The sequence below is a fragment of the Bradyrhizobium sp. 27S5 genome (assembly GCF_037217225.1).
GTDB classification, from domain to species: domain Bacteria; phylum Pseudomonadota; class Alphaproteobacteria; order Rhizobiales; family Xanthobacteraceae; genus Bradyrhizobium; species Bradyrhizobium septentrionale.
Window position 1 is genome coordinate 3,885,150 of record NZ_CP147714.1, and the last position, 109,484, is coordinate 3,994,633.

At 64.6% G+C, this 109,484-nt stretch carries 115 protein-coding genes (2 of these 115 cut by a window edge); 51 read left to right on the forward strand and 64 right to left on the reverse strand.

Going from position 1 to position 109,484, the window contains the following annotated elements:
- From WDM24_RS17900 to lptF, 8 genes are all read right to left on the reverse strand, one after another.
- A protein-coding gene (locus WDM24_RS17900) for a caspase family protein (protein ID WP_338831955.1) crosses the window boundary here: on the reverse strand, nucleotides 1-1,212 show its 5' portion. It extends 153 nt beyond the left edge of the window; only the first 1,212 of its 1,365 coding nucleotides appear in the window; the start codon lies at nucleotides 1,210-1,212; the stop codon falls past the left edge of the window.
- 207 nt (nucleotides 1,213-1,419) lie between these two features.
- Nucleotides 1,420-2,478: an alcohol dehydrogenase gene (locus WDM24_RS17905; RefSeq protein WP_338700242.1), complete on the reverse strand. Its 1,059-nt coding sequence runs from the start codon at nucleotides 2,476-2,478 to the stop codon at nucleotides 1,420-1,422.
- 19 nt (nucleotides 2,479-2,497) lie between these two features.
- Nucleotides 2,498-3,352 (reverse strand): 16S rRNA (adenine(1518)-N(6)/adenine(1519)-N(6))-dimethyltransferase RsmA, encoded by an 855-nt coding sequence (gene rsmA, locus WDM24_RS17910; RefSeq protein WP_338700244.1) that lies wholly within the window; start codon nucleotides 3,350-3,352, stop codon nucleotides 2,498-2,500.
- Nucleotides 3,349-4,353 carry a 4-hydroxythreonine-4-phosphate dehydrogenase PdxA gene (gene pdxA / locus WDM24_RS17915; protein ID WP_338831956.1) on the reverse strand — a complete coding sequence of 335 codons (1,005 nt, stop codon included), beginning with the start codon at nucleotides 4,351-4,353 and terminating at the stop codon, nucleotides 3,349-3,351. The genes rsmA and pdxA overlap by 4 nt, the downstream gene beginning before the upstream one ends.
- 17 nt (nucleotides 4,354-4,370) lie before the next feature.
- The gene (locus WDM24_RS17920) at nucleotides 4,371-5,318 is read right to left on the reverse strand and encodes a SurA N-terminal domain-containing protein (protein ID WP_166296194.1); all 948 of its coding nucleotides are present in this window, start codon (nucleotides 5,316-5,318) and stop codon (nucleotides 4,371-4,373) included.
- A 98-nt stretch (nucleotides 5,319-5,416) separates the two neighbouring features.
- The gene (locus WDM24_RS17925; protein WP_338832399.1) at nucleotides 5,417-7,885 is read right to left on the reverse strand and encodes an LPS-assembly protein LptD; all 2,469 of its coding nucleotides are present in this window, start codon (nucleotides 7,883-7,885) and stop codon (nucleotides 5,417-5,419) included.
- A gap of 26 nt (nucleotides 7,886-7,911) precedes the next feature.
- Complete coding sequence (gene lptG, locus WDM24_RS17930) at nucleotides 7,912-9,009, reverse strand: LPS export ABC transporter permease LptG (RefSeq protein WP_029082294.1); 1,098 nt, start codon at nucleotides 9,007-9,009, stop codon at nucleotides 7,912-7,914.
- Nucleotides 9,006-10,172 (reverse strand): LPS export ABC transporter permease LptF, encoded by a 1,167-nt coding sequence (gene lptF / locus WDM24_RS17935; RefSeq protein WP_166296191.1) that lies wholly within the window; start codon nucleotides 10,170-10,172, stop codon nucleotides 9,006-9,008. Before lptF ends, lptG begins: the two co-directional genes overlap by 4 nt.
- A gap of 358 nt (nucleotides 10,173-10,530) precedes the next feature.
- On the opposite strand from lptF, the gene WDM24_RS17940 reads away from it, so the two are divergent.
- The 3 genes from WDM24_RS17940 (at nucleotide 10,531) to WDM24_RS17950 (ending at nucleotide 13,173) form a co-directional block, all read left to right on the forward strand.
- A complete protein-coding gene (locus WDM24_RS17940) occupies nucleotides 10,531-12,030 on the forward strand; it encodes a leucyl aminopeptidase (RefSeq protein WP_338831957.1) in 1,500 nt (499 codons plus the stop codon).
- A gap of 15 nt (nucleotides 12,031-12,045) precedes the next feature.
- Entirely contained in the window at nucleotides 12,046-12,498 is a 453-nt protein-coding gene (locus tag WDM24_RS17945) for a DNA polymerase III subunit chi (protein ID WP_338831958.1), read from the forward strand.
- A 114-nt stretch (nucleotides 12,499-12,612) separates the two neighbouring features.
- Nucleotides 12,613-13,173 (forward strand): hypothetical protein, encoded by a 561-nt coding sequence (locus WDM24_RS17950; RefSeq protein ID WP_175619289.1) that lies wholly within the window; start codon nucleotides 12,613-12,615, stop codon nucleotides 13,171-13,173.
- A gap of 64 nt (nucleotides 13,174-13,237) precedes the next feature.
- Here the strand turns inward: WDM24_RS17950 and WDM24_RS17955 are convergent, their stop codons facing one another.
- The 3 genes from WDM24_RS17955 to WDM24_RS17965 form a co-directional block, all read right to left on the reverse strand.
- A complete protein-coding gene (locus WDM24_RS17955) occupies nucleotides 13,238-15,100 on the reverse strand; it encodes an ABC-F family ATP-binding cassette domain-containing protein (protein ID WP_338831959.1) in 1,863 nt (620 codons plus the stop codon).
- Nucleotides 15,101-15,220: 120 nt separating this feature from the next.
- Nucleotides 15,221-15,391 (reverse strand): hypothetical protein, encoded by a 171-nt coding sequence (locus tag WDM24_RS17960; RefSeq protein ID WP_338700260.1) that lies wholly within the window; start codon nucleotides 15,389-15,391, stop codon nucleotides 15,221-15,223.
- A gap of 215 nt (nucleotides 15,392-15,606) precedes the next feature.
- Nucleotides 15,607-15,870 (reverse strand): sulfur globule protein precursor, encoded by a 264-nt coding sequence (locus tag WDM24_RS17965; protein ID WP_166296182.1) that lies wholly within the window; start codon nucleotides 15,868-15,870, stop codon nucleotides 15,607-15,609.
- A gap of 345 nt (nucleotides 15,871-16,215) precedes the next feature.
- Here WDM24_RS17965 and ndk point away from each other — a divergent pair, with 345 nt between their 5' ends.
- From ndk to WDM24_RS17980, 3 genes are all read left to right on the forward strand, one after another.
- Nucleotides 16,216-16,638: a nucleoside-diphosphate kinase gene (gene ndk, locus WDM24_RS17970; RefSeq protein ID WP_166296180.1), complete on the forward strand. Its 423-nt coding sequence runs from the start codon at nucleotides 16,216-16,218 to the stop codon at nucleotides 16,636-16,638.
- Between the two features lie 110 nt (nucleotides 16,639-16,748).
- Complete coding sequence (locus tag WDM24_RS17975; protein ID WP_166296177.1) at nucleotides 16,749-17,588, forward strand: TerC family protein; 840 nt, start codon at nucleotides 16,749-16,751, stop codon at nucleotides 17,586-17,588.
- 443 nt (nucleotides 17,589-18,031) lie between these two features.
- Nucleotides 18,032-19,897, forward strand: coding sequence for a radical SAM protein (locus WDM24_RS17980; RefSeq protein ID WP_338831960.1), 1,866 nt, complete (start codon nucleotides 18,032-18,034; stop codon nucleotides 19,895-19,897).
- Between the two features lie 141 nt (nucleotides 19,898-20,038).
- Here WDM24_RS17980 and ppx read toward each other — a convergent pair whose 3' ends face one another.
- The 4 genes from ppx to WDM24_RS18000 all read right to left on the reverse strand — a co-directional run bounded on the left by ppx (nucleotide 20,039) and on the right by WDM24_RS18000 (nucleotide 25,172).
- Complete coding sequence (gene ppx / locus WDM24_RS17985; RefSeq protein WP_166296174.1) at nucleotides 20,039-21,541, reverse strand: exopolyphosphatase; 1,503 nt, start codon at nucleotides 21,539-21,541, stop codon at nucleotides 20,039-20,041.
- A gap of 12 nt (nucleotides 21,542-21,553) precedes the next feature.
- Complete coding sequence (locus tag WDM24_RS17990; protein ID WP_338831961.1) at nucleotides 21,554-23,758, reverse strand: RNA degradosome polyphosphate kinase; 2,205 nt, start codon at nucleotides 23,756-23,758, stop codon at nucleotides 21,554-21,556.
- Nucleotides 23,759-23,890: 132 nt separating this feature from the next.
- A complete protein-coding gene (locus tag WDM24_RS17995) occupies nucleotides 23,891-24,568 on the reverse strand; it encodes a DnaA ATPase domain-containing protein (protein WP_338700272.1) in 678 nt (225 codons plus the stop codon).
- A gap of 61 nt (nucleotides 24,569-24,629) precedes the next feature.
- On the reverse strand, nucleotides 24,630-25,172 hold the full coding sequence (locus tag WDM24_RS18000) for a CDP-alcohol phosphatidyltransferase family protein (RefSeq protein ID WP_028332358.1): 543 nt from the start codon (nucleotides 25,170-25,172) through the stop codon (nucleotides 24,630-24,632).
- 160 nt (nucleotides 25,173-25,332) lie between these two features.
- Here WDM24_RS18000 and purM point away from each other — a divergent pair, with 160 nt between their 5' ends.
- The gene (purM, locus tag WDM24_RS18005; RefSeq protein WP_338831962.1) at nucleotides 25,333-26,406 is read left to right on the forward strand and encodes a phosphoribosylformylglycinamidine cyclo-ligase; all 1,074 of its coding nucleotides are present in this window, start codon (nucleotides 25,333-25,335) and stop codon (nucleotides 26,404-26,406) included.
- The gene (purN, locus tag WDM24_RS18010; RefSeq protein WP_338831963.1) at nucleotides 26,403-27,053 is read left to right on the forward strand and encodes a phosphoribosylglycinamide formyltransferase; all 651 of its coding nucleotides are present in this window, start codon (nucleotides 26,403-26,405) and stop codon (nucleotides 27,051-27,053) included. The genes purM and purN overlap by 4 nt, the downstream gene beginning before the upstream one ends.
- An 80-nt stretch (nucleotides 27,054-27,133) precedes the next feature.
- Here purN and WDM24_RS18015 read toward each other — a convergent pair whose 3' ends face one another.
- The 7 genes from WDM24_RS18015 to WDM24_RS18045 form a co-directional block, all read right to left on the reverse strand.
- Complete coding sequence (locus WDM24_RS18015) at nucleotides 27,134-27,337, reverse strand: cold-shock protein (protein ID WP_021079877.1); 204 nt, start codon at nucleotides 27,335-27,337, stop codon at nucleotides 27,134-27,136.
- 367 nt (nucleotides 27,338-27,704) lie between these two features.
- Entirely contained in the window at nucleotides 27,705-28,853 is a 1,149-nt protein-coding gene (rnd, locus tag WDM24_RS18020) for a ribonuclease D (protein WP_166296159.1), read from the reverse strand.
- 941 nt (nucleotides 28,854-29,794) lie between these two features.
- A complete protein-coding gene (locus WDM24_RS18025; protein WP_338831965.1) occupies nucleotides 29,795-30,949 on the reverse strand; it encodes an acyltransferase in 1,155 nt (384 codons plus the stop codon).
- Between the two features lie 88 nt (nucleotides 30,950-31,037).
- Complete coding sequence (gene chrA, locus WDM24_RS18030) at nucleotides 31,038-32,246, reverse strand: chromate efflux transporter (RefSeq protein ID WP_338832400.1); 1,209 nt, start codon at nucleotides 32,244-32,246, stop codon at nucleotides 31,038-31,040.
- Nucleotides 32,247-32,362: 116 nt separating this feature from the next.
- Nucleotides 32,363-33,667: an SLC13 family permease gene (locus WDM24_RS18035; protein ID WP_338831966.1), complete on the reverse strand. Its 1,305-nt coding sequence runs from the start codon at nucleotides 33,665-33,667 to the stop codon at nucleotides 32,363-32,365.
- A 149-nt stretch (nucleotides 33,668-33,816) separates the two neighbouring features.
- Nucleotides 33,817-34,209, reverse strand: coding sequence for a VOC family protein (locus WDM24_RS18040; RefSeq protein ID WP_338831967.1), 393 nt, complete (start codon nucleotides 34,207-34,209; stop codon nucleotides 33,817-33,819).
- Nucleotides 34,210-34,539: 330 nt separating this feature from the next.
- Nucleotides 34,540-35,439 (reverse strand): LysR family transcriptional regulator, encoded by a 900-nt coding sequence (locus tag WDM24_RS18045; protein WP_338832401.1) that lies wholly within the window; start codon nucleotides 35,437-35,439, stop codon nucleotides 34,540-34,542.
- A gap of 120 nt (nucleotides 35,440-35,559) precedes the next feature.
- Between WDM24_RS18045 and WDM24_RS18050 the strand changes: the two genes are divergently transcribed.
- Nucleotides 35,560-36,549 (forward strand): zinc-dependent alcohol dehydrogenase family protein, encoded by a 990-nt coding sequence (locus WDM24_RS18050; protein WP_338831968.1) that lies wholly within the window; start codon nucleotides 35,560-35,562, stop codon nucleotides 36,547-36,549.
- 7 nt (nucleotides 36,550-36,556) lie between these two features.
- Here the strand turns inward: WDM24_RS18050 and WDM24_RS18055 are convergent, their stop codons facing one another.
- A complete protein-coding gene (locus tag WDM24_RS18055; protein WP_338831969.1) occupies nucleotides 36,557-38,029 on the reverse strand; it encodes a protein adenylyltransferase SelO in 1,473 nt (490 codons plus the stop codon).
- A 196-nt stretch (nucleotides 38,030-38,225) separates the two neighbouring features.
- Here WDM24_RS18055 and aspS point away from each other — a divergent pair, with 196 nt between their 5' ends.
- The gene (gene aspS / locus WDM24_RS18060) at nucleotides 38,226-40,001 is read left to right on the forward strand and encodes an aspartate--tRNA ligase (protein ID WP_338831970.1); all 1,776 of its coding nucleotides are present in this window, start codon (nucleotides 38,226-38,228) and stop codon (nucleotides 39,999-40,001) included.
- 177 nt (nucleotides 40,002-40,178) lie between these two features.
- Here the strand turns inward: aspS and WDM24_RS18065 are convergent, their stop codons facing one another.
- Entirely contained in the window at nucleotides 40,179-42,191 is a 2,013-nt protein-coding gene (locus WDM24_RS18065; protein WP_338831971.1) for a hypothetical protein, read from the reverse strand.
- A 223-nt stretch (nucleotides 42,192-42,414) separates the two neighbouring features.
- Between WDM24_RS18065 and WDM24_RS18070 the strand changes: the two genes are divergently transcribed.
- Together WDM24_RS18070 and WDM24_RS18075 are read left to right on the forward strand one after the other, a co-directional pair.
- A complete protein-coding gene (locus WDM24_RS18070) occupies nucleotides 42,415-44,724 on the forward strand; it encodes an NADP-dependent malic enzyme (RefSeq protein WP_166204562.1) in 2,310 nt (769 codons plus the stop codon).
- An 87-nt stretch (nucleotides 44,725-44,811) separates the two neighbouring features.
- Nucleotides 44,812-45,264: a DoxX family protein gene (locus WDM24_RS18075; RefSeq protein ID WP_166294732.1), complete on the forward strand. Its 453-nt coding sequence runs from the start codon at nucleotides 44,812-44,814 to the stop codon at nucleotides 45,262-45,264.
- A 152-nt stretch (nucleotides 45,265-45,416) separates the two neighbouring features.
- Here WDM24_RS18075 and WDM24_RS18080 read toward each other — a convergent pair whose 3' ends face one another.
- The 4 genes from WDM24_RS18080 to WDM24_RS18095 form a co-directional block, all read right to left on the reverse strand.
- Entirely contained in the window at nucleotides 45,417-45,983 is a 567-nt protein-coding gene (locus WDM24_RS18080; RefSeq protein ID WP_166294734.1) for a dihydrofolate reductase, read from the reverse strand.
- Nucleotides 45,984-46,093: 110 nt separating this feature from the next.
- Nucleotides 46,094-47,098, reverse strand: a complete 1,005-nt coding sequence (locus WDM24_RS18085) for a polysaccharide deacetylase family protein (RefSeq protein WP_338831972.1) — start codon at nucleotides 47,096-47,098, stop codon at nucleotides 46,094-46,096.
- A gap of 182 nt (nucleotides 47,099-47,280) precedes the next feature.
- On the reverse strand, nucleotides 47,281-47,850 hold the full coding sequence (locus tag WDM24_RS18090) for a glutathione peroxidase (protein ID WP_338831973.1): 570 nt from the start codon (nucleotides 47,848-47,850) through the stop codon (nucleotides 47,281-47,283).
- A 270-nt stretch (nucleotides 47,851-48,120) separates the two neighbouring features.
- A complete protein-coding gene (locus WDM24_RS18095) occupies nucleotides 48,121-49,899 on the reverse strand; it encodes a L,D-transpeptidase family protein (protein ID WP_338831974.1) in 1,779 nt (592 codons plus the stop codon).
- Between the two features lie 282 nt (nucleotides 49,900-50,181).
- Between WDM24_RS18095 and WDM24_RS18100 the strand changes: the two genes are divergently transcribed.
- Nucleotides 50,182-50,679, forward strand: a complete 498-nt coding sequence (locus tag WDM24_RS18100; protein ID WP_166294742.1) for a CreA family protein — start codon at nucleotides 50,182-50,184, stop codon at nucleotides 50,677-50,679.
- Nucleotides 50,680-50,750: 71 nt separating this feature from the next.
- Here WDM24_RS18100 and WDM24_RS18105 read toward each other — a convergent pair whose 3' ends face one another.
- Nucleotides 50,751-50,978: a hypothetical protein gene (locus WDM24_RS18105; RefSeq protein WP_029082263.1), complete on the reverse strand. Its 228-nt coding sequence runs from the start codon at nucleotides 50,976-50,978 to the stop codon at nucleotides 50,751-50,753.
- 461 nt (nucleotides 50,979-51,439) lie between these two features.
- Here WDM24_RS18105 and WDM24_RS18110 point away from each other — a divergent pair, with 461 nt between their 5' ends.
- Both WDM24_RS18110 and WDM24_RS18115 read left to right on the forward strand, forming a co-directional pair.
- Nucleotides 51,440-51,598 (forward strand): hypothetical protein, encoded by a 159-nt coding sequence (locus WDM24_RS18110; RefSeq protein WP_166294743.1) that lies wholly within the window; start codon nucleotides 51,440-51,442, stop codon nucleotides 51,596-51,598.
- Between the two features lie 39 nt (nucleotides 51,599-51,637).
- On the forward strand, nucleotides 51,638-52,033 hold the full coding sequence (locus WDM24_RS18115) for a hypothetical protein (RefSeq protein WP_338832402.1): 396 nt from the start codon (nucleotides 51,638-51,640) through the stop codon (nucleotides 52,031-52,033).
- Between the two features lie 52 nt (nucleotides 52,034-52,085).
- On the opposite strand, the gene WDM24_RS18120 is transcribed toward WDM24_RS18115, so the two are convergent.
- From WDM24_RS18120 to WDM24_RS18130, 3 genes are read right to left on the reverse strand one after another with little or no spacing between them, the layout of a single operon-like run.
- On the reverse strand, nucleotides 52,086-52,331 hold the full coding sequence (locus WDM24_RS18120) for a DUF6719 family protein (protein ID WP_166294745.1): 246 nt from the start codon (nucleotides 52,329-52,331) through the stop codon (nucleotides 52,086-52,088).
- Nucleotides 52,332-52,342: 11 nt separating this feature from the next.
- Nucleotides 52,343-52,495, reverse strand: a complete 153-nt coding sequence (locus WDM24_RS18125) for a hypothetical protein (RefSeq protein WP_166294747.1) — start codon at nucleotides 52,493-52,495, stop codon at nucleotides 52,343-52,345.
- 46 nt (nucleotides 52,496-52,541) lie between these two features.
- Nucleotides 52,542-54,068, reverse strand: coding sequence for a PLP-dependent aminotransferase family protein (locus tag WDM24_RS18130; RefSeq protein WP_338831975.1), 1,527 nt, complete (start codon nucleotides 54,066-54,068; stop codon nucleotides 52,542-52,544).
- A gap of 105 nt (nucleotides 54,069-54,173) precedes the next feature.
- Here WDM24_RS18130 and WDM24_RS18135 point away from each other — a divergent pair, with 105 nt between their 5' ends.
- Together WDM24_RS18135 and WDM24_RS18140 are read left to right on the forward strand one after the other, a co-directional pair.
- The gene (locus WDM24_RS18135) at nucleotides 54,174-54,866 is read left to right on the forward strand and encodes a pyridoxamine 5'-phosphate oxidase family protein (RefSeq protein ID WP_414645759.1); all 693 of its coding nucleotides are present in this window, start codon (nucleotides 54,174-54,176) and stop codon (nucleotides 54,864-54,866) included.
- A gap of 54 nt (nucleotides 54,867-54,920) precedes the next feature.
- A complete protein-coding gene (locus tag WDM24_RS18140) occupies nucleotides 54,921-56,198 on the forward strand; it encodes an ArgE/DapE family deacylase (RefSeq protein WP_338831977.1) in 1,278 nt (425 codons plus the stop codon).
- Between the two features lie 180 nt (nucleotides 56,199-56,378).
- On the opposite strand, the gene WDM24_RS18145 is transcribed toward WDM24_RS18140, so the two are convergent.
- Nucleotides 56,379-57,164 carry a cobalamin-binding protein gene (locus tag WDM24_RS18145; RefSeq protein ID WP_338831978.1) on the reverse strand — a complete coding sequence of 262 codons (786 nt, stop codon included), beginning with the start codon at nucleotides 57,162-57,164 and terminating at the stop codon, nucleotides 56,379-56,381.
- A 184-nt stretch (nucleotides 57,165-57,348) separates the two neighbouring features.
- Here WDM24_RS18145 and WDM24_RS18150 point away from each other — a divergent pair, with 184 nt between their 5' ends.
- Together WDM24_RS18150 and WDM24_RS18155 are read left to right on the forward strand one after the other, a co-directional pair.
- A complete protein-coding gene (locus tag WDM24_RS18150) occupies nucleotides 57,349-57,747 on the forward strand; it encodes a PaaI family thioesterase (protein WP_338831979.1) in 399 nt (132 codons plus the stop codon).
- Between the two features lie 139 nt (nucleotides 57,748-57,886).
- A complete protein-coding gene (locus WDM24_RS18155) occupies nucleotides 57,887-58,510 on the forward strand; it encodes a GNAT family N-acetyltransferase (RefSeq protein ID WP_338831980.1) in 624 nt (207 codons plus the stop codon).
- Nucleotides 58,511-58,591: 81 nt separating this feature from the next.
- Here WDM24_RS18155 and WDM24_RS18160 read toward each other — a convergent pair whose 3' ends face one another.
- The 3 genes from WDM24_RS18160 to WDM24_RS18170 all read right to left on the reverse strand — a co-directional run bounded on the left by WDM24_RS18160 (nucleotide 58,592) and on the right by WDM24_RS18170 (nucleotide 59,990).
- Nucleotides 58,592-58,900, reverse strand: a complete 309-nt coding sequence (locus WDM24_RS18160) for a hypothetical protein (protein ID WP_029082254.1) — start codon at nucleotides 58,898-58,900, stop codon at nucleotides 58,592-58,594.
- 90 nt (nucleotides 58,901-58,990) lie between these two features.
- Complete coding sequence (locus tag WDM24_RS18165; RefSeq protein WP_338831981.1) at nucleotides 58,991-59,290, reverse strand: putative quinol monooxygenase; 300 nt, start codon at nucleotides 59,288-59,290, stop codon at nucleotides 58,991-58,993.
- Between the two features lie 16 nt (nucleotides 59,291-59,306).
- Nucleotides 59,307-59,990: a DUF2161 domain-containing phosphodiesterase gene (locus WDM24_RS18170; protein ID WP_338831982.1), complete on the reverse strand. Its 684-nt coding sequence runs from the start codon at nucleotides 59,988-59,990 to the stop codon at nucleotides 59,307-59,309.
- Nucleotides 59,991-60,132: 142 nt separating this feature from the next.
- On the opposite strand from WDM24_RS18170, the gene WDM24_RS18175 reads away from it, so the two are divergent.
- Together WDM24_RS18175 and WDM24_RS18180 are read left to right on the forward strand one after the other, a co-directional pair.
- Nucleotides 60,133-60,477 carry a GrlR family regulatory protein gene (locus WDM24_RS18175; protein WP_338831983.1) on the forward strand — a complete coding sequence of 115 codons (345 nt, stop codon included), beginning with the start codon at nucleotides 60,133-60,135 and terminating at the stop codon, nucleotides 60,475-60,477.
- A gap of 205 nt (nucleotides 60,478-60,682) precedes the next feature.
- Nucleotides 60,683-61,882 (forward strand): GNAT family N-acetyltransferase, encoded by a 1,200-nt coding sequence (locus tag WDM24_RS18180; protein ID WP_338831984.1) that lies wholly within the window; start codon nucleotides 60,683-60,685, stop codon nucleotides 61,880-61,882.
- Nucleotides 61,883-62,009: 127 nt separating this feature from the next.
- On the opposite strand, the gene fabG is transcribed toward WDM24_RS18180, so the two are convergent.
- Nucleotides 62,010-62,690 carry a 3-oxoacyl-ACP reductase FabG gene (fabG, locus tag WDM24_RS18185; RefSeq protein ID WP_338700336.1) on the reverse strand — a complete coding sequence of 227 codons (681 nt, stop codon included), beginning with the start codon at nucleotides 62,688-62,690 and terminating at the stop codon, nucleotides 62,010-62,012.
- 125 nt (nucleotides 62,691-62,815) lie between these two features.
- Between fabG and WDM24_RS18190 the strand changes: the two genes are divergently transcribed.
- Together WDM24_RS18190 and WDM24_RS18195 are read left to right on the forward strand one after the other, a co-directional pair.
- Nucleotides 62,816-63,511, forward strand: coding sequence for an SGNH/GDSL hydrolase family protein (locus WDM24_RS18190; protein ID WP_166294767.1), 696 nt, complete (start codon nucleotides 62,816-62,818; stop codon nucleotides 63,509-63,511).
- Between the two features lie 119 nt (nucleotides 63,512-63,630).
- Nucleotides 63,631-63,837, forward strand: a complete 207-nt coding sequence (locus tag WDM24_RS18195; RefSeq protein ID WP_029082249.1) for a hypothetical protein — start codon at nucleotides 63,631-63,633, stop codon at nucleotides 63,835-63,837.
- Nucleotides 63,838-63,972: 135 nt separating this feature from the next.
- Here the strand turns inward: WDM24_RS18195 and WDM24_RS18200 are convergent, their stop codons facing one another.
- On the reverse strand, nucleotides 63,973-64,716 hold the full coding sequence (locus WDM24_RS18200; RefSeq protein WP_338831985.1) for a tyrosine-protein phosphatase: 744 nt from the start codon (nucleotides 64,714-64,716) through the stop codon (nucleotides 63,973-63,975).
- A gap of 84 nt (nucleotides 64,717-64,800) precedes the next feature.
- Here WDM24_RS18200 and WDM24_RS18205 point away from each other — a divergent pair, with 84 nt between their 5' ends.
- Nucleotides 64,801-65,112 (forward strand): MliC family protein, encoded by a 312-nt coding sequence (locus WDM24_RS18205; RefSeq protein WP_166294768.1) that lies wholly within the window; start codon nucleotides 64,801-64,803, stop codon nucleotides 65,110-65,112.
- A gap of 90 nt (nucleotides 65,113-65,202) precedes the next feature.
- Here WDM24_RS18205 and WDM24_RS18210 read toward each other — a convergent pair whose 3' ends face one another.
- Nucleotides 65,203-65,403: a DUF2735 domain-containing protein gene (locus tag WDM24_RS18210; protein WP_338831986.1), complete on the reverse strand. Its 201-nt coding sequence runs from the start codon at nucleotides 65,401-65,403 to the stop codon at nucleotides 65,203-65,205.
- 542 nt (nucleotides 65,404-65,945) lie between these two features.
- Here WDM24_RS18210 and WDM24_RS18215 point away from each other — a divergent pair.
- The 5 genes from WDM24_RS18215 to WDM24_RS18235 all read left to right on the forward strand — a co-directional run bounded on the left by WDM24_RS18215 (nucleotide 65,946) and on the right by WDM24_RS18235 (nucleotide 70,222).
- Nucleotides 65,946-66,980: a glutamine synthetase beta-grasp domain-containing protein gene (locus WDM24_RS18215; protein ID WP_029082245.1), complete on the forward strand. Its 1,035-nt coding sequence runs from the start codon at nucleotides 65,946-65,948 to the stop codon at nucleotides 66,978-66,980.
- Between the two features lie 197 nt (nucleotides 66,981-67,177).
- On the forward strand, nucleotides 67,178-67,882 hold the full coding sequence (locus WDM24_RS18220; RefSeq protein WP_338831987.1) for a GrlR family regulatory protein: 705 nt from the start codon (nucleotides 67,178-67,180) through the stop codon (nucleotides 67,880-67,882).
- 17 nt (nucleotides 67,883-67,899) lie between these two features.
- The gene (locus tag WDM24_RS18225; RefSeq protein ID WP_338831988.1) at nucleotides 67,900-68,586 is read left to right on the forward strand and encodes a substrate-binding domain-containing protein; all 687 of its coding nucleotides are present in this window, start codon (nucleotides 67,900-67,902) and stop codon (nucleotides 68,584-68,586) included.
- A 32-nt stretch (nucleotides 68,587-68,618) separates the two neighbouring features.
- Nucleotides 68,619-69,437, forward strand: coding sequence for a tetratricopeptide repeat protein (locus WDM24_RS18230; RefSeq protein WP_338831989.1), 819 nt, complete (start codon nucleotides 68,619-68,621; stop codon nucleotides 69,435-69,437).
- Between the two features lie 158 nt (nucleotides 69,438-69,595).
- Nucleotides 69,596-70,222, forward strand: a complete 627-nt coding sequence (locus WDM24_RS18235; RefSeq protein ID WP_338831990.1) for an antibiotic biosynthesis monooxygenase — start codon at nucleotides 69,596-69,598, stop codon at nucleotides 70,220-70,222.
- 1 nt (nucleotide 70,223) lies between these two features.
- Here WDM24_RS18235 and WDM24_RS18240 read toward each other — a convergent pair whose 3' ends face one another.
- The 4 genes from WDM24_RS18240 to WDM24_RS18255 all read right to left on the reverse strand — a co-directional run bounded on the left by WDM24_RS18240 (nucleotide 70,224) and on the right by WDM24_RS18255 (nucleotide 75,367).
- Complete coding sequence (locus tag WDM24_RS18240; RefSeq protein ID WP_338831991.1) at nucleotides 70,224-70,841, reverse strand: Isoquinoline 1-oxidoreductase subunit; 618 nt, start codon at nucleotides 70,839-70,841, stop codon at nucleotides 70,224-70,226.
- Between the two features lie 11 nt (nucleotides 70,842-70,852).
- Nucleotides 70,853-71,377, reverse strand: a complete 525-nt coding sequence (locus WDM24_RS18245) for a (2Fe-2S)-binding protein (RefSeq protein ID WP_338831992.1) — start codon at nucleotides 71,375-71,377, stop codon at nucleotides 70,853-70,855.
- Nucleotides 71,374-74,148, reverse strand: coding sequence for a xanthine dehydrogenase family protein molybdopterin-binding subunit (locus tag WDM24_RS18250; protein ID WP_338832403.1), 2,775 nt, complete (start codon nucleotides 74,146-74,148; stop codon nucleotides 71,374-71,376). The genes WDM24_RS18245 and WDM24_RS18250 overlap by 4 nt, the downstream gene beginning before the upstream one ends.
- 127 nt (nucleotides 74,149-74,275) lie before the next feature.
- The gene (locus tag WDM24_RS18255; protein ID WP_338831993.1) at nucleotides 74,276-75,367 is read right to left on the reverse strand and encodes a hypothetical protein; all 1,092 of its coding nucleotides are present in this window, start codon (nucleotides 75,365-75,367) and stop codon (nucleotides 74,276-74,278) included.
- 264 nt (nucleotides 75,368-75,631) lie between these two features.
- On the opposite strand from WDM24_RS18255, the gene WDM24_RS18260 reads away from it, so the two are divergent.
- Nucleotides 75,632-76,336, forward strand: coding sequence for a GrlR family regulatory protein (locus WDM24_RS18260; RefSeq protein ID WP_338831994.1), 705 nt, complete (start codon nucleotides 75,632-75,634; stop codon nucleotides 76,334-76,336).
- A gap of 71 nt (nucleotides 76,337-76,407) precedes the next feature.
- Here WDM24_RS18260 and WDM24_RS18265 read toward each other — a convergent pair whose 3' ends face one another.
- Nucleotides 76,408-76,851, reverse strand: a complete 444-nt coding sequence (locus WDM24_RS18265; RefSeq protein ID WP_338831995.1) for a DMT family transporter — start codon at nucleotides 76,849-76,851, stop codon at nucleotides 76,408-76,410.
- A gap of 158 nt (nucleotides 76,852-77,009) precedes the next feature.
- Here WDM24_RS18265 and WDM24_RS18270 point away from each other — a divergent pair, with 158 nt between their 5' ends.
- Nucleotides 77,010-78,632 (forward strand): ABC-F family ATP-binding cassette domain-containing protein, encoded by a 1,623-nt coding sequence (locus tag WDM24_RS18270; RefSeq protein ID WP_166294790.1) that lies wholly within the window; start codon nucleotides 77,010-77,012, stop codon nucleotides 78,630-78,632.
- Nucleotide 78,633: 1 nt separating this feature from the next.
- Here WDM24_RS18270 and WDM24_RS18275 read toward each other — a convergent pair whose 3' ends face one another.
- Nucleotides 78,634-79,266, reverse strand: a complete 633-nt coding sequence (locus WDM24_RS18275; RefSeq protein ID WP_338831996.1) for a DapH/DapD/GlmU-related protein — start codon at nucleotides 79,264-79,266, stop codon at nucleotides 78,634-78,636.
- Nucleotides 79,267-79,634: 368 nt separating this feature from the next.
- On the opposite strand from WDM24_RS18275, the gene WDM24_RS18280 reads away from it, so the two are divergent.
- Nucleotides 79,635-79,931 carry an HU family DNA-binding protein gene (locus tag WDM24_RS18280; protein WP_338831997.1) on the forward strand — a complete coding sequence of 99 codons (297 nt, stop codon included), beginning with the start codon at nucleotides 79,635-79,637 and terminating at the stop codon, nucleotides 79,929-79,931.
- 60 nt (nucleotides 79,932-79,991) lie between these two features.
- On the opposite strand, the gene WDM24_RS18285 is transcribed toward WDM24_RS18280, so the two are convergent.
- The gene (locus WDM24_RS18285) at nucleotides 79,992-80,864 is read right to left on the reverse strand and encodes a dienelactone hydrolase family protein (RefSeq protein WP_338831998.1); all 873 of its coding nucleotides are present in this window, start codon (nucleotides 80,862-80,864) and stop codon (nucleotides 79,992-79,994) included.
- A gap of 147 nt (nucleotides 80,865-81,011) precedes the next feature.
- On the opposite strand from WDM24_RS18285, the gene WDM24_RS18290 reads away from it, so the two are divergent.
- Nucleotides 81,012-81,887: an MBL fold metallo-hydrolase gene (locus tag WDM24_RS18290; protein ID WP_338831999.1), complete on the forward strand. Its 876-nt coding sequence runs from the start codon at nucleotides 81,012-81,014 to the stop codon at nucleotides 81,885-81,887.
- 108 nt (nucleotides 81,888-81,995) lie between these two features.
- Here WDM24_RS18290 and WDM24_RS18295 read toward each other — a convergent pair whose 3' ends face one another.
- From WDM24_RS18295 to WDM24_RS18310, 4 genes are read right to left on the reverse strand one after another with little or no spacing between them, the layout of a single operon-like run.
- Nucleotides 81,996-83,045 (reverse strand): HD domain-containing phosphohydrolase, encoded by a 1,050-nt coding sequence (locus WDM24_RS18295; protein ID WP_338832000.1) that lies wholly within the window; start codon nucleotides 83,043-83,045, stop codon nucleotides 81,996-81,998.
- 33 nt (nucleotides 83,046-83,078) lie between these two features.
- Nucleotides 83,079-83,270 (reverse strand): hypothetical protein, encoded by a 192-nt coding sequence (locus tag WDM24_RS18300; RefSeq protein WP_338832001.1) that lies wholly within the window; start codon nucleotides 83,268-83,270, stop codon nucleotides 83,079-83,081.
- A 36-nt stretch (nucleotides 83,271-83,306) separates the two neighbouring features.
- Nucleotides 83,307-83,609: a PilZ domain-containing protein gene (locus WDM24_RS18305; protein ID WP_166204601.1), complete on the reverse strand. Its 303-nt coding sequence runs from the start codon at nucleotides 83,607-83,609 to the stop codon at nucleotides 83,307-83,309.
- Nucleotides 83,610-83,617: 8 nt separating this feature from the next.
- A complete protein-coding gene (locus WDM24_RS18310) occupies nucleotides 83,618-84,727 on the reverse strand; it encodes a DUF2336 domain-containing protein (protein WP_338832002.1) in 1,110 nt (369 codons plus the stop codon).
- On the opposite strand from WDM24_RS18310, the gene WDM24_RS18315 reads away from it, so the two are divergent.
- The 3 genes from WDM24_RS18315 (at nucleotide 84,717) to WDM24_RS18325 (ending at nucleotide 86,327) form a co-directional block, all read left to right on the forward strand.
- Complete coding sequence (locus WDM24_RS18315) at nucleotides 84,717-85,079, forward strand: hypothetical protein (protein ID WP_338832003.1); 363 nt, start codon at nucleotides 84,717-84,719, stop codon at nucleotides 85,077-85,079. The genes WDM24_RS18310 and WDM24_RS18315 overlap by 11 nt on opposite strands.
- Nucleotides 85,039-86,010, forward strand: coding sequence for a helix-turn-helix domain-containing protein (locus WDM24_RS18320; RefSeq protein WP_338832004.1), 972 nt, complete (start codon nucleotides 85,039-85,041; stop codon nucleotides 86,008-86,010). The genes WDM24_RS18315 and WDM24_RS18320 overlap by 41 nt, the downstream gene beginning before the upstream one ends.
- A 71-nt stretch (nucleotides 86,011-86,081) precedes the next feature.
- Nucleotides 86,082-86,327, forward strand: a complete 246-nt coding sequence (locus WDM24_RS18325) for a PilZ domain-containing protein (RefSeq protein WP_165123412.1) — start codon at nucleotides 86,082-86,084, stop codon at nucleotides 86,325-86,327.
- 103 nt (nucleotides 86,328-86,430) lie between these two features.
- Here the strand turns inward: WDM24_RS18325 and WDM24_RS18330 are convergent, their stop codons facing one another.
- Nucleotides 86,431-86,679 (reverse strand): hypothetical protein, encoded by a 249-nt coding sequence (locus WDM24_RS18330; protein ID WP_029082223.1) that lies wholly within the window; start codon nucleotides 86,677-86,679, stop codon nucleotides 86,431-86,433.
- Nucleotides 86,680-86,829: 150 nt separating this feature from the next.
- Between WDM24_RS18330 and WDM24_RS18335 the strand changes: the two genes are divergently transcribed.
- The 3 genes from WDM24_RS18335 to WDM24_RS18345 all read left to right on the forward strand — a co-directional run bounded on the left by WDM24_RS18335 (nucleotide 86,830) and on the right by WDM24_RS18345 (nucleotide 89,743).
- Nucleotides 86,830-87,507, forward strand: coding sequence for a nitroreductase (locus WDM24_RS18335; protein ID WP_166294805.1), 678 nt, complete (start codon nucleotides 86,830-86,832; stop codon nucleotides 87,505-87,507).
- Between the two features lie 12 nt (nucleotides 87,508-87,519).
- Entirely contained in the window at nucleotides 87,520-88,440 is a 921-nt protein-coding gene (locus tag WDM24_RS18340) for an alpha/beta hydrolase family protein (RefSeq protein ID WP_338832005.1), read from the forward strand.
- 139 nt (nucleotides 88,441-88,579) lie between these two features.
- On the forward strand, nucleotides 88,580-89,743 hold the full coding sequence (locus WDM24_RS18345) for an acyl-CoA dehydrogenase family protein (RefSeq protein WP_338832006.1): 1,164 nt from the start codon (nucleotides 88,580-88,582) through the stop codon (nucleotides 89,741-89,743).
- 44 nt (nucleotides 89,744-89,787) lie between these two features.
- Here WDM24_RS18345 and WDM24_RS18350 read toward each other — a convergent pair whose 3' ends face one another.
- Both WDM24_RS18350 and WDM24_RS18355 read right to left on the reverse strand, forming a co-directional pair.
- Nucleotides 89,788-91,869, reverse strand: coding sequence for a HAMP domain-containing methyl-accepting chemotaxis protein (locus tag WDM24_RS18350; protein ID WP_338700382.1), 2,082 nt, complete (start codon nucleotides 91,867-91,869; stop codon nucleotides 89,788-89,790).
- Nucleotides 91,870-92,018: 149 nt separating this feature from the next.
- Nucleotides 92,019-92,273 (reverse strand): hypothetical protein, encoded by a 255-nt coding sequence (locus tag WDM24_RS18355; RefSeq protein ID WP_338832007.1) that lies wholly within the window; start codon nucleotides 92,271-92,273, stop codon nucleotides 92,019-92,021.
- A gap of 178 nt (nucleotides 92,274-92,451) precedes the next feature.
- Here WDM24_RS18355 and WDM24_RS18360 point away from each other — a divergent pair, with 178 nt between their 5' ends.
- Together WDM24_RS18360 and WDM24_RS18365 are read left to right on the forward strand one after the other, a co-directional pair.
- The gene (locus WDM24_RS18360) at nucleotides 92,452-93,042 is read left to right on the forward strand and encodes an NAD(P)H-dependent oxidoreductase (RefSeq protein WP_338832008.1); all 591 of its coding nucleotides are present in this window, start codon (nucleotides 92,452-92,454) and stop codon (nucleotides 93,040-93,042) included.
- A 33-nt stretch (nucleotides 93,043-93,075) separates the two neighbouring features.
- A complete protein-coding gene (locus tag WDM24_RS18365; protein WP_338832009.1) occupies nucleotides 93,076-93,858 on the forward strand; it encodes an SDR family oxidoreductase in 783 nt (260 codons plus the stop codon).
- 9 nt (nucleotides 93,859-93,867) lie between these two features.
- On the opposite strand, the gene WDM24_RS18370 is transcribed toward WDM24_RS18365, so the two are convergent.
- A complete protein-coding gene (locus WDM24_RS18370) occupies nucleotides 93,868-94,251 on the reverse strand; it encodes a hypothetical protein (RefSeq protein WP_029082214.1) in 384 nt (127 codons plus the stop codon).
- 175 nt (nucleotides 94,252-94,426) lie between these two features.
- Here WDM24_RS18370 and WDM24_RS18375 point away from each other — a divergent pair, with 175 nt between their 5' ends.
- The gene (locus tag WDM24_RS18375; RefSeq protein WP_224741651.1) at nucleotides 94,427-95,056 is read left to right on the forward strand and encodes a L,D-transpeptidase; all 630 of its coding nucleotides are present in this window, start codon (nucleotides 94,427-94,429) and stop codon (nucleotides 95,054-95,056) included.
- Between the two features lie 75 nt (nucleotides 95,057-95,131).
- Here WDM24_RS18375 and WDM24_RS18380 read toward each other — a convergent pair whose 3' ends face one another.
- Nucleotides 95,132-96,196, reverse strand: a complete 1,065-nt coding sequence (locus WDM24_RS18380; RefSeq protein WP_338832010.1) for a hypothetical protein — start codon at nucleotides 96,194-96,196, stop codon at nucleotides 95,132-95,134.
- A 384-nt stretch (nucleotides 96,197-96,580) separates the two neighbouring features.
- On the opposite strand from WDM24_RS18380, the gene WDM24_RS18385 reads away from it, so the two are divergent.
- Entirely contained in the window at nucleotides 96,581-97,162 is a 582-nt protein-coding gene (locus WDM24_RS18385) for a septal ring lytic transglycosylase RlpA family protein (protein WP_338832011.1), read from the forward strand.
- 446 nt (nucleotides 97,163-97,608) lie between these two features.
- On the forward strand, nucleotides 97,609-97,788 hold the full coding sequence (locus WDM24_RS18390; RefSeq protein ID WP_029082211.1) for a hypothetical protein: 180 nt from the start codon (nucleotides 97,609-97,611) through the stop codon (nucleotides 97,786-97,788).
- 2 nt (nucleotides 97,789-97,790) lie between these two features.
- Here WDM24_RS18390 and WDM24_RS18395 read toward each other — a convergent pair whose 3' ends face one another.
- A complete protein-coding gene (locus WDM24_RS18395; RefSeq protein WP_338832012.1) occupies nucleotides 97,791-98,519 on the reverse strand; it encodes a class I SAM-dependent methyltransferase in 729 nt (242 codons plus the stop codon).
- 189 nt (nucleotides 98,520-98,708) lie between these two features.
- On the opposite strand from WDM24_RS18395, the gene WDM24_RS18400 reads away from it, so the two are divergent.
- The 3 genes from WDM24_RS18400 to WDM24_RS18410 all read left to right on the forward strand — a co-directional run bounded on the left by WDM24_RS18400 (nucleotide 98,709) and on the right by WDM24_RS18410 (nucleotide 101,408).
- Nucleotides 98,709-98,894, forward strand: coding sequence for a hypothetical protein (locus WDM24_RS18400; protein ID WP_156928692.1), 186 nt, complete (start codon nucleotides 98,709-98,711; stop codon nucleotides 98,892-98,894).
- Nucleotides 98,895-99,045: 151 nt separating this feature from the next.
- Entirely contained in the window at nucleotides 99,046-99,567 is a 522-nt protein-coding gene (locus WDM24_RS18405; RefSeq protein WP_338832013.1) for a DUF1993 domain-containing protein, read from the forward strand.
- Between the two features lie 245 nt (nucleotides 99,568-99,812).
- On the forward strand, nucleotides 99,813-101,408 hold the full coding sequence (locus WDM24_RS18410; RefSeq protein WP_338832014.1) for a hypothetical protein: 1,596 nt from the start codon (nucleotides 99,813-99,815) through the stop codon (nucleotides 101,406-101,408).
- Between the two features lie 35 nt (nucleotides 101,409-101,443).
- On the opposite strand, the gene WDM24_RS18415 is transcribed toward WDM24_RS18410, so the two are convergent.
- From WDM24_RS18415 to WDM24_RS18445, 7 genes are all read right to left on the reverse strand, one after another.
- The gene (locus WDM24_RS18415) at nucleotides 101,444-101,680 is read right to left on the reverse strand and encodes a hypothetical protein (RefSeq protein ID WP_029082208.1); all 237 of its coding nucleotides are present in this window, start codon (nucleotides 101,678-101,680) and stop codon (nucleotides 101,444-101,446) included.
- 353 nt (nucleotides 101,681-102,033) lie between these two features.
- The gene (locus tag WDM24_RS18420; RefSeq protein ID WP_166293426.1) at nucleotides 102,034-102,204 is read right to left on the reverse strand and encodes a hypothetical protein; all 171 of its coding nucleotides are present in this window, start codon (nucleotides 102,202-102,204) and stop codon (nucleotides 102,034-102,036) included.
- Nucleotides 102,205-102,213: 9 nt separating this feature from the next.
- Nucleotides 102,214-102,444 carry a DUF6894 family protein gene (locus WDM24_RS18425; RefSeq protein ID WP_166204618.1) on the reverse strand — a complete coding sequence of 77 codons (231 nt, stop codon included), beginning with the start codon at nucleotides 102,442-102,444 and terminating at the stop codon, nucleotides 102,214-102,216.
- A gap of 141 nt (nucleotides 102,445-102,585) precedes the next feature.
- Nucleotides 102,586-102,930, reverse strand: coding sequence for a tRNA-binding protein (locus WDM24_RS18430; RefSeq protein WP_338832015.1), 345 nt, complete (start codon nucleotides 102,928-102,930; stop codon nucleotides 102,586-102,588).
- Nucleotides 102,930-103,556: a LysE family translocator gene (locus tag WDM24_RS18435; RefSeq protein ID WP_338832016.1), complete on the reverse strand. Its 627-nt coding sequence runs from the start codon at nucleotides 103,554-103,556 to the stop codon at nucleotides 102,930-102,932. Before WDM24_RS18435 ends, WDM24_RS18430 begins: the two co-directional genes overlap by 1 nt.
- A 17-nt stretch (nucleotides 103,557-103,573) precedes the next feature.
- A complete protein-coding gene (gene pdxY, locus WDM24_RS18440; RefSeq protein ID WP_338832017.1) occupies nucleotides 103,574-104,431 on the reverse strand; it encodes a pyridoxal kinase PdxY in 858 nt (285 codons plus the stop codon).
- A gap of 10 nt (nucleotides 104,432-104,441) precedes the next feature.
- Entirely contained in the window at nucleotides 104,442-104,615 is a 174-nt protein-coding gene (locus WDM24_RS18445) for a hypothetical protein (protein ID WP_166204622.1), read from the reverse strand.
- Nucleotides 104,616-105,806: 1,191 nt separating this feature from the next.
- Here WDM24_RS18445 and WDM24_RS18450 point away from each other — a divergent pair.
- Both WDM24_RS18450 and WDM24_RS18455 read left to right on the forward strand, forming a co-directional pair.
- Entirely contained in the window at nucleotides 105,807-106,058 is a 252-nt protein-coding gene (locus tag WDM24_RS18450; RefSeq protein ID WP_166294831.1) for a hypothetical protein, read from the forward strand.
- Between the two features lie 85 nt (nucleotides 106,059-106,143).
- On the forward strand, nucleotides 106,144-106,815 hold the full coding sequence (locus tag WDM24_RS18455; protein ID WP_166294833.1) for an FMN-binding negative transcriptional regulator: 672 nt from the start codon (nucleotides 106,144-106,146) through the stop codon (nucleotides 106,813-106,815).
- A gap of 207 nt (nucleotides 106,816-107,022) precedes the next feature.
- Here the strand turns inward: WDM24_RS18455 and WDM24_RS18460 are convergent, their stop codons facing one another.
- The gene (locus WDM24_RS18460) at nucleotides 107,023-107,823 is read right to left on the reverse strand and encodes an alpha/beta fold hydrolase (protein ID WP_338832018.1); all 801 of its coding nucleotides are present in this window, start codon (nucleotides 107,821-107,823) and stop codon (nucleotides 107,023-107,025) included.
- Nucleotides 107,824-107,938: 115 nt separating this feature from the next.
- Here WDM24_RS18460 and WDM24_RS18465 point away from each other — a divergent pair, with 115 nt between their 5' ends.
- Together WDM24_RS18465 and WDM24_RS18470 are read left to right on the forward strand one after the other, a co-directional pair.
- Complete coding sequence (locus WDM24_RS18465; protein WP_338832019.1) at nucleotides 107,939-108,877, forward strand: LysR family transcriptional regulator; 939 nt, start codon at nucleotides 107,939-107,941, stop codon at nucleotides 108,875-108,877.
- Between the two features lie 557 nt (nucleotides 108,878-109,434).
- Nucleotides 109,435-109,484, forward strand: the start of a protein-coding gene (locus WDM24_RS18470; protein WP_338832020.1) for an ROK family protein. 688 nt of this gene lie beyond the right edge of the window; the window shows 50 of its 738 coding nt (coding positions 1-50); it begins with the start codon at nucleotides 109,435-109,437; its stop codon lies beyond the right edge, outside the window.

Sequence of the window (109,484 nt, forward strand, 5' to 3'; positions counted from 1 at the left end):
GCGCGAGCCGTAGAACGAAAGCTCGAGGGTGCATTTGGCGCCGCCGCATTTGGCGCGCGCGTCGTCGACCGCGGCGCGCCGTGACGCATGCTTCCAGGAGATGCCCCATTTGTCGATGTCGGGGCCGTAGACGATCGATCCCCAGGGCTGCAGGTCCTCCATCTTGCGCAGCCGTGTCAGCACGCCCTCGGTCGCTTCGCCGGTCGGCGTCATCGCGACCTTCTCCTGGAATTTGCTGATCGCCGCGCGCATGCCGTTCTTGCTGTCGATCGGCTCGGGATCGAAATTGTGCTCATAGAGCCGGTCGCTCAATTCGCGCAGCAGTGCCGGATCCCTGATCTGAATGCGGTCGGGATCGGGCCGCAGCGTGCCCGGCGATTGCGGCTCGGGCTGCGGCGCGACCGCAACCTTCTGCTCGGCCGCGGCCGCCGGCGGCACGAAATAGAAGGTCCCGTCGATCGGCGACGACGAGACCCAGGGCTGCTGCGATCCGCCGGTCGCGCGCTTCACGGCAAGGCCGACCTGGTTGAAGGTCTGGAAGATGTCGAGCCCGGCGAGCTTGATCGTGGAGGCCAGTGCCCTGGTGTAGGGGCTGTGGCCGTCGGTGCCGTCCTGCGCAACGTTGCCGGGCTGCGTGGCGTAGGAAATCAGCGTGCCCTCGGGCGCGCGCATTTGCGCCAGGCCGCCGTCGGCGGCGCCCAGGCCGCGTCCGCCGAACGGATTGTTCCGGCAGGCATCGAGGATCACCATGTTGAGCCGCGTGCCGGAGCCCTGCATCTGCCTCAGCACCAGGTTGACGTCGAGCATCTGGAAATCGACGTCAGCCTCGCGCGTGGCGTTGGCGTTGACCGGCACCAGGTAGTTCGCGCCGGACACCTGAACGCCATGACCGGCGTAATAGAACAGCGCGACGTCGGCGCCCCGCACCTGCCGGCCGAAGCTCTGGACGGCGATGTCCATGCCTGGCTTGTCGAGATCGAGCTGGGCGCGGCCGCCGATCAGGGTGAAGCCGAGGCTTGCCAGCGTCTCGGACATCAGCGTGGCATCGCTGCGGGGATTATCGAGCCGGGTGACGTTTTGGTAGGCGGAATTGCCGATCACCAGCGCGACGCGCTTCTCGGTGGCCGCCTGCGCCACGCCGATCAATGCCTGCCACAGCAGCGCCAGCAGCGCTGCTGCTGCCAGGATCCTGCCTTGCACAGCCCCGTGCATCCCCGTGATCCTCTCAGCCTCGCTGGCAGACTACCAGCGGGCGTGGGAGGACAAAAGCAGCAGTCCGGCCGGCCGGGCGCGACCAATTGCGCTCAGTGACATCGCACAGGGAGTACCCCGCCGGGGGGCTTGCGCGGCGGCGGGGCGTCTTCGTTAAGCGCGCATGGTCTTTTCGGAAAACCGCTTCACACTTTTCCGGATCATGCGTTAATTCTTCAGGACGATGCGTCCCACGACCTTGCCGGCGCGCAGTTCGTCGATCCATTTCTGGACGTCGGCCATCGGCTCTTCCTTCATCGGCGTCGGCTTGATCTTGCCGGCACGCGCAAGCGCCATCAGCTCCTGGCCTTCGGCCAGCGTGCCCACCATGAAGCCTTCGATGGTCATGCGCTTGTAGACCCACTGCACCATCGGCAGCGTGAACTGGCCGCCCATCAGGCCCGAGACCACGATCTTGCCGCCGCGCGCCACCGTGGAGACCGCAAACGCCATCGACTTCTCGTTGCCGGCAAAGTCGACGACACCGTCGAAGCCGCCGTCGCTTTCCTTCAGCATGCGCTTGACGACATCGGGCTCCGCCGGGTCGTACGCCGCTGCGGCACCATTCTTCAGCGCGGTCTCGCGCGCCGCGGGACTGAGATCGGCGACCGTGATCTTTTGCTTGAACATCGCCTGCGCGAACGACAGGCCCATCATGCCGACGCCGCCAAGCCCGATCAGCAGCAAATTGCGCTGGCGCGGGCGATCGACCAGGCGCTTCAGCGCGCCGTAGGCGGTGACGCCTGAGCACATCAGCGTGGCGGCCTGGTTGACCGGCAGCGGATCGTAATCGAGCAGGTATTTTGCGTCGGGCACCAGCACGTGGGTGGCGAAGCCGCCGTCGATCGAGACGCCGAGGAAGCGCTGCTTGACGCAGAGGTTCTCGTCGCCGGCGAGGCAGTCGCGGCACTGGCCGCAGCCGATCCAGGGGAAGACCGCCTTCTTCGATCCGACCAGATCCTTCGGCGCATCGGGGCCGACCTCGTCGACGACGCCGGCGATCTCATGACCGAGCGTGAAAGGCAGGGTCATGCCGCGGGTGGTGTCGAGCTTCTTGCCGCCGCCGAGATCGGCGTAACCGTCCTGGATGTGGAGATCGGAATGGCACAGGCCGCAGCGCTCGATGCGCACCAGCACCTCGCGCCCTTGCGGCTTCGGTGTGTCGACGATGGTTTCGCACAGCGGTGCATCGAATTTGACAAGGGATTGGCGAACCATACGCGCCATTACGTTTTCTCCTGATGTTCTATTTTGTGGACCGTATATCGGCCAATTCCCGAGCCATGGCAACAAAGCCCGCGACCGGAATGGTTTCGGCGCGCCGCGTCGCATCGACCTGGGCTGCGGCGGCAAGCCGCGCCGGATCGGCCGACAGCGATTTCAGACTCTGTCGTAGCATCTTGCGGCGCTGGCCGAAGGCGGCGGCCGCCACCTGCTCGAGCATGCGGCGGTCGCACGGTTCGGGCGCGGCGCGCGGTATCAATCGTACCACCGAGGAGGTGACCTTCGGTTGCGGCACGAACGCTGCGGGCGAAATGTCGAACAGGATCTTGGTTTCGGCGCGCCAATTTGCGAGCACCGCGAGCCGGCCATACGCCTCCTCATCCTCATGGGCGACGATGCGCTCGGCGACCTCGCGCTGGAACATCAGCACCATGGTGTCGTACCAGGGCGGCCAAGGCTCGATCGACAGCCAGTCGACCAGGAGCTGGGTTGCGATGTTGTAGGGCAGGTTGGCTATGATCTTGGCCTTGCCGCCATCAAGCAGGGGACGTGGATCGAAATCTTGCGCATCGCCATGCACGATCTCGATGCGGCCGGGATAGCGCTTGACGATGTAGTCGAGCGCAACAAGCGCGCGCTCGTCGCGCTCGATCGCGATCACGCGCTTGGCGCCGAGTGCAAGCAGTGCGCGTGTCAATCCGCCGGGACCGGGCCCGACCTCGATCACGGTGCAGTCTTCCAGCGGACCCGCGGCGCGGGCAATCCGCGCGGTGAGATTGAGATCGAGCAGGAAATTCTGGCCGAGAGATTTGCGCGCCGACAGCGAATGCTCGCGAATGACGTCGCGCAGCGGTGGCAGATCGTCGATCGCGCTCACGTCGTGCGCGCGGCCGCCATGCGCGCGGCGAGCCGGAGCGCAGCGATCAGGCTCGAGGGATTGGCCTTGCCGGTGCCGGCGATATCGAACGCGGTGCCGTGGTCGGGCGACGTCCGGATGAAGGGCAGTCCCAGCGTGACGTTGACGGCGTCCTCGAACGCGACGGTCTTGATCGGGATCAGCGCCTGGTCGTGATACATGCAGATCGCGCAGTCATAGGTTTTTCGCGCGGCGGCGTGGAACATGGTGTCGGCCGGCAGCGGGCCGCGGACGGCGATGCCGTCGCGGCGCAGGATCTCGACGGCGGGCGCGACGATCTCGACGTCCTCCATGCCGAGCGTGCCGTCTTCGCCGGCATGCGGATTGAGGCCGGCGATGGCAAGCCGCGGTGCCGCGAGGCCGAACCGCGCCTTCATGTCCGCGACCACGATCCGCGCCGTCGACACGATCAGATCGGTCGACAATTGCGCCAGCGCCTCGCGGACCGAAACGTGGATCGTCACCGGGACGACGGCGAGTGCCGTCGACCACAGCATCATCACCGGCTGCGGTGCGCGCCCGCTGCGGGCGGCAAGCTCGGCGAGGAGTTCGGTATGGCCGGGATGCCGGAAGCCGGCGCGGTACAGCACGTTCTTGGCGATCGGATTGGTGACGACGGCGCCGGCCTTGCCGGACGCGACATCGGCGACGGCCTGACGGATCGAGGCAAGCGCGGCGGCGGCACTGCTGTCGTCCGGCTTGCCCGGTCGCGCCGTCGCCGCCTTGCCGGTCGCAACGACGGGCAGGGCGCGGGCAAACGCCGCGGACGCCTCCTCGGCGCTGACCTCGGCAAACTCGACGGCAAGCCCGAGCGTCCTGGCGCGTTCGGCAAGGGAGGCGCGGTCCCCGAGCAGGTAGAACGGCGGCAGATCGAGTTCGCGGCGGCGCAGCCACGCTGCGAGCGTGATGTCGGGGCCGATGCCTGCGGGCTCGCCGGATGTCAGTGCGAGAGGTTGAGCCATGCGTCAACGATAGTCGATCATCGTCCGCCTGGGTATTCGATCATCGCGGCTTTTCGGACTTCCTGCAGATAGGCCTTCGACTTCGCCTCGTACTTCTGCACGTACATCTTGTCCCGCACCTCACGCTTCTTCGGCGTGTCCACGGTGGTTGCCTTCCTGCCGCAGAGCGCGACCATTTCGATGCCCTGCTTGGTGACCTCAGGAGGGGTGAGGTGGCCGACCGGGGTCTTGTCCAGAATGTCGCGCAGCGCCTGCGGCAGGTCGGCCGAGGTCTTCACGACGATTTCGCGGATCGCGGCGTTGCGCATCGACTTGAAGGAGGTGTTGGCCTCCTCGCAAGAGGTCACGCGCTCGCGCAGGCTCTCCGCTTCCTTGCGGCGGCCCTCGAACTCCGACTGCGGCGCGCCGCGGGGGATGATCAGGACGACCGGCTGCATCCTGTATTCGAACGCTTCGGCGTCGGTGGCTTCTCCGGTCTCCTTGACCGCGTTGGCCACGTCCTTTTCGCCGACCTGCAGGCTTTCCTTGAAGCGGCCGCGGACCAGGCTGGTCCAGACCATGTCGGCCCTGATGCGCTGTTTCAGCGTATCCGGGCGGATGCCCTTGCTCTCCAGCACCTTGGTGAGCTGATCGTTCGAAAGCCGCATCCGCTGCGCCATTCCGCCGTACGACTGTTCGATATCGTTGGCGGAGGGATCGACGCCAAATTTCTTGGCTTCCTTGATCTTCAGCTTCTCATCGATCAGATCGTCGAGGACGGCCTTTCGATCGGGGGCCTTGCCGCCGGTGAGGGCGTTCAGCTTGGCGCGCATCTCGATGTCGTAATTGGTGATGGGTTCGCCATTGACCATCACGGCGATGGTCTGGGCGTGCAATCGCGCAGCGCCTCCCAGCAGGAGGGCAAGCGCCAGCACGGAACTCAACAACAGGGAATGGCGGCGCGTCGGCGGGCTAGCAGTCGTCATTATTGTCATGTCAGCCGTTTAAACCAATTCAAGCTGGAGCCACAGGCCCCCGGGCAATTCAAGCCCCTTGCCAAGCCCTTCGCCAGTACCCTCGCTCGCTACTGCACGCCAGCCGAACTGCTGGTCGTGGAGGTTTGCGCGATCGTCCGCAGGCCGATCTGGAACATGAACGCGTGGCTGAGGACGGGCGGCGTCGAGCCCGCCTGATAGGTATAGGAAGTGACATAGTTGGCCGCCAGCACGAAGCAGTCGTCCACATAGCCCGCGCCGAACGCATACTGGTTGATTTTGTTCGCTTCAAGGTCCCAGCGGGCCGCGCCCTGAACCACCCAGTTCGACGCCACCTTGACTGATCCACTGGTGAGAATGCCTTCGCGGCGCGTCAGGTAGCCGAGTTCCGGCTGCGCTGCATAATCGCCGTACGTGACGGCGACTGACCAGCGGTCGAAATTCGCGCTTGCCGTGGCCTCGAACCGGTTGATGTTCCAGGTTGCCTCGTCCATCCGCGAGCGCACGCTGAACGTATAGGTGCGGTTCGGCGAATAGGCGACGCTTGCGACATAATCCGAGCGCGGGTTCTGCAAGCCGGAGTCGACGCCGGTGTTGGTCATATCGGTGACCGCGAACGAATTCAGCCCGAACATCTGGTAGGACTGCCCGAACATCGTCTTGACGCTGCCGCCGCGATCGAACTGCGTGGTGGCCTGCACGCCGACATTGGCGCGGCTGCCGCCTTCGACGCGGTCGTAGCCGGAGAACTTGTCGACCGCGAACAGGTTGCTGGTGTCGAACACCAGGCTCTGTGCATCCTCGTTCGGCAGCTTGCCGGCATCAGGCTCGTTGGGCCGGATGATGACCTGCGCAATCGGCTCGACGGTGGTCGTGCCCCACGGCTGCACATTGATGAACGGGTAGCGGTATTCGAAGCCGACGGTCGGCATCACGCGGACCGTCTGGGTGTCGCCGACCGGCAGGAAGTTGGAAACGCCCGGCTGGTTCGAGACGTCGGCGTTGATGGCGTCGGCGCGGATGCTGGCGAACGGCGTCCAGATCTGGCCGAGCGGGTCGGTGTAGGACTTGCGCCACTGCGCCTCGGCCGTCAGCCTGGTGTAGGTGCCCGGCATGCCGCGCAGCAGGCACTGCGACGGCGTCCGGGCCAGCGGATCGGCGGACGTCAAACTGCACAGGCCAGCGGTGTTGGCGATCGTCGTGATCGGATCGAACACCGCGGTTTCGCGGGTCAGGTTGACGAAGTTCATCTTGTAGCTGACTTCGCCACCCAGGATCGGGCTGTTGATCACGTTGTTGTAGTCGATGACAGGGGCGACCACGGGCACCTGGTTCTGGTTGCCCGAGTAGCTGAGGTAGTAGATCGCGCGCGCGTCAAAGTAGCTGCGGTTGCCGACACCGGTCAGATAGAGCTGCGAGATCGCCTCGGTGGGCAGCGACAGGAACGATCCGAACGGGTCCTTGTACTGGGCGAGCCGGTAGTCGGACATGAAGAAGTAGTCGGACAGCACCACGCCGTCCCAGCCCCAGACCCATTTGTCGTTCAGCGCGAACTGGCCCTTGGTGTCGACGCCCCAGCGGAATTGGCGATCGCCGGGCTGGCCGGTAAAGGCGCCTTGATCGAGCTGGTCGATGCCATATAGCCGGACCTGATAGGAGCCGCTCGACAGACGCTGGCGGAATTCGCTCTGGAACAGCACGCCCTGCCGCGACGTGATGCGCGGATTGAAGGTGGCGTCCATGTCAGGCGCGATCGCCCAATAATAGGGGATTTCGACGCCGTAGCCGAAGGCCGTGTACGAGGTGAAGCCCGGCATCAGGAAGCCGCTCTTGCGCTTCACGGTCGGATCGGGCGTCGAGAAAAAGGGCAGATACGCCATCGGAACGCCGAAGAACTCGATCTGGGCGTTCTCGAAATAGAGCATCTTCTCGGTCTGGTCATGGATGATGCGCGCGCCCTTGACCTGCCAGAGCGGCGGCTTCTTCGGATCATCCTTACAGGGCGCGCAGGCGGTATAAACGCCGTTGTCGAACACCGTGTAATTGCCGCTGGACCGATCGGCGCGGGTCGCTGCCATCCGGGTCTGGTCTTCAGTATCGACGCGCAGCGAATCGACGAAACCGTCGCGGTAGTCGTCGCTGAGATCCATGATGTTGGCGTAGGTGATCTTGCCTTCCGCATCGGTCATGCGGATGTTGCCTTCGGCATGAAGACGCTTGGTCTTCTGGTCGTAGATGACCTTGTCGGCCTCCACGCTGGTGCCGTTGTAGAACATCTGCACGTTGCCGACGGCCGAGATGCGGCTGTTGTTGTAGTCGTAATCGACCTCGGTCGCCTGAACGAGCATCTGCCCGTCGTTCTTGGCCGGCGGGCGGGTCGGCTTCGGCGGACGCGGATTGTAGGTGAAGGCCTGCGCGTGCGCCGGCGTCGCCACGACTATGTCGAGCGCGCCGACCACGACGAACGCGGTGAGGAGGGCGGAGATGGCGGCGCCAAACGCGGCCACGCGGCTCCGTTGACGGCGCAGGGCACTGCGCCGCCCGAATGCAGGCGACATCAACTGGCGGGCGGCGACGGTAGCCACTACCCGTCCTCCTGGTACAGCAAGGCTAAGAAGCCGGTGAGGCTACCCACAACGACAGGCAACCACGCCGCAGCGATGGGATGCATCAACTCAGCCTTGCTCAAATCTTCAGTTACTTTCGACAGAACGTAGAGCAGAAAGCCTGCGCCCACGCCACTCAAAACCATCTTCTGCACGCCGCCCATCCGGAAGAAACGAAGGCTCACAGAAGCCGCCAACATCACCATCGCAGCCAGCAAAAATGGCTGCGCGATGAGCTTTTGATACTGCAAGCGATAGCCCGCCGTCGCGAACCCTGAACTCTCCGACGAACGGATGTAGGTCGGCAGTTGCCAAAAGGACACAGTTTCGGGGGTCGAGAAACTGTTGCGCACCTGTGCCGGAGTAAGAGTGGTGGTCAGGTAGAAGGTGTCCTGGTCCTGCGGAGGCTTGTCGAGGGTGTATCTGCGTACGCCCTTGAACACCCAGCGCCCCTCTTCGAGCGCCGCTTCGCGAGCTTCGATTCGCTCCTTGAACTGCAGCGCAGTGTCGAATCGAAACACGGTGAGGCCGGTCAGCCGGACGCCCTGCTGCTCGCTGCGGGCGGCATTGATGATCGCCTGACCCTCGTCGTTGATCTGGTTCAGCCAGAAGCCGGCCGCATCCTGGATGCCGCCGCCCGGCGCCGAGCCGAACAGCTCGGCTTCCATCCGCTTGGAGAGCTCGCGCAGATTGGCCGATACCGGATTGTAGGCCGTGGTCGCGAAGACGCCGAGCACGATCGCACTGACCAGCGCCGGCGAGATGAACTGCCAGGCCGAGACGCCGGCGGCGCGCGCCACCACGAGCTCGAGCCGCCGCGACAAAGCGAGATAGCAGGTCATCGCGCCGATCAGCACGCAGAACGGCATCAGCTTCTCGAGCAGTTGCGGCACGCGAAACAGCGAGGTCTCCGCGACCGTGATCGCGGAGGCCCCGACGAGGCCCGACGTCTTGCGGACCATCTCGATATAATCGACCAGCACGAGCAGCACGAAGATGCCCGCGAACACGCCCACCGCCGCGACGACGAAGCGGCCGGCGAAGTAACGCCCGAGCGTGTTTGTCACTATGCTCATGCGGTTGCCGGCCTCCGGAAGAGGCGCGCAATGCGCTCGTTGTTCCTGTTGATCGCTTCCATCAGCGCGGCCGGCGGCTCGACGACCACACCGCCGACGATCATCCAGATGCCGATGCCGATGCCGCCGAACAGCATCAGATACTGCACGAGTGCCGCCAGCGGCGTCTTCACCGCCACGACCGAGCAGGCGAATCCGACCATGCGCAGCCCGAACACCGCGAACACCGAGCCGCCGATCGAGAAATTGCGGCTTTGGCGCGTGGTGCGCGGCGCGCCGAGGAAGGCAAAGGTGAGGGCAGCGAATGCGAACGGATAGATCGGCGCCATGAAGCGATCATGCAGCTCGGCGAAGAACTGGCCCGACAGCTGTTGATAGGTCTGATCGTTCTCGTCGGGCCACATCAGTTCCCAGAGGTACCGTTCGCGAATCCCGAGCGTGACGTCGCGGCCCTGCGAGAATTTCGACATGTCGAAGGCGTAGCGCTGAAACACCACCAGCGTCGGATCGCGCTTGCCGACTTCGAATCGCTCGAGATTGCCGTCCTCCAGCACGAGATACGAGCCGCTCTCGTTCTTCAGCACGGTGCCGTGGTCGGCAACGATGGTGACGCGCTGCTGCGGATCGCGGCGGTCGTCGACGAAGACGCCGCCGAGCACGCCGCCGGGCAGGCGCTCGCGGATCCGAATCGTCAGATTCTGGTCGAGTTGGGCGAAGCGGCCGGGCTGCAGGATGTTGGTCAGCACGTCGGCGGTGATCTCGGCATCCCACTGCTTGATTCGGCGCATGCCGTCGGGGGCGAGATAGGCGCCGATGAAGGCGACCAGCGCCGCGACAACGCAGGTGGCAAAGAAGAACGGCCGGAACAGCCGGAATGGCGAGAAGCCCGCCGCGTTCATCACGATGATTTCGGAATCGGTCGCGAGCTTGTTCAGCGTGTGGGAGATCGCGATCATCAGCGCGATCGGGGCGATGATCAGGACCAGGGCCGGGATCACGAGACCGGTGATGCCGAGGAAGGTCAGGATGGTCTGACCCTGGCTCGTCATCAGGTCGATGCCGCGCAACGCCTGCGTAATCCAGATCACGCCGGTGAGGCTGACCAGGACAAGCGCAAACGACGCCAGCGTCGTTTTGAAAATGTACTTGTCGATCGACCCCATCGCTACCGCACGACCCCCACGACCCCCTTCGCACGCCAAAACGCACGGCTTTCGACCAATCCCGTCAACCCGGGTTCCCCTTTGGTCGAGCCGCGGATCCGTCCGGCTCACACTCTGACTACCATCCCTTTGATCCATCAACAAAATGGCCGAGCCAAGGCACGCTTAATTTATGGTTAATTATTCGCTTTTGTGACCTTCCGGCCACGCCGGCGCTTGGCAGCAGCGCGGCCGACAGGCCATAGTGTGTCACAAGCCCGGTCCGGGGCAGTCCGGACCGCTATCGCAATGCTCACCCCGCGTGCCGGAAGGACCGTCTCAGGTCCGAGCAACACCCTGAGTTCTGGAGGATTTTCCTATGTCCGACGCCGTCAAGGTCGGCTTTGTCCCATTCTCCGCGTCTGCTCGCGGCATTCTGGTGGTCTTTTGCGACGAGCAGTTGAAGCTGGGAGCCGCCACCCGGAAGGCGCTGGGAGCTGCCGCCGAGACGGTGAAGCGGGCCGCGGCCGCCAACCAGTTCAAGGGCAAGAGCGGGGCAACGCTCGACATCCTGGCGCCAGAGGGAATCAAGATCGAGCGGCTGATCGTGATCGGCACCGGCAAGCCGGCCGACCTCAAGGAGAAGGATTTTCTCAAATTCGGCGGTGTGGCGACCGGCAAGCTCAACGCCGGCAGCGCTGCGATGACCGTCTTCGCCGAACTGCCCGATGCCGCGATGGCGGCTGGCCAGGCGGCGGCGATCGCCACCGGCATCCGCCTGCGCGCCTACAAGTTCGACCGCTACAAGACCAGGAGGAAGGACGAGGACGGCGCCGTGCGGGCCGATGTCTCGATCGCGGTCGACGATGTTGCTGCCGCCAGGAAGGCCTTCGCGCCTGAAGCCTCCATTGTCGACGGCGTGAACCTGGCGCGTGAGCTCGTCAACGAGCCGCCGAATGTGCTGTACCCCGAAGAGTTCGCGCGCCGCGCGAGCCAGCTTCGCAAGCTCGGCGTCAGTGTCGAGGTGCTCGACGTCAAGGCGATGACCAAGCTCGGCATGGGCGCGCTGCTCGGCGTCGCGCAGGGATCGGCGCGGCCCGGCCGCACCGTGATCATGCGCTGGAACGGCGGCAAGAAGAGCGAGGCGCCGGTCGCGTTCGTCGGCAAGGGCGTCTGCTTCGACACCGGCGGCATCTCCATTAAGTCGGCCGGCGGCATGGAGGATATGAAGGGTGATATGGGCGGCGCAGCCTGCGTGGTCGGGCTGATGCACGCGCTCGCGGCGCGCAAGGCCCGCGTCAACGCGGTCGGCGCCATCGGCCTCGTCGAGAACATGCCCGACGGCAATGCGCAGCGTCCCGGCGACATCGTCACCTCGATGTCGGGCCAGACCATCGAGATCATCAACACCGACGCCGAGGGGCGCCTCGTGCTCGCCGACGTGCTCTGGTACGTCGCCAGGAAGTTCAAGCCGAAATTCATGGTCGATCTCGCAACGCTGACCGGCGCCATCATGGTCGCGCTCGGCACCGACCACGCCGGAATGTTCTCCAACAATGACGAACTCGCCGAGCGCCTGGCCAAGGTCGGTATCGAGACCGGCGAGAAAGTGTGGCGCATGCCGCTCGGTCCCGAATACGACAAGCAGATCGACTCGCAATTCGCCGACATGAAGAACACCGGCGGGCGCAATGGCGGCTCGATCACGGCCGCGCAATTCCTGCAGCGTTTCGTCGACGGCACGCCCTGGGCCCATCTCGACATCGCCGGCACCGCGATGGGCGCGCCGAAGACCGAGATCAATCAGAGTTGGGGGTCGGGTTATGGCGTCCGGCTGCTCGAGCGGCTGGTCTCCGAGTATTATGAGGCCAGGAAATAAAGTGTCGGCCGCCGCATGACCGAGGTTCTGTTCTACCATCTGCAGAACATGACGCTGGAAAGCGTGCTGCCGCCGCTGCTCGAGAAGTCACTCGAGCGCGGCTGGCGCGTGGTGGTGCAATCGACGTCGCAGGAGCGCGCCGAGACGCTCGACGCGCATTTGTGGACCTACAGCGACGATTCATTCCTGCCGCACGCGACCTTGCGCGTCGCCGACGCGCAGGACCAGCCGATCATCCTGTCGATCGAGGAGGGCAACCCGAACCGGGCCAATGTCCGTTTCCTGGTCGACAATGCGGCGCTCCCGGCCGACTGCGACAGCTATGAGCGGGTGGTGCTCGTGTTCAACGGTGACGACCCCGACGCGCTGGCTTCAGCCAGGGAAAGCTGGACCGCTTGCAAAGCCCGCGGCTTCGAGGTCACCTATTGGCAGACCGATGAGCGGGGGCGCTGGCAGCGCCGCCAATAGCGATATCGACGAATTAATGATAATTCGAGGTTTCCTTCGGGGTTTCCTGGGCGGGTCACGGTCATGCCGCAAAGTGATGTTCGGACAAGCCCTTAGGTAAAGGGGTCAGGAGCCTTGTCGATCGTGCGAGACGGAACATTCAGTCGGAAGTCGCTGCTGGCCTTGCTGGTACTTGCGCCGGGTCTTGCCGGCTGCTCAAGCGCATCCGACATTTTTTCGCGCGACGCGGACTGGTTTTCGCGTCCCGGACGGGTGTTCATCCGCAACATCTCGATCGAATCGCCGCCGCTGACGCCCGACAAGCCGGTGACCAACGACGATCTCGTCACTGCTGACGGAGGCTGTCCGGGCATGGCGCCGCCTGCCGGAGCCGCCGGTGCGAACGCGCTGGCCGACGGTGCTGCAGCGGCACCGCCGCCGCAGCCGTCGGGCGGCAGCGTCGCGCTGGGTCACACCGAATGCGACGTCGTGCGTGGCATCGGTGCCCCCGACAGTGTGAACTTGTCGAGCGGGCCGGGCGGCGAGCGCGTCGCCGTCGTGACCTGGTCGCGCGGCGCGCGCGCCGGTATCTATACGTTCAACTCAGGGCGTCTGACGTCGGTCGAGCGTGGCCCGGATCCCGCGCCGGAGCCGAAGGCAGTCAAGCCGAAGAAGAAAAAGACCGCGCACGGCTAGCGCGGTTCGCCGGATCGGCAGGCGCTGTGGTCCGGCCGAAACGGCCCTGATGTTTCATCGCAATCTAGCTCGCGGCCTCGTCAAGTGCGGCGCTGGCTTCCAGCCACTCTTCCTCGGCGCGCTGCAAAGCGCTTTCGGCGCCGGCGCGCGCCTTGGTCAGCTGTGCGGCCTGCTTGGGATCGCGCGTAAAAATATCGGGCAGCGCCAGCGCGGTATCGATCTTGGCAATGATGCCGTTGATGCGCTCGATCTCGGCCTCGGCCTGCGCGATCCGTTGCCTCGGCGAAGAGCGCTTGTCATTGCGGTTGCGTTCGGGCCTCGCCGGCTCCTTGACGCGCTCACGTGATGCCGGCCGGCCATCATTGGCCGACAGGATCATGCGGCGGTATTCGTCGAGATCGCCGTCATAGGTGGTCACGGTCTGGTTGGCCACGACCCACAATCGGTCGGCGCAGGCCTCGATCAGATAGCGATCGTGAGAGACCATCATCACGGCGCCGGGGAAGTCGTTGATCGCCTCCGCCAGCGCGGCGCGGCTATCGATATCGAGATGGTTGGTCGGCTCGTCCAGGATGATCATGTTCGGGCCGTAGAACGTCGCAAGCCCAAGCAGCAGCCGCGCCTTCTCGCCGCCCGACAGGCTCCTCACCAGCGTGTCGCCGGCCTTGCCTGAGAAACCGATCGCGCCGACGCGACCGCGCACCTTACTCTCCGGCGCTTCGGGCATCAGCTTGCGGATGTGATCATAGGGCGAGCCGTCGAGATTGAGCTCGTCGACCTGATGCTGGGCGAAATAGCCGACCGACAGCTTGTCTGCCTTGGTGATTCTCCCCGAGAACGGCGCGAGCTTGCCCGCCAGCAGTTTGACCAGCGTCGACTTGCCGTTGCCGTTGGAGCCGAGCAGCGCGATGCGGTCATCGGTGTCGACGCGCAGCGTCACGCGGTTGAGCACCGGCTTGCCGGGCTCGTAGCCGACCGAGACGTCATCGACCGCAATGATCGGCGGCGACAGCAGCTTCTCCGGCGCCGGAAACGAGATCTCGCGAACATCCTGGGTCACCAGCGCGGTGATCGGCTTCATCCGCTCCAGCATCTTGACGCGCGACTGCGCCTGCCGCGCCTTGGAGGCCTTGGCCTTGAAGCGGTCGACGAAATCCTGCAGGCGCTTGCGCTCGTCGGCCTGCCGCTTGGCGTGCTTGGCGTCGAGCAATTCGCGCGAGGCGCGCTGCTCCTCGAACGAGGAATAGGTGCCCTTGTAGAGCGTCAGCTTGCCGCGATCGAGGTGCAGGATCTGATCGACCGAGGTGTCCAGCAGATCGCGGTCGTGGCTGATCACGATCACGGTGCGCGGATAGGTGGCGAGGTGGTTCTCCAGCCACAACGTGCCTTCGAGATCGAGATAGTTGGTCGGTTCGTCCAGCAGCAGCAGATCGGGCGCGGAGAACAGCGTCGCCGCCAGCGCCACGCGCATGCGCCAGCCACCGGAAAATTCCGCGCATGGCCGTGCCTGGTCGGCGGTCGAGAAGCCGAGGCCGGAGAGGATCGCCGCGGCGCGGGCGGGAGCCGAATGGGCGTCGATGTCGACCAGCCGGGTCTGGATATCGGCAATCCGATGCGGATCGTGCGCAGTCTCCGCCTCGCGCAGCAGCGCGTCGCGTTCGAGATCGGCCTTCAGCACGACATTGATCAGGCTTTCGGGGCCGTCGGGCGCCTCTTGCGCGAGGCTGCCGATCCGCCAGCGCGGCGGCAGCGCGATGCTGCCGCTCTCGACCGGAAGGTCACCGCGGATGGCATGAAACAGCGTCGACTTGCCGACGCCGTTGCGGCCGACAAATCCGACCCGCGCGCCGGGCACAATTTGCACAGAACTGTGATCAATCAACAGCCGTCCGGCGATCCGGACCGAGATGTCAGTGATGGAGAGCATGCAGCGTTGTCACCGGACGCGCTGCCAAACGCAACCCATCTGTTCGTAAAATCTCTTCGTAAAGTCTCTTGGGGGAGCTGTTGGAAAAGCGCAACTGGGCTGCTGGACAGCCCCCAACATCTAATGCTGATCGTTTTCCCGTCGACGCATCTCGTCGAGCAATCGCTGCAGGCGGGACGAAAGCGCCGGCTCCGGCCGGATATTCTGCTGAAGCCGTTCGCCCACGGCATCGCAGATGTAACGGCAGGTCTTGTGATCGATCTGATCGGGATCGTTGTCGATCTGGGTCATTGTCATGGCACGTCTTTCGGCGAGTTCCACCTCGCGTGTTCGAGTAAATCCTTGTCATGACAAGTCGCGACCCCGAATTTGGTTTCCCGCCCCCTTGCTCTCGCCTGGAAGTAGTGCGGCCCGTCACAGGGCGGCGGGTTCCCCTAGACGTGAAAAAAGCCCCGGCGCAGGGCCGGGGCGAGGCAAGTCAGGGAGCATAGGGGAAGTCGGTCAGATCAGTAGCAGCGGTTGACCAGGCGCCAGCGCGGTCCCCAAGGCGTCGGCACCACGCGGCGGACATAGCAGCCGCCACCGTAGCCATAACCACCGTAGTAGGCGGGACCTCCGACGATGACGCGCGGTCCGCCCCACCAGCCGTGGTGCCATCCACCGTGCCCGCCGCCATGCCAACCACCCCAGGCGGAAGCGGAGGTCGGGGCGAGCGCCGCGGCACCGAGCGAAACCGCGGCGACTGCGGCAAGCGAAATTTTGCGTAACATGATCGTCTCCTCGAGGTATGGGCGCGTGATGCGCCCGCGGTGACATCGTTTCCCGAGACGTCCTGTGAGGCTTGCGGGTGGGCCGGCAAGGCGTCCGATCGATGGAGAGCCTAGGCGGGGTGAGCTGAACGACAGCGGCACGACGCTGACAGAATGGGTTCACCTAGGTGAAATCGCGGTAAGTCGGCCGAACCTGCGTCCGTCCGGGGACCGCCCAGATGACGGTTTTCGTTGCGAAAATGCGTCAAAACTAAAGGCTAACGCGTCACAGGGTCGCTTGCCGTCACCCCATCGCGCCGATATAAGCCCCGGCAACTCCCAGCCACCGTTTACAAGGACGAAATCATGGCGATTGAACGCACCTTTTCGATCATCAAGCCCGACGCCACCGAGCGCAACCTGACCGGCGCGGTCAATGCAGTGATCGAAAAGGCGGGCTTGCGGGTCGTGGCGCAGAAGCGCATCCGCATGACCCGAGGCCAGGCCGAGACCTTCTACGCCGTTCACAAGGCGCGCCCGTTCTTCGGCGAGCTGGTCGACTTCATGACCTCGGGCCCGGTGGTGGTTCAGGTGCTGGAAGGCGAGGGCGCGATCCCCAGATATCGCGACGTGATGGGCGCGACCGATCCGTCGAAGGCCGCCGAGGGCACCATCCGCAAGCTCTATGCGAAGTCGATCGGCGAGAATTCGGTGCACGGTTCGGATGCGCCGGAGACCGCGGTGATCGAGATCGCGCAATTCTTTGCCGGCAACGAGATCGTCGGCTAACGCCGTCCAACTGAAGGGGCACGGTCCTCTGACGGGACCGTGTCGAACTAAACCGGGGAGCGGCGGACGACCGCCGCCAGGGGCGGCCGCAAGGCCGAATAGGACTCGCTGTGGACTGGCTGTGGCAGATCTTTGATCCCGCGTACATCGGCGCGTTCTTCACCCAGTTCAAGAACGAGATGGCGACGCCGACCTTCTGGGTCGCCGTCGGCAAGATCATCTGGATCAACGTTCTGCTGTCGGGCGACAACGCGCTCGTGATCGCGCTCGCCTGCCGCGGGCTCGCGCCGCGCCAGCGGCTGTGGGGCATGATTCTCGGCGCCGCCGCGGCGGTGCTGCTGCGCGTCATCTTCACCGGCATCGTCGCCAGCCTGATGGAGCTTCCATATCTGAAGCTGGTCGGCGGACTGGCGCTGATCGTGATCGCCGCCAAGCTCTTGGTGCCGGAGCAGGAGGACGAGGACAGCGTGCATGCGGCCTCGCATCTGTGGGCCGCGGTTCAGATCGTTGTCGTCGCCGACATCGTGATGAGCCTCGACAATGTGATCGCGGTGGCCGCCGCCGCCAACGGCAGCGTTCCGCTGCTGGTGCTCGGACTTGCGATCAGCGTTCCCCTGATCGTGGCCGGCGCGGCGCTGATCATGGCGCTGCTCAACAAGCTGCCGGTCCTGGTCTGGGCCGGTGCCGCGCTGCTCGGCTGGATCGCGGGCGACGTCATCGCGACCGATCCGGCGGTGCATCCGAAGCTGGATGCGCTGTTCGCCGGATCGCTCGGCGCCAAGCTCGATTCCTGGCTGGCCGCAGTCGGGATGTCGCCGCAATTCGGCCATGGCGGCAACGGCGGCGAGATCACGCTCGCGGTGCTCGGCATCGTCGTTGTGCTGGTTGCGGGATCGCTCTGGCGCCGCCACGCGGTCCGGAAGGCCAAGCACGCCGCCAAGGCGGCGTGACGGGGCAGAGGCCCAAGAGCGATCGCTTGGTCCGGTCCTCGACGTCGCCCGGTACAAGGCCGCTGGGTGTTAGACTCCCCGCGGAAGAACTCAAGCGGTGGATGGGTCAGACCCTTGGCGTTGCCATGGGTGATCCCTGATTTGTAACGGCACATCGCTGATATCGGATCTGCCCTTAATTCCGCCCGAACTGCATGCGATGCTTCTGGACAGTCCGTTCCTGCGGCTCGCGGCGACGCCCGCGGCATCAAAAGATGACCCGACATCTGGGCCGCCAATCATAACGTCATCCACACCTGCGATGAATGGATGAGTTACCTTGCACGGCTGCTTACCCTGACCGATCGCAACTGCGACGGGCATCTCGATCCATCCGAATTCACACTCATCGGTCGGGCTGCAGGGCGAAATGAAAGCTGAAAGCACAGATCAGAAGGCACCGAATGCCGGGCGCCGCTGCTGATGTGGATTTCAGCAGATGGGCCGCCGCGGTGTTTATTTTCAGCACTGTGCCAACCAGGAGACAGTTAGTGCTGCAATCCGATATAGCGGCGAGGCGACGCTTTCAGCTCATCCTGGTCAAGCCGTCTCACTACGATGATGACGGATACGTGATCCGATGGTGGCGCGCCATGACGCCGTCGAATTCGCTGGCGGCCGTGTATGGCATTGCGGCGGATTGCGCCGAACGCCGGGTGCTCGGGCCCGATGTCGATTTTGATATTGAAGCCATCGACGAGACCAATACGCGCATCGACATCCCGGCGCTCCTGAGCCGCTTCAGGAGTCACGGCGGTTTCGGATGTGTGGCCCTGATCGGCGTTCAATCGAACCAATATCCGCGCGCCCTCGACATCGCCCGTTCGTTCCGGGCAGCCGGGATTGCCGTCGCCATCGGTGGTTTTCATGTCTCGGGTTGCCTGTCGATGCTGGATGGCCGCGCCGTGGAACTCGACGCTTGCCGGGAGATGGGCGTCGCCATATTCGCGGGTGAAGCCGAAGGGCGTCTTGAATCCGTCATTGCCGACGTAGCCGCGGGGCGCCTCGCGCCGCTCTACAACCACATGAAAGAGTTGCCGGGCATGGACGGCGTGCCGGTGCCGTTCCTCCCGAAGCGATATATCGAACGGACGCTTGGCTCCAGCGCCAGTTTCGATGCCGGCCGCGGCTGCCCCTACCAGTGCTCGTTTTGTACCATTATCAACGTGCAAGGCCGCAAATCGCGCTACCGATCTGCCGACGATGTGGAGCACATCGTGCGCCTCAACTGGGCCCAAGGCATTCGAAAATTCTTCATCACCGACGACAACTTTGCGCGCAACAAAGAGTGGGAATCGACCTTCGATCGCCTCATCCAGCTCCGCGAAAAGGACGGCATCCCGCTCGGCCTGATGATCCAGGTCGACACGTTATGCCACAAGATCCCCAACTTCATGGAAAAGGCAAAACGCGCCGGAGTAACAAAGGTCTTCATCGGACTTGAAAACATCAACCCCGACAATCTTGCGCTAGCGAAGAAGCGGCAGAACAAGATCACCGAGTATCGGAAGATGCTGCTGGCCTGGAAGGAGCAGGGCATCTTGACCATCGCGGGCTATATCCTGGGCTTTCCAGCCGACACGCCGGAGACAATCAAGCGCGACATCGCCATCATCCAGGAAGAACTGCCGATCGACCTTCTCGAGTTCTTTTGTCTGACGCCGCTGCCCGGCTCTGAAGATCACCAGACGCTCTGGAAGAACGGCACAGCCATGGAAGCGGACCTCAACAGCTACGATGTCGAACACGTCTGTACTGCCCATCCCAAGATGAGCAAGAAGGAGTGGCAGGACATCTATCACGAGGCCTGGCAGCTCTATTATACGCCAAAGCACATGAAGGTTCTGCTGCGACGCGCCGCGGCAACCGGCGTTCCGATCGGCAATCTCGCAAAGTACCTACTCACTTTTTCGACGACGGATCGCCTCGAAAAGGTACATCCCCTTCAGGGTGGGATTTTCCGCCTCAAGCATCCGTCCGAGCGGCGACCAGGCTTGCCGCGCGAGAACCCCTGGCTGTTCTGGCTGCGCTTTGGCTGGGAGACGCTCGTGAAGCACAGCCTCCTCACCGTGGCGATCGGACGGCTGTTGATCTGGAAAACGATCATCGCCTGCACCCCGGGGGCCGGCAACTATCTTGACCGCGCGCTCACGCCGGTCAGCGACGACGGTGATGAGACGCTCGACCTTCTCACCAAGACGGCGGGCGCCCGCGCTGCGGTCGCTCATTTCAAGAAAATCGCCGGACTGACGGGCACCCAAGTCGCTTGATGCAAGGCCCATTTTAGGTCGAGCTGTTGCGGATGAGCTTCGACACACGTCCGGCGAAGCTCGTCTCGGGCGTGTGACGGAAGGCGAAGTCCTCGTTTCGGTTCACCGGTTCACCGAACGCTGCCTGTCATAGAACCAGGGTTAGCGCCGCACGATCGAGCCGGTGCGCCCGACTAGCCGTGCCAGCTGCTTGAAACGGCTGCCGACGCGGTCGGCAACCAGATCCACCATCCGGTGCTCGAACACCAGCATCAGCTTGCGGCCCTGGGTGCGGAAATGGGTTGCCGGCAGCACGCCGGTGCGCGCCGCCGTGATCAGATGCGCGACGCGGAACGCGGCGCCGAGCACGCGCGCGCGCTCGTCCATCGCCGGCGTCACCAGCGCGCGGATCTGCGACGGCGGTTCGTTTTCCTCGCTGAGGCCGGCGTAGCGATAGAACACCGAGAGCGCGACGAAGGCGCGCCCCTGATGGGTGATCGAGCCGAAATTGCCGTTCATGATCAGGCTGAGGGTTTCCTCGCCGCGATGATCGGGATGCACCCGCCAGCCGATGTCGGAGAGCAGGCAGGCGACGTGACGCAGCCTGCGGTCTTCCTCGGTCTCGCGCAGCCTGACGACGCGCACCAGCCGGTCGGTCCACGCCGTCAACTCCTGAGCGTGGCGGGCCGAGCGCGACAGCAATTCGTTGAGGTTCTGCGCGGCGCAGACCAGCCCGTCCTTGGCGCGCTCGGCCTGCGGCAGCATCTCGTAGAGTAGGCCCTCGCGCACGCCGAAGGTCGAGAACACGATGGTCTTCGGCTGGGCGACGCGGATGATGTATTCCAGCACGAGCGCGGCATAGCTCAGCAGCGGCCGCCGCGCATCGGCGACCGACTCGATGTTGGCCAGCATGTTGGTGGCCGCCAGCCGCCGCAGCCGCTGCGCGAAGTCGAGCGCGTCGGCCGCCGGGATCGAGTAGCCGTGCATCACCTTGAGCGGATAGCCGCTCTGGATGATGTGAATGCGCGCCAGCGCGCGCCAGGTGCCGCCGACCGCGTAGAAGGTGCGGCCGCGCCCGGTCTTGAGCTGGGCGACGCCGAGCAGCTCGTTCTTGACGATGCGTTCGGCGCGCTTGATCGATTTGTCCGAGAGGTCCTGCAGCGCGAGGCTGCCGAGCGGCAGCGTCACGCCGCTGCGCACGCGGTTGCCCTTGACGTCGATCAGTTCGAGCGAGCCGCCGCCGAGATCGCCGACGATGCCGTTCGGATTGTGCACGCCCGACACGACGCCGAGCGCGGACAGTTTCGCTTCACGCGGTCCGGACAGAATCTCGATCTTGGCGCCGCAGATGCGCTCGGCCTTGGCGATGAAGTCGGGACCGTTCTTGGCGTCGCGGCAGGCCGCGGTCGCGATCGCGTAGACGCGGCCGACCTGCTGGATCCTGCACAGCGCGCGAAAGCGACGCAGCGCGGTGAGCGCCTTGTTGACCGCATCGGTCGCGAGCAGGCCGGTGCTCTGCACCTCGCGTCCGAGCCCGCACAGCGCCTTCTCGTTGAAGATCGTGACGAGGCTGCGCGCCATCGCCTCGTAGACCACGAGACGAACCGAGTTCGAGCCGATATCGATCACAGCGACGCTGGAAGCGCGCTTCCGCGGCCGCTTCACAGGAAAGCCCCCTTAAGACGATGGCTGCTGACGCTCGTTACGACGCGTGAGCCGGCGCGGTGAAGATTCCTTGAGAGACTTACCACGGCCGGACAGACTCGGATTTGTCATGAAGTAGTCATGCAGGTTGAACGGCTCTTCGCCTTTCGCGGCCTTCATACGCGTTGACGACCCGTCCGGCAACAATTGCCAGCTCTGCTCGGTGTCCTTCAGGTTCGCGACCATGATCTGTTCGAGAACCTGCTGATGCACCGTGGGATTTTGCAGCGGACAGAGAACCTCGACGCGGCGGTCGAGGTTCCGCGGCATCATGTCGGCGGACGAGATATACACAGCAGCTTTTGTGCTCGGCAGGCCCTGACCCATGCCGAAGCAATAGATCCGACCGTGTTCCAGGAACCGGCCGATCACCGATTTGACGCGAATATTCTCCGACAATCCTGGCAGCCCCGGCCGCAGGCAGCAGATGCCGCGCACCACGAGCTCGATCGCGACGCCGGCCTGCGAGGCCTCGTACAGGGCGTCGATGATGTCGGGATCGACCAGCGCGTTCATCTTCATCCAGATCGCGCCGGGCCGGCCATGTTTGACGTGGGCGATCTCGCCGTGGATGTGCTCGATGATCCGCTTGCGCAATGTGAGCGGCGACACCGCCATCTTCTCGATGTCGCTCGGCTCGGCATAACCGGTGATGTAGTTGAACACCCGCGCGACGTCGCGGCCGATGATCGGGTCCGAGGTAAAGTAGGAGACGTCGGTGTAGATGCGGGCGGTGACCGGATGATAGTTGCCGGTGCCGGTGTGCACATAGGTGGTGAGATTTCCGCCCTCGCGGCGCACCACCATCGACAGCTTGGCGTGCGTCTTCAGTTCGATGAACCCGTAGACGACCTGCACGCCGGCGCGTTCGAGGTCGCGCGCCCAGCGGATATTGGCCTCCTCGTCGAAGCGCGCCTTCAACTCGATCAGCGCGGTCACCGACTTGCCGGCCTCGGCGGCATCCGCCAGCGCGCGCACGACCGGCGAGTTGTTCGAGGTGCGGTAGAGTGTCTGCTTGATCGCGACGACGTCGGGGTCACGCGCAGCCTGCTGCAGGAACTGCACGACGACGTCGAAGGACTCGTAGGGATGATGGACCACGAGGTCCTTCTGCCGGATAGCGGCGAAGATATCGCCGCCATGGTCGCGCACCCGCTCGGGATGGCGCGGCACATAGGGCGGGAATTCGAGGTCCGGGCGATCGAGGCGGGTCAGCTGCGACAGCTCGTTCATCGCCAGCACGCCGTCGACCAGGATCACTTCATCATCCGCCGCCGACAGAGCGTGCTGCACGAAGCTGCGGAGCTCTTCCGGCATCTTGGCTTCGATCTCGAGCCGGATCACCGATCCGCGCCGGCGGCGCTTCAGCGCCGTCTCGAACAGGCGAACGAGGTCCTCGGCTTCTTCCTCGATTTCGAGTTCGGAGTCCCTGATGATGCGAAACGCGCCCTGGCCCTTGACGGTGTAGCCGGGGAACAGGCGGCCGATGAACAGACCAGTGGCCTGCTCGAGTGTGATCAGCCGCGCCGGACCGCCGTCCTTCGTGGAGGGAAGGCGGATGAAGCGGTCGATCTTGCCGGGCATGCGGATCAGCGCGTTCATCGCCTTGCCGTCGGATATCCGCGACAATTGCAGCGCCACCGTGAAGCCGAGGTTCGGGATGAACGGGAAGGGATGCGCCGGGTCGATCGCCAGCGGCGTCAGCAGCGGGAAGATGTTGTGGAGGAAGTGATCTTCGATCCAGGTGCGTTCGGATTTGGTGACGTCGCGCCCGTCGACCAGCTGGATGCCGACCTTGGACAGGATCGTCCGCAGATCGCTCCAGATCGCCTGCTGGTCGGAGGCGAGCTGTGAGACGGTCTTGTTGATCATCACGAGCTGCTCGGCCGGCAGCAGGCCGTCCGGGCTGCGCTCGGCAATGCCTTCGCGGACCTGCGCCTTGATGCCGGCGACGCGGACCATGAAGAACTCGTCAAGGTTATTCGCCGAAATCGACAGGAAGCGGACCCGCTCCAGCACAGGATGGCCGGTATTGACCGATTCCTCGAGCACCCGGCGGTTGAAGTGCAGCCAGGAGAGCTCCCGGTTGATGAATCGCTCGGGGCTGGATGCAATCGCCGGGACGGCGGGTAGCTCCGCCTCTTTTTCTTTGATTTCAGTAGCTTGTGCCGAGTCCATCAAGTGCTGGTCCAATTCGGGGCAGGGAGCCGGAGCGGTGTAGCCGAGGGCCGCACAGACCATGTGATATTGCGATGACGTTTCGATGACATTGATGTTCCGCCGGCCTGCGCCGTCAAGCCGCGGGACCCGTCAGGCATCGCGCAACAGTTCCGCCGCCAGCGCCCGCGTCACCGGACGGCCGAGCCGCAGTGCCTCGGTGTCCAGGAGCTCGACCGCCTGCCGGACGGCGGTATAGGAGCGCTCGATCCGGTTGCAGAGGTAGCTAACCAGCGGCTCGTCCACGTTCATCTGGCGGTCGGCGCAGAATTTTACGATCAGGCCGCGGAACAGCTGGTCGTCGGGCGGCAGCAGCGTCACCGTCGGCACCGCGCGGAGCCGGGAGCGCAGGTCGCGCAATTCGATCTCGAACGCTGACGGCGGAATGCGCGCCGTGATCAGCACGAAGGCATCGTCCTGGCGCGCGAGATTCATCAGATGGAACATCGCGCGCTCGTCGAAATCCGACGGCCTCAGGTCCTCGACCACCAGCGCTCCGGTCGCAAGCGCGGTCGGCACCGCCTCGGCGGTCAGCGCATGCGCGGCGGTCGAGCGCGCGCCGGCGCTCTCGGTCCAGATCGCGGCGAGGTGGCTTTTACCGGAGCCGTCCGGTCCCACCAGCAGCATGATTCGGTTCGGCCAGTCGGGCCAGCCATCGATCAGCGCCAGCGCAGCCTCATTGGCGGGCCCCTCGAGGAAATCGTCGCGGGTCAGTTTCTCCTCGTGCGGCAGGGCCAAGGCCAATTGACGAGGTTGAACGCTACCGGCCACGCAAGTCTCCAAACCGCTTCATTTTAGCATGAAAACCGGCTTCCACTTTTCCGGATCATGCCTACCGAGCTTCGATCGTGCTCATGTGCCGCACCCACTCCACGAGATAGAGGGACACCGAACCCAAAGTAAAGATCGTGACCAAACCCATCAGGATCAGGTCGTAGGGGTGCGGCTGGAAGCCGAAGCCGAGCGAGGCCAGCACCAGCGCTGCGAATGCGACCTGCGCCACCGTGTTGAGCTTCGACACCATCAGCGGCTTCATCTCGACCGGCTTGTCGAACAACCATGACACAATCACGGCGGAGACGATCATGATGTCGCGCGACACCACCAGAATCACGATCCAGCGCGGTACCGCGCCCCAGATTCCGAGCGCGACATAGATCGACACCAGCAGCGCCTTGTCGGCGAGCGGGTCGAGCAGGGCGCCGAGCTCGCTCGTCATGTTGAAGCGCTTGGCGAGGAAACCGTCGACTGCGTCCGAGACGCCGGCGATCACGAAGATCGCGAACGCGATCTCCATCTGGCTGGACACGATGGCCCAGACGATCACCGGCACCAGGATGATGCGGCCGAGGGTGATGATATTCGGAATGCTCAACTTGAGTCGCTTCCCGGCTAGAAGCCTGATTTTACTCGATATCCGGCTCTTTTGCGCAGTGGCCGGATGTTATCTACATAGTATCGCAGCAGCATTGCCGCGAGCCATTGCGCGGGGGCGGAATTCCTCGTAACCAGCCCCTTATCATCTGGAATTGGGCATGACCGAGCGCAAAAACGGGCTCACTTACGCGGATTCGGGTGTCGATATCGACGCCGGCAATCGTCTGGTCGATCTGATCAAGCCGATGGTGCGGGCCACCGCGCGGCCGGGTGCGGACGCCGAGATCGGCGGATTCGGCGGGTTGTTCGACCTCAAGGCCGCCGGCTTCAAGGATCCGGTCCTGGTGGCCGCCACCGACGGCGTCGGCACCAAGCTGAAGATCGCGATCGAGACCAGCATCCATGGCGGCATCGGCATCGATTTGGTCGCGATGTCGGTCAACGACCTCGTCGTGCAGGGCGCGGAACCGCTGTTCTTCCTCGATTATTTCGCCTGCGGCAAGCTCCATCCGGAGGCCACCGCACAGATCGTCGCTGGCATTGCCGAGGGCTGCCGCGAATCCGGCTGCGCGCTGATCGGCGGCGAGACCGCCGAGATGCCCGGCCTCTACAAGGACGGCGATTACGACCTCGGCGGCTTTGCGGTCGGCGCGGCCGAGCGCGGCACCCTGTTGCCGACGGCCGATATCGCGGCGGGCGACGCCGTGATCGGCCTTGCCTCCTCGGGCGTGCACTCCAACGGCTACTCGCTGGTGCGCAAGATCGTCGAGCAATCCGGCGTTGCCTATGACGCGCCGGCGCCGTTCGCGCCGGTCATGACGCTCGGCGCGGCGCTGCTGACGCCGACCAAGCTCTATGTGAAGTCCTGCCTGCGCGCGATCCGCGAGACCGGCGCGGTGAAGGGGCTCGCCCACATCACCGGCGGCGGCTTCACCGACAACATTCCGCGCGTATTGCCGAAGCACCTCGGCGTCGGCATCGATCTCGCGCGGCTGCCGGTGCTGCCGGTGTTCAAATGGCTGGCCGAGCAGGGCGGCATCGCCGAGCTCGAGCTGCTGCGCACCTTCAACTGCGGCATCGGCATGATCGCGATCGTCAGGCCGGACGCGGTCGATGCGGTGACCGAGGCCTTCACCGCCGGCGGCGAGACCGTGACGCTGCTCGGTGAGGTGATCGAAGCCAAAGGCGAGCATCGTGTGGTCTATAACGGTCATCTCGATCTCTCGCGATGAAGCGCCGCGTTGCCATTCTCATTTCCGGCCGCGGCTCCAACATGGCCGCGCTGATCGAGGCTGCCAAAGCTGCGGATTTTCCGGCCGAGATCGTTGCCGTGATCTCCAACCGCGCCAACGCAGGCGGGCTCGAGAAGGCGGCCGCGAGCGGCATTCCGACCATCGTCATCGAGAGCAAGCCGTTCGGCAAGGACCGCGCCGGCTTCGAGGCGGTGCTGCAAAAAGCGCTCGACGACAGGCAGGTCGAGCTGATCTGTCTCGGCGGCTTCATGCGGCTGTTCACCGCCGATTTCGCCCGGCACTGGTACGGCCGGATGCTCAACATCCATCCTTCGCTGCTGCCGTGTTTCCCCGGCCTCGATCCGCACGGCCAGGCCTTGCGCGCAGGCGTCAAGCTGTCGGGAGCGACGGTGCATTTCGTGATCCCGGAGACCGATGCCGGTCCGATCGTGATGCAGGGCGCGGTCACGGTGGCTGACGACGACACGTCCGAGACGCTGGCCGCACGCGTGATCGGAATCGAGCATCGCATCTATCCGGAGGCGCTGCGGCTCCTGGCGTCCGGCCGGCTCAAGCTCGAAGGCGAGCGCTGCACGACGCAGGGCAGCGCGGCGACCGACAGCACGCTGATCGCGCCGCAGAGCTAGGGCACGCTCGCGCCGAGAGTAATCCCCCGGAGTGATGCGACCGGGGGAGGCATCAGGATGAAATCCGCCGACAGCGACGTTCAGTGAACCTTGAGGTTCTCTGCCGACGCCTTGCCGCGGTTCTCCACCAGCTCGTACTCGACGGTCTGGTTCTCGTTGAGTGTGCTCAGTCCGGCGCGCTCGACCGCCGAGATGTGGACGAACACATCCTTGTCGCCGACGGCTGGCTTGATGAACCCGTATCCTTTGGTCGGGTTGAACCATTTGACGGTACCCTTCGGCATCGTCTCTCTCCCAGTTTAGACATAAAAAAGACGCGGCCACGTTTTCCACGTGCCACGCCACAAGCGGGCTTTCCGCTGTCTGTTCAATTCGGGGGTCTTCAGATCCAAAGTCTTCAAGTCCGAAGTTTCGCCTCTCGAAGCCTTGGATATCAACGTCGCGAAACGCACAGTCGAACGGCCGCAATCCGATTGTGAAGCGATTGCAACACGAAAATTGCGCCTTAGCAAGCCAGCTCGCCGCGGTAGTTTCGCGTGACGCAACCGGAGCCTGTGGCCGGCGGAGGCCGCCATGGCGCATTCGGCCACTGGCCGACAGTGCGGGGCGCTGCCGCTTCGCGCGCAGCAGAGGGCTCCGACCCGACGTGAGCTAGCTCCGATCCACCCGCACCACGCGGCCCTTGTCGATCGCGAGCGCGAGCTGGCCGTGCTTGAGCTTGAGCGCGGCCTCGCCGAACAATTCGCGCCGCCAGCCGTGCAGGGCGCCGACCTCGGCCTGATCATCGGCCGCGATCTGCTCGAGATCGTCGACGGTGGCGATCACCTTGCTGGCGACGCCGTGGCGCTCCGAGGTCATGCGCAGCAGCACCTTCAGCAGCTCGACGGTCGCGGCACCATTGGAATTGTTGCGCGGCTTTTCCAGCTTGGGGAGCGAGGCCTGGTCGCGCGCCAGCCCGCGCTGCACGGCAGCAATGATGTCGGCGCCCCATTTCGAGCGCTCAAAACCCTTCGGCAGCGAACGCAGATTGCCGAGCTTGTCGAGCGAGGTCGGCGCATGGGTGGCGATATCGCCGACCGCATCGTCCTTGAGCACGCGCGAGCGCGGCACGTCGCGGCTCTGCGCCTCCTGCTCGCGCCAGGCCGCGACCTCGATCAGCACCGCGAGTTCGCGCGGCTTGCGGACGCGGGTCTTGAGCCGCTCCCAGGCGCGCTCGGGATGGAAATCGTAGGTCTTCGGCGAGGTCAGGACCTCCATCTCCTCGCTGACCCACTCGCTGCGGTCGCGCTTCCTGAGATCGGCGTCGAGCGCCGCGAACACTTCGCGCAGATGGGTGACGTCGGACACCGCGTAGTGCAGCTGCTCCTCGCTCAGCGGGCGGCGCGACCAGTCGGTGAAGCGATGGGTCTTGTCGGGACGGTGGCCGGTGACGCGATCGACCAGCTGGTCATAGGCGATGCTGTCGCCATAGCCGAGCACCATGGCGGCGACCTGGGTGTCGAAGATCGGATGCGGGATGGTGCCGGAAAGGTGCCAGACGATTTCGATGTCCTGCCGCGCGGCATGAAACACCTTCAGCACGGCCTCGTTCGACATCAGATCGAAGAACGGCTTGAGGTCGATGCCGGGCGCCAGCGCGTCGACCACGACGGCTTCATCCGCGCTCGCCATCTGCACGACGCAGAGCAGCGGATAGTAGGTCGTCTCCCGCAGGAACTCGGTGTCGACGGTGATGACCTTGTGTTGAGCGAGCCGGTCGCAGGCGGCGGCGAGGTCGGGGGTCGTGCTAATCAGATCCATGAACAGTCCATAACGGCTTGACCCCACGCGTTCTGCCGAAAGGGCAGCTATGTCAAGGGTCTTGCTGGGATTTTGGCCCTGCACGAGGTGAGGGACAGGGCATTTTTGAATTGATTGGGCGTGATTCGAGGGGGTTTTCGGCCTGGTCGTGCCGCGAATTCGTCCGTCGTCCTGGCGAAAGCCAGGACCGATAACCACCGAAATTCGTTGACCGGGGGATCGCGGCCCCCGACTTCGTGCGGCAATTGGCACTTGGGGTAATGGGTCTTGGCTCCCGTGCGCAATTGCGCACTAGGCCAGGACGACGATGAGGATGGTTCTCGATTCAAGGCGTCACACCACGCGCTGTCATCACCCGCGCATGCGGGTGATCCAGTATTCCAGAGACGCCGGTGCCTGAGCCGGAAGGCCGCGGCGTACTGGATCGCCCGGTCAAGCCGGGCGATGACGGTTGTGGTGGGGACGCAGCGCTCTCGCGACATGATTTGTCCGAGCTTTGCTTCTCGTTCCGCCCTCTCTCTCGCAGAGGGCGCAGGGAAAGCCGGGTGCCGATCGCACCCATGGGCCCCGTGCAAAAGGTAGAAAGCACGGGGGTAGGACCACAGGTGTAACCGGAAACAACCCGGCTTTCCCTGCGCGATGGGCTACGGCTTACTTCGTGCTCTCCCCGGCGAGACTGGGCTTGCTTGTCACCGTCTTCGCAACGCGCATCGCGCAATTCGAAAAGACACCTGCCGCTAGGGCGTCAGGACCACACGACTTCACCGTCCGCCTCATGCGCATTCGTCGACTGCGCACTCCGCGTCCACCGCATCTCGACCCACGTTCGTGACGACCGCGAAGCGCCCCTCGATCGGGTGAGACGGGCGAACCATACACCGAGTTGGATATTCCGATAAACGGAAATATTTTTGCATAAGGGGCTTGCGCCGTCGGGCAACTCAGTGATTGGCGATCCCGCCGGCCTCGACCGGCGCGGTGATGCGGTCCCGATCGATCCGGGCCTCCCGCGCGCGAATGCGCGAGGGCCATCCGTGCCGCGAGGCCAGCTGCGTGAGCTTGTCCCTGACGAGACCATGCGCGGGAGCTTCGAGGAAGCGCCAGACAAACCACGCCAGCACGACGACGGCTGTGAGAACGAGCGCGGTCGAAAGCGCATCCGGCGTTGGCGTCATCGCAAGCAGGATCACGTAACCGAGCTGCAGATGCAGCAGATAGAGCGGATAGGTGATGCCGCCCACGGCGCTGACGAGGCCAGCCGGCAGCGGCACCGACTTGATGCGGGTGGCGGCGAACACGATGCCGAGCGAGACGATGCAGACGGCCGTGACGACGATGGGATCGAAGCTACCATGGGTGTGGACGCCGAGCCGTTCCAGCTTGTGCACGGCCTGGAACGTCGCCGTTCCCATCGCCAGCGTCAGCAGGCTGTAGAGCCTGGTGTCGCGCCGTCCCCGGTAATGTTCATAGATCAGGAGCCCGACGGCGAAGAAGCCGCTGTCGTCGGCCATGAAGAGTTTCTCGAACAGGGGAATGTCGAGGGTCAGTTCGTTGACGAAGGTGATGGCGATCCATGCCACGATGATCGTGTCGATCCGCCGCGGGAAGATGCCCCAGGCCAGGAACAGCGCGACCCAGACGTAGAACACGACCTCGATCACCAGCGACCAGTAGGCGTCGTCCATATAGGGCTGACCGAACATCGGTGCCGCAATGAACAGGTTTGCCAGCCATTGCCCCCACGTTACGTGGAACCATGCATGGCCCACGAGCAGCGTCGCGAGGAAGGTCAGCGTCATGCAGATGACGAAGGTTGGATAGATGCGGCTGAAGCGGGCGATCGCGAAGCCGACCGGCGTGCGGCCTTCGGCAGAGTAGGCAATGACGAAGCCGCTGATCGCGAAGAACACGGGGACGCCGAGGAAACCATATTGCGCGACCGGCGCGAGATACGGCATCGCGACCTGCTGAACGCCGTGCGATGCTGGACCCCAGAAGCCGTAATGATACAGGATCACGGCCCCGACCGCGGCGAGCCGCAGCAGGTCCAGTATCGGAACCCTGGTCGGGCCCGGTTGCTCATTAACTTCCGGCATCAGCCGCTCCGGGGAACAGGCCCGGCATTCTGGCGGCGAGGCATGAAGGCGTCCTTAATCCGGCCGGGGCTGAGGCCAGCCCGGCTGTTCACGATTGCAGGAGCCCGATCGCGATGCCGGCTGCCGCACAGAGGACGACCACGAGCAGCGGCGGGGCGCGCCATGCCGTGAGCAGCACGAAGCCCGCCAGTGCGATGCCGAAATCGAGCGGACGGTGCACGCTGCTGGTCCAGACCGGATCGTAGAGTGCCGCACCGAGGATGCCGACCACGGCGGCGTTGACGCCGCGCATCATCGCCTGCACAGCCGGGCGCTTGCGGAAGCCGTCCCAGAACGGCAGCGCCGCGAGCAGGACGAGAATTCCCGGCAGGAAGATGCCGACGAGGCCGACGATGGCGCCCGGCACGCCGCCGATCACGGTGCCGAGATAGGCCGCGAAGGTGAACAGCGGGCCCGGCACGGCCTGCGCGGCGCCGTAACCGGTCAGGAACGCATCGTCGCCGATCCAGCCTGGCGTCACCACGGCTTCGCGCAGAAGCGGCAGCACGACGTGGCCGCCGCCGAACACCAGTGCGCCGGAGCGGTAGAAGGCCTCGAACAGGCCGAGGCCGGGCCATGCCCGGGCCAGCAGTGGTAGTCCGGCGAGCAGCGCGAGGAACAGGATCAGCGCGCCTATGCCAACGCGGCGCGACACCGGCATTGCGATGTGGGTGACGCCGTCGGCCGGTTGTGCCCGGCAGAGCCAGAACCCGGCGACGGCGCCGAGAATGATGGCGCCGATCTGCGCGATCGACGAAGCGCTCGCGAGGATCATCAGTGCCGCCACTGTCGCAATCGAGGCGCGCTCGCGGTCGGGACAGAGCGACCGCGCCATGCCCCAGACGGCTTGCGCCACGATCGCGACCGCGACGAGCTTGAGGCCATGCACCAGGCCTGCGCCGGCCGGGCCGCTCAATCCGCCGGCGCCGAAGGCAAACAGCACCAGCGCAATCGCTGACGGCAGCGTGAAGCCGGTCCAGGCCGCCAGCGCGCCGAGGTAGCCGGCGCGCATCAGGCCGAGCGAAAAGCCGACCTGGCTGCTCGCAGGGCCCGGCAGGAACTGGCAGAGCGCGACCAGATCCGCATAGGCCTGCTCGTCAAGCCAGCGCCTGCGGGTGACGAACTCGTCGCGGAAATAGCCGATATGGGCGATCGGGCCGCCGAAGCAGGTGACGCCGAGCTTGAGGAAAATGAGCAGCACCTCGAGCGGCGAATGGCCGGCGCGCGCAGTTGAGGGCGGTGTGCTGGATTGCTGCATATCGGTGTCGTTCAAGCGTCGTCAATTCCCGGACTTGCATCACATGTCAGTGGACTCATCAGCGAAGGATATCGCCCTTTGGTGACGCCTGAGCGCGATATTTCTTGCGACGCCGCTCAGCCGATCCAGCCGAGCAACCTGAACCAGACGAGATAGAGCGGCGCGAGCACGACGAACGAGATCAGGCCGACGACGAGACACATCTTCACCGTCGCGCCGGCCGGCACCCGCGCCATGCCGGCGGCGACGACGATCGGGGCAGCCTGATACGGTAATAGCGGCGTCGCATAAGCGAACACTTGCGACATCAGGACGGTCGGCAGCGTGAGGCCGGTGTGCGCGGCAAGCGAGGAGGCCAGCGGCGTGAACACCGCGGGGACGCCGTTTGCGGTGACGACGAAGTTCAGCAGGCTGGCAAGCCCGATCATCGATGCAAAATCCGCTGCCGGCCGCGCGGGATCGAGCGGCAGATGCGGAATGATGAGATCGCCGATCGCAGTGCCGAGCCCGGACCAGGCGACGACGGCGGCAAGCCCGAGGATGCCGCCGAGATAAATGCAGGTGCGGACGTTGACGCCGGCAGCGAATTCCTCGCCGTTAAGGAAGCCGACGCGAGGCAGCAGGCAGAGACATGCGGAGACCAGCCCGACCCATGCCGGGCGGATGCCGTGCAGGCTATCCGTCATCCAGAATGCGAGCGTGGCAAGCAGGATGATCGAGAGCCGCCATTCCGCCGCGCTCATGGGTGTCGTCTCGGTGCCGCCCTCGATCGGCTTGGGCGATGCCGGAAACAGCCACACCAGACAGCCGATCAGCACGATGCCCTTGAGGATGCCGATCACGGGCGCGTGCAGCAGAAGATACGACATGTAGTCGAAACGCACGCCATAGGCCCGCTCGGCGGCGCCGGTCATGATCAGGTTCGGCACATTCGCCGGCAGGATCGAGGCCGAGAGCTGATAGGTGCCAAAACCCACCGCGAGCGCGAGCGCATGACGGCCCGGCGATCCCTCCGCGAGGCCGGCGCGATCGGCCAGCGCCAGGATGATCGGCATCAACAGCGCGATGCGGCCCATGTTCGAGGGCATCACGAAGGCCAGCGCATAGGTCAGCACAATGACGCCGGCGACCATCCGGAGCCAGGAGCCGGTGAGATGTCCGGCAAGGGCGCGCGCGATCCGGTCGGCGAGCCCGACCTTGCGGATCGCGCTGCCGATCACGAAGCCGCCGAGCACCAGCCAGAATGCTTCCGACTGGAAGCCGGAGAACAGCACGTCCGGCGGCGCCGCGTGAAACACCGCGACCGCGGCGAAGAACAACAGCGCGGTAAGAAATTCCGGCAGCAGGCTGGTGGCCCACAGCAGGATGGCGATCGCGGCAAACCAGCCGGGATGGATCAGCGAGGAGGCGGTCTCGGTCATGGCAGGGAATCAATGGCGCGAAGGCGGGACGACGGCGACCATAGCACCGCGGAAGCCGGCTGTGCGGCCGCGGTCAGGCAGGGCTGAGGTGTCGGGATGGTGGGACGACCGGCGCGCGGCGTGGAGTCAATGTGGAGGCCGATGCGGCTTTACGCGAAACGCCGATGGCAGACGGCTTCGATACGGTTGCCGTCCGGGTCGCGTAGAAACGCTCCGTAGTAGTGTGGATGATATTCGGGACGAAGACCCGGCGCGCCATCGTCCGATCCTCCTGCCGAAAGCCCGGCACGCCAAAAAGCGTCAACCTGCTCCCTGAGTTGCGCCTTGAAGCACCAATGCCGCCCGTATGCTGCTTCGGGGACAGGTCCGGGGCGTATCAGCAAATAGGTCAGGTCCGGATGATCTGCGTCACAGCGCTCGCCGTAGCTGATCCACGTCTCACCGCTGCTCATCTTGGTGACGGCGAGCGCCGCCATCACGGCGTCGTAAAAGGGCTCGGCAACGCGGATGTTGGATACGGTGATGGAGACGTGGTCCAACATGAACGATCTCCTCCATTGACGGGACGGCCCGAGCGGGACGCCGGTCTATCACACACCGATCCGCGCCAGCTGCTCACTCGTAGCGCATGTTCTTCGACGGCCGGCGCGACGCCGGCATCGCCAGCACGACGAGGCACAGCGCAATCATCGCCAATCCCATAAATTCAAATGCAAATGCGTCCACGGGCCGTCCTCCCCCATTAGAAACAGTTAGACTTGTTGGGGGAGCGTTGACGCGCTGTTAAGCCTTATGGTTACCACGGCCGGCCTCCTTGCATGGTGGAGGGTGAGTTAACGCTCACGTGGTGCCGCGGGAACAAGGCGATCGCGCTACGCCACGAGTTTCGGCAGCGCGGCTGCGAGTGCGTCCACGGCAAGCCGGACTTTGCGCGGCAGTCGCGGCGTCGGCAGCCAGAGCGCGTGGCAGTCGTAGGGAAGTTCTCCTTCGGTGCCGAGAACGCGGACCAGCGCGCCGCTGTCGAGGCGTTCGCGCACCAGCCAGGAGGGCAGCCACGCCAGCCCCATGCCGCGCGCCGCAGCGTCGGCGATCGCTTCGAGATCGTCGAGCCTGAGCCGGCCGGCCGGCCAGACTTCTCGCGGCGGCTGACCGTCGCGCGGGAACAGCCACGGGCGAACGCCCCCGGAGCGGCGATAGACGATCGCCTGGTGCTGGTCGAGTTCGTCGAGCGCGCGGGGTTTGCCGTGGGCCTTCAAATACGCGCGCGAGCCGCACACCACCATGCGCTGGCGCGCGATGCGCCGCGCGATTACGCCGGATTGCTCGTTGAGCTCGCCGGTCCTGATCGCAAGGTCGTAGCCGCCCTCCATCAGATCGGCGACCGGATCGCCGAACGCGAGATCGAGCTCCAGCGCAGGATATTTCTGCGCCAGCTTGAGCAACGTGGGGACGACGCAAATGCGGCCGAGCAGGGCCGGCATCGTCACCCGCAGCCGTCCGCGTGGTTCGGACAGTTGATCGGAAGCGAGCGCATCGGCCGCGTCCGCTTCGGCAAGCACCGTGCGGCAGCGCTCGTAATAGACGTGTCCGAACTCGGTCAGGCTCTGGCGTCGCGTGGTGCGGTGGATCAGGCGGACGCCGAGCCGCGCTTCGAGGAAGCGGACATGCTTGCCGACCATCGGACCGGACATCTCAAGCGCCTCGGCGGCGGCGGCGAAGGAGCCGAGATCGACCGCCTTGAGAAAGACGGCCATGCTGGTCAAGCGGTCCATCATTCGAAACCCCCAGTTTTGACTGCTTAGTCTGCGGGATGATTTATCTACTGAATTTGCCTTGGCATAGCTTCATTCAAGCAAACTGTTTTGCAATTCAACTGTTTTGGAGTGTTGCCAATGGCTCGCGTCGTTCGTTTCCATCAACATGGTGGTCCCGAGGTGCTGCGGATCGAGGATGTGGCGATCGCGCCACCTGCGCGCGGCGAGATCCAGATCCGGATCAAGGCGCTCGGACTGAACCGCGCCGAGGCCTTGATGCGTACGGGGACCTATATCGAGACGCCGACGCTGCCATCCGGCCTCGGCCTCGAAGCTGCCGGCATCGTCGAGGCGATCGGCGAGGGCGCCGGCGGTTTCGCGCCCGGGGATGCCGTCAGCATCGTGCCGCCGATCTCGATGGCGCGCTGGCCGGCTTATGGCGAACTCGCGACGTTCCCGGCCGAACTGGTCGTCAAGCATCCGCCGGCGCTGGGGTTCGAGACGGCGGCCGCAGTGTGGATGCAGTACCTCACGGCATATGGCGCCTTGATCGATGTTGCGCGGCTCGCCCGTGCGGAGTTCGTCGTGATCACGGCGGCCTCGAGCAGCGTCGGGCTAGCGGCGATCCAGATCGCCAATCGTATTGGTGCGATACCGATCGCGGTGACGCAGACCTCCATCAAGAAGCAGGCGCTGCTTGAGGCGGGCGCTGCCCACGTCATTGCGTCGGCGGAGGAGGATTTGCAGTTGCGGCTCGAGGGCATCGCGGGGCCGAACGGTGTTCGTGTGGTGCTCGACGCAGTCGGTGGCCCCGCCTTCATGCCGCTGACATCAGCGATGGCGCACGGCGGCATCCTCATCGAGTATGGCGGGCTCAGTCCGGAGCCGACGCCGTTTCCGCTGTTCACCGTGCTGAGCAAGAGCCTAATCCTGCGCGGCTACCGCGTGCACGAGATCGTCCGCGATCCGGCGCGGCTGGCCGCGGCAAAGGCGTTCACCCTCGATGGGCTTGCCGACGGCGCGCTGAAACCGATCATCGCCAGGACGTTTCCGTTCGAGGAGATCGTCGAGGCGCATCGGTACCTGGAGTCGAACGTGCAGTTCGGCAAGATCGTCGTGACGGTGTGAGGGCGCCTCACGTCCCGCAGAACGTCTGCGTCACGCGCTGTTCGGGGAGCGGCGGATCGGCGTAGGCGGCGAACTGCGGCTGGTCCTGATACGGCTTCGCCAGCACCGTCAGCAGTTCTTCGAACGGCGCGTAGTCGTCGCTGTTGACGGCGGCCGCGATCACCGCCTCGATGCGATGGTTGCGCGGGATGAAGGCCGGGTTGACGGCGCGCATCGCGGCCTTGCGTTCGGCCGGCGTCTGCTGTTCCAGCGCGAGGCGAGCGCGCCAGCGGGGGGCCCATTCGTCGAACGCTGCGGGATCGGTGAACTGCGCGCGGACGTCGGCGGCGTCGTCGCTTGCCGCCTCGCCGAGATGGCGGAAGGTCGGCGTGAAGTCGGCACCGTTCTTTGCCATCGCGTCGAGCAGGTCCTGGATCAGCGCCTCGTCGCCGTCGCGCGCGGTGAACAGGCCGACCTTGGCACGCAGCCCGGCCTGATAGGCCGCGGTGAATTTTTCCGGGAAGTCGCCGAGGATCACTTGCGCCTGTTCAATTGCCTTCTCCTGGTCGTCGGCGAACAGCGGCAGCAGGCATTCGGCGAGCCGGGTCAGATTCCACAAAGCGATGCGCGGCTGGTTGGCGTAGGCGTAGCGGCCCATCTCGTCGATCGAGGAGAACACCTGTGCCGGGTTGTAGGCGTCGAGGAAGGCGCAGGGGCCGTAGTCGATGGTCTCGCCCGAGATCGACGTGTTGTCGGTGTTCATCACGCCGTGGATGAAGCCGACCAGCAGCCAGCGCGCGACCAGCGCGGCCTGTCGCGCGACGACGCCCGCGAGCAGCGCGTGATAGGGCTGGGCGGCGTCCTTCAGCTCGGGATAGTGTCTGATGATGACGTGGTCGGCCAGCGCACGGACGCCGTCGGTGTCGCCGCGGGCGGCGAAGAACTGGAAGGTGCCGACGCGGATGTGGCTCGAGGCGATGCGGGTCAGGACGGCGCCCGGCAGCGCGGTCTCGCGCATCACGGGCTCACCGGTCACGACGGCGGCGAGCGAACGGGTGGTCGGAATGCCCAATGCAAACATCGCCTCGCTGACGATGTATTCGCGCAGCACCGGGCCGAGCGCGGCGCGGCCGTCGCCGCGGCGGGAGAACGGGGTCGGGCCACTTCCCTTGAGCTGGATGTCGCGGCGGACGCCGTCCGTGTCGATGACCTCGCCGAGCAGGATGGCGCGGCCGTCGCCGAGTTGGGGAACAAAGTGGCCGAACTGGTGGCCGGCATAGGCCATCGCGATCGGGTCGGCGCCGTCAGGCAGGCGCTTGCCGGCGAGGATTTCGGCGCCCTCCGGGGTCGACAGCAGCTCCGGATCCAGCCCGAGCTGGAGCGCGAGCGGCCGGTTCAGTCTGATCAGCCGGGGGGCGGCCACCGGGGTCGGCGCGACACGGGCGAAAAAGTTCGCCGGCAGCGCCGAATAGGTGTTCTGGAACGGGAAATGGATGGTCATGTCGGGAAGATAGGCCTGCGGGCCGAATAGGCAAACGATTGGCGGCTCCGACGCGGAAAATCTGCCGTTTGCCCCGAAAACCGGCCGTTCCATTGGTTGCCGCACCCGGCCCCGTCGGGTAAACCCTCCGCAACTTCGGATAGGGCATTTTGGCCCTGTCGCGATTCGACCCTCCGACATCAGTTTTGGAACGAATATGCATCGCTACCGGTCACACACATGCGGCGCGCTCCGAGAGAGCGATATCGACCAGACGGCCAGGCTGTCAGGCTGGGTCCATCGTGTCCGGGACCATGGCGGCGTGCTGTTCGTCGATTTGCGCGACCATTACGGCATCACCCAATGCGTGGCCGATCCGGACTCGCCGGCGTTCGCCGAGGTCGAGAAGTTCCGCTCGGAGTGGGTGGTGCGGATCGACGGCAAGGTGCGCCACCGTCCCGCCGGCACCGACAATCCCGAACTGCCGACCGGCATGATCGAGGTCTACATCAAGGAGATCGAGGTGCTTGGCCCGGCGGCCGAGCTGCCGCTGCCGGTGTTCGGCGAGCAGGAATATCCTGAGGACATCAGGCTGAAGTACCGCTTCCTCGACCTGCGTCGCGAGAAGCTGCACCAGAACATCATGACCCGCGGCGCGGTGGTCGATTCCATGCGCAAGCGGATGAAGGAGCAGGGCTTCTTCGAATTCCAGACCCCGATCCTGACGGCGTCCTCGCCGGAGGGCGCGCGCGACTTCCTGGTGCCGTCGCGGATCCATCCCGGCAAGTTCTACGCGCTGCCGCAGGCGCCGCAGCAGTACAAGCAGCTGTTGATGATGTCGGGCTTCGACCGCTACTTCCAGATCGCGCCGTGTTTCCGGGACGAGGACCCGCGCGCCGACCGTCTGCCGGGCGAGTTCTATCAGCTCGACGTCGAGATGAGCTTCGTCGAGCAGGACGACGTGTTCGCGGCGATGGAGCCTGTCATCACCGGCGTGTTCGAGGACTTTGCCAAGGGCAAGCCGGTGACGAAGAACTGGCCGCGGATTCCGTTTGCCGAGGCCGTGCGCAAATACGGTTCCGACAAGCCCGACCTGCGCAACAAGATCGTGATGCAGGAAGTCTCCGAGCACTTCCGCGGCTCCGGCTTCAAGGTGTTCGCGCGGATGCTCGAGGACCCGAAGAACCAGGTCTGGGCGATCCCGGGCACCGGCGGGGGCTCGCGCGCGTTCTGCGACCGCATGAACTCGTGGGCGCAGGGCGAGGGCCAGCCCGGCCTCGGCTACATCATGTGGCGCGAGGGCGGCGAGGGCGCGGGTCCGCTTGCCAACAACATCGGCCCGGAACGCACCGCTGCGATCCGCGACCAGCTCGGCCTCAAGGAGGGCGACGCGGCGTTCTTCGTCGCCGGCGATCCGGAGAAGTTCTGGAAATTCGCCGGCCTTGCCCGAACGAAACTCGGCGAGGAGCTGAACCAGATCGACAAGGACCGGTTCGAACTCGCCTGGATCGTCGACTTCCCGATGTACGAGTATGACGAGGAGAACAAGAAGGTCGACTTCTCGCATAACCCGTTCTCGATGCCGCAGGGCGGCCTCGACGCGCTGAAGTCGCAGGACCCGCTGACCATCAAGGCTTTCCAGTACGACATCGCCTGCAACGGCTACGAGATCGCCTCCGGCGGCATCCGCAACCACAAGCCGGAAGCGATGGTGAAGGCGTTCGAGATCGCCGGCTATGGCGAGCAGGAGGTCATCGACCGCTTCGGCGGCATGTACCGTGCGTTCCAGTACGGCGCGCCGCCGCATGGCGGCATGGCGGCCGGTCTCGACCGCATCGTGATGCTGCTCTGCGGCACCAACAATCTGCGCGAGATCTCGCTGTTCCCGATGAACCAGCAGGCCATGGATCTGCTGATGGGCGCGCCGTCGGAAGCGACGCCAAAGCAGCTCAAGGAGCTGCACATCCGCACCAACCTGCCGGCGAAGGGCTGACGGCGGGTCTTCACCTCGCCCCGCCTGCGGGGAGAGGTCGGATCGCATCGCAGATGCGATCCGGGTGAGGGGGAGTCGCCGCGAGTCCGTTCGCTAGCATTTTTGCGGAAGCAGCCCCTCACCCCAACCCTCTCCACGTAAGAACGGGGAGAGGGAAAAGAACGGGGAGTGGGGCGATCACAACCCCGTCGAGGCCTCGATCCGGAATTGCGCCAGCGCCGATTGCGGATCGATCTTGAGCAGTTGCATCAGCTGAAGCGCCGGCGCTTTGGCGCGCGGCGTCAGCTTGACGACCAGCGTCTGCCCCGGCGTCTCGATGAACCGGCTGATGGCGGTGATGAGGGCAGTGGCGTCGGGATTGCTGCCGCCGATCGCATCGCCCTGCGCCTTGATGGTTTCGAGGATGGCGCTGCGTGCAGCCTCGCGGCCCACATTCTGGCTGCGCGCGTACTGCGCGACCGCGAGATCGATGACGCCGAGGTCATGGACGGTGAGCTCGATCGCGCTGGCCTCGATCTGCGCTGCCCCGCCCATGGCCTCGGCAGCGTTGGCCGAAAATGCCTCGCGCGGCACGTTGCCGAGCGAGACCTTCGCTGACGCCTTCACAAGCCCCGCCATGTCGAACTTGACCGGCTCGAGCGCGAACGAGCGCGACGCCTCGGTCCAGGCAGCGCCGAGATCGGCGTCGACGACCATCCGGTCGATCCCGGCCGCGATCAGCGGCTGCTGCCGCGGGTCGGAGGCATCCACCGGTGCGGCCAACTTCGCCACCAGGCGCAGTCTGCTCGGGATCGATCCGACGAACTGACCCCAGTCGAGGCTGAACACATCGATGTTGACCGGCTTGCCGGTGGATTTGTACGGCGTCGCGACGCCCTTGAGCTCGATGCCCTCGAGCAGCGGAAACAGCGCCAGCGCCTGTTCCGCCGACGGCTTCTCGGCGGAGAACTGCGCCGACAGCCGCATGAAGTTGGCGACGTCGAGCGACTTCAGCGCGAAGCGTCCGACCTTGATGGGACCCTGTGGTCCACGTCCATCGAGCCCCTCGACGGCAAGCTCGCCGATCTTGCCGTGTTCGAAATTGAAGCGCACCGAGGACAGCTTGAGCGGGCCCTGCGGCGTCTCAACCGAGAGCCCACGTATCTCGGCATTTCCGATGCCGGCACCCGAATAAAGGCCGGCGACCTTCTCAAGCAATTCGCGCGCCTGGGCCGGAGACGGCGGCGCGCTGCCCGGCGGCGGGATCATCGCCAGCAGCGCCGGCAGTTGCATCCGCGACGGGTTGATCCTGACGTCGTCGACCGTGACGCCCTCGATCCGCATGTTCAGGCCAGGCGTGGCGGCGACGGCATCAGGCGTCACGGTGATCACATAGGGACCGACCGAAACGTGGCCCTGAACCCGATAGTCCCGGTCGTCATTGGCCTTGGCCGGATCGAACATCGCTGCCATCGCACCGACGTCGATATCGGTCGCGGCGATATTGGCGAGGTCGCCGGTCATCTTGACCGGCTTGCCTGCCGCCTGCGAATTGATCCTGAACGCAACCTTGTCGGTCTTGCTCGACGCGATCTTTCCGTCCTTCATGTTTTCGATGGCAAGGCCCGAATAGTCGAATGTGCCGCCGGCGCCGTCGCCGGCATGTGCGGCGGCGCTGAAGGTCAGCGCTCCGGTCAAGCTGGGCGCGGTCACCGACGACGCATTGATGTTCGCGAGCTGGGCGAACGCGAACCGGTACAACTCGACGATGGACGACGAGGCCGGAAGCTGGGGTAGGCCGGCGGGAGCGGAATAGTCCTTCACCGTGATCCGCGGCGCCTTGTAGGTCAGGGAGGCGATCGTCGGGCTCGGCCCCGCCACGCCAATCTCGACATCGCTGAACTCGAGCTTGTCGGCGGAGACCCGTGCCGCCTCCGTTTGACCGAGGCCTGTCATCGTGAGGCTGGCAATCTTGACGCTGACCGGGGACTGCGCTCCCGTCTCGGTGGCGATGTCTGCAATCGTCAAGGTGCGGCTCTTGACGTCGAAGGCGATCTTGCCGTGGCTCGCCTTGGCGCCGGTGGCGCGGACCTGCTCGAAGGCGGCCTCGACCTCGCGCGTGACCCGGCGCTGGGCATAGAGGTCGAAGCCGAAGAAGCCGCCGACCGCAATGACAATGACAGCGATCAGGCCGAGCAGAATTTTCTTCATTCGGTCAACTCCGGATCATCAAGGGAAAAAAATTGCCAATCCGCGGCCAGAAGGTGCAGCATCACTGAACGGGCCCGCCCGGGCCTGTTGACGGGGATATTATCGGATGTTGCATCCAAGCGGCTGGACATGCTTCACATCCGGCTCGGTTTGCCGGACAACTGACTTTCGCCTGGATTAGCACAGAAACAAGAAATTTGGGCCGGAAACGCGGGGAGCACGCATGTCGTCATCGTCTGAAGAACTCCATAACGCGGCGCTCGCCTATCACCGGCTGCCGCGGCCGGGCAAGCTCGAGATCCAGGCGATCAAGCCGCTTGCCAACCAGCGCGACCTGGCGCTGGCCTATTCGCCGGGCGTCGCCGCCGCCTGCACCGAGATCGCCAAGAACCCCGCCGAGGCGGCGACCCTGACCGCCCGCGCCAATCTGGTGGCCGTGGTCTCGAACGGCACGGCCGTGCTCGGTCTCGGCAATATCGGTCCGCTTGCCTCCAAGCCCGTCATGGAAGGCAAGGCGGTGCTGTTCAAGAAATTCGCCGGCATCGACGTGTTCGATATCGAGATCAAGGCCGACACGATCGAGCGCGTGGTCGAGACCGTCGCCGCGCTGGAGCCGACTTTCGGCGGCATCAATCTCGAAGACATCCGCGGACCGGAGTGCTTCGAGATCGAGGCGCAGCTCAAGGAGCGCATGAATATCCCGGTGTTCCACGACGACCAGCATGGCACCGCCATCATCGTCGCAGCCGCGATCGTCAACGCACTGCTGCTGAACGGCAAGAAGCTGCCCGACGTCAAGATCGTCTGCTCGGGTGCCGGCGCGGCGGCGATCGCGACGCTCAACCTGCTGGTCTCGATGGGCGCGCAGCGCAAGAACATCTGGGTCTGCGACATCGACGGCGTGGTCTATGAAGGCCGCAACACCACGATGGATCGCTGGAAGGCGGTCTATGTCCAGAAGACCGACGCGCGCGTGCTGGCGGACGTGATTCCGGGCGCGGACATCTTCATCGGGCTGTCGGCGCCGGGCGTGCTGAAGCCGGAGATGGTCAAACAGATGGGGGATGGGCCGCTGGTGATGGCGCTCGCCAATCCGGTGCCCGAGATCATGCCGGAAGAGGCGCGGGCGGCGCGACCCGATGCGATGATCTGCACGGGACGGTCGGACTATCCGAACCAGGTCAACAACGTGCTCTGCTTCCCCTTCATCTTCCGCGGCGCGCTCGACGTCGGCGCCACCGCGATCAACGAGGCGATGAAGCACGCCGCGGTCGACGCGATCGCGCAGCTCGCGCGCGATCCGCCGTCGGATGCGGTGGCCCATGGCTTCGAGACCGGCGAGACGCAGGGGTTCGGCCCGGGCTCGCTGATCCCGAGCCCGTTCGACCCGCGCCTGATCCTGCGCATTGCGCCGGCCGTGGCCAAGGCCGCGATCGAGTCCGGCGTCGCGACACGGCCGATCACCAATTTCGACGAATACGCGGCCAATCTCGAGCGCTTCTCGTTCCGCTCCGGCCTCACCATGAAGCCCGTGTTTGCCAAGGCGAAGACCCAGCCGGTGCGCGTGATCTACGCCGAAGGCGAGGATGAGCGCGTGCTGCGCGCGACCCAGGTGGTGCTCGAGGAGAAGCTGGCGCGGCCGATCCTGGTCGGCCGTCCATCGGTGGTCGAGACGAGGATCAAGCGCTTCGGCCTGTCGATCAAGGCCGGCCGCGATTTCGACCTGGTCAATCCCGAGGACGATCCGCGCTACCGTTCCTACGTGCAGTCCTATATCGACGTCGCCGGCCGGCGCGGGGTGACGCCCGAGGGCGCGCGGACCGTGGTTCGCACCAACAACACGGTCATCGCCGCGCTCGCGGTGTCGCGCGGCGAGGCCGATGCGATGCTGTGCGGTGTCGAGGGCCGCTACATGAGCCATCTGCGCCATGTCCGCGAGATCATCGGCTTCCTGCCGGGGGTCAGCGACTATGCCGCGCTGGCGCTGATGATCACCTCCACCGGCGCGCATTTCCTCGCCGACACCCAGGTGCGGCCGAACCCGAGTGCGGAGGAGCTCGCCGAAGTGGCGTCGCTCGCGGCGATCCATGTCCAGCGCTTCGCCTTCAAGCCGAGGGTCGCCTTCGTGTCACATTCCGACTTCGGCAGCTATGATACGGACTCCTCGCGCAAGATGCGGCGGGCCACCCAGCTCCTGAAGGACAAGCATCCGGAGATCGAGGCCGACGGCGAAATGCAGGGCGACACCGCGCTGTCGGCGGTGGCGCGCAAGCTCGTGCTGCCGCAATCGCGGCTGGAAGGCGAGGCCAACATCCTGATCATGCCGAACCTCGACGCCGCCAACATCGCCTACCAGATGATCAAATCGCTCGCCAACGCGCTGCCGGTGGGGCCGATCCTGATCGGTCCGGCGCGCCCGGCGCACATCCTCACCCCCGGTGTGACGGCGCGCGGCATTCTCAACATGACGGCGGTTGCCGCCGTCGAAGCCCAGGAGCGCGCCGGCCGCGCGCAGCCGACGCTCTTTGGCTGAGACCGATTCGATTTGATCGAAGCAGGTGGAGCGACCATAATCGCTCCGCCTGCTTCGTCCGATTCTGCCATCCAGTGAGGCCGACCCATGCCAGCGTTGATCACCTTCGGGCGCGTTCTGTTCGCCGTGCTGTTCCTGTATTCGGGGGCGACCAAGCTGTTCGGCATCCAGGCGACGGCGGATTTGTTCATGGCCAAGGTGACCATTCCCGCCGTGATCGCGCCCTATACGCAGCAGATCGAAACCTTCGCCGGCATGCCGTTCATGCAGCTCCTGGCGATCACGATCGGCGCCTTCGAGATCATCGCCGGCCTGATGATCGCTGTGAACGTGCTGGCGCGGTTCTTCGCGATCCTTTTGATCATCTTCGTCTGCTTTACGACCTTCTACTTCCACGATTTCTGGAATCAGGCGGCGCCTGACAACGGCAAGACCCTGATGGAGGCGCTGAAGAACCTGTCGCTGATCGGCGCATTGTTCATCATCGCCGGCTACGGCCGCGGCCCGCGCCGCGATGAGCCGGCGTATGGGGACGTGTAAACAGGACGGTAGCGTAGGGCGGGTTAGCCGACCACGTCCGCCGTAGCTCAACGAGCAAAGGCGGAAGGCGTAACCCGCCGATCTGAGCATCGGGTACGAAAGACGGCGGGTTACGCTGACGCTAACCCGCCCTACGATCTAACCAGCAACAATCAACCCACCCGCCGCCACGGCGTCACGCTGACATCCTGCGCGGCATCGATCAGTTGCGGCGCGCCGGCGTGAAGGCCGTGCACAGCAAGCACCTGCTGCGGGGTGCGGGCAGGGACGCCCGGAAAGCACGGCTCGCCGTCGGGGATGCGCACCCTTGGCGCGACCGACAGCCAGAACGTGTCGTAGCGGTCCATGAACATGCCGAACACGCCGGGGCCGCCGATGATGGCAACCATGCCCGATGTCACGCCGGCCTCGCGGCTCGCGGTCTCGAACGGACAGCCGGCCGGATTCCACAACAGCGCCTTCGGATTGTCCGGATCGGGCGCGGTGGCCGCGACCTTGCCGGTCAGGATCAGGCGGCGCCGCTTCGGCGCGTTCGGCTGCTCTTCCTGGGAGTGACGGCCATGCACGACGAGGTCGGCGCGGTCGAGGGCAGCGGTGAAGAACCGCTTGTCGCCCTCGATCTTGAGATCGTCGGGCATCACATTGTGAGCATTCGCCAGCCGGCCATCGGCGGAGACGATGACGAACCCTTCGATACGCAACCCGGACACCAGAGCCATTTCCGTTCCGATCGAATCGGAACGGGGCTCTGGATTGTTGTTGTGACGCGTTTTCTTCACGCGAACCGGTACCCACTTCGCTCGAAAACGCTCTAGAACTGTCGCGCGCGCTATTGCTGATCGACCGTGGTGACGACGCTGTTCACCGGCCGCGAGCTCACGGTCGGCAGCTTGACGTCCTTGGCGAGCTCCTGCTCGTATTGCGGCAGCACCGTCACGGGGAATTTGGCGCGCATCGCGACCACCTTGTAACCGCCGGCCTTGAGCTGCTGCAGCAGCGCGGGCAGCGCCTCCGCGGTGTGCTTCTGGAAGTCGTGCATCAGGATGATGCCCTTGCCGAGCTTGTTCAGCTTCTTCATCACCGTGTCGATCACCTGCTGCGGCTTGCTCGATTTGAAGTCGAAGGAGTCGAGGTCGCAGGAGAAGATCGCGATGTTGCGGTTGCCGAGATAGGTCACCATCTCCGGCGGGTGCTGCAGCGCCGGGAAGCGGAAGAACGGCGAGGGTGAAACCTCGAGCGCCCATTTGACCGCGGCATAGCCGCGCTCGATCTCGTCCTTCTTCTGATCCTCGGTCAGCTTCTTGTTGTTCAGATTGGCGTGCGACCAGGTGTGCGCGCCGACCGTGTGGCCGGCGGCATACACCTGACGCAGGATTTCAGGGTGATAGGTGGCGTGCTTGCCGATCGGGAAGAAGATGCCCGTGGTGCATTCATCCGCGAGCGCCTTCAACACCGCGGGCGTGTTGGCCGGCCACGGACCGTCGTCGAAGGTCAGCACCACTTCATGGTCGCGCAGGAAGTCGAGCTGCTTGAAATGCTCGAAGCCGAAGCCGGGCCCGCCGGTGGTGTCGATCTCGACGGTGCGGCCGACGCCGAGCGCGTTCGGATTGTTGCAGGCAGCGCGCGCCGGCTGCGGCGGTTGCTTCGGCGGCACTGGTGCGGCGTTTGCGGTGGCGGGCGCAGGTGTCGCGGCGGCGGGCGCTGGCGCTGCGGCCGCTGGTGCTGCCGCCGGCGCTGCCGCAGCGCCCTTGGCGGGCGGCGTCTGCGACCAAGCTGCGCTCGACGCGAGCAACGATACGGTCCCTGCGAAAATCAGACCTGCCGCAATGCGCATGGCGTGTTCCCTGCTGATCGCGCTTCCGTGCCGGCGTTGCCGCACCCGGACCGCTTCACCCCCAACCGATCGTACCCTAGTCGCAGTCGCGACGCCAAGGCAATGAAGGTGGGCGGGCGCGTGCCCAAAATCCTCGTCGGATCAGTTAATTCCGGGGATTATCTTGAGATTATCTTGGCTTCTCAGGCGGCCGCCAATGTCCGTGCGATTGCGGTCTTGATGCGGGTGTCGTCGGGCGTGACCGACTCAGGGAAGACGTCGGCGATGTAGCCGTCGCGGCCGATCAGGTATTTGTGGAAATTCCAGCGCGGCACGTCCTTCGGCCGCGCCTCGGCCGCCCAGCGGTAGAACGGATGCGCGCTCGCGCCCCGGACCACCGCCTTCGCTGCGATCGGGAAGGTGACGCCGTATTGATGCTGCGCGGTCTCGGCGATCTCGGTTGGGCCGCCGGGCTCCTGGCCGCCGAAATCATTCGAGGGCACGCCGATGATGACGAAGCCGCGCTCGCGGAATTCGGTCCACAATTGCTGCAGGCCTGCATATTGCGGCGTGAAGCCACAGAGCGAGGCCGTGTTCACGATCATCAGGGGATGGCCGGCATAGTCGGCAAGGCTGATATCGCCGCCCGAGAGTGCGGGGAAGGAGAAGGCGTAGGCCGTGATCTGGCTCATTGCGGGCTGCTCCGCGTGCAGCGCACGGGATCCTGCGGCCGCGGCCAAGGCCGTCACGATCAGTGTTCGGCGGTTGATCATGATGATGTCCCCGGATCGGATGTGCCTGACATGATAATCCAGAGCGCAGGCCCAAGCCTTCAACAAGGCGTTACGGAAGGGAACATCTTAGCCGTCATGCCCGGCCTTGTGCCGGGCATCCACGTCTTCGCTCCAACGGGCGAGAAAGACGTGGATGGCCGGGACATAGGCGAGCGGAAGCGACGCCGTCCTTCGGACGGCTACGCCCGGCCACGACGGAAAGTGATTTTCGCTCTCGGGAAGAGGGTTGGAGAGGTACAGCCCGAAAGCTTAGCGCAGCGGCAGGATGAAGTCGGTGCCTTCGCCGGTCTCGCCCTGGTTGACGCCGAGGTCGGAGACGATGATCGAGCCGCCGGTGCCGAGCGCTTCGCTGATCCGCGCCATCACGTCCGATGGAATCGAGATGCGGTCGAGTGCCTCGGCGGGGGTATTCGTCGCTGGCTGCGGCTTGGCCTCGACCGGCGGTGCGGCCGCCACCTTGCGGCGATGCGAGACATGCTCCTCGGCGTCGACACGGGCGGCATTGCGGGTCGGCAGCGTGACCACCGACCAGCGCAGCAGGTTGGTATCGGTCTTGTCGGCTTCCGCGGTGAAGACATGCGTGCCGAGCGGCCGGTCGCTCGCGGCGATCGTCACGGGCACGTCGAACAGCGGCGCAAAGTTCTGCCGCACATAGAGCTTGGAATCCTTGCGGCTGATGAACACCGCGATCTGGCCGGCGCGCTTCGACACGTCGATCCTGGCGACGCCCGGCAGCCGTGCCGTATCCTTGGCAGCGTCCTTCTTGGCATCGGGCGCGTCGGCCGCGGTTGCCGGCTCGGCGGGCTTGTCAGCGGTCTTGGCCGCATCCGCCGCCTTGGCAGCGTCCTTGCTCGCCGCGTCCTTGCTCGCGTCCCTGCCGGCATCAGCCTTAGGCGCCTCGGCCTTCGCATCGGTCTTGGATGCCTCGGCAATGCCGGGCTTGGCGGCGTCCGTTTTCGGCTCGTCAGCTTTGCCTTCGGCCTTCACCGGGGCTTTCGCGGAGACCTCGGTCTTCGGCGTGTCGGTGCTGCCGGTGGTTTCGCCGACCGTCTTGTCGTCGGTAGCGGAATTGGTCTCGGGCGGCTGGTCGGTCGCGGTCTCAGCTTGGACCGTCTCGGGCTTGTCGGCTGCAAGCTTGTCGGCGATCGCGTCCCGTGTCGCCGAGGAGGAGGCGTCGGACATCGTCACCGACGCGCTCGCCGCCGGCATCGCACCGCTGGCGTCGGCTGTGTGGGTGTTGTCGCGCAGCGAAGCTGGCGGGGCGGCGTGGCCGACGCTGGTGCGCAAATCGAGACCGGACTGCTTGTCGGCGCCCTTGTCGGTCTTGACGCCGAGCGGCGCATCCATCTTCAGGATCTCGTCGGCAACCGGCTGCTGCGGTGCAACCTTCTGCGTCACCAGCAATGGATGCGAGAAGTTCTCCGGCGTGATCGTGCCCGGCGTGACGAACACGCGGGCGCCCATTCGCGTCCAGCCGTACATCTTGACCGCAAACGACATCGGCATGCGGATGCAGCCATGCGAGGCCGGATAGCCGGGCAGCACACCGGCGTGCATGGCGATGCCCGACCAGGTGATGCGCTGCATGTACGGCATCGGTGCGCCGCTATAGATGTTGGACTGGTGATACTTCTGCTTCTGGATGACGCTGAAGACACCCATCGGGGTCGAGTGCCCCTTCATGCCCGTCGACACCGGGCTCTCGGCATAGAGGCCGTTGGCGTCGTAGACGCTGACGCGCTGCTGGTCGATCGAGACCGAGATGATCAGGGGACCCTGCGGCTTGGCGCCGGCCTCCTTCTCGAGCGCCGGATTTTTCTTGGTCAGATTGCGCTTCGGCTTCGGCCGGGCCGGCCGCGGCATCGGCTGGTAATCACCGTAATAGCCGGAATCACTGTTCCAGTAGAACAGCGCAGCATCGGCCTGTGAGGAGGCGGCGACGGTGCCGGCTGCAGTCAAAACTGCAAACTGCCAGAACCGCCTATTGGCAGAATCAAAAATCGAAATCCGCCGTCCCGTTCCGTGCATATTCCGAATCCCAGTCCAAACTATTCCTTGGTTGTCGCAGACGTGGAACGCGTTCACCAGCGTATGCGATTAACCCTTCCGTGAGGCGCGTATTTTTCGCCAAAAGCGTAGCAAAAAAGCCTCACAAGAGGTTAAACGCCCAGCCTGATCACCGAGCCGTCAGCGCCTTCCTGTGCGGCGTTTGCGCACTACATAGGCGGGACCCGCCCCGCGGAGACCTCAATGACATCGAGAAGTGTGAGCTTGTGTGACGTGCGACTGTTGTCTCGATCGGGGTGCGCAATGCTGCTGATGGTGCTGGGTTTGGGGCTGGCCCGTCCGGCGGTCGCGGCGGATGAGCCGGACCTGATCTTTCGCCGCTCCACGGTGTTCAAATTGATGAGCCCCAACGACAAGCTCGCGACCTATGGCGTCGACGACCCCGAGGTCGAAGGTGTTGCCTGTCACTTCACGGTGCCGGAGAAGGGCGGCTTCAAGGGCTGGCTTGGACTTGCCGAGGAAGTCTCCGATATCTCGCTGGCCTGCCGGCAGATCGGGCCGATCCGCTTCAAGAACAAACTCGGCCAGGGCGACGACATGTTCAGCAAGCGCCGGTCGCTGTTCTTCAAGAAGATGCAGATCGTGCGCGGCTGCGACGCCAAGCGCAACGTGCTGGTCTACATGGTCTATTCGGACAGGTTGATCGAGGGCTCGCCGAAGAACTCGACCTCGTCGGTGCCGATCATGCCGTGGGGCCCGACCGACGCCGCCATCCAGAAGTGCGGCGAGTTTATTCAATAGGCTTTGTTCGGCAGCCTTCATTCAATAGCCCCGGCATGGGCTTGGCCTGTTCGGCTGAAGCGGTGGGTAAACTAGCGGTTGGTTTGCCCGAACTGCTTCGCGCCGAGGCTGAGGCCCGGCTTGACCTTCGAGTCGCGGCAGCCGACGAGGCGGACCAGCTTTTGCTGCGCGCACTCATTGTCGCCCATCACATGGGTGCCCTGTTGCGACATTGCGGCCGTCATCTGCTTCTGCGGGCCGGATTTGGTGGCCGCGGATTCATTGCCAACGCCCATGTTGCCATTGCCCACGACTGACATCCTTCGTTGGATAGGGAATCACCACAACGTGCCACCGCGGAGATGGTTGCACGGTGCCGATATGAGTCGGCTGGACCGTCGCCCGGTTCACCGCCGACCTGCTGTGCTGCTTCCTGTCTCAGCAGAGGAAAGTTAAGAAAGCGCGGTAGCCCGCTCAATTTGCACGCAGAATCGGCCATCGCCCCGGCTGCGGCCAAAACAGGTGCTAAGGACGGGCGCCAAGGCGGGCACCACGGCAGGCCTCGACGCGCGAAATCTTGAACACGCGCTCCGCCGCCGCTCCATCACTGAAAATATTGATGTTTTCCGGCCAATGTTTCGTCGATCGCCAGCCGACGAAACAATTCTCCGGTTGATGAAACCATTTTCGACTTGTTCCGCAGAACTCCGGAAACGGCAGTTCGTTATCAAACCGTCAACACAACGGCGCGGACGCCGGCCGGAATAACGGAGACTGTCACATGCGGACCATCAGCCTGATCCTCGCCTTCGTCTTCGTGATGGCCGGTTCGTCGATGGCTGGTTCCCCGGACAGCGGTTTGCCCGGCATCGGCACCTTCTCCTATAACGGCTCGTCGGTGGTCACTGTGGCCCCGATGGTGATGGCGCAGGCCAACTGAACGCGACGCGAAAAACAGAACAGCCGATAAAGGCCACTCATTTTGCTCCGTATCTGTTCCGCCTCGATGTTCGCATTGCTCGTCCTGGCGGGTTCCGCGCAGGCCCAATCCCAGCTTCCACTCGAATCGATGCAGATCCGGTCGCTGTACCGGGTAACTGAGCCGCGCGACGAATTCGTTCGCCAGTGCGCGCCGCACATGCTTGGCCGCTGGGCGCATCCCGAAGCCGTCTGCGGCTGCCTGCACGACCACGCCGCAGCAACGGTGGATGATCCCGACCTCCGTCAGGCATTGCTGCGCGGGATCAGCGAGACCGGCGTGCCGACCATCGAGACCGATTGGGTGCCGCCGTCGAAGCAGGCCGAGATCGGCCCGACCTTCACCAAGATCGCCAAGCCGACGCTGCAATGCATGTTCGAGCCGATCTCGAACTGAGCGGCGCGTTGCCAAATAATGAAGAAGCAGGCGCCTCGCGGAAGCGGGGCGTTTATTTTTTGGCGAGGCGCGGCACGCAGCTGCGGGTCCGCACCACGCCGTTCTGGCTCAGCTTGGCGCCGATCACCTGCTTGATCTGCCCGGCCGGGCACGAGCCGTCATCGACCAGGACGCGCTGACCGACCCGGAGGTCGACGATGTCGCCCTCGCGCATCAAGGCCTGCTGCGCGGAGGCGGGGGCGCTCAGGGCGACACATGCGACGGCGCCGATCAGCGCGACGAATCCGATGCGCGGCATCGCGGCCTCCCTCACTTGTTCTGGATCTTGACCCCGTCGGGGCCGACATTGATCTGCAGGCCTTCGGGCTGCTTCTTCGCCTGATAGAGATTGTAGCCGAGCATGCCCACGATCAGGACCAACCCGCCGATCACGAGATACAGGACGTTGCGATTGGCAGGCATCCGGTATCTCCGTACGCTGGCACTGACTGAACGCGCGCGACCTTAGTCAGGTCGCTGCGATTCTCATAGCGCGCCGCGGTTTGGCGGATGACTTGATCGATCCCTTGACTGGTCCTTTGCGCGTCGCGCGCAGCGCAATCAGCGTTGCCTTCGCCAATTGTTCCGCCGACGCGATGAGTTGCGGAACCGGATGACCGGAAAATCCCAGCACGAAGCCGGGCAATGGACGCGCGCGATGATAGGTCTCGGCGAGCAGCCAGCCGCCGACGCCGGCGGCGGCTTTTGCCTCCGCGGCAATGAGTGGATCGGTCGCGGGATCGAGCCTGGCCACGAGATGCAGGCCCTGCGAGGGCACGGGAACCGTGAGCGCGCCCTCGGATGCGCTCTCGAGCGTCGATGCCAGCACGTCGCGCGCCTCGCGATAGAGTTTGCGCGACTTGCGCAAATTGGCGGCGAAGGCGCCGGAGTTCAGCATGTCGGCAACCGCGCCTTCCATCAACGTGGCGGGAAAGCGGTCGAGCGCGGCGCGCGCCGCCGTCACCGGGCCGATCAAGGCTTCGGGCAGGGCGCAGTAACCGATCCGCAAGCCCGGAAACAGCGTCTTGGCAAACGTGCCCATGTAGATCACGCGGCGCAGATGATCGATGCCGGCGAGCGACAACAGTGGCGCGCCGTCATAGCGGAACTCGCTGTCGTAATCATCCTCGAACACGAAGGCGCCGGCATCGCGAGCCCAGTCGAGCAGCTCGAGCCGGCGCGGCATCGACATCTGCACGCCGAGCGGAAACTGGTGCGACGGCGTGACATAGGCGGCGCGTGCCTGCGGCGCCGATGCGCGGCCCTTGTCGACGCGCATGCCTGAGGCATCCACGGGCACCGACACCGGACGATAGCCGCAATGCTCGATCGCGCGCCGCGCCGCCGGATAGCCGGGATCCTCGCACCAGACCTGATCGCTGGGCTTGAGGATCGCGCCGAGCACGATGCGCAGCGCATGCAGCGTGCCCGACGCCAGCATGATCTGGTCGGGATCGCAGCGCAGTCCGCGCGCCGACAGCAGATGATCTGATATGGCGGCGCGCAATTCGCTGCTACCGCGGGGATCGCCATAGTGCAGATGCTCGGAGCCGAAGGTGCGCAGTCTGCGGCCGGCAAAGGCGCGGAAACGCTGCAGCGCGCGTTCGTCGATATGGGTGCAGCCGAGCGACAGCGCGTTGTGCTGCGGCGGCTCGATCTCGATCTTCGCGCGTCGCGGTGCGGTGGCCTGCGCCGGGATGCGCGCGGCGACGAAGGTGCCGGAGCCCGTGGTTGCCACCGCAAATCCGTCGGCGATCAGCCGCTCATAGGCCGTGGTGACGGCGTTGCGTCGGAAGCCGGTCTGTTTTGCCAGCGTGCGCGAGGGCGGCAGCGGCTCGCCCGGCTTGACCAGGCCGCCGACGATGGCGTGGCACAGCGCCTGATAGAGCCGCTGCTGCGAGGCCGCGCCCTGCGCGACGTGGGGACCGGCGAGGTCGAGCGGCAGCTCGGCCTTGCCAGGCGAAGGCTTGCGGGAATTGGTCGGAATTTTTCGCATGGAATTGGCACTATCGCAGACCAAATGGGTCGCTACAACTCTCGACATATTCCAATTTCGAAAGGCACCGCCGTGACCGAAGGCGCATCCACTCCGTCCTACCCCATGTCGTCCCGCAACCGGGTGAAGCGCCGCCATGATCGCGGCTTCTACGACCACGCAACCGTGCACAAGATCCTGGACGCCTCGATGCTGTGCCACGTCTCCTACGTGATCGACGGCCAGCCCTATTGCACGCCGACCTTTTTCTGGCGCGAGGGCACAAAACTCTACTGGCACGGCTCGAGCGCCAGCCGGATGCTGGAGAACCAGACGGAAGGGCAGAGGGTGTGCCTGACGGTCGCCCATCTCGACAGCCTGGTGCTGGCGCGCTGCGGCTTCAATCATTCGGCCGACTATCGCGCGGTGATGGCGTTCGGGTCAGCCTATCTCGTCACCGACCCGCAAGAGAAGGAGCGCGCCATCGTTGCGATGGTCGACCGCTTCTTTCCGGAGCGCACCGCAAGCCTGCGCGCCAGCAGCAAGCAGGAGATCAAGGCGACCTCGTTCATCGCGATGGAGATCGAGGAAGCCTCGGCCAAGGTTCGCGCCAAGGGCGTTGCCGACGACGACGAGGATTACGAGTTGCCGATCTATGCCGAGCGTATCCCGGTGCGCACGGTGCTCGGCGCGCCGGAGCCGTGTTCGCGGCTGCTCGACGGCGTCACGCGACCTGCGACACTCGATGGCTATTCGGAAGGCCGTCTGCTCGAAGATGCATTGCGGGATGCCTATTTTGCGCAATACAAGGCGGAGTGAAATCGGGTTACGGTGCGGCTCCCGCCTGTCTGATTTCCCCGATGGAGCTGCCGCATGACTGCCGAGACGCAACAACGAATCCTTGCTGCTGTTGACGAGGGATTCGATGCGCAGCTTGCGACGACGCAGGCCTTTGTCGCGATCCCCTCGACCCGCGGCGCCGAGGGGCCGTGCCAGGACATGATCGGCGATCTCTTGCGCGAGCGCGGCTATGAGGTCGACGACTGGCACATCAATCTCGACGAGCTCAGGGATTTGCGCGGCTTCGGCCCGATCGAGCATGATTTCTCGAAGGCGCGCACGGTGGTCGGCACTTATCGCCCGGCGACCAATGCCGGTAAATCGCTGATCCTGCAGGGCCATTGCGACGTGGTGCCGACCGGCCCGCTCGAGATGTGGGAGACGCCGCCGTTTTCGCCCGTGATCAAGGACGGCAAGATGTACGGCCGCGGCGCCTGCGACATGAAGTCCGGCACGATCGGCGCACTCTATGCGCTGGATGCGATCAGGAAGGCCGGCCTGAAGCCGACGGCGCGGATCCACTTCCAGTCCGTGATCGAGGAGGAGAGCACCGGCGTCGGCGCGCTCTCGACCTTGCAGCGCGGCTATCGCGCCGATGCCTGCTTCATCCCCGAGCCGACCAACGGCAAGATGATCCGTTCGCAGGTCGGCGTGATCTGGTTCCGCCTGAAGGTGCGCGGCTTCCCGGTGCATGTGTTCGAGGCCGGTGCCGGCTCGAACGCGATCATGGCGGCGTATCATCTGGTGCATGCGCTGGAGAAGCTCGAGATCGCCTGGAACGAGCGCGCCAAGGCCGACCGCCACTTCAAGGACGTCAATCATCCGATCAATTTCAATCCCGGCATCATCAAGGGCGGCGACTGGGCCTCGAGCGTGCCGGCCTGGTGCGACGTCGATTGCCGGATCGCGGTGCTGCCGGGCTGGTCGATCGCCGAATGCCAGAAGGAGATTTTGGCCTGCGTGTCGGCGGCGGCGCGCGACCACCGGTTCCTCTCCAACAATCCGCCGCAGGTCGAGTGGTCGGGCTTCCTGTCGGAAGGCTATGAGCTGGTGAATTCCGAAGCGCCGGAAGCCGCCTTCGCGAGGGCACATCAGGCAGTCTATGGCGGCGCGGTGGAAGACCGCGCGTTCACCGCGCTGACCGACACGCGCTTCTACGGCCTGAACTATGACATCCCGAGCCTCTGCTTCGGCGCCAATGGCGCGGCGATGCACGGCTTCAACGAATATGTCGACCTGGACTCGCTGCGGAAGTCGACCAAGGCCACCGCGCTGTTCATCGCGGAATGGTGCGGGGTGGAGAAGGCGTAGCCGCGCTCTCCGCCCGTCAACAAATTCAGTGTCGTCCCGGCGAAAGCCGGGACCCATACTCCGCGGCGAATGTTGTGATCGGGACTCGTCATTGCAGCGCTGCACATCAATCAAGGTTGGTGGTTATGGGTCCCGGCTCCGTGCGCAATCGCGCGCTCGGCCGGGACGACGTCGGAAGGTTCAGCTCTCCGCCCACAACGCCCTGACGATCGCATCGAGCCCCTCCGTCAGCGCGGCGGGGCCGGGCTGCAGGATGATGGGCGACTTGATCTCGACGATGCGGTCGTTGCGCACGGCGGGAATGTCGCTCCAGCCGTCGCGTTTGCGGATGCGGTCGGGCACGACCTTTTTGCCGCACCAGGATGCCAGGATCACGTCGGGCATCGCCTCGCGCACCGTTTCAGGCGAGATGATGCGATCCTTGGCGGCCTTTTGCGCGCGCAGATGCGGCAGCGCGTCCTCGCCGCCGGCGATCTCGATCAGTTCGGACACCCAGCCGATGCCGCTGATCAGGGGATCGTCCCATTCCTCGAAATAGACTTTTGGCCGCGGCGCGGGACGCGGCACCGCCGCGATCGCGTCCAGCCGTTGTGCGAGGCTTTGCGCGAGCTGCCCGGCGCGCTCGGCGGCACCGACCATCGCGCCCAGGGTGCGGATCATTGCGAGGATGCCCGCGACGTCGCGCTGGTTGAACACATGCACGGCGACGCCGGCACGCACGAGATCAGCCACGATCTCGGCTTGCAAATCGGAGAAGGCGAGCACGAGGTCGGGGTCGAGCGCCAGGATCTTTGGAATGTCGGCGGAGATGAAGGCGGAAACGCGCGGCTTCTCGCGGCGGACCTGCGGCGGCCGCACCGCATAGCCGGAGACGCCGACGATACGGTCCTGCTCGCCGAGCAAATAGAGCGTTTCGACCGTCTCCTCGGTCAGGCAGACGATCCGGCGGGGAGGGAAGTCGCGCATCGTGGACGGTATGCAGACTCACGCGGGATTGTCACTGATGCCATGACGTCATCCGCACCATTACCTCGGAGGTCATTGCCGGGCCCGGTCAGGCAATCCATCATGCCGGCACCAACCTCGAAGAAGGCCGAAGGCGCGGTTCTGCCCGCGGACCGACGCCGCAAGAACAAGCCAGGGAGTGCCCATGACGCCGCTCGAAAAAATCCAGTCGATGAAGATGCCGTTCGCGGAACTGAAGGGCGTCACCTTCACCGAGGCCAGCCAGGATCGGGTCGTCGCGAAGATGCTGGTGCGGCCGGATCTCTGCACCCTCCATCACACCATCCACGGCGGGGCGGTGATGGCCTTGGCGGACTCGGTCGGCGCCGCCGCCACCGTGATCAACCTGCCTGAAGACGCAAAGGGCACCACGACGCTGGAGAGCAAGACCAACTTCATCGGCGGCGCCAAGGAGGGGATGACCGTGGTCGCCACGGCAACACCGGTTCACCGGGGCCGGCGCACCCAGGTCTGGCAGACCAGGCTGGAGACCGAGGATGGCAAGCTGGTCGCGGTGGTGACCCAAACGCAGCTGGTATTATGATGAGGCGATAATGTGATTTATCAATCACATCATTGTTTACTTAAATGAATCCTGGTGCTTGAATTATATGGTGCGATGCACAATATTGGGGTGCTAGGGACTCGACGCCTCCTCGAGGGCTACCAAGAGGAGTTATGAAATGAACTATGATTCCATCCGACCGACGTCCGCCAAGGGCGCCGTGCGGACGTTGAGCCAGCAGGAGGAGCTTCCTCTGCTGCGCGATCATCTGCTGCGGCTGGATCGCACCAGTCGTCATGATCGCTTTCATGGCTTCATCGACGACAGCTTCATCCGCCGCTATGCCGAGCGCTGCGCCAATGACGGCACGGTCATCATCGCCTATTTCGAGGATGGCGTGGTCCGCGGCGCGGCCGAGCTGCATCCGCCGGAGCAGTCACCGGACGCGCAGCCCGAGATCGCCTTCAGCGTGGAGCGGTCGGTGCGGCGCAAGGGCGTCGGCAGCACGCTGTTTCGCAAGCTGATCGCCGAGGCGCATGCCAAGGGCTACACCAGCCTGCGCATCACCACCGGCGCGCAGAACGATGCGATGCGTGCGCTCGCCACCAAGTTCGGTGCGCAGCTGACCTTCCGTCATGGTGAGTCCACGGGCAGCATCGACTTGACCGAGCAACACCAGGCCGAGCCGGTTCCGGCTGCTGCGGTGGTCACGCCGGTCGAGGCTGCGCGCGTGATCGTCGATATGAACCGGGCCTATTGGCGGATGGTGATGCAGATCTCCGGCTGGGGCCGGGCGGCCTGAGCCGATATCCCGGATCAAACGCGAAAAGGGCAATCCGCTCAGCGGATTGCCCTTTTTCTTTGAGCAAACGGATGTTGTTTTTCAGGTGCCGGTGCGCTTGTCGGTCGCAAAGCGGCGGACCACGCGGCGCTCGACCACGATGGAGCGCTGCGCGCCCTGTTCGCCGGCGATCACGCGGGTTGCCGTACCGGTGCGGGCGCTGACGCGCGCGGTCTTCTTCACCTCGGCCAGCACCTCGTCATAGGGCAGCCCCATCAGGGACGACGCGATCTCGGCCTGGGCCTCCACGTCATCGGTGATGCCGATGGCCGCGAAGATTGCCTCCTCCAGGGTTGGCGGATCATGCCGCACGCGCCTTGTGCCGTATTTGGTGTTCCAGTCTCCGCTCATCGCCGCCTCATCCCTTGAATCGCGGGAGATACGTAAGGGCCCTAATGTTGCATTGCAATATGAATGTGAGATGGCAATCCAGCCATGCAGCTAGAGTCTCTCAATTTTGTGAGCGTCATAAAGTTCGATCGTGGTCGCAGCCGCTGCAAGAGATTGCAGCGACCGGACGAAGTCACGGGAGGCCGGGACCGCAAAATGCGCCGCCAGCGCGGCGCGATCGGCCCATTGCTCGAAAAACACCAGATTGAGCGGATCTTCGCAGTCGACATGCACCGCGTGCGAGATGCAGCCGGGCTCGGTGCGCGAGCGACGGACATGCTCGAGACTGAGGCGCCGCACCTCATCGAACGTGTCGGGGCGGGCGGTGACGCTGCCGGTGACGACAATCATGATGTCCCCCAGTGCTTTACGGGGCGGCTTCCGCCCCTGACGCAGTGATCGGTTGCTGCGGCCAGCGCTTCAGCGCGGCACGGCCGGCATCAGTCAGCAGATAGATGCCGCGCTCGGCGCGATCGAACCAGCCATAGACATTATGCTGCAGGATCTTGCCGGCGTCGGGAATATCGGCGCGCAAATCGCGCACCCGCCGTGGCCCATCCGACAGCGCGCAGGCGCAGGCCAGCGCCTGCTGCCGGTAGGCGGTCATGATCGGCGCGCGCGTCGAACCGCCCATCACGGGATCGCCCTTGCGCTTCCGGTGCTCGGTGATCAGGCGCGCGCGCTTCTTCGGATTGCGCCTGATGGCCGCGGTCGGCGGCGGCACCAGCACCTCGACCTCGCCGCGGTCGGTGACGCCGAGCATGCCGAAGCCGAGCCGCCGGCACAGATTGCGATAGCGCGCATCGCTCTCGCGGCCCTTGCCGCGGGCCGAGACCTTTGCCGCGATCCAGACCTCGTCGGCGGCGGCGGCACGGTCGACCGCCTGCAGGATCAGTTCGAGATTGAAGGCGAGCTTGAGTTCACCGATCACGACGACAGGCGGATCGTCGCCGCTCAGTGCCACGAGATCGCAGCCGCCGATCTCGCCCTTCACCGTGAAGCCGAGCTTTTCGAGGAAGCGTTTGACGGGCAGATAAAGCGCAGTTTCCAACGGGCACGGCTCCGGCGGCGGTTCGGCCGCGACTCAATTTGCAGCAGCATAGCCCGGAAAGAGCCCTGCCGCCGCGGACGGAATTTGCTCAAAGCCCGCCCCAGCGGCTATTGTGAGGCCGGGACAAGGCGCGGCTATTTTCATGATCCGGAACGGGCTCTATCACATCACCGTCGAGTTTCTCGACGGCGTCTCTGGCGGCAATCAGGGCGTCATGGTGCTGCGCGACGGCCAGATGCGCGGCGGCGACTCGTTCTTCTACGCCTATGGCAGCTACACCGCGGCCGATGGCAAGTGGAAGGGCGAGGTCACCAACGAGGAGCATTCGCCGACCTATGGCGAGCGCCCGGTGTGGGAGCGCAAGGTGGTCACCATTGGATTCACCGGCACCTACACCGACGAGACCGCCGAGGGTAACGGCATGGCGCTCGCCGGCAAGCAGAGCATCCGCTTCAGGTCGAGGCTGCGGCTGTTGCTTGCTGACTGACGCGTAATGCCGACCTGGCTCTATAAAGGCGAGGTCGCGCGCGATCGACGGGCCGCTCTCTCGCCATGCTCGAATGCGGCTTGTCCGCTGCTCGCCGCCGTTGAAATGTTGCTGTTTGTTGCGCGAATGGCACAGGGCCCCCAAGCCAAATCGACTAAGTTCCAAACCGGACTTGGAAGGTTAAGCATCACTGGGGCAAGGCGTGATGTCAGACACAGTCAGCCTGACTGGTACACCAAGTGAAGCCGACGCGGCGGCTGCCACAGCGCGGTTTAGCGTGAAGATCGTGATGCGCGGCGAAATCGCCGATAGCTCCGCCTGGGCGGCCACCTTCGCCGGCCTGCGCAAGGATTACCGGTACTACGAAATCCTGGAGGATACGCTTCGGGACCGCGTCGAGTACCGCTATTTCGCGATCGTCGACCGGGCAGGGTACATCCAGGCCGTCCAGCCGTTTTTTCTTCTCGACCAGGACATTCTCGAAGGGCTTGGCGCGGAATGGCAGACGTGGCTGGCGCGCATCCGACGCTTCGCTCCGCGGTTTCTCAAGATGCGCACTTTGATGATTGGATGCTTCGCCGGAGAGGGACACCTCGCTGCATCCGACACGGTGCCGTCAGGCGAGATGGCGGAGATCCTTTGCCGCGAGATCGTCAATCTAGCAAAATCGTGCCAAGCGCAGCTCATCGTCCTGAAGGAATTCCCGGCGCGCTATCGGCCGGTGCTCGATTGTTTCGTGCGGTGCGGTTTCGCCCGTGCGTCGAGCATGCCGATGACGGCGCTCAATATCGAGCACGACGATTTCGATGCCTACATGCAAAACGCGCTGCCGCGATCGGCGCGGTGGCAGCTCCGCAAGAAATTCAAGGCAACCGACGGCGACACCATTGTCCTCACTGTCACCGATGACGCAAGGGATGCTATCGATGAGATCCATCCGCTTTATCTGCAGGTCTTCGACCGTTCGAAATTCCGCTTCGAGAAACTGACGGCCGATTATCTCCGCCGGCTCGGCAGCGATATGAAGGACAAGACCCGGTTCTTCATCTGGCGCCGGGGCGCGAACGTGGTCGCCTTCAGCCTCTGCATGGTCGAAGGCGACAGCCTGTTCTGGGAGTATGTCGGCCTGGACTATGCCGTCGCCCTCGACCTCCATCTTTACTACTACACCATTCGCGACATGATGAACTGGGCGATGGCCAAGGGTTATAAGTGGCTTCGAAGCACCGGTCTCAGCTACGAACCGAAATTCCGGATGCGACACGACCTCGATCCGCTCGACCTCTATGTGCGGCTCCGCTCTCCGCTCCTGAACGCTATTTTCAGGCTGCTGCTGCCCTGGATCGTCCCGGCCCGCTATGACAAGACGCTGCGAAGATTCGCGAACTATCGCGATCTCTGGTAGCCGTTCCGATACGGTAACGACTGGCCTATAGCATTTTCGGTTCTGATGAATCAGAACCGAAGCTCTAGATTCTTGTTTTGACGCGTTTTCTTCACGCGAACCGGCGTCCACTTCGCTCGAAAACGCTCTAAACCCGCCCGTTCACCGGCAGCAGCGCGCCGGTGACGGCGCTTGCGGCGTCGCTGGCGAGGAACAGGATGACGTCGGCGAGCTCCTTCGGCGTCACCCATTTGGAGATATCGGCCTTCGGCATCGCGGCGCGATTGGCGGCGGTATCGATGATCGAGGGCAGCACGGCGTTCACGGTGACCTTGCCCTTGAGTTCGGCGGCGAGCGACTCCGTCAGGCGATGCACGCCGGCCTTCGAAGCCGAGTAAGGGCCCATGCCGGCCGCGGCCTGCAATGCACCCAGTGCGCCGATATTGATGATGCGTCCAGCGCCCGACTTGGTGAGATGCGGAATGGCGGCGCGCGATGTGTTGAGCGCGGTCATCACATTCATGGCGTACATGCGCTGCCAGGTCGCGGGATCGCCGTCGCTCACCGCCTCGAAGGTGAAGCCGCCGGCGATGTTGATCAGCCCGTCGAGCCGGCCGAAATGCGCGGCCGCCTTGTCGATGGCCGCCTTCGCCTGCGCGGGATCGGTGAGGTCGACACCGCCGAGCTCGATGCGGTCGGCGGTTGGCGCAAGCGTTGAGGCTGCATGATCGATCCCGGCGACGCGCGCGCCGCGCGCCAGGGCCTCCTCGGTGACCACTTTGCCAAGCGCGCCAAGGGCGCCGGTGATGACGATGGCTTTTCCGTTCATGGCGGTCTCCGTATGCGCGAGCAGGCTTCCGCCCACTATGATCAGGCGGAATTCATTTGCAATGCTGCCAATTCCGCCTCCTACTGCGCGCATTCATCAGTTCATTCACCTCAAGGATGTTTGCGATGCCGACACCCAGGCCGTGCGAAACCCACCTCGAACTCGTCAAGTTCGGACATCCGTTGCCGCATTTCGCCGAAGCGCTCCGGCATCAACGCAAGATCAAGCTGGTGGCGCTCGGATCGTCGTCGACGGCGGGCGCGGACAACATCCTGCCGTTCCCGCCGCGGCTCGAAATGCTGCTGCGGCAACGCTTCTTCGGCCGGATGATCGATGTGATCAACCGCGGGGTCGGCGGCCAGGAGGCGCCTGAGGAATATTCGCGCATCGAGTCCGACGTCACGACCGAGGCGCCAGTGCTGGTGATCTGGCAGGTCGGCACCAACGCCGTCTACAAGAGCTACAATCCGGCCGAGGTGCGCGCCACGCTGGAGGCCGGGCTCGACGTGCTCGCTGCGCTGCCGCTTGACGTCGTCGTGATGGATTCCCAGTACACGCAGGCGGTTGTCGGGACGCCAGTTGCGCTCAACCTCGCCAATGTGATCATGCCGATGATCGCCGAGGTCACAGCGAAGAAGCGCGTCAACCTGTTCAGCCGTTTCGCGTTGATGAAGCGCTGGGTCGACGCCGGTATTCCCCTGACCGAGCTCGACGATGGCGGCCAGCTTCTGCTTCACACCAGCGAATGGGCGACGAATTGCGTAACCCAGTCGCTGTTTGGCGCCATCGACGACGCCTTGAAGCCGGAAGCGATCACGTAACGCTGACTACGTAAGACTACGGAGTAGGGCCGGTTGGATAAAATTTGCGGCAGTTCCGTAAGTCGTTCGCAGAATCCTTTCCGTAGAAGCGAAACTCCAGCCAAGGTAGGGGTTTTTCTATGGGATATCTTCCGGATCACGGTTTACCGCTTGTTCAGCTTAAGGAGCAGCGGCGCGATCTCGTGGTGGCGCTGCAAAACCGTAACGGGCCGGTGAGCAGCTGGGAATTGATGCAGATCGCGGCGATCCAGCAGGCGATCTCGGCATTCGAGGATGTGATCGCCGATCTCGATGCAGAGCTCGAGCTCGAGGCCGCGGCGGCCTAGAGTTTTTTCGGTTCTGATTGGATCAGAACCGAAGCTCCAGATTCTTGTTTTGACGGGTTTTCTTCACGCGAACCGGTGTCCATCCCGGATCAAGTCCGGGACAGGCTTTCGCTCGAAAACGCTCTGGCGAACTGATCAGCACTGCAGATAGCGGCCTTCAAGCGCCTTGCGCTCGGCTTGGCCGAGCCCGAGGCCTTCGCGGAAATAGCCGTCGAGGCTGCCGTAATCGGCCTCGACCGCCTCGAACGCAGCCTCCAGAAACGCAGCGCGCACGGTACCGAGCACCTGCTTGACGTCATCGGGCAGCTCGGTGCTGTGCGCGGGATCGCGCTTGTAGAATTGATTGGTCAGGAGATAGTCGTCGGCGATCACCTGATCGGACACGCCGAGCGCGTGCAGGATCAGCGCGCAGGCAAAGCCGGTGCGATCCTTGCCGGCGGTGCAGTGGATCACCAGCGGCGCGCGGTCTTCCAGCAGATGGGAAAACAGCGTGCGATAGCGCGGCGTGTTGTCCTGCACATAGCCGCGGTAGGAATCCCGCATCACGTCGATCGCGTCGGTTTCCGAGAGCTGGCGGTGGCTCGCGATCGCGCGCAGCGCGGCCACCACCGTCGGCTCGACCGGCAGCGAATGCACGGCGACGTCGCTCATGCCGCACAGCGCATCGGCGCGCTCGGCGACGCCGCGAAAATCGAATGCGCTCTTCACCCCGAGCGAGCGCACCACGGCGACGTCCTGCGCGGTGAGATGCGCCAGATGGTTGGAGCGGAAGATCTGCCGCCAGCGCACCGTCCGCCCGTCACGCGTCTGGTAGCCGCCGAGGTCACGAAAATTGCTGGCGCCGGCGAGATTGAGATGACGGGCAGGGGCTTCGGACATTGGCGGGCCTGTTGCAGCTGGTGAGGTCTTGGCGCAGAAATCTTGGCGCAGACAGGTCTATAACCGGCGCGTCAGGGGGAGAATATGACTTATCGCGGGGGCGCCATTCTCGTTGGCGCAATTGTCTTGGAGGTTTTCGGTTGCCAGGCGGCATCGGCGCAGTCCGCCTTCCGGAATTATCGCTGTGCCGACGGCACCCAGTTCGTTGCGGGGTTCTTCACCGGGGACAAGCGCGCGCATCTGCAGCTCGACGGCAAGGCGGTGACGCTGACCAAGCGCCTGTCGCTGACGGGCACACGCTACAAAGGCGGCGGCGTCACGCTCGAGATCAGCCGATCTGGGCTTGCCAGGCTCCGGCATGCCAAGCGGCCAGCGACGGCCTGCGAGCAGGCATGAAAAAAGGGCCGAAACGCCTGGTTCCGACCCTTCTTTATTGTTCTGACGCTGTCTGACGTTTCTGCGTCACGCCTCGCTGCCTGATCGACATCAGTGATCGCGGCTCGGTTTGGCGTCGTCGATCGCCGCCTGATGGTACCAGCTCTCGCTGCAAGCCGAGGTCTCGACCTCGCTGGCAAGCCCGCGTACCGTCCGCGCTTCGCCATAGCGGCGTCCGCCGAGAGCCGCGCGGCCCCCCGCCGGGAATCGATAGATCGTTGCCGATCCCTGGTTTTGGCCCGTAGTGATCATGTCAAAGTCTCCTGTGGCCGGAGCGAGCCTCCATGGTGCGCCCGACTCATTCGCGTGTCGTTACCGTGCTTTCGATATCGGCCCGGGCCCGGCAGGGCGCAAGTTGACTAAGAAATAGTCATACTCTGTCTAATTTGTGAGCAATTCCCGGTTTGCCTCCTGCGAGGCAGGACGCAGCTGATCAACGCTTGGGCCATGGCGATGGTTGCTGGGCGCCCGGTGATCGGACACGAACTGTCACACAGCGCTGCCGCTGCATTAATCGGCAGCCGGGGCCGTAGCCGAATTTGCTGCAGAAACGGGCGGCGAGGCGCGCGAAAAGAAGATTTTGGCTGACCGCGGCGCATGCCAGCCGCGCTGCTATGTCGCAGCTAAAAATGCGATGTCCGTTGTGGACATCCGTGAACAGGGTGGGTCCCGCAGTGCAGCGACTGGCATTTTAATTGCTTAGTAAGAGCCGGCCGATGGTGGCCGGGTACGCGTGCGGCGACCGACTGGCTTTCGGTTTCCTCACGGTTTTGCATCATCAACAGAGAGGTTCAATGACCAAGTACAAGCTCGAGTATATCTGGCTCGACGGATATACGCCGACGCCGAGCCTGCGCGGCAAGACGCAGATCAAGGAATTCGCGTCGTTCCCGACCCTCGAACAGCTTCCGCTGTGGGGTTTTGACGGTTCGTCCACCCAGCAGGCTGAAGGCCACAGCTCTGACTGCGTGCTGAAGCCGGTCGCCTGCTATCCCGACGCTGCGCGCGAGAACGGCGTGCTGGTGATGTGCGAAGTCATGATGCCCGACGGCAAGACCCCGCACGTCTCGAACAAGCGCGCCACCATCCTGGACGACGAAGGCGCCTGGTTCGGCTTCGAGCAGGAATACTTCTTTTACAAGGACGGCCGTCCGCTCGGCTTCCCGACCGATGGCTATCCGGCGCCGCAGGGCCCGTACTACACCGGCGTCGGTTATTCGAACGTCGGCAGCGTTGCCCGCAAGATCGTGGAAGAGCATCTCAATCTCTGCCTCGCCGCCGGCATCAACCACGAAGGCATCAACGCCGAAGTGGCGAAGGGCCAGTGGGAATTCCAGATCTTCGGCAAGGGCTCCAAGACCGCCGCTGACCAGATGTGGATGGCCCGCTATCTGATGCTGCGCCTCACCGAGAGCTACGGCATCGATATCGAATTCCACTGCAAGCCGCTCGGCGACACCGACTGGAACGGCTCGGGCATGCACGCCAACTTCTCGACCAAGTACATGCGCGAAGTCGGCGGCAAGGAATACTTCGAGAGCCTGATGAAGGCCTTCGACAAGAACCTGATGGACCACATCGCCGTCTACGGCCCGGACAACGACAAGCGTCTGACCGGCAAGCACGAGACCGCGCCGTGGAACAAGTTCAGCTACGGCGTGGCTGACCGTGGCGCTTCGATCCGCGTGCCGCACTCCTTCGTCAACAATGGCTACAAGGGCTATCTGGAAGACCGCCGCCCGAACTCGCAAGGCGACCCCTACCAGATCGCTTCGCAGATCCTGAAGACGATCTCCGAGGTTCCGACCGGCGCCAAGGCTGCGGCTTAAGTGGCTGCGGCCTAAGCAGCGATCGGACCCGGATGGAGCCATCCGGTACCGCAATCGGGTCCGCCAGGGCGAGCGCCTTGGCGGACCTTTGCTTTTTAACGACAGTATTTGGAGGCGGCTTGCCGCCGAAAGCGGTTTCGCCGCGTTATGAACCGCGCTAGATAACGATTGCATTTTGGCTGCCGGGGACACGGCGCTTGTTTGAAGGGTTTTACAAGGTCCGGTTCGAGCTGGGCGGCGCCGTAGGCCGCAGCGTGATGTATGTCGGCGACGGCAGGATGCTCGGCGGCAATTCGGCATTCGCCCATATCGGCAGCTACGAGAAGGACGGCGACGAGGTCGCGGTCGAGATCCAGACCGTCCGCCACAACCCCGACCTGAACTATCGCGCGATGGCCGGCACCGATGACGCGACGCTGATCGCCAAAGGCTGGCCGGACGGTGAGCTCTACCGTTTCAAGGGCGAGCTGAAGGAATTGCCCGGGGTGCCGTTCCAGTCGGTGATGACGCCGATCACCGACGACGAAGTCCCGATTGCCGGCGGGGTCGGCGAGGGCGGCATCATCAACGGGCTGTATTCGATCCACATCCAGTTGCTCGATGGCGTCGATGGCGGCCTGACCGGCGTGATGCTGCTGAACAACGGCCGCATCCTCGGCGGCGACGCGTTCTTCTACTATCTCGGCACCTATACCTCTGAGAAGGGCCGCTGGAAGGGCCAGATCCTCAATCAGGAACACACCTCGGCGATGGGCGAAAATCCCGTATTCGGCGGCCGTGAGGTCGGGATCGGCTTCGCCGGCACCTGCGATGCGGAAGGCGCGCTGCTCGAAGCGACCGCGTTTGCCGGCAAGCGCAGCCTCCGCCTCACGGCCGCGCTCAAGCTGATGCGGCGGGCTTAGGCGGAATGACAAGCGGAATGGGCAATTCGGTTCGCGTGCTCTCGACATTGGCGCTGAAGGGGGCGGTCGCGCGGCTTGCCCAAGCCTATCAGGCGGCAAGCGGTGTTGCGATCGATGCCGATTTCGCGCCGACGCTGGCGCTGCTCGAGCGGCTGCGTGGCGGCGAGGCGGCTGATCTGGTGATTTTGACCAGGGAGGGCCTCGACGAGATGATCGGCGAGGGCCGCGTTGCGCTGGGCAGCGCGGTCGATCTTGCGCGCTCCTATGTCGGCGTTGCGGTGAAGGCAGGCGCCGCGCATCCCGACATCGCAACCGACGTCGCGCTGCGTGCCACGCTGCTCGGCGCGCGGGCGGTGGCCTATTCGCGGCTCGGCGCCAGCGGCATCCTGTTCGCGCGGCTGATCGAGCGCCTCGGCATCGCCACCGCAATCAACGCGCGCGCGGTGATCATTCCCGCAGGCTTCACCGCGGAAAAGCTCGTCAGCGATGAGGCCGATCTTGCGATCCAGCAGATCAGCGAGCTGAAGCAGATCGACGGCATCGAGGTCGTCGGGCCGATTCCGTTGAACCTGCAGACGCCGGCGGTGTTTTCCGCCGGCCGCATGACCGCGTCGCCGCGCGCAGAGGCCGCCGATCATCTGCTGCGGTATCTCGCATCGCCTGCGGTCGCGCCGGTGTTGCGCGAGACCGGGCTCGAGCCTTGAATTTGCCCGCACCGCGACGCAACCTGCCGCCCATGTTCAAACTGTTCCATGCATTCGTTCTTGCCGCGGCACTCGCCGCGCCCGCGCTGGCCCACGCGCAATCGGCCGACCTCGTGCTGTGCGACCGGCTCGCCGCCGATCCCTCCGATCCCGACAAGCCGGCCGACGTGAAGGGCGTGGGCGAGATCGCGTCGGCGGATATCGCGACCGCGATCAAGTATTGCGCGGTGGCGGCAAAATCGTCGCGCCGCGCGATGTATGCGCTCGGCCGTGCCTATGCCGCCAACCGGCAGACGGTGGAAGCAATGGCCGCCTGGCGCAAGGCGGCCGACAAGGGCTCGACATCGGCAATGGTCGAGCTCGGCGTGCTCTATGGCAACGGCACCGGCGTCGCCAAGGACGAGGCGCAGGCGCGCAAATTGTTCGAGCGTGCGGCGCAGGCCGGTAACGCGCGTGGCGTCAGCAATCTGGCGGCACTCGGCGGCGGCACTGCATCCGACCCGGCACGCGCCCGCGAATTGCTCGCCAAATCCGCCGAGACCAGTGCGGAGGCGCAGTACCAGCTCGGCATGATGCTGGCCGAGGGCAAGGGCGGTGCGCAAGACGACGCTGCCGCACGCGCGCTGTTCGAGAAGGCGGCGGCGCAGAACCATCCGGGCGCATTGGAGCGGATGGGGGCGTTTGCGCAGGCTGGCCGCGGCGGTCCGAAGGACAGTGATGCCGCAAAAGCCTATTACGAGCGGGCGGCTGCGCTCGGCGACGAGGATGCCAAGAAGGCGCTGGAGCGCGCCCGCTGCCCCTATGTCATCAAGGACAAGCGCGGCAACCCCGTGACCAATCTCTGCTTCTAGTTCCGGTGGCCCCTGGAATAGAAGAAACTGGCCCTTTCTTGCGGGCACACTCTGATTCTAGACTGGGCGGGGTCAGTATGCGCATCGAAGGCGATGCCTTCTTACGCCGAGCGTAATGCGGCTTTGCGCAAACGTCGGAGACGCCGAGGCACCATTCGATGATTTCTCAGTTCTTCGAAGTCCAGATCAAGGACGGACACATCAACCGCTATATGGACCTCGCGGCGTCGCTGAGGCCGGCGCTTGACGCCATGGGCGGCTGTCTCTTCATCGATCGCTTCCAGAGCCTGACCCGCAAGAACCTTCTGCTGTCCTATCAGATATGGCAGGACGAAGGAGCGATGACCGCATGGCGTGTGGATGCGGGGCATCATGCGGTGCAAAAGATCGGCCGCGAGGATGTCTTCTCCGACTACCGCATCCGGATCGCCCAGGTGATCCATGAAGCAAGGCCGGACCGCCCGATCTGGCAGCCAGAGCGACGGACGCCATACAATGACCCCGCAAGACGTCCCCCGACATACGTCATTGCGTCGGAGTCGACCAATCCCGATCTGCCGGTAGCGACCCAATGGCGTCGGGATTCCTTCCAGAGCATGTATCGCGATGGCCAGTTCGCGCACCTCGTCGACCTGCCGGACTATCAATCCGGTCTGGAATTCGGGGCGCAGCTCTTCAGCGATCCGACGACCGAATACTTCCGCATCTTCGAGGTCATGCGCGACTACGGAATGTACGAGCGCGCTGAGGCGCCACAGTATTATCCGCCGGTGGAGAGACCGTAGATCACGGCGGCGGGCAGGCCGCGCCGGTCTTCACCCAGGCCTCGACCAACGCGCCGGCCTGCGCCTGCGTGCCCGGTGCGGGTGAGCGGCCGAAGCCGGGATGCCAGGCCCAACCCACCAGCGTGTCCTTGCCGATATGATCGATCAGCTCCTCGACCTTGCGGCCGCCATTGCGCGCGGGATCCCTGATCTGCGCGCAGATCTCGCCGACCGTCTTGCCGGCCCACGCCATCTCGCGCGGCGCGAGGTGCCATTCCGGGTGGCCCGGCACGCGCCCGGGCTCGAAATTGGCGTGCTGGTGGCAGATCGAGCAGCGCATCGTCTCGACGCCGTGGCCGTCGGCGCCGCGCGTGACCGGCGGCTGGTGCATGCGGCTGATGTCGCCTTGCCGCGGGCTGTCGCCGGCGGGATGGCAGTTGGTGCAGCGCGGATGGGTCAGGACCCTGCCGAGCTCGGTGAAGATCGCCGCGGAGTGCTGCTCGACATTCCCGATTCCGGCAAAGCTTTCCGGTGAGGCGAGGGCATGGCTTGCGCTCTCCGATGCCGCGTAGCCGGCGCACAGGCTGGTCGCGAGCGCCGTCAGCATCGCCATGATCCGAAACCGCGTGTCCGATGTCATCGCGCGCGGGCTCACTTGTTGGCGGTCAGATAGCGTTTGGAATCGGCGAGGATCACGTCGCGCACCGCCTGATGATACTTGATGTAGCCGGTGCAGCGGCACAGATGGCCGTCGAGCGCGTCCGCAATGACGGTTTCGAGTTGGTCCCGCGCCACCGGCGTCTTCGCCAGCCGTTCGAGTAGAACCTGGCCCTCATTGAGGAAGCCGGCCGTGCAGTAGCCGCACTGGAACGCGAAGTGGTCGATGAAGGCCCGCTGCAGCGCCGAGAGCTCGCCGTCTTTGGCGTGGCCCTCGACGGTGCGGATCGCCTTGCCGTCGAAATTCGCCGCCGGCACCACGCAGGTCGGGCTGGTGTAGCTGGTGCCGTCGGGATTATCGATGATGACGGCGCAGCTCAGGCATTGCGCGACGCCGCAGCCGAACTTGGTGCCGGTCATGCCGAGCATTTCCCGCAGGAAATCGTTCATCGAGAGATCGTCGCGGACCTCGATCGGTCCATGCTTCTGGCCGTTGATGGTGAGGTTGAGCGTCGTCACGCAAGCGCTCCCTTGAGCAGGCTCGAGGTCACGGGCAATGAGCGGAAGCGGTGGCCGGTGGCGTCGTTGATGGCGTTGAGCAGCGCCGGCACGATCGGGATCATCACCACCTCGGCCATGCCCTTGGGCGCTTCGTCCGGCGTCAGCGGCGGCAGCATCTCGATCTCGAGATCGTGCAGCGGCAGGTCGGAGCCGCGCGCGATCAAATACTGGCCGAGATTCCACTGCCCGTTGCCGGGGCCGCCTTCGAACGGCGGCAGGGTTTCGAGCAGCGCGTAGCCGACGCCCATGGCGAAGCCGCCATGCGACTGGCCGAGCACCACTTCGGGCACCAGCGCCTGGCCGCACTCGAACACGCTGTAGGCCTTGGCGATGCGCAAGCTCCCGGTCGCGCGCTCGATCTCGACGCGCACCAGCGTGCCGCACATCGAGGTATAGGCGGTGCCGATCCGGTTGTTGTCGGTCGGCGGGAACTTCACGCTGACGCGGTCGATCCGTTCGAATGCGCTGCGGCCACGGCGGATCGCCAGCGCGTCGATCTCGGCGCGGTACTGCTCGCCGAACAACGGGAAGCGCGCGCGCGACCAAGCCCAGCGCGAGAAGCTGTGCGCCACCGCGCCGGTGACGAAGCCGCGCGCATGCGCGGTCGCCGCAAGCTTTGGCAATGGCAGCGGCGCGAGCTCGCCGAGCACGAGTTGCCCGTCCCGCCAGCGCGCTTTGTCCCATTGCCGGACGCGCGGATCGGCCTTGCCGATCTGCCAGAGCTCGAGCGCCGCCGGCCACAGGCCGAAGCGGAAGATGATGCGGGCGGCCTCGGCCGACGAGTGCGTGCCGACATGGGCGCCGATCGAGGCGCTGGTCGCTGAACTGATCGCGGGCACCCAGCGCGGGTTCTTCTCGGCGAGATCCTGGGTCTTCTGATCCATCGTGTAGGGATCGCCCGAGGTGACGAGCCCGAGCGCGTCGTAGCTGTCGACCCGGGAGACGGCGACCTCGTCGGCGACGGCGCCGAGATGGCCCGCGACCCGGTTGGCAAGCGCGGTGCCGATGCCGTTGCCCATCTCGACATGATCGCAGAAGATCGCGATTCGTCCCTCGGGATCGATTTCGACGCGGCCGAGCGAGCAATCCGCGCCCGCGCCGTAGTCCTTGGTGACGCAGGCGACGCCGGTGCCGATCAACCGTCCCTCGGATGCGGTTTGCTTGAATTGCGCGCGCTGCTGCCAGATCGGATGCTTCTCGAGCTTGTCGAGGATGTCAGGCGTGCGCACCGAAACGATGTAGGGGTTGCCGGTCATGGTCCGGCCGTTCTGCTTCAGCGCGTTGTTGCGGCGGAACGCGATCGGATCGACCTTGAGCTCGCTCGCGGCCTCGTCGATCAGGACTTCGAGCGCGGTCATGGTCTGCAGCGTGCCGTAGCCGCGCATCGAGCCTGCGGTCACCCCGCGCGAATGCAGCGCCACGGTGGTGACGTCCACCTTCGGGATGTCGTAGATGCCGATCGCCGCGGTGGCGGCGACGGTCGCGACGTTGGCGGAGAAGTTGGCGAGCCCGCCGCCGTCGAGCACATGGTCGGCGGCGAACGCGGTGATCTTGCCGCTGGTGCGATCGATGCCGATCCGCGAGCGCATCTTGATCGGATGACGTTTGATGCCGCCCTGAAACTGCTGGTAGCGGTCGTGCGCCAGCCGCACCGGCCGTCCCGGGAAGAACATCGCCGCCAGCGCCACGTACAGCACGAACGGGGTGTGGTCGCGGCCGCCGAAGCCGCCGCCGACATGGGCGAACTGCGCGTTGATGTGCGACGGCCGGAAGGGCGGACGGGCCTTGCCGAGCATGAAGGCGATCGACTCGGTCGCCTCATAGGGCGACTGCACGCCGAGCACCAGTTCGAGATTGCCGCTGTTGTCGCTGTACCAAGCGAGCCCGCTCTCCGGTTCCAGGAACATCGGATCGACCGACTGGGTCTCGAACTCGCGGTCGAGCACGAGCTGCGACGGATCGTCCTTGGCAAGCTGGGCGCGGATTGCTTCGCCATGGGTTGCGGCCTTGGCGTAGTCGGCCTTGGTCTCCTTGGCGAGCGGCAGCCAGACCGGCAGCGCCGCGTTCTGGATACGGCTCGGCGAAACCCAGCCGGCCTGGATCGGCGAGTAGACGTCGGGCGCGTCAGGGGTGACGCTGGCCACGCGCGTGAAGCGATAGGCGCCGTAATTCGGGATGACGACCGGCCCGGTCTCGTCGCCGAACCTGACGAAGCCACCGTCGCGCAGCGCGAGGCGCGCCCGGTCGAAGGCATCGAACCGCTCGAAGATCAACAGCGCGACCGGCTGACCGAGATAGAGCGGCGTCTTGCCGACCGGGCAGAACAGGTCGCCGGTGTAGAACTCCGGCACCCGCGTGCCGATGCGGTCGAGATCGGCCGCGGTCACGACAACCGACGGCTTCAGCGGGCCGTCGAGGCGGGCGAGGTCCATGCCGGCATAGACATGCGTCGCGTCATCGGCGCGGACCAGGATGGCGTGCGAGGTGGTCGCGGGCCAACCTGGCATGTCGGCGGCACGAAAGTCGGAGGCATAGAGCTTGGCGCCGGTGACCTTGGCCACGCCGTCGACGCGGCCGGCGGCCTTCGCCGCCGGGTTGAAATGGCCGCGCCCGGGAAGCGTCTCGCGGCTCGCGAAGGCCGGTTCCTTGGCGAGCGCCAGATGCGACAGGCTGACCGAGATGCCGCCGGCCGACAACCACTTCACGAATTCGCGTCGCGAGGGCCGCATGGTCTGATCTCTCATCAACGCTTCGTCGGCGTGTCGCGCCGGGGTTTATCAATTGGCGCGGTACACGCAAAAGTATTGCGGCAAAGCGTGCGCAATCGCAACGCCGCAATAGGTCGTAGTCGCGGCCTCACTTGAGGTCGGCGATCGTCGCAGGTCCCGGACCCGGCGTGATCAGGGTCGGCCATTGCTTGGAACCGAACGGCACCAGGGGTGGCAGGAACGTCGTCATGCCGCGCTTCTTGGTCTCCGCGATGATCGCCTCGCGCGCGTCGCCGCCCATCAATCCGTAGTCCATCAAATGGTAGCTGCCGAAGAACAGCGCGCCGACCGAGCGGTCTGCGATGATCCGGGTCAGCGACTCCAGCATGTCCGACGGCGTCGTGGTGAAGGAGATCGTCTCGATCAGCATCAGGCGGCTGTTGATGGCATCAGGCCCGAAGAACTGCGCCAGCACGCTGAAGATCACGTTGTTCTGCCGCGCCACATAGATCGTGTTGCTCGCACCATAGGTCTTGTCCCAGTCGGCGCCGAGCTGGGTCTTCCAGTCGGCCATCACCGTCATCCAGTGCGCGACCTGGGTCTGCGCGGCCCAGGCGACGTTCCTGGCGAGGTAGGGTGCCTGCTTCTTGCCGAACGCCTCGAGCTTGGCGAATGGGATGGCTCCGGCGGACAGGCAATCATCCATGAAGGCGATGTTGTTCTGCAGGATGGTGCGGTTGTTGTCGCGCCAGTCGGCCTGCATCGGCGTCGCGTCGAGCCCGTCGAGCGCCGACTGCATCCGGCTGCGATAGGCCTGCATCGATCCGCGCCACGCCTTGTCATCGGGATTGTTGACATAGGGGCCGACCACCTCGGCCAACGCCATCGTGCTGTGGCCGACCGATTTGAGCAGCTGATAGACGATCGGCACCTGCGGCGCCTCGGTCGGCGGCTTGCCCGACCGGTAGACGATCAGGCGCCCGCCGGAACCGGAGAACAGGCCGAGGATCACCGGGTGTTTGTCGAGGATGTTCTTCTGGAAGATCCGCGCCGCATCGCCATAGAGCTCGAACATGCCGGTGTTGAGCGCCAGCACATCCTTGGTCGCGACATCGGCCGGCGTGGACGTGGTCTTGCCCGAGATCGGTCCCATGTAGTCGGGCAGCGTCTGGGCCAGGGCCGCGCCGCCGCTGCCGAGCAGCAGTGCCAGGGCGGCGGCCAGGCGAAGGCGATGGGTCATGTGATGCTCCTCGATGCCTCCAGCCAATGCCGAGGGCGGCCGCGCGACCATTGGCGGAATGCGCAAATGCTTGGACACAATGAACTGGAGGTAGATCCCGCGTGACGCGGCACGACGCGGGCGGACGCCTACAGCTAAGCGACGAATCGGCTGGTGTCCACACCCGGACATTGCGGGCTTGCCTGCGCCAAAAGACCCAATGGTGTGGCCTTTGGCCCGGTGCTATGTGGCGAATAGAATCAATTTTATTTATTGGATTTTTGCGTGCTGAACGGACTTTACAAGGTCGAGTACGGCATCAACGGGGCGTTCGGCCGCAGCATCATGTGCTTGCACAACGGCAAGATGATGGGCGGCAATTCAGCCTTCGCCCATCTCGGTAGCTATCAGGTGACGGGAAGCGAGATATCAGCCGAGGTGATCACCGAGCGTCACAATGACGATCCGCACTTCAAGCCGCTGATGGGCGCCGATGTCACCGTCATCAAGGTGCGCGGCCGCACCGAGGGCTCGACCATCCTGCTCGAGGGCAAGGCGGACGCCATGCCGGACGGCGTGTTCTGGGCGAATTTGGCGCCGCTCGACGATGAGGCGTTGCCGCCGCGCGGGGCGGTCGGACCGGGCGGCATCGTCAACGGGCTCTACTCCATCCAGCTCCGCGCACTCGACGGTGTCGACGCCGGCCTCTCCGGGGTCATGCTGCTGATGGATGGCCGTATCCTCGGTGGCGATGCGTTCTTCTACTATCTCGGCTCACATACGTCGGCGGACGGCCGCTGGCGGGGCGAGATCGTCAACCAGGAGCACACGCCGGCGAAGGGCGAATACCCGGTGTTCGGCGGTTATGAGGTCGGCATCGGCTTTGCCGGGTCGTGTCGCGAGGAGGGCGCCGAGCTCGAAGGCATCGCGCTGGCCGGCAAGCGCAGCCTTCGGCTGGCAGCCGAACTGCGGCTGATGCGACGCGCCTAAAGCATGATCCGGAAAAGTGCGAAGCGGTTTTCCGAAGAGATCATGCTCAAAGAGAGCGCCCGGCCGTCTCCTCAGTCCTTGATCAGAAGCACGCCGCCGATGATCAGCGCGATGCCGGCCAGCCGTGAAAACGACACCGGATGCTGCGCCAGTCCGAACACGCCAAAATGGTCCATCGCGATGCCGGCGACCATCTGACCCGCGACCACCAGCGCCAGCAGGGTTGCTGCGCCGAGCGAAGGCAGCAGCAGGATCATCAACAGGATAAAGACGCCGCCGAGGACGCCGCCGCTCCAGGCCCACCAGGGCACGGCCGACACCAGCTTCCAGGACGGCACCGGCTCGCGCGTCGCGACCACCACGACTGCCATCGTCACGAGACCGCCGAGATAGCTGACGAGCCCGGCCCAGGCCGGCGAATTGAGGGCGGCGCGGAGATTGCCGTTCAGGACCTGCTGAACGGCCACGCAGATGCCGGCGCCGAGCGCGAGCAGAGAGAGAAACCAGACTTGCATATGATGCCCCAAAACCGGTCGCCGAAGGACTTTCTGTCATAATCGATTGGCCATGATCGTGGCATGCGTGGAGCGACGCGGGAAACGCCCGGAATGGGCTTCCACCCACGCCCCAGATCGAATAAGAGGCCGCAAACCCTCAGTTCCCAGCAGTAAGCATGATCCGCCTCGATAACGTTTCCAAGCAAGTCGGCCACCAGATCCTCTTCATCGAAGCCTCCGCGGCGCTCCAGAAGGGCGAGAAGATCGGCCTTGTCGGGCCGAACGGCTCCGGCAAGACCTCGCTGTTCCGAATGATCTCGGGTCAGGAGGTCCCCGATGAGGGCCAGGTCTCTCTCGATCGTGGCATTTCGATCGGCTATTTCAGCCAGGATGTCGGCGAGATGTCCGGCCGCAGCGCCGTCGCCGAGGTGATGGACGGGGCGGGGCCCGTCAGCGTGGTGGCAGCCGAGCTCAGGGAACTCGAGGCCGCGATGGCCGACCCCGACAAGGCCAGTGAGATGGACGACATCATCGCGCGCTATGGCGAGGTGCAGCATCAGTTCGAGGAGCTCGACGGCTACGCGCTCGACGGCCGCGCGCGCGAGGCGCTTTCGGGCCTGGGCTTCAGCCAGGAGATGATGGACGGCGACGTCGGCAAGCTCTCCGGCGGCTGGAAAATGCGCGTCGCGCTTGCGCGTATTCTTTTGATGCGTCCCGACGTCATGCTGCTCGACGAGCCGAGCAACCATCTCGATCTCGAGAGCCTGATCTGGCTCGAGCAGTTCCTGAAAGGTTATGAGGGCGCGCTGCTGATGACCTCGCATGACCGCGAGTTCATCAACCGCATCATCAACAAGGTGGTCGAGATCGACGGCGGCCAGCTCACCAGCTATTCCGGCAACTACGAATTCTACGAACAGCAGCGCGCGCTCTCCGACAAGCAGCAGCAGGCGCAGTTCGAGCGGCAGCAGGCGATGCTCGCCAAGGAGATCAAGTTCATCGAGCGCTTCAAGGCGCGCGCCTCCCACGCTGCCCAGGTGCAGAGCCGGGTCAAGAAGCTCGACAAGATCGAGCGGGTCGAGCCGCCGCGGCGGCGGCAGACGGTGGCGTTCGATTTCCAGCCGGCGCCCCGCTCGGGCGAGGATGTCGTCAGCCTGAAGAACGTCCACAAGGCCTATGGCAGCAAGCGGATCTATGACGGGCTCGACTTCATGATCCGCCGCCGCGAGCGCTGGTGCGTGATGGGCATCAACGGCGCCGGCAAGTCGACGCTGCTGAAACTGGTTGCCGGGTCAACCGAGCCCGATGACGGCGCGGTCGCGGTCGGCGGCAGCGTCAAGATGGGCTATTTCGCGCAGCACGCGATGGACCTGCTCGATGGCGAGCGCACCGTGTTCCAGTCGCTGGAGGACGCGTTTCCGCAGGCCGGCCAGGGCTCCTTGCGCGCGCTCGCCGGCTGCTTCGGGTTCTCGGGCGACGATGTCGAGAAGAAGTGCCGGGTGCTCTCGGGCGGCGAGAAGGCGCGGCTGGTGATGGCGCAAATGCTGTTCGATCCGCCGAACTTCCTGGTGCTGGACGAGCCGACCAACCATCTCGATCTCGCCACCAAGGAGATGCTGATCAACGCGCTCTCCGAGTTCGAGGGCACGATGCTGTTCGTCTCCCACGACCGGCATTTTCTCGCCGCACTCTCCAATCGCGTGCTGGAGTTGACGCCGGAGGGCATCCATCAGTTCGGTGGCGGCTACACGGAATATGTCGCGCGCACCGGGCACGAAGCACCGGGGTTGCGGAGTTAGTTCAAGCTCTCCACCGCGCGCAAAACGCCTCGACGTCGCCTGACTGGAATTCCGGTAGGCGCTCCCAGATGGTCTCAGCCGGCCAGTTCCACCAGGCGATCTGCGACAGCTCGGCCGCGATCTTGCGGTTGAACCGCTCCTTGATCGGCCGGGCCGGCACGCCGCCGACGATGGTGTAGGGGGCGACATCGCGCGAGACGACCGCGCCGGCGGCGAGCACCGCGCCGTCTCCGACGGTGACGCCGGGCAGCACGATCACGCCATGGCCGATCCAGACATCGTTTCCGATCACGACGCGATCCGCGCGCCGATTCCTGAAGAAGTCACGATCCCGTTCGGCGGAGGCCGTGTAATATTCAGGGCAATAGGTGAAGCGGTGCTGGGAAGGGCGCTCGAGCGGATGATTGGGCGCGCCGATCCGGACCTGCGCCGCGATCGCGCAGAAGCGGCCGATCTGCGCGTCGGCGACGATGCAGCCGCCGGCGACGTAGGAATAGTCTCCGAGCTCGGTGTATTCGAGCGAGCTGTCGCCGAGAACTTCGCAGCAACGCCCAACCTTGACCTCGCGCAGCCTGACCGTCGGCTCGATGACGGTTTCGGCAAGCTTGGGGCGGGGCGGCGTCGATTGATCCATATGACTGTCCTTGATCCGGCAACTCGCACGGAGTGGTATCTATCACGGCGGGCGGGCAAGGCGAGAGTGATTGCTGTCTGCTGCGAGGTACTAGCTCTTAAATTCCGTCGACCACGGCGATCGCCTTGTTCAGCAAGTTCGCGCGTGGGAATCAAGCCGCTAACCGGGTCGGGAAATGTGCACTGCAGATTGTTGCGCTATCGAAGGATTCGCGATCCGCTTGCTTGCGTTTTAGGCCTCGATAGGTTTTAAGCCCGGTGACTTCATGACCGTTGGCATGAACGAGAAACGCGCTGCGTGGTCTTACCACATTCTAGACAGACTTACATCGTAGCTCGCGCGCCCCCCCCAATTCAGAGGATTTCAGCATGGCGAAGATGACGAAGAATCAATTGATCGACGCGATTGCCGAAAGCACGCAGATCGCGAAGAACGACGTAAGGACCGTCATCGAGCACATGGCGACTGTTGGCTATAGAGAGCTGAACGAATCCGGTGAGTTTGTCATTCCTGGCTTTGTGAAAATGTCCGTCGTGCATAAGCCTGCCACAGAAGCTCGCAGCGGCGTAAATCCTTTTACGAAAGAGCCGATGGAATTTGCAGCGAAGCCAGCCAGCAAGTCAGTCAAGGCGTCACCTCTCAAGGTCGCTAAGGACGCCGTCTGAAGACTGCGGTTTGCGGCGAGCCAAGCGCGCAAGAAATGCAACGGCGCGTGGCTGGGCGGCCTAATCCTTCAAGCCGTTGACTGCTGCAATGGCCCTGATCATCGCGTCCTTCAGCGCTGCGTTGTTGGCGGGATTCGATTGCCGGCGTTGGCCGGGATCGTCGAAGTCGTGGGTCGCGCCGGGATAGAGCACGACGTCGATCTTGCTGCTGGCGGCGAGAGAACGCTGCGCGACCTCCTGGCACCGCTCGGGCGACACCTCCTCGTCGTCGGATCCGAGCAGCATGGTGATCGGCGCGGCTGACTTGAGCGTCTGCGCCAGCAGGGCGGCCGGCCCGCAGCCAGGATAGAACGCCAGCGCCGCGCGATAGCCCGACGTCGCCGTACCCTGGCGCTGCATGACGTTCAGCGCGGTGCTGCCGCCGTTCGACCATCCCTGCAGGAAGATGCGGTTCTCCCGGACATCCTTCTGGCTGCGCAGCCAGCTTAGCGCGCCCTCGGCGTCGAGCGGCCGCACGGTCTTTTCGTTGACGTCGGCGCGATCAGGGTCGTCATGCGTGAAGCGGCCGAAGCCATGGGCCTTGCCGCGCGGCCCAAAGCTGTCCGGCAACAGCGCGACGTAGCCGTGGTCGGCCCAATACTGCCCCCACATCGCGTGCCGCTTGGAGAGGCTGCCGGCATTGCAGGCCGCGGACGGAGCTGTGCGCGACACCAGGGTGCAGTCCTTGTTGACGTTGATCGAATAGGGGCCGCCGCGGCCGTGCAGCAGCACGATCGCGGGGTGCGGGCCCGGCGTTTGTGGCCGAAACAGATAGCCGACGATCTCGGTCTTGCCGTCGGCGCTCGGAAAGAAAACGGTGTCGGGCGCGGCCACCGCCGCTGTCGGCAATGTCGTGAGCATCAGGAGGGCAATCTGAATCGCGCGATGGGTCATTCCTACAGCATGAGCAACATTTTCGGATGAATTACGGCATGACTGCCTCCAGCAATGCAAAGCCGCATGGCACGCTACGCGGTGCTCGGCTTGTGAGGCGAGGGGCCGCCCGCTACCCTTCGCAAAAAAAAGCGGGAGCGAAACAGCATGAAACGGATCAGGATCGGCGACATCACGATCGACGCGGTGATCGAGCGCGAAGGACCGTGGCGACGGCCGCAGGATTTCTTCCCGACCTATGACGATGCCGTGTTCAAGCATCACCTGAAGACGATGGAGCCGGAAGTCTTCGATGCCGCGCGGGGCATGATGGTGATCACCTACCAGACTTTCGTGGTGCGGACGCCGCGCTACACCATCCTGGTCGACACTTGCACCGGTGAGGACAAGGGGCACCCGCCGCCGTTCGACTTCCCGGGCAAGGGGCGCTGGCGCAACGAGCTGTTCGCACTCGGGATCTCCTACGAGCAGATCGACTACGTGTTCTGCACCCATCTGCATATCGACCACACCGGCTGGAACACCACGCTGCGCGACGGGCGCTGGGTACCGACCTTCCCGAACGCGAAATACGTCTTCCACAAGGGTGAGTATGCGGCCTGGGAGGCCGAGAACGTCAAGGGCGCCAATCCGCCCGGCACGGTGTTTCGCGACAATTGCCTGCCGATCGTCAAGGCCGGGCAGGCGCTGCTGGTCGACGACGACTATGCGCTCGACGACACCGTGACGCTGACGCCGACGCCGGGTCATTCGCCCTGCCATTGCTGTATCAACATCTTCTCGAAGGGGCAGCGCGCCGTGGTCGCCGGCGATCTGATGCATCATGCGATCCAGTGCCGCGAGCCGGAATGGTCGGCAAAGCCCGATTGGGATCCGAAGCAATCGGCGATCTCGCGGCGAAAATTCTTTGGCTCCGTGGCCGGGACCGACACGCTGATCCTGCCGATCCATTTCCCGGCCCCGACGGTCGGCCTGATCACCGCGGACGGCGACCGCTTCGACTATCGCTTCAAGCGGGAGTAGAGCGTTTCGAGCGAAGGTTCGCGTGAAGAAAACGCGTCAAAGCAATAATCTGGAGCTTCGGTTCTGATTCTAATCAGAACCGAAAATGCTCCAGACGGCACGGGCCGGTCAGCGGTTGAGCGCGACGTCCCTGAAGGCCACAACCAGCGGTCGTTCGAGCTTGCCCTTCATGTCGAGCAAGAGCTCATAGGCTTTGTCCCGCGGCATCGTCGGCTTGTAGGTCCGTTGTTCGATCAGCGCCGCGAAGATGTCGGAGATAGTCAGGATGCGGACGATGTCCGGAATACTTTCGGAGCACAGCCCGTCGGGATAGCCGCTGCCGTCGAGATATTCGTGATGGTGCCGCACCGCGTCGAGAACTTCCGCGGAGATACCCGGCGTGTCCTTCAGCGCGTCATGGCCCAAGGCGGGATGGGTCTGGATCAGCGCGCGCTCGGCGTCGTCGAGCCGACCCGGCTTGTCGAGAACGGTGAGGGGAATCGTCGCCTTGCCGATGTCGTGGAACATCGCCGCAGAATAGAGACGCTCGATGTCAGGCTTGCTCATGCCGAGGCTCATGCCGAAATCGACCGCGAGGCCGGTGACCAGCAGGCAGTGCTGGTAGGTGCCTTCGTGGTGGCGGCGGACGGTCGCCAACCAGTCGGAAAGCCCATTTTCAGCGATGCTGTCGGCGATTCCCGCTCCGGCGTGCCTGACATCGGCAACATCGATCGCCGCACCGTTCATCACGGCCGAAAACATTGCGGCAATGCTGGCGGCGCCAGCGGATTCCGCTTCAATACTGGTCGGTGACAGATCGTCCGGAACGATCGATGGCGCTTCGATATCGACAAGCCTTGCCAGAAGCTGCGATGGCTTGACCGGACGGAAGAGAGCATCCGTCGCGCCGAGCGCATAGGCCTGGACCATTGCAAGGCGCGTACGCTGATCGACGATGAAGATGCGCCTCGGGATCCGCTTTAGTCTGCTGGAGATCGCTTTCAATGCAGCGATGTTGTCGACGAGCCGCAGGTCGGCGCTCACGACCAATGCCTCGACATCGCCGCCCCGGAGCCGCGCAGCGGTAAGCAGTTCTGAGGTGATCTCAAATGTTTGTCCCAGAAGTCCGCGGACATCGGACAGTCTGGACGGCGTATCGGCAACAATATGAATCGGCATCGAGGCAGGCGGTCTTTTGGCGAAAGGGCGGCGTTACCCGAGCCGCGTCACCTGAGTCCGGCGCGGAACCTGGGTCAGAAACCGTTCAAGCTCGGTGCAGAGGCGATGCGCGAGCTCCTCATTGATCTCGAACGTCGCGACGGTGCCGGCGCAGTCGAATTCGATGGTCCCGCGTAACGGTGCGGCTGACACGGTCGATACCACGATGTTTGTCGCTCTCGGCATGTCGTCAACTTCCTTTCAGTCCGGGAGCCGCCATCCTCATTTCGGAATGACCGGGCGTCCCTTTCGCTTTTTCTCTTCGATGAATCTCACGCCGATCTCGGTGCCGTCGACACGGACCAGCTCGCAGCGGCGGAAGGCCAGTCCCCGCGAGGACAAAACCAGGAAGAACTCCTGGGCCTTCAGCACATCAAGCGTTCCGTCGACCTCGAGCCGGGCGCCACTCTGCGAGACGTCGAGCAGGATGCAGCTCCGTCGCCATGTGCCGTCGACACCCATGAGATTGACGGGATAGCGGGTCTCGAGCCTGACGCGCTCCGCCCTGCGGTCACCATAGGTCATTACACCACTCACACTGCCTTGGAGGGCTTCGTAGTCAGCTCGCTGAGCGAACCGAACCGGATCATGCGCTGCGCGTTCGACAGCGGCAGCCCTTCGAACATCTGCCGAGCGCGCTCCAGCTGATCCGGCGCGACCGTCAGTCCGGCCTTTCGGTAGCTGACGATGGCGGCCGTCGTGTTCCAGTTCAGTCGCGACGCGCGGCAGGCGATGACGAGCCCGTTGCTGTCGGCGGCCTCCATCAGCGGCGCGATGGTCTCGATCGGAACGCTCGCGAGCTGCGCCAGCGCCGCCACGACGTTGCGGACCTCTTGCCTGATCGCGAAACGGTTGACGCTGGAATCGTTCAGCAGTCCGGACTTGTTCAGGGCCATCACCGTGGCCCGCGCCTCCGCATAGTCGATCGTGGCTGGTGGTTTTGCGGAGGCGCGGGCTGCGCCGGAATCGATGGCGGCTCGGATCGCGTCCTGAATGTCGGGACGTGCGCGCTTGAGCAGCCGGGCCTGCTGACGCGGCGTGGACCGCATGACGAGATCGGCAAGCACACGGTGCGGCAGGTCGGCGCGCGATATCAATGCGTCCGCGATGCCGTCGTCGCGTTCGGCGGCATCGACCATCATGGCAAAGCCAGCGCTGGTCAGTTCCGCGCCGGGATTTTCGGCCAGGGCGCGCAGGACGCTGCCGTCGCCGCGCATCAGCAGAATGTCCGTGAGCTCCTGGTTGACGGCCTTGCGTCCCGCGATCGCGCAGAGATGTCCTTCGGCCCGCATCCAGGCGATGTCGATCAGGTCGGCATTCGGAATGCAGTCGCATTTGCGCAGGATAGGCGCGGCGACATCGGCGTCGTCATGATTGGCGAGCCGCCGTGCCAGTTCCCGCGGCACCAGACGCAGGTCGGCAAGGGAGCGGCTGAGCGTGGTCAAAGTCCGGAGCTCGACGCTCTCGGTCAGGCGGACCAGGATGTCGTCGAACAGCCCGACGTGATGTTCGTTGAGCCGGTGGGCGTCCTCGATAAAAAGCCCGGCCACTTCCCGCAGCATGCGGGTCCGGCGGTCCGGTGAGCCGGCCTTCAGGACATGGTCGAGTTCGGCAATAAGGTCGGGCGAGGCAATGGCTGTCATTGCGGTACCTAAAATGTTCCGCGATGGGGAACTTCGTCGTCCCCACAACCAATCTGCTCCCCGAATCTTTAATAGGGGTATAGAAATTGATGGGAGGATCGATCCTGGTGGTGGATATCCCGGCAAACACTATCGAAAATCGGCAGCAGCGCTGCTTTGCCAGATTGTCCGGTTCGAGGAGCGGACTGCATTTTTCCTGATTGAGTTCATTGGACGATTCGCATTTTGTGCATGGAAATTATCAATGAGGCTGGCGCGTTTTGCGCTGCGCCGCGCGAACATTGTCGAGACCCTTTCACAGGAGCAGTCATTTGACGGCGCCATTGCTGGTGCCGAGAGTCTTTCGTTTTGACGATGTCGATGCATTCCGGAGTTCGATCCGAGACCTGGATGTTGATTTCACGCCACTCGCGCGGAAGATTTCGGCCGAGCAGATCATCCTGAGTTTGCCGGGATGCGAGCTCAACTACACCCAGTCCTTTCCGCGCATCGTCGACGCGCAGCTTGCGCGGCACACCACGGCGGTCGGCTTCACGATGGATGACGGTGTTCCGATGCGCTTCAACGGCGTCGAGCGCGATCGTGCGGTGATCGTGCTTGGCGGCGGCGGCGCGTTCTATACGTCGGTGGAGGAGACGCCCCGCCAATATGTCTCGGTGATGTTCACGCCCGAGATGGTCGACCGCGGTTGGCCGCAACCGGGTCTCCATTTCAGCATTCACGAAATATCTCAACGCGCGCAGGATCGGCTGCGTGACGTGGTGCGGCAAATCCTGCTCGTGACGTCGCAGCCGGCCGATGATCACCAGTTCGCTACCGGCGCGTCGATCAAGGAAACGCTGCTTGCGGCGATCGACAACGCCTTCGCCGAGATCGTGCCGGCGAAGTGGGCGACGCGGGCCAACACGACGCGCCAGTTCAAGGTCTTCAACGACGCGCGTGCCATTCTGGCCGGCGACGTGGCTCACCCGATCTACAGTGGCGAACTCGCCAGGCAGATCGGCGTGTCGGTGCGCACGCTGCACGACGCCATCCAGCGCTACCGGGGCGTCAGCCTGCATCGCTATCTGCGGTTGCGCCGGCTCTGGCTGGTGCGCCAGCAACTTCTCGCCGGTGCGCACAGCGTCAAGGCCTGCGCGCTGGCCTACGGATTTTGGCATCTGAGCGATTTTTCGCGCAGCTATCGGTCGCAGTTCGGGGAAGCGCCATCGGAGACGCTGGCCGCCTCGCGCCGTCCGGGCGCCGTGCGCGCCGATTCGGCCCCTGGCAGATACGAATCCTAACCGTCGATCTGAACGGAATCTTAACGGCCGCCGAAGAGGCTATTGGTACGATTCCACCAGAGGCGGCGGTGATGCATCCCCGGAGATTTGCGCGTGTTCGTCCGACAGGATGCGTGTCCAGCGTGGTCAAGCTGCAGCTCGAACCGAAGGCGCCGCTGATCGAATGCCGGCTGGTGGACTACTCTGCCGGAGGGGCCTGCCTGGAGTTTCAGAAGCCGATCCAGCTGCCCGAACGTTTCGAAATGTTTCATGGCAACACCAAGAAGCGTTGCCGGCGGGTCTGGAGCAGAGGTGTGCGGGTCGGCGTCTCGTTCTGAGCGCCTCAGGTGATCCACCCGTCAATAGGCGTTCGGGCCGCGCCCGGCGCGACCCGATGGTCTTGACCCGATCGAAGCTGGCGGGGAAGCGCCGGCGAGGGGCTCAGGCGCCGCTCTGGCACTTCTTCATGAACGAGTTTTTGGCCGCGCCGGCGAGCTTCTTGCCGTCGGAGCCGACCGCCTTGGTCTCGCAGGTATCGGTCGTGCACTTCTTCATGAACGAGGTCTTGGCCGCGCCGGCCAGCGGCTTGCCGTCCTTGCCGACCGCCTTCGTCTCGCAGGAGGCGTCCTGTGCAAATGCCGAACCGGCGGCAAAGGTCGCGATCACGGCCGCCAAGAAAATCCGCTTCATCTGGGTTCTCCCTAAACCAAACCAGTGGCCGGATTGGATATCGGATTCTTGGCCCGATCAAGTTCCCACAGCCGATTTTGTCGGTAAAATGCCCCGATCAGAGCAAGGAAATTCCGCGTGCAGCGCGGGACAACATGGGGGACGCCCGGAATGGAATTCGAGACGCTGGTACAGACACGCAAAAGCGTGCGCGGGTTCAAGAAGCAGCCGGTGTCCCGGGCGACCGTCGAGGAGATCATCGAGGTGGCCAAGCGCGCGCCGTCCTCGATGAACACCCAGCCCTGGCACGTCCATGTCCTGACCGGGGCGCCGCTGGAGGAAGTGCGCCGCCGCAATATGGAGGAGATGATCGCCGGCGCCAAAGCCAAGCGCGACATCGTCAGCCATGGCGAGTACCAGGGCGTGCACCGCGGTCGCCAGGTCGACATCGCCAAGAAGCTGTTCGGGGCGATGGGGATTGCCCGCGACGACAAGCCGATGCGGCAGGATTGGGTGCTGCGCGGCTTCCGCCAGTTCGACGCCCCGGTCTCGCTGGTCCTTGCCTACGACCGGGTCCTCGATCCCGGTGCGGTCTGCCATTTCGACCTCGGCGCGCTCTGCTACGGCATCGTGCTGGCGGCCTGGGATCGCGGTCTCGGCAGCGTGATCAACGGCCAGGGCATCATGCGCTCGGACATCGTGCGCGAGGTTGCCGACATCCCGGAGGACCAGGTGATCATGACCTGCGTCGCGATGGGCTATCCCGACGACGGCTTTGCCGCCAATGCGGTGCGGTCGGACCGCGAGGCCAACAGCGATTTTGTCCGCTACGTCGGCTTTGCCGAATAGAGGGATATGACCGTGCGGACCCGCAGCATCACCGGCGCGGTTGTCCTGGCGCTGGTCGTCTTTATCTCGGCCCTTGGCTCCGGGCGAGCGGAGGGCATACGTCTCGATGCGCTCAAGATCCCGGTGCCGAATGCAGGAGGGGCAGGGCCGTCCGTCGCGCTGCTCGACGCAATCGTGCTGCGGCCGGATGACGGGCAGCCGCATCCGCTCATCCTGCTCAATCACGGCTCACCGCGTTCGGCGAGCGACCGTCCGGCGATGAGCCCTTACGGGATGTGGGCTCAGGCTGCGGAGTTCGCGCGGCGCGGCTGGGTTGCGGTGGCGTTCCTGCGCCGCGGCTACGGCGCCTCGCAGGGTGGATGGGCCGAGAATTACGGAGGGTGCTCTGACCCGGACTATGCGAAGGCCGGCCGCGCCGGCGCCAGCGACGTTGCAGCTGCCGCGAAATTCATGGCGGGCCAGGCGTATGTTAGCAAAGGCAAGTGGATCAGCGTCGGCCGCTCGGCGGGAGGCTTTGCCACGGTCGCGTTGACGTCGATGGCGCCGTCGGGTCTGGCCGCTGCGATCGCGTTCGCGCCGGGCCGCGGATCGACTGGCCCCGATACGGTCTGCGAGGAGGACGAACTCGTCGACGCGTTCGCGCAGTTCGGCAAATCCTCGCGCATCCCGCTGCTGTGGGTGTCCGCCGACAACGATCATTTCTTCGGGCCGAAACTCGTGACGCGATTGTCGGACGCGTTTGCGAAAGCCGGCGGCAAGCTCTCGCTGGTTCGAACGCCTGCATTCGGCAGCGATGGTCACATGCTATTCAACGAGAATGGAACGGCGATCTGGGCGCCGATCGTCGATCGCTTCCTTGCTGCCAACAATCTCGTGCTGCGCGATCGGTTGCTCGACGCGCCCGCGCGTCCCGCGCAAGTACGCACGCGCTGACCACGCCGCGGGATATTGAATTCCGCGCCGTGAAACCCTCGCGCGAGCGTGAGTGCGAGCGCGCGTTTCCGCTATTTGTGCCGATCGAAAATGCGCTACTGGTTTTTTGAAGCACAACAGCGCAGGCGAGGAATCTCAGATGAGCGACGATGAACAGACAGCCATGATCCGCGAGACCGTCGCGAGATTCGTCGATCGCGAACTGATCCCGCTCGAGCCGCAATATCTGAAATCGAAATTGCCCGGCAGCGATCATCCCGAGCTCACGCCGGAACAGCGCAAGCGGCTGCGCGACGTCTCGAAGGAGCTCGGGCTCTGGGGCCTCGATGCGCCCGAGGATCTCGGCGGCCACGACCTGCCGACGCGCACGATGGCTGCGGTGCACGAGGAGCTCGGCCGCAGCTGCGTGCCCTTCGTGCTGCCGCCGGACTCGCCGAACCTGCGCATGCTGCAAGCGGTCGGCACCGATGCGCAGAAGAAAAAATATCTGCAGCCCTATATCGAGGGCCGGATGGCATCGGCGATCGCGATCTCCGAGCCCGGCGCCGGCGGCGATCCCGCGGCGATGAAGACGCGCGCGGCGCTCGAGGGCGAAGAGTGGGTGCTGAACGGCCGCAAGATCTGGATCAGCAACGCGCGCGCCGCCGACTTCATCATCGTGATGACGCGTGTCGGCAGCGACCAGCGCCAGGGCGGCATCACCTCCTTCATCGTCGAGAAGGGCACGCCGGGATTCATCATCGAGCGCGAGATCCCGATGGTCGGCGGCGGCTCGACCTACGAGATCGTGTTCGAGGACTGCCGCATCCCGAAGGACTCGGTGCTGGGCGAGGTCGGCAAGGGTTACGCGCCGATGCAGCTGCGCCTGCGCACGCGGCGGCTCGAGATGGGATCGACCTGCGTCGGCATCACCAAGCGCGCGCTCGACATGATGTGCGAGCACGCCAAGCAACGCGAGACGTTCGGCGTCAAGCTCGCCGAGCGCCAGGCGATCCAGTGGTGGATCGCCGATATCTCCACGCGGATGCATGCCTGCCGGCTGATGGTGCGCGAGGCCGCCGACAAGACCGATCGCGGTGAGGACATCCGCCACGAGGCCTCGATGATCAAGGTGTTCGCGACCGAGATGGCCTATGACGCCTGCGACCACGCCATGCAGACGCTCGGCGCGCTCGGCGTGACGCTGGAATTGCCGCTCAACGCGCTCTGGCAGAAGGCCCGTCTGATGCGGGTCTACGAAGGCCCGAGCGAGGTTCATCGCCAGTCGATCGCGCGTCGCGTGCTCGGCCTGCGCGGCGGCTAACGGTTATTCAGTCGTGACAGGCGTGGCCGTGCCCCGCCACCGTCTCAGGCCGCCCGCACGTCGGAGAGGAAGCGGTTGACCTGGCCGGCGAGGTCCTTGGATTGCGTCGAGAGCTGTTCGGCCGCGCCCAGCACCTGGGTTGCCGCAGCGCCGGTGTCGTCGGCGGCGCGCTGCACGCCGGAGATGTTGGAATTGACCTCCTGGGTGCCGCGCGCGGCTTCCTGAACGCTGCGCGAGATCTCCTGCGTTGCCGAGCCCTGTTCCTCGATCGCGGCGGCGATCGCGGTGCCGATCTGGTCGATCTCGGTAATGACGTCGACGACGCTCCTGATTGCGGTGACGGTCTCGTCGCTTGCGGTCTGGATCGCGGTGATCTGTTCGGCAATCTCCGTGGTCGCCTTCGCGGTCTGGCCGGCGAGCGATTTCACCTCCGAGGCGACCACCGCAAAGCCGCGGCCGGCCTCGCCGGCGCGCGCCGCCTCGATGGTGGCGTTGAGCGCGAGCAGGTTGGTCTGTGCCGCGATGCTCTGGATCAGCGTCACCACGTCGCCGATCTTCTGCGCGCCGTCGGCCAGCGAACGCGCGGTGTCGCCGGTGCGGCGGGCATGGTCGACCGCGCGCGCCGCGATCTCGGTCGAGGTCGCGACCTGGCGGGCGATCTCCGAGATCGAGGAGGTCAGTTCCTCGGTCGCGCTCGCCACCGTCTGCACGTTGGTCGAGGTCTGATCCGATGCGGCCGCCACGACCGCGGCCTGGCGGTTGGTGGCGGCGGCGGTCGCCGACATCGACTGCGCCGTATCCTCCATCACCGAGGATGCCGCCGACAGTCCGCCGACCAGTTCGGTGACCTTGGCTTCGAAGGCGCGGGTCAGATCGTCGAGCACGCGGGCGCGGCGCATCTTGACGTCGTTCTCGGCTTCCTTCTCGGCAGCGAGGCGATCGGCTTCGATCTTGTTGTCCTTGAACACCTGCACGGCGGCGGCCATGGCGCCGATCTCGTCGTTGCGTGCGGCGCCCGGGATAGCCTCGGCTACGTCGCCCGCGGCGAGACGTGACATCCGGCCGGTGAGGGCGGCGATCGGGTTGAGGATGCGGCGGCCGAGCATGACGATGAGGCCGGCGCTGACCGCAATGACCGCGAGCAGCCCGACCAGCGCAATCACGAAGCTGAACCGCGCCGACGAGTAGGCGCTCGCAAGGCCCTGCTCGGCATTCTCGTAGAACGCGTCGCGCACGGTGATGATGGCGGCGAGGCCGATTTGCGATTCGGGGTAGTAGGTGTCGAGGTCCTGCTCGTACTTGCCGGTCACTGCGCCTTCCTTGGCGAACTTCAGCGCCTTGCCGAACCGCTCGACGTAATCGGCCTGCATCTTGCCGAGCGCCGTCATGACGTTGACAGGCGTTGCCGGATTGTTGCGCAACTCCTGCAGCGTCGAGAGGATCTGCTCGGTGCGGCCGGTCGAGCGGTAGAGTTCCAGCTTCTCCTGATCGGTCGCCACACGCTTGGCGCCGACCAGCGCCTTGTGCAGGCTGGCGTTGAGGCCGCCGATGTCGCGCAGCGTCCAGGCGACGTTGGCGTAGCTGGCCTGGCGATAGGCATTGCCGTCGAGGCCGGCGAGCCGGCGCACCTGCTCGTCGAGCAGCGTGGTGACACCGGCGTTGAACACGGAATTGTCGGCGACGATCTTGCCGGCGGCCGCGCGGCGGGCATCGGCCGGGCCGGCGATTGCAGCCGCAATGGCGTCGCGCAGCCCGGCAAACTTCAGCTTCAGCGCATCGATCGCGCCCGCGACCGCCTCGCCGTCGTCAAGCGATCCCGGCAAGGCGGCGCGCACCTGGTTGACCTTGGCGAGTGCACCGTCGGTCAGCTGGCGCTGACGGTCGAGTTCGGCGATCTGCTTCGGATCGATCGTGGCGGTGCCGAGCAGCAAATTGGTGGCGTAGCCGCGCTCGGGGTTCATGTAGCGCGGGATATCGCCGACGGCGCGGACGATCTCGAGCCGGCTCTGCGCGATCGAGATCTTGTCCATGGTCTGGTACTTGGTCACCGCGACATAGGCCGCCAGTCCGCCGCCGACCGCGGATAGGGAGACGATCGCGGCCGTCAGGAGAGTACCGATTTTCATGGGATGCGCGCCATTCTGGACGAGAGAGGGGAGGCCTCAACCGTACCTTGTGCGCATTAAGCTTGGGTTTACGATGCGCGAGCCGCGGCGCTCCGGGCTAAAGTCCGATCGTCGAAAGGTTCAAGGCGCCGCCCCGCCGTGCGTGGCGTTCAGTGCTCGTCGTCGTCAGCGCCGCCCTTGGTCGCAGAGCGGTGCTGGGTCGCGCCGCCCGAGCCCGCTTCGCCGCAGGGCAGCTGGGTCCAGGTGCCGTCGGCGGCCTGCTGATAGGCTTGGCAGCCGGCTGAAGTCGTGGTGGTGGATTTGTCGTCGGCTTTCTGCCGCTCGGCACTCTTCGCCAGCGCTGGTGTTGCAATGGCAGCGATGGCGGCGAGCGAGCCTGCGAAAACCAGCCCTGCAATCCGCATGTCGGGTTCTCCTTCTCGAAGCGAACTCATATCCAGAAAAGAAATCTGGCGATTTTGGGCCGCGGCAAAGGGCCTGCGACGAATTGCTTAATGCCGGGAAAACGAGCCGGAATGCCGGTTAACATCTGCGCGCCCCGCTGTGGGACGGGTGTTGCCGCACCGTGCTAGGATCGCCATCATGACCCACCGCATTCTCGTCTTCTACGGCTCCTATCGTTCGGATCGCATGGGCATCCGGCTGGCGCATTTCGTCGTCGAGGGCCTTCGCGCCCGCGGCGACGATGTCGAGTTGATCGATGCCAAGGAGGTCGGCCTGCCGATGCTCGACCGGATGTACAAGGAACATCCCAAGGGGCAGGCGCCGGCCGCGCTCGAAACGCTCGCCGGAAAGATCCGCGACGCCGACGGCTTCCTGTTCGTCACCGGCGAGTACAATTGGGGCATGCAGCCCGGGCTGAAGAACCTGACCGATCATTTCCTCGAGGAATGGTTCTGGCGGCCCGCGGCGATCGCGAGCTATTCGGCCGGACGGTTCGCCGGGGTGCGCGCCGCGACCGCATGGCACGGCACGCTGTCGGAGATGGGCATGGTTGTGGTGTCGAGCACGATCAGCGCGGGGCCGATCGCGCAGACCCTGTCGGCCGAAGGCCAGCCGATCGGCGAGGGCGGCAAATCGCTCGAACGTGCCTTCCCACGCTTTGCCGACGATCTTGCCTGGTGGATGGAAGCCGCCAAGGCGCAGCGGGCGCGCAAGGCGCCGCCATATTGAGCGCAGGTCTGCCAGCCCGGGAGTTTTGGGATCATGAGCCTCTTCACGTCACCCTTCGATCCCGCGCGCGAAGCCGCCCTGGTCACCGGCGCGGGCAACGGCATCGGCCGCGCCATCGCGCAGGCCCTGGTCGGCGAAGGCGTGCGCACGGTGTTTGCCGATCTGCATGAGGACAAGGTTCTCGCCGCGATCAAGGCCGCCCCGCGTCCCGAGCTTGCCGTGCCCTGGATCGGCGATCTCGCGCAGCGTGAGGCGTGCGACGCCCTGCTGGCGCATGCACAAGCAAGGCTCGGGCAGGTGACGCATTTCGTCCACAGCGCTTCGCCGCCGCGGCGCGAGGCCGATCATGCGATGGCGGTCGATCAAGAAACCTGGCGGCAGATGCACGCGGTCAATCTCGATGCCGGCTTTCATCTGTCGCGCGAACTGGCGCGCAGGCTGATCGAGGCGAAGACGCCGGGCTCGTTCCTGCTACTCACCTCGCTGCATGCCGGCACGCCCCGCAACCTGCCGCATTACTCGACGGCGAAGGCCGGTATGGCGATGCTGGTGAAGGAGCTTGCCAAGAGCTGGGGCCGCTATGGCATCCGCGTCAACGCCCTGGTGCCCGGCGCGATCGCAGCCGGCGGCTTCGTCGCCGATCCGGCGCTCGCCAAGCACATCCCGCTCGGGCGGCTTGGCCAGGCCGACGATCTCGCGCCGATGGCGCTGGCCGTGCTGTCGCACAAGCTCTCCGGCTACGTTACCGGCGCATCGATCGTGGTCGACGGCGGTCTGTCGCTGACCAACTGGTTCGCGCCGCCGGAGCTCGACTGAGAGTCGAAGTTACTCCTTGGTCCTGATGTAGCCCGCAAGCCGCGTCTTTTGGTCTTGGCACCAAGTCGTCATGCTGCCGGCGCGGCGCTGATCGAGGTCGGTGGTCTGGGTTGCGATCGCAACTTCGGTCATCAGGTCGTCGGGCTGCTTCTCGCCCATCTTGCCGCCGGTGTGCATATAGGCGATCGCCTTGCGCACCTGCTCGGTGGTGCCGTCGGGGAGGTGCATGTCCTGCGCCCGCTGCACGAGGTCCTGATAGACCAGATCGGTGCCGGGGCACTCGACTTTGGCGGCAAAGGCCTGCAGCACCATCGTGACATAGGCCGCGCGCGGATCGGCGTGGGCAGGGGTTGCTGCGACAATCAGGCCGCCGATCAGCAGAGCGTAACGCATGGAATTCCTCCGAAGGTTTTGGACGTTTTTTACTACGCTAGCGCCCAAGGGAACCGACTGCAACCCACAGGACACAGTCGCTAAAGGAACCGATCAAACAGCCGTGTTCCAGATGGCGCTGCCACGATTTCAGCACGATTTCGGCAGCATCTGGCAAAAGTTAACGCAGGGGAGAATGATCGTGTCGAAGTTGGGGCTTGCTGCTGTGCTGGTGGGTTCGCTTGCACTTGGCGGCTGCATGCAGGCGACGCTGTCGCCCGTGACGGATGCCGCGATGACGCCGCGCGATCGGCAGTTGCTGGCGCATCCGCCCTATGCGGACGCCAAGATCCCGGATCAGTTCCAGCGCCACATTGTCGATTACACGCGCCGCGAGCAGCCGGGGTCGATCCTGGTCGATACCGACAAGCGCTACCTCTATTACGTGCTGCCCGGCGGCAAGGCGATCCGCTACGGCGTCGCCGTGGGCGAGGAGGCGATGGCGTTCTCAGGTGTCGCCACCGTGGGCCGCCTCGCTGAATGGCCGGATTGGGTTCCGACCAAGGATATCCAGGAGCGGCTCGGGCCGTATCCGGCGCGTGTCGCCGGCGGGCCGGCCAACCCGCTTGGCGCCCGGGGCATCTACCTCTACCAGGGCAACAAGGACACGCTCTACCGCATCCACGGCACCAACCAGCCCGAATATATCGGGCAGGCAATCTCGTCGGGCTGCATCCGCATGAACAATCCCGACGTGATTGATCTCTACCAGCGGGTCAAGCCGGGTGCGACCGTGGTCGTGCTGCCGCCGGGACAGAGCGCGTAATTCGCATCGTGTGATGAGTGGCGGCCGATCGCGTATCGCGATCGGCCGCCGTTCTTTTCAATCGCCGGCTGGCCTTCAGCGCAGCGGCATCGGCGGCCGAACCACAGGGCCGCCATCATCGGCATCAACCACGCTGGACTGTTGCTGCGGTTGCACCGGCCGTGGTGCCGCAGCCTGCGGTGCGGCTGCAACCGGCGCCGGCAGCGGCGCCGCCGCCGGCGGGGGTGGCGGCGGGATGTAGGCCTGGGCTGGCCGGCGTACCGGCGGCGGAGCAACGGCCGCATGGGGCGCCGCCGGCGGCGGCGTGATTGCGGCGCGCGGACGCGGCGCGACCGGCCGCGGTTCGATGGCCCGGGTTTCGGTCGGCCTCGCGACACGCTGTGTCAACTGATCCTGGCCGGCCTTGAGCTGATCGATGCTGGTCTTGAGCTGCTCGATCTGCTGTCCCATCGACGCCAGATCGCGCGCCATCGACTGCAGCAACTGCGTCTGGTCGGGTGCGGCTCCGGCTGGCGCTGCCGCCGGGGCGGCGGGCGCAACTGGCACCGCTGCGGCCGCCGGTGCTGCGGCAGGTGCGGGCGCGGCCGTGGCGATGTCCTGTGGCGCAGCGGCCGGAGCGGCCGCAGCCGACTGATCGGCGGCAGCCGCTTGCGCGGGTGGGCTCGCCTGGTCGGGAGCGGGAGTGGCTCTGCCTGGCAGCAGCGACGTCAGGGCCTCGACCTGGGGCGCGTACTCCGCCACCACCTGCTTGACGCGATGTCCGTAGTGTTGCCACGCCGCGGTGCCCATGGCGCCGGCGATCGCGAACACGAACCAGAAGGCGCGAATCGCCCATTTATTGGTGGAGCGCGGCGCGCGCTCCAGTCTGATGTCGTCCAGTCTGCCGTCATGGCTCGCGGCGCTGTACTCAGGCGCGGCCGGTGCCGGCGTCATTGTTCCCGGCGTGACTGGTGGCACCGAGGCGACGGACGCAATCGGCGGCGCCGATGAGGGCGCGAGCCTCGGGCCGAACCACGGCTCGCGCTGCTCCGGCGCTGCCTTTCCGTCCTGTGCGGCGGCATCGTCCTTACGTGCCGGTGCGAAGCTCGGCTCAATCGCGAAAATATCGTGCGGATCTGCGTCTTTCAGTGTGGATTGCATGGCGGTCCCCGTTTCAGTCCAAGGTCAACCGCAAATGGGCGGCCGGCAAATTAACGCTCTGTATCGACCCCTGACCCTGTCCCCACGACTCCAGTCCGGTTTGACCAAAGCAAGGCGAGAGGGTGGAGAGGTTGGGGAGTTTCGGGAACCGAAGCCGGAGGCAAAGGGGGCACGAGCGTCGACGTGCACTCGCGAGGGGCACCGGACTGCATTTCCGGACTGAATCTCCCTCGGTTGTGTGGCGTATCCAGCACAGCCGAGGGAAAATCGGGTTACGCGCGGCACGTCTGACCGTGTTCCGCCACCGTTCCGCCCCGTTTGGATTCGGCTGATAGGCAGCTGTTGGATTTTCGGCTTGGGCTGGGGCGCGAGTTGGGGTGCAACATGTCACGCGACGATGCAGTCATTTGGTACGTCGACGTCAAACGCCGTGCGCAGGATGCCGCGCCCGCGATCCGGTTTGCTTATGCGCGAAAGCCGCTCCGGCTGTTCGCCGTGATGATCGGCGCCGCCTCGCTCGCGGCTTGCGCGCAGTCCTCCGTTGTCAGCCAGCGCTCACAGGCGCTCGCGAGCCGGCCAGCCTCGATCGAGGCGACACGGGCAGCATCCTCTGCGCCACGCACACGTGTTGCAGCTGCGCGCAGGCATACGCCTTACGCCTCGCGCAAGACCGGCGACACCAAGATTGCGTCGCACGGCGTCGCGAGCTTCTACAGCGAGGCGCAGCCAACCGCGAGCGGCGAGAAGTTCGACGGGCGCGAACTGACGGCCGCGCATCCCACGCTGCCGTTCGGCACCAGGCTGCGCGTCACCGACGTCAAGAGCGGCCGTTCCGTCACCGTGCGCGTCAACGATCGCGGACCCTACGTTCCCGGGCGCATCGTCGACGTCTCCTATTCCGCCGCACAGTCGCTCGGCATGGTCGGCAAGGGCGTCGCCAATGTCAGGCTCGACGTCGTGCAGTGAACGGCGTGGCAGAAGCCAGGTTCGGGATTTTTGCCAGCTCGATCGGGAAAAAGTCCCGGCATTTCGCGCGCTTTAATCCTGTTGTCCGAACGAGCGCAGCAAATAGAATTGTTGCCGCTACTTCCCCGCGCTCTCCATTTCCAGGCGCGTGGATTTCTACCCAATGAACCTTCCCCGCCTTGGCGTTGTCCCTCCAAGGCGGGGTTTTTCCTTGAGGTCTGCTCGCTGCATGAGCCGATGGGCGGATCCGAGCCATCTCCGCAAAGTCCTGGCACATGCCGGATATGCCGACCATGATGGGAAAGTTGGCGTAGGCGCGACCGCACGTTGCGCGCTGTCATTTCCTGCGCCATCGCTTTCACCAAATTGTCACGCTCCCAACGAATTGCGGCCCAACGCCGCTGCCAACACACCACCGAGCAGAATGCGTCGGCGAGGGACAAGCGTTGGCCTACAAGATGATCGCAGAACGCGAGAACGAAACGGTCAGGATCGAGCGGGAGAGCACCTTTATCATCGTCGCCAAGGCCAAGGTCTGGGCCAGCGAGGGATGGCAGGTCGTGATCACCGACAAGGACGGAAAATCATACCCGCCCGAGGAGTTCGACAAGCTGCTGGCGGCGTGAGGTTAGCGCTGCGCTGACACCAGAATCATCATCGGGCGTTCGAACTCGTCGGCCAGTTCGGGCAGGGCCTTGATCTGCTCGCGCGTCGGAGAAAATTCCTCGATATGGCGTAGCGTGAAGCCGGCGCCGATCAGCGCGTTGAGCGTGGTGCCGATGGTACGGTGATATTTCAGCACGCCCTTCACGTACCAGTCGGTCCGGCGTTCGCCTTCGATGAAGTAGCGGTTGACCGGCCAGGTCTTGCGGCCGTCTTGGTCCTGCCCCCAGCCCGGATGGGCGGGCGCCATGTAGATCGGATGCTCGATGGTGAAGACCAAGTGCCCCTCCGGAACGAGCGTGCGATACAGCATGCGCGCCAGGCGATCGAAATCCCTGATGTAGTGGAAGGTGAGGGCGCTGTAGGCGAGATCGTACGTGGCCTTCGGCAGCTCGAGCGTTTCGAGGTCGGCGATCTCGTAACTGATGGCCGGATCCTGCGTCATCGCGGTGGTGCGGGCGATCATGTTCTGCGACAGGTCGACGCCGAGCACGTCGGATGCACCTTGCTCGCGCATCCAGCGCGACACCCAGCCGAAGCCGCAGCCGAGATCGACCACGCGCTTGCCGGCGATATCGGGCAGCATGGCGCGGATCGCGGGCCATTCGGGCGCGCCGAGCAGTCCGCGGACCTGCCGCGGCAACTGGCTGTAGCCGGCGAAGAAGCCGGGATCGTCATAGATGTTCTGCGCCATGTTAGCGGCAACTCGTGTAGGTCGGAGTGATCTCTCTGTAACCGCCGGCGCGGCGCGTGGGAACCGCCGAATCCGTCGAGTTCGGAGGTGATCCTGGAACCAGACAGCGCGTTCGGCGGTTTTAATGTCAGCGCGCGGGGCACGCGGTCACGCCTGTCCCCGCGCCATTCGGCAGCGGAGGAGCGCGTCATGATAGCCGAGACGCAAATCCACACTATCGCCTGGCAGATGTTGCAGACGTACGGCCCGCAAGCGATCGCCCAGGCGGCGCAGAATGCCGTCGACTGCGAGAGCAAGGGCGAGACCGAACAAGCCCGGGACTGGCGCCACGTCGAGGACGCCATGAAGATGATGCGCGGACCGCATCAGAGCTGACTGCCAGAAACGGCGATGGCTGATCGAATGATCCGGCGCCGCGCGCCGCACCATTCGGTTTGCGAACTCCGCAGCGCCGCTTGCCTTCGCCGGAAATTCCGGGAACTCTGTTCAGGCAAGCCGCAGACAAATTTGATTTGGGGAATTCGCCATGACCTTCTCACTCTACGACGCGACCGTTGCCAATTACCTGCAGGTCCTCGGCGCCGCCTCGGGCTTTCTCGACAAGAGCCTGGCGCATTTCAAGGAGACAGGCATCGATCCGGCCGAGATCGTCGAGACCCGGTTGTTTCCGGATATGTTGCCGTTCCGCTTTCAGGTGGTCTCGCTCGCGCATCATTCCCGCGGCGCGATGCAGGCCGCGAAGAACGGCGTGTTCGCCCCGCCGTCCGGCAAGCCAGATCTGGATTACGCCGGGCTGCAGGCGCTGGTGAAGGACGCGCACAGCGAATTGTCTGACCTGACGCCGGATGCGGTCAACGCGCTGCTCGGGCGCGACATCACCTTCAAGGTCGGAGAGCGGTCGATGCTGTTCACGGTTGAAGGATTCCTGATGTCGTTCTCGCTGCCGAATTTCTTCTTCCATTCGACCACCGCCTACGACATCCTCCGTCACAAGGGCGCGCCGCTTGGCAAGCGCGACTTCATCGGCCGATTGAATCTGAAGAAGTGACCGGGCCTCGCACCGGCCGGTCTTGAACGGGGAGATGTCCGCCGCGCGCTGCCGTTCGCCGATACATACAATCTTAGATAGTGAACAAACGTCACGGTTGTGGTGCGGCCCGAACGATGCTATAAATCTCAGGTAGTGCGATTGATAGTTTCAACTCAATTGCTGACTGCCGGTGAAGGCGGTTCGGCGGCGCTTTCGTCGTGCGTACTTGAGCGCCGTTGGCCGGACATGTTCGGGGGCCTCCCATGAAGACATGGCTTGTCGGAATCGTGCTGCCGCTGCTGGTCGCAATGGCAATCGTGGCGTCGCCATTGCGGCCGGTTGCGCAGACCCAGTCCTCCTATCAGCCGCAGGCGCAGTTCTGCGTCACCGGCAACACCGGCGCGCTGTGCTCGAAGCTGCCGGCCTATATCGGCCCGGATTCGCGGCTCGGACTGACCGTCGGTTACAACGGCCTCTATGGTGATCCGCCCCGGAGTGCATCCGAGGATGTGCAGACGCCGTTCGACAACATGGCCTGGCAGATGTTCGTGGCGCTCAACTGGGCGGCAAGCGGCGCGGAGCAACCGGCCGCACAGGGGCTGACGGCGCTGGGACCGCGGGTCTGGCAGGCCTATCCCAAGGTCAGCGCGCTGTTCGGCAATTCGAAGGTGAGGGCCGGCTGCCCCCAGGCGCTTGCCCTGCCGATCTTCTATATCGGCTCCTACGGCAACGGTAAGCCGGCGCCGAACAACGAGGAGTTCCTGCAGGCCTCGACCAATCTGCCGCTGATCGATGTCAACGGCAACTGGACGCTGTTCGAGCGGCGCGTCAATGCGATCGAGGCGTCGTATCTGCGCGCGCCGCAGGGACTGTCGGCGCAGACGCTGACGACGCGCGACGGGCAGCGCAATTTCATCAAGGCCAATCCGAAGGGCGCCGATTTCACCGCGTCGGCGTCGATGCCCGACGGCAAGAACGGCTCGATCGAGATCAAGGCGGCCTGGCGCATCCTCGATCCGGCGAAGGACGACGCGTCGAAATATTACACGCAGAACATCCTGCTCGCCGTCTCCGGCGATCTCGTCCGCAACGGCAAGCCATTCTGCCGCAGCGAGAAGGTGGGGCTGGTCGGCATGCATATCCTGCAGCGCAATCCGTTCGTCGAGCAGAACAAGGCGCTGCTGCCGCAATGGATCTGGGCGACCTTCGAGCATGTCGACAACGCGCCGCTGGCGCAGGCGCCGTGCAACGTGTCGAACGGCTGCGGCAGCGCCACGTCGCCGACCTACTGGATCAACAAGCCGAGTTGCGGCCCGGCGGCAACAGCGCCCGGTGCGCATTATTCCTTCTACGACCCGGCGCAGTCGGGGCTCGGCACCAATATCGCGCCGCAGGGGCTGCTCGGCACCAAGACGCAATTCCCGTGGAATCCGACGCGGCCCTATGCGCACGGCGCGACCAGCCAGGCAACGGCGATACCGCAGGCGGTGCGCTGCTGGCAGATCTATCCGACGACGACGGTGTTGAACGAGCAGTGGCGGATGGCGCTGGGCTCGCTGAAGAGCGTGTTCCAGAATTACATGCTGATCGGCACACAATGGGGCGGGCAGCTCGAACCGCCGACGCCGCCGAATCCCGTGCCGGCCAATGCGGTGCCGGGCATGCTCTCCAACACCACGCTGGAGACCTACATCCAGAACTACAATGGCAGCGATCCGAGCCTGCCGGGTCCTGGCTCCTGCGTCAGCTGTCACAACTTCGCGACACTGGTCGACAACAAGACGTCGGCCAATTTCAGCTTCCTGCCGAGCCTGGTCGACCCGGTCGCCGGGCGCAGCATGATCAGGACCGCGCGCTGACCGGTGCGGTCCTTAAGGCCTCAAGCGTGCCGGCGCTAGCCGATCCGGCGCCACCGCGGCACCGGATCGAGCGGCGTGCGGTAGAGCTCACGCCGGTCGATGTCGGTGACGCGCACGGCACAGCCGCGTGCCTTCAGCTCCGGCTTGACCTGCGACAGCTCGCAGGCGAGCTGGTCGGCGCGATCAGAGGCGAGGCTGATGTCTTCGAGGATGATGGTTCCTTGATTGCGGAACTCGTCCCCCACCACGAGATCGAAGGTGTAGTACGGCATTCCGAAGTCTCCGTTTCGGTTTGCATCACAGGGTAACACTGAGTCGTGCATTCCCTAAGATGCGTGGCGCACAATCGTCGGGCGATCGCGCAAAAACGGTGTGCAGCACATCCAGCACGATGAACGATCAAGCACGCGTCGCACGGCGAAGGAGTCCTGTGAGCCAGCTCACCGCCATGCCGTTAAGATTTGATTAAAGCTGTCGTCGCAAGCTTGGGCCCAAGTGGAATGGCAAGTGGAATTGCGGCGGAACCGGGCTCCGGGAACCGGCAGCTGCAGGAGAAGGCCGGTGGCGTAACGCCCGCCGGCCTTTTCTCGTCGCGGACGCCGTTCTCGTCGCGAACGCCCTGGAACTAGTCGCGCAGCGTGGCTTGCCTGGCGCGGCATTTCGGACCGGGCCCGCGCATGTAATACAGCTCGGGGCGATAGGGGTGGCAGACGCTCTCGATCAGCGCCAGGCAATCCGCAACGAGGCGGGCGAGGCGGCGGCGCAGGGGCTGCAGGGCAAGTTCCATCGATTTCATGACATGCCCTCAGTGCAGCTCGCCGAGCACGGCAGTGAAGGGCAGGTCGAAGATCTCGGTGCCGATATCGTCGGTGACGTGGACTGCCCAGTTGCGCCAGTCTTCCGCGCTCGGTGTCATCATGTAGCTGCGGGCCAGCTGCTCGGCATACACGCGCACGTCCGTCAGATCCATCGCGGTGCCGATGCGATCCAGGATCACGTGCTTGTCGTCGGAGCAGTGAAAGAAAACTGCAGACATCTTCCAATTCCCATGCCGAAGCGATTCTCACGCACAAAAATAGCAGTGCGCGTGGGCACGGAGAATCCGGGTCATCCCCCATCGGTAAACTACGGGGATTCCTGACGATTTGAATCACGCGGCCGTGATTGGCGGTTAAGGTTAAAAGATCGGCTCACCGACCGCCACCTCGCCGCGCGGGCCGAGCACGATCACCCTGCCATCTGCGTCCTTCGCCCCGAGAATCAGCAGTTCCGAGGTGAAACCAGCGATGTTCTTCGAACCGAGATTGCAGACGCACACCACCAGCGAGCCGAGCAGCGCCGCCGGCTCGTAATTGGTGATCTGCGCGCTCGACCACATGATCCGTTCGGCGCCGACGTCGACGCCGACCTTGTAGGAGGGATTGCGGGCGCGCGGAAACGGCTGCACCTCGACGACCCTGCCGATCCGGATATCGAGGCGGGCGAAGTCGTCGTAGCTGGCTTGCGGCTTGAGCGGGACCATCAGCGCTCCTGGAAGGCGAGGCGGACGCCGAGCGCGATGTAGATGGTGCCGACCACGCGGCCCTGCCATTGCCCGATGCGGCGATGCCGCCTGATCCACGGGCTGATCTGGCCGGCGGCGAGCGCGAGCAGCGAGGTATAGGCCGCGCTCATTGCGACGAAGATCAGGCCAAGCGTCGCGAACTGCGCCACCGCCGAGCCGTGGCCGGGGTGGACGAACTGCGGCAGGAAGGCGAGGAAGAACAGCGCGGTCTTCGGGTTGAGCATTTCCGCCCAGATCGCCTGCCTGAACGCGCGCCGCGGATCGACCGGCTGCGACGCCGGCAAATGCAGGTCGTCATTCTTCTCGAACAGAGCGCGGACGCCGAGCACGATGAGGTAGATCACGCCGGCATATTTGACGATCGAGAACGCCAGCGCCGAGGTCATCAGCACGGCCGACAGGCCGAACGTCGCCATCGCGGTGTGGACGAGGTCGCCGAGCGCGATGCCGAACCCGGTCGCGACGCCGACGCGCGGTCCGCCGGTCACCGAGCGCGCGAGCACCAGCAGCACGGCCGGCCCCGGGATCAGGAACAGGCCGAGCACGACGGCGGCGTAGGTGAGGAGGGTGGTGATGTCGATCATCAGACGTGTCCCGGATGTCAGGCAGCGGAAATGGCGATCGCTGCGAAGCGTGGCTTCGGATCAAGCATCACGTCGGCGCTTTCGACAATGCGCATTTCCTCGGTTCCCCTCTGCGCGGTACGCTGCAGCACGCCGTGGATGCCTGACGCGGCATGGCTGAGCGCGTCCGGTGTCGCGAGGCCGCGCACGCGGGCGGCGACGAACAGGGCGGCGAACAGGTCGCCAGTGCCGGACGGGCTGATCGGCACCCGCGGGGTGCGCACGCGCCAGGCCCCCGTGCGCTCGATTGCCAGCGTCTCGATCTCACTATCAGGGGTGCCGGCAAGCTCGGCACTGGTGACGACGATGGTCGCGGGTCCCCGCGCCATCAGCTCGCGGGCCTGCGCGACAATTTCATCGGTCGTGGTGACGCGCGCGCCGCAGAGGAATTCGAACTCGAAATGGTTGGGCGTGATGATGTCGGCGAGCGGACAGAGCTGGTCGCGCACCAGCGGCGGAATATCCGGTCGGACGAACATGCCGCGGTCGCGATCGCCGAGCACGGGATCGCAGCAATAGAGCAGGCCCGGGTTCGCGGACTTGGCGCGGGTGACGAAATCGGCGACGTCGATGGCGATATCGGCCGAGCCGAGATAGCCCGACAGGATCATCCGCGCGCTTTCCACCGCGCCGCGCTCCTCGATGCCGCGCAAGAGGTCGGCGACCAGCTGCACGTCGAGCACCCGGCCGCGGATGGTCGGATAGCCCGGCCGGTTGCTGAGCAGCGTGGTCGGCACGGCGACGACATCGATGCCATGCAGCTGGATCGGAAAAATGGCGGCGCTGTTGCCGACGTGGCCCCACGCGACCTGCGACTGGATCGAGATGACGGTCATGTCCTCGGCATCACCCGAACAGCGCGGCATAGATCACGTAGAGCCAGCCCAGGATGCCGTGGATGATCGCCCACAGGATCGAATGGTTGTTGGTGTAGGAGATCGCAATCGCCAGCGCCGAGCCGAACCCGACGCCATATTTCGCACCCTCGACGCGGACGCCATAGTATCGATTGCCGTTCATGGGGGTCCTTCCAGCGGGAGGGCGTGAGACTGGTGACAGCGTAACCCGCCGATATCAGCGAGTTCAACGGCGGATCGCGCCTTTGCGCGGGGATGACGGGGTAGGTTCGGATTCGAATGTCAAACAGCTCGTTCGGTGTCATCACCCGCGGATGCGGGTGATCCAGTATTCCAGAGGCTCTGGTGCTTGAGCCGAGAGGCCGCGGCGTACTGGATCGCCCGGACGAGCCGGGCGATGACAGATGTGGATGAGAATGCAGCTTCGTGTTCGTCGCGCGACTTTCTCCGCACACTCCACCGTCGTCCCGGCGAAGGCCGGGACCCATAACCACAGGGTTGTGTTGTTGGAAACAGGCTGTTGCCCCAGCGTCACGCAACAATCGGCATTTGTGGTTGTGGGTCCCGGCCTTCGCCGGGACGACACTGAATTTGTTGCGCCACTTGTGAGCCACACATCTGCATTCTCGCGACATGATTTGTCCGAGCCTTGCATTTCGTTTCACCCTCCTCAAATCAGAGGGCGCAGGGAAAGCGGGGTGCCGATCGCACCCATGGGTCCCGTGCAACAAAAAGCACGGGAGGTAGAACCACAGGTGTAACCGGAGACTCCGGCTTTCCCTGCGCGATGGTTTTACGGCTTACTTCGTGCTCTCCCCGGCGAGACTTGGCTTGTTTGTCACCGCCTTCGCAAAACGCTGTCGCGCTTTGCTTGGGGACGCCGGCCGCTAGGGCGTCAGGACCACACGACTTCACCGTTCGCTTCACACGCATTCGTCGACTGCGCGCTCGGCGTCCACCGCATCTCACCGCAACACCCGTGACGATCGCGAAGCGCCCCTCGATCGGGTGAGACGGGGCAATTGAACATTTGAGTTGGGTGAAACGCCAAGCGGAATATGTTCTTATGCCGATATTGACAGGTTTTGCCGAGTTGCCCGTCGGGTTGATTTGTCGCAGGCGGCGCAACCGGATTTGATTTGCGACCCCTGTGCCGGGGACCTCGCCGGTCACGGTCCGATCAACCGATTGTGTCGAATTGCAGTGGAAGAGGATGCGCGGTTCGACCGTCCTGTATCCAAACGCTTGCCCCATGGCGTCGGAACCAGACGGCGGTCGATCATGGCGTGAGCGCGAACCGATCGGCAGGCGGGCGAGCAATGCCCCGGCGTGCCTGATACAACAGGAGCAACTCATGATCAGGATCAAACACATCGCGGCGGGATTGGCCGCTCTCGCCATGCTGACGACATCGGCAATCGCGCACGAGGCGCCGGCGGCCGGGCCATACGCGTTCGCGAAGGGTCATGCCGGCGCCGCTGCCGCCAGCCACTGGAGCGGCGGACCTCCGCACATGGCGGCTCCGCGCTTCGGCGAGTCCGAGGCGCAGCCCCGCGACCTGCCCGGCGGCGTCTGCGATGTCGGCGACAACGCGATGATCTGCTGAGCCTGATGATGCATGGCGGTGATATCAGGCGAAACTTGCGCTAGCCTTGCTGGGTCGTCTCCCTCCAGCCGCGAGCGCCGCCGCCATGCACATCCTGCGTCCCCAGTTTCGCATCGAGCAAGACCTCGCGCTGGCCTTTGCGGCGGCGCGCGGCTTCGGCGCCATCGTCGCTGCCGATGCGCGCGGCCCGCGGGCCTCGCACGTGCCGTTCGTGATCGAGCGGCGCGACGATCGCGTGATCGTGCAGATCCATCTCACCGCGAAGAACCCGCTGGTCGAGCTTGCCGACGGTGTCAGGCGCTTCCTGCTGATCGTCTCCGGCGACGACGCCTATATCTCGAACGACTGGTACGTCTCGCGCGACAACGTCTCGACCTGGCTCTATGAATCGGTGCATTTGTCAGGCGTCGCGCATCTGCGCGGGCTCGACGAGAACCGCGGCCATGGCGATGCGCTGCTCGCGGCCTCCGAGGCGCGGCTGCCGAAGCAGCCCTGGGACCTCGCGCAGATGGAGCCTACCAAGCGCGAACAGATGCTGTCGGCGATCCGGGTGATCAATCTCGTCGTCGACGAGATCGAGGGCCAGTCGAAGCTCAATCAGCACAAGAGCGATGCGGACTATGTCGCGCTGGTCAATCGCCTCGCGGATGCGGAGGAGACGGCAAGCCGCCGGCTGGCCGCGAAGATGCGCGCGCTGCGGCCGGAGCTTGAATACGGGATTGCCGAGCGGCGCGTAGGGCGGGTTAGCGAAGCGTAACCCGCCGCGGTCGCTTCGTAGACAGATGGCGGATTACGCCGGAGCCTGTCATCGGGCCGCGCTTCGCTCGGACCCGGTGGGCTAATCCGTCCTACAAAGTGCATCTGCATCGAGGTTGCAAACGTGTTGTTAAGGAATGCGTCGCGCTGATTTTTTCGATTCCGATTCGTTCTTTGCGAACAAAATGGAATCGGATGGGGAACGCAGTCAGGACGCGAACCGCAAGAAGCTCGTGACCTCGCTGTTGAATCGATCTTCCTGCTCGACATTGAGGATGTGGACGCCGGGCAACAGAACGAGCTTTGCATTGACGATCGTCGCGGCGATCTCTTCGCTGTGACTGGCCCGTGTGACGGTGTCGCTCTCGCCGCCGATGACCAGGGTCGGCGCCGCAATCAGTGAGATTGCCCGGCGTAGATCGACATCGCGCAGGGCCGCGTAACATCCGGCAAGACCGCGCGGCGGGGTGGTCAGCACCATGTTACGGAATTCGTCGACGACCTCGATCGGCTCGGCCAGCATCGTCGCGGGAAACCAGTTGCGCATGAAGCCGTCTGCGATTCCATTCATATCCGGAGCAGCCAACACCGTGCGGATCTGCTCGTCGAACGACAGTTCCGACGCGAGATGCGACGAGGTGTTCGAGAGGATGAGGTGGTGGATGCGTTCGGGCGCGAAGATGCCGAGCCACTGCCCGATGAATCCGCCCAAGGACAAACCGAGGAAATGCGCCCGCTCGATCTTGAGGACGTCGAGCAGTTCGACGACATCTCGGCCAAGGCGGTCCAGCGAATAGGCGCCCGCGGGCGCGTCCGAACCGCCGTGACCGCGGGTGTCGTAGCGGAGAAGGCGAAAGGATCGGCTCAGCGCCGGCACCGAACGATCCCACATGTGCAGGTTGGTGGCGATCGAGTTCGAGAGCACGAGCACCGGCCGGTTGTCAGGACCATCGATCCGGTACGCAATCCGGCAGCCGTCCCCCGTCGTGAAGTGCTGATCGCCGCTCATCTCAGTAATCCCTTCTGCTGGTGGAAGCCGACGGCTTCGCGTCGAGCCAGGCTAGGACTCGCCCTTGCGAGAGAAAATTACTAAGATTGATCAATCCCTGTAGGGTTTATGGACAATGGATCGCATCAAGCTCCACGATTTGCGCTGCTTTGACGCTGTCGCGACGAAAGGCAGCTTTCAGGCCGCCGGAGCCGCCCTGAACCGATCGCACCCATCGGTGTTCGCGGCGGTCGCCCGCCTCGAGCAGCAGCTGGGCCTCACGCTGTTCGATCGCAGCGGATACCGCGTTGGGCTGACGGACGCCGGTCGGACGTTTCACGAGCGTGCGCAGATGACGCTGCGCGAACTCGATCTGCTGCAGACCTATGCTGACCAGCTCGTCAGCGGAGAAGAGGTTGTCCTGCGTGTGATCATGGGCGACCAGTGCCCTCGGCCGCCCGTTCTGCAAATGCTCTCGCGGTTCTTTGCCCGGTATCCCAAGACGCACCTGCACCTGGAATATGAGGCTGTCGGGGGACCTCTCGAGCGCTTGATCGAAGGTGATGCCGACCTCGTGTTTCATCGCGCGGACCCGTCAGACCCGCGCTTCGAACAGGTCAAGCTCTCAACCACGGCAATGGTGCCGTTTGTCGCTCCCGGGTTTCTGCCATTTGCGCGGACCAGTGAGATCACGCCGGAGCGGATGCGTCCCTTCACGCAGTGCGTCATTCGCGATACGGCGCGGCGACTGTCGTCGGAAAACTTCTTCCTGATCGGCGGTGCCCATCAATGCACGGTGCCGGATCAGGCGATGAAGAAGGAGCTGATCCTTCACGGTCTCGCCTGGGGCCATCTGCCCGCGTGGCTCATCGAGGATGAGCTCGAGGACGGCCGCCTGATCAGCATCGCCGGACCGAATCTTCCGGGCCGCGAGGAGAACCTAGCGGCAATCCGCCATCGCCAACATTCGCACGGACCTGTCGCCGAAGCGCTTTGGCTTCACCTCGAAGGCTGGCGGCTCGCCCGACGCGCGGGGCGGGCTGGCAAACGGGTTAGCGCAAAGCGCGGCCGATGACACCAAAGCGCGATGAGTCTCAGGTTGTATTCATCATCGCGCTTTAGCCCTTTGTTTGAGCATGATCTTTTCGAAAGACCGCTTCGCACTTTTCCGGATCATGCTTTAGCCGTAACTCGCCGCAGTCATCCGCGGAGAGGCGGCGGATTACGCTTGCGTTAATCCGACCTACAAAGTGCATCAGCATCAAATCGTGCGAACGTGTTGTTAAGAATCGCTTCGCGCCGATTTTTCGATTCCGATTCGTTCCTCGCGAACGAAATGGAGTCGAACGGGGAACGCGACCGTGATGCGGCCTGTCGCTTTCTCTGAGAGACAACCGCGCGCAACGCGCCTGAACTGCTCGGCGATACTCCGCGCCGAGCGCAATAATCCCACACTGGCACAACGTCGCTTGCCCGGACGCGACTCGTGGATACATCTTGTTAACGCCTGAGCTGCGCTGATTTTTTCGATTCCGATTCGTTCCCCGCGAACAAACTGGAGTCAGATGCGGAACGCGGCTGTGGCGCGCGATGCGTTTCTCTGCTCCACTTGGCGCGCAGGAGAGCGGACTGATGGCCAGGAAAGCAGTCAAGAAAGCAACCAAGAGAGCGAGAAAGCCGGT

Bases quoted from the DNA above. Each gene is read 5' to 3' on its own strand.
- WDM24_RS18075 (WP_166294732.1), top strand. From the start codon at position 44,812: ATGCCAGCGTTGATCACCTTCGGGCGCGTTCTGTTCGCCGTGCTGTTC.
- WDM24_RS18435 (WP_338832016.1), bottom strand. From the start codon at position 103,556: ATGATCGACATCACCACCCTCCTCACCTACGCCGCCGTCGTGCTCGGC.
- WDM24_RS18460 (WP_338832018.1), bottom strand. From the start codon at position 107,823: ATGAGCGGCGATCAGCACTTCACGACGGGGGACGGCTGCCGGATTGCG.
- purN (WP_338831963.1), top strand. From the start codon at position 26,403: ATGAAGCGCCGCGTTGCCATTCTCATTTCCGGCCGCGGCTCCAACATG.
- WDM24_RS18120 (WP_166294745.1), bottom strand. From the start codon at position 52,331: ATGCCGCGCATCGGATTCGTCGCGCTGATCGGCGCCGTCGCATGTGTC.
- WDM24_RS17980 (WP_338831960.1), top strand. From the start codon at position 18,032: ATGCCGGGCGCCGCTGCTGATGTGGATTTCAGCAGATGGGCCGCCGCG.
- WDM24_RS18025 (WP_338831965.1), bottom strand. From the start codon at position 30,949: ATGCCGGAAGTTAATGAGCAACCGGGCCCGACCAGGGTTCCGATACTG.
- WDM24_RS18300 (WP_338832001.1), bottom strand. From the start codon at position 83,270: ATGCCGAGAGCGACAAACATCGTGGTATCGACCGTGTCAGCCGCACCG.
- WDM24_RS18095 (WP_338831974.1), bottom strand. From the start codon at position 49,899: ATGCACGGAACGGGACGGCGGATTTCGATTTTTGATTCTGCCAATAGG.
- WDM24_RS18450 (WP_166294831.1), top strand. From the start codon at position 105,807: ATGATCAGGATCAAACACATCGCGGCGGGATTGGCCGCTCTCGCCATG.
- WDM24_RS18190 (WP_166294767.1), top strand. From the start codon at position 62,816: ATGCCGACACCCAGGCCGTGCGAAACCCACCTCGAACTCGTCAAGTTC.
- WDM24_RS18355 (WP_338832007.1), bottom strand. From the start codon at position 92,273: ATGCGGATTGCAGGGCTGGTTTTCGCAGGCTCGCTCGCCGCCATCGCT.
- lptG (WP_029082294.1), bottom strand. From the start codon at position 9,009: ATGAGCATAGTGACAAACACGCTCGGGCGTTACTTCGCCGGCCGCTTC.
- WDM24_RS18455 (WP_166294833.1), top strand. From the start codon at position 106,144: ATGCACATCCTGCGTCCCCAGTTTCGCATCGAGCAAGACCTCGCGCTG.
- chrA (WP_338832400.1), bottom strand. From the start codon at position 32,246: ATGCAGCAATCCAGCACACCGCCCTCAACTGCGCGCGCCGGCCATTCG.
- WDM24_RS18335 (WP_166294805.1), top strand. From the start codon at position 86,830: ATGGAATTCGAGACGCTGGTACAGACACGCAAAAGCGTGCGCGGGTTC.
- aspS (WP_338831970.1), top strand. From the start codon at position 38,226: ATGCATCGCTACCGGTCACACACATGCGGCGCGCTCCGAGAGAGCGAT.
- WDM24_RS18195 (WP_029082249.1), top strand. From the start codon at position 63,631: ATGGGATATCTTCCGGATCACGGTTTACCGCTTGTTCAGCTTAAGGAG.
- WDM24_RS18305 (WP_166204601.1), bottom strand. From the start codon at position 83,609: ATGACCTATGGTGACCGCAGGGCGGAGCGCGTCAGGCTCGAGACCCGC.
- pdxA (WP_338831956.1), bottom strand. From the start codon at position 4,353: ATGGCTCAACCTCTCGCACTGACATCCGGCGAGCCCGCAGGCATCGGC.
- WDM24_RS18370 (WP_029082214.1), bottom strand. From the start codon at position 94,251: ATGCGTTACGCTCTGCTGATCGGCGGCCTGATTGTCGCAGCAACCCCT.
- WDM24_RS18100 (WP_166294742.1), top strand. From the start codon at position 50,182: ATGCTGCTGATGGTGCTGGGTTTGGGGCTGGCCCGTCCGGCGGTCGCG.
- WDM24_RS18080 (WP_166294734.1), bottom strand. From the start codon at position 45,983: ATGGCTCTGGTGTCCGGGTTGCGTATCGAAGGGTTCGTCATCGTCTCC.
- WDM24_RS17920 (WP_166296194.1), bottom strand. From the start codon at position 5,318: ATGACGACTGCTAGCCCGCCGACGCGCCGCCATTCCCTGTTGTTGAGT.
- WDM24_RS18360 (WP_338832008.1), top strand. From the start codon at position 92,452: ATGACCCACCGCATTCTCGTCTTCTACGGCTCCTATCGTTCGGATCGC.
- WDM24_RS18285 (WP_338831998.1), bottom strand. From the start codon at position 80,864: ATGACCCATCGCGCGATTCAGATTGCCCTCCTGATGCTCACGACATTG.
- WDM24_RS18205 (WP_166294768.1), top strand. From the start codon at position 64,801: ATGACTTATCGCGGGGGCGCCATTCTCGTTGGCGCAATTGTCTTGGAG.
- WDM24_RS18105 (WP_029082263.1), bottom strand. From the start codon at position 50,978: ATGTCAGTCGTGGGCAATGGCAACATGGGCGTTGGCAATGAATCCGCG.
- WDM24_RS18125 (WP_166294747.1), bottom strand. From the start codon at position 52,495: ATGCCTGCCAATCGCAACGTCCTGTATCTCGTGATCGGCGGGTTGGTC.
- lptF (WP_166296191.1), bottom strand. From the start codon at position 10,172: ATGGGGTCGATCGACAAGTACATTTTCAAAACGACGCTGGCGTCGTTT.
- WDM24_RS17905 (WP_338700242.1), bottom strand. From the start codon at position 2,478: ATGGCGCGTATGGTTCGCCAATCCCTTGTCAAATTCGATGCACCGCTG.
- WDM24_RS18225 (WP_338831988.1), top strand. From the start codon at position 67,900: ATGGGCAATTCGGTTCGCGTGCTCTCGACATTGGCGCTGAAGGGGGCG.
- WDM24_RS18145 (WP_338831978.1), bottom strand. From the start codon at position 57,164: ATGCGCGACTTCCCTCCCCGCCGGATCGTCTGCCTGACCGAGGAGACG.
- WDM24_RS18215 (WP_029082245.1), top strand. From the start codon at position 65,946: ATGACCAAGTACAAGCTCGAGTATATCTGGCTCGACGGATATACGCCG.
- WDM24_RS18175 (WP_338831983.1), top strand. From the start codon at position 60,133: ATGATCCGGAACGGGCTCTATCACATCACCGTCGAGTTTCTCGACGGC.
- WDM24_RS18035 (WP_338831966.1), bottom strand. From the start codon at position 33,667: ATGACCGAGACCGCCTCCTCGCTGATCCATCCCGGCTGGTTTGCCGCG.
- purM (WP_338831962.1), top strand. From the start codon at position 25,333: ATGACCGAGCGCAAAAACGGGCTCACTTACGCGGATTCGGGTGTCGAT.
- WDM24_RS18070 (WP_166204562.1), top strand. From the start codon at position 42,415: ATGTCGTCATCGTCTGAAGAACTCCATAACGCGGCGCTCGCCTATCAC.
- fabG (WP_338700336.1), bottom strand. From the start codon at position 62,690: ATGAACGGAAAAGCCATCGTCATCACCGGCGCCCTTGGCGCGCTTGGC.
- WDM24_RS18210 (WP_338831986.1), bottom strand. From the start codon at position 65,403: ATGATCACTACGGGCCAAAACCAGGGATCGGCAACGATCTATCGATTC.
- WDM24_RS18425 (WP_166204618.1), bottom strand. From the start codon at position 102,444: ATGTCTGCAGTTTTCTTTCACTGCTCCGACGACAAGCACGTGATCCTG.
- WDM24_RS18315 (WP_338832003.1), top strand. From the start codon at position 84,717: ATGGCTGTCATTGCGGTACCTAAAATGTTCCGCGATGGGGAACTTCGT.
- WDM24_RS18345 (WP_338832006.1), top strand. From the start codon at position 88,580: ATGAGCGACGATGAACAGACAGCCATGATCCGCGAGACCGTCGCGAGA.
- WDM24_RS17955 (WP_338831959.1), bottom strand. From the start codon at position 15,100: ATGCTCTCCATCACTGACATCTCGGTCCGGATCGCCGGACGGCTGTTG.
- WDM24_RS18015 (WP_021079877.1), bottom strand. From the start codon at position 27,337: ATGCCGAAGGGTACCGTCAAATGGTTCAACCCGACCAAAGGATACGGG.
- WDM24_RS18055 (WP_338831969.1), bottom strand. From the start codon at position 38,029: ATGACCATCCATTTCCCGTTCCAGAACACCTATTCGGCGCTGCCGGCG.
- WDM24_RS18180 (WP_338831984.1), top strand. From the start codon at position 60,683: ATGTCAGACACAGTCAGCCTGACTGGTACACCAAGTGAAGCCGACGCG.
- WDM24_RS17960 (WP_338700260.1), bottom strand. From the start codon at position 15,391: ATGACCCAGATCGACAACGATCCCGATCAGATCGATCACAAGACCTGC.
- WDM24_RS18290 (WP_338831999.1), top strand. From the start codon at position 81,012: ATGAAACGGATCAGGATCGGCGACATCACGATCGACGCGGTGATCGAG.
- WDM24_RS18140 (WP_338831977.1), top strand. From the start codon at position 54,921: ATGACTGCCGAGACGCAACAACGAATCCTTGCTGCTGTTGACGAGGGA.
- WDM24_RS18330 (WP_029082223.1), bottom strand. From the start codon at position 86,679: ATGAAGCGGATTTTCTTGGCGGCCGTGATCGCGACCTTTGCCGCCGGT.
- WDM24_RS18375 (WP_224741651.1), top strand. From the start codon at position 94,427: ATGATCGTGTCGAAGTTGGGGCTTGCTGCTGTGCTGGTGGGTTCGCTT.
- WDM24_RS18165 (WP_338831981.1), bottom strand. From the start codon at position 59,290: ATGATTGTCGTCACCGGCAGCGTCACCGCCCGCCCCGACACGTTCGAT.
- WDM24_RS18130 (WP_338831975.1), bottom strand. From the start codon at position 54,068: ATGCGAAAAATTCCGACCAATTCCCGCAAGCCTTCGCCTGGCAAGGCC.
- WDM24_RS18255 (WP_338831993.1), bottom strand. From the start codon at position 75,367: ATGACCCATCGCCTTCGCCTGGCCGCCGCCCTGGCACTGCTGCTCGGC.
- WDM24_RS18085 (WP_338831972.1), bottom strand. From the start codon at position 47,098: ATGCGCATTGCGGCAGGTCTGATTTTCGCAGGGACCGTATCGTTGCTC.
- WDM24_RS18045 (WP_338832401.1), bottom strand. From the start codon at position 35,439: ATGGACCGCTTGACCAGCATGGCCGTCTTTCTCAAGGCGGTCGATCTC.
- WDM24_RS18040 (WP_338831967.1), bottom strand. From the start codon at position 34,209: ATGTTGGACCACGTCTCCATCACCGTATCCAACATCCGCGTTGCCGAG.
- WDM24_RS18270 (WP_166294790.1), top strand. From the start codon at position 77,010: ATGATCCGCCTCGATAACGTTTCCAAGCAAGTCGGCCACCAGATCCTC.
- WDM24_RS18380 (WP_338832010.1), bottom strand. From the start codon at position 96,196: ATGCAATCCACACTGAAAGACGCAGATCCGCACGATATTTTCGCGATT.
- WDM24_RS18200 (WP_338831985.1), bottom strand. From the start codon at position 64,716: ATGTCCGAAGCCCCTGCCCGTCATCTCAATCTCGCCGGCGCCAGCAAT.
- WDM24_RS18135 (WP_414645759.1), top strand. From the start codon at position 54,174: ATGTCGTCCCGCAACCGGGTGAAGCGCCGCCATGATCGCGGCTTCTAC.
- WDM24_RS18430 (WP_338832015.1), bottom strand. From the start codon at position 102,930: ATGGTCCCGCTCAAGCCGCAAGCCAGCTACGACGACTTCGCCCGCCTC.
- WDM24_RS17965 (WP_166296182.1), bottom strand. From the start codon at position 15,870: ATGTTACGCAAAATTTCGCTTGCCGCAGTCGCCGCGGTTTCGCTCGGT.
- WDM24_RS18410 (WP_338832014.1), top strand. From the start codon at position 99,813: ATGAAGACATGGCTTGTCGGAATCGTGCTGCCGCTGCTGGTCGCAATG.
- WDM24_RS18160 (WP_029082254.1), bottom strand. From the start codon at position 58,900: ATGAGCGGAGACTGGAACACCAAATACGGCACAAGGCGCGTGCGGCAT.
- WDM24_RS18385 (WP_338832011.1), top strand. From the start codon at position 96,581: ATGTCACGCGACGATGCAGTCATTTGGTACGTCGACGTCAAACGCCGT.
- WDM24_RS18325 (WP_165123412.1), top strand. From the start codon at position 86,082: ATGCATCCCCGGAGATTTGCGCGTGTTCGTCCGACAGGATGCGTGTCC.
- WDM24_RS18395 (WP_338832012.1), bottom strand. From the start codon at position 98,519: ATGGCGCAGAACATCTATGACGATCCCGGCTTCTTCGCCGGCTACAGC.
- rnd (WP_166296159.1), bottom strand. From the start codon at position 28,853: ATGGATCTGATTAGCACGACCCCCGACCTCGCCGCCGCCTGCGACCGG.
- WDM24_RS18310 (WP_338832002.1), bottom strand. From the start codon at position 84,727: ATGACAGCCATTGCCTCGCCCGACCTTATTGCCGAACTCGACCATGTC.
- WDM24_RS17925 (WP_338832399.1), bottom strand. From the start codon at position 7,885: ATGTCGCCTGCATTCGGGCGGCGCAGTGCCCTGCGCCGTCAACGGAGC.
- WDM24_RS18230 (WP_338831989.1), top strand. From the start codon at position 68,619: ATGTTCAAACTGTTCCATGCATTCGTTCTTGCCGCGGCACTCGCCGCG.
- WDM24_RS18365 (WP_338832009.1), top strand. From the start codon at position 93,076: ATGAGCCTCTTCACGTCACCCTTCGATCCCGCGCGCGAAGCCGCCCTG.
- WDM24_RS18295 (WP_338832000.1), bottom strand. From the start codon at position 83,045: ATGCCGATTCATATTGTTGCCGATACGCCGTCCAGACTGTCCGATGTC.
- WDM24_RS18350 (WP_338700382.1), bottom strand. From the start codon at position 91,869: ATGAAAATCGGTACTCTCCTGACGGCCGCGATCGTCTCCCTATCCGCG.
- WDM24_RS18050 (WP_338831968.1), top strand. From the start codon at position 35,560: ATGGCTCGCGTCGTTCGTTTCCATCAACATGGTGGTCCCGAGGTGCTG.
- WDM24_RS18400 (WP_156928692.1), top strand. From the start codon at position 98,709: ATGATAGCCGAGACGCAAATCCACACTATCGCCTGGCAGATGTTGCAG.
- WDM24_RS18240 (WP_338831991.1), bottom strand. From the start codon at position 70,841: ATGACATCGGACACGCGGTTTCGGATCATGGCGATGCTGACGGCGCTC.
- WDM24_RS18150 (WP_338831979.1), top strand. From the start codon at position 57,349: ATGACGCCGCTCGAAAAAATCCAGTCGATGAAGATGCCGTTCGCGGAA.
- WDM24_RS18090 (WP_338831973.1), bottom strand. From the start codon at position 47,850: ATGATCAACCGCCGAACACTGATCGTGACGGCCTTGGCCGCGGCCGCA.
- WDM24_RS18065 (WP_338831971.1), bottom strand. From the start codon at position 42,191: ATGAAGAAAATTCTGCTCGGCCTGATCGCTGTCATTGTCATTGCGGTC.
- WDM24_RS18265 (WP_338831995.1), bottom strand. From the start codon at position 76,851: ATGCAAGTCTGGTTTCTCTCTCTGCTCGCGCTCGGCGCCGGCATCTGC.
- WDM24_RS18280 (WP_338831997.1), top strand. From the start codon at position 79,635: ATGGCGAAGATGACGAAGAATCAATTGATCGACGCGATTGCCGAAAGC.
- WDM24_RS17945 (WP_338831958.1), top strand. From the start codon at position 12,046: ATGACCGAGGTTCTGTTCTACCATCTGCAGAACATGACGCTGGAAAGC.
- WDM24_RS18235 (WP_338831990.1), top strand. From the start codon at position 69,596: ATGATTTCTCAGTTCTTCGAAGTCCAGATCAAGGACGGACACATCAAC.
- ndk (WP_166296180.1), top strand. From the start codon at position 16,216: ATGGCGATTGAACGCACCTTTTCGATCATCAAGCCCGACGCCACCGAG.
- WDM24_RS18110 (WP_166294743.1), top strand. From the start codon at position 51,440: ATGCGGACCATCAGCCTGATCCTCGCCTTCGTCTTCGTGATGGCCGGT.
- WDM24_RS18465 (WP_338832019.1), top strand. From the start codon at position 107,939: ATGGATCGCATCAAGCTCCACGATTTGCGCTGCTTTGACGCTGTCGCG.
- WDM24_RS18445 (WP_166204622.1), bottom strand. From the start codon at position 104,615: ATGAACGGCAATCGATACTATGGCGTCCGCGTCGAGGGTGCGAAATAT.
- WDM24_RS18250 (WP_338832403.1), bottom strand. From the start codon at position 74,148: ATGCGGCCCTCGCGACGCGAATTCGTGAAGTGGTTGTCGGCCGGCGGC.
- WDM24_RS18155 (WP_338831980.1), top strand. From the start codon at position 57,887: ATGAACTATGATTCCATCCGACCGACGTCCGCCAAGGGCGCCGTGCGG.
- WDM24_RS17940 (WP_338831957.1), top strand. From the start codon at position 10,531: ATGTCCGACGCCGTCAAGGTCGGCTTTGTCCCATTCTCCGCGTCTGCT.
- pdxY (WP_338832017.1), bottom strand. From the start codon at position 104,431: ATGACCGTCATCTCGATCCAGTCGCAGGTCGCGTGGGGCCACGTCGGC.
- WDM24_RS18420 (WP_166293426.1), bottom strand. From the start codon at position 102,204: ATGAAATCGATGGAACTTGCCCTGCAGCCCCTGCGCCGCCGCCTCGCC.
- WDM24_RS18275 (WP_338831996.1), bottom strand. From the start codon at position 79,266: ATGGATCAATCGACGCCGCCCCGCCCCAAGCTTGCCGAAACCGTCATC.
- WDM24_RS18405 (WP_338832013.1), top strand. From the start codon at position 99,046: ATGACCTTCTCACTCTACGACGCGACCGTTGCCAATTACCTGCAGGTC.
- WDM24_RS17990 (WP_338831961.1), bottom strand. From the start codon at position 23,758: ATGGACTCGGCACAAGCTACTGAAATCAAAGAAAAAGAGGCGGAGCTA.
- WDM24_RS18415 (WP_029082208.1), bottom strand. From the start codon at position 101,680: ATGCCGTACTACACCTTCGATCTCGTGGTGGGGGACGAGTTCCGCAAT.